The sequence below is a fragment of the uncultured Tateyamaria sp. genome (genome assembly GCF_947503705.1).
In the GTDB taxonomy this organism is placed as follows: domain Bacteria; phylum Pseudomonadota; class Alphaproteobacteria; order Rhodobacterales; family Rhodobacteraceae; genus Tateyamaria.
The window spans coordinates 1-111,561 of sequence record NZ_CANNES010000014.1 but is presented as its reverse complement, the minus strand read 5'-3'; the positions used below and the strand labels follow the sequence as shown (position 1 = coordinate 111,561).

Below are 111,561 nucleotides of genomic sequence, written 5' to 3'. Positions count from 1 at the left end.
GGCGCACGGCCTCGGGGCCGATGCGCACGAAACTGGGCCACATGAACGCGTTGCGCCGACCCGACCGGCTGGCATAGCGGTCATCGCCAAAGCGCACATCGGCAAATTCGACCCGGCTGGGGAAAAGGCCGGAATAGTGGAACTCGGGGCGGCTGAGGTCGCGGATTTCCAGGGGAAAGGATCGCGCCAGATCGACCCGGGTTTCGCCGGGGAACTGTTCGATGAGGATGCCACAGGTGCGGCTGTTGCCCACGTCGAGCACCAGGTCCACGTTCACGGGGGTCACCGCATCGCGCTGGCTGACGGTGTTCACGAAATGCACCGTTGGCGGTGTCACGGCGGTCTGCACCATATGCAGATAGGTCAGATAACGGGCCCAGTGCTCGAAGCGATGGGGCAGGTCTTCTTCGGCAAAGCGGCGGCCGGGGCGTTCGGCACGCTTGAAGGTGATGAACAACTCCTTGAGCCAGTCCGACACCCAGCGTTGGTGATCTAATACATTGCCGTCCTCGTCCGCCTCGGGTCGGCGCAGGAACCAGCCCATGTCATTGGGTTCCGACACAAGGCGGAAATCGCGGGATTTCTCGGCATCCGATGTCTCGGGCACGACATAGTTGGTGTCTTGCTGCTGCTCGATCAGGGCCGTGTCGAGGGCAATCTGAATGCGGTGGGTGTGGCCGCTGATGGGGTCAGGCTCGGCCAGTTCCACCGTGCGCATCCGCGCCCAGCTGGACGGGCCAGGGTCATATTGCAACTCGCCTGCCGGGCCCCGCTGGCTTTTGACCCGCAGAAACGGCACCGGCACCCATTTTTCCAGGAATGGCTCCAGCGCGGCCACGGGACGCACCGAATATTCGTCATCATCATCGCGGCGCGCGTCCAGCACATCAGCATCGCGCACATCGTCACCGGACAGGGGAAACAGCGTCAGGATGTTTTCGCCGTCCTGCTCTTTGGTGACGCGTTCGATATAGCGCATCGGGCGCAGATCCAGCGCATTGAGGTCAAAGCCAAAGTCGAGCATCTGAATGCCGCTGAACGGCACCAGCGTGATCTCACTGCGCAGTTTGGCCAGCGTTCTGATCTGTGTCTTGCGCTCGCTCAGCATCAATTGCCCCTTCCATAGGTGATCTTCTGTGTCCAGGTCTTGCTGTTTTGGTCAACGCGGCCAGAAAAGTTTTCGACCTTGTCGCCCTGCCGCACCCGGACGCGAAAGTTTTGCGGACCAGACTGGTTGTGCCGGGAGTAGAGGTTGACCAGAATCGAATAGGGGCCGCCCTGGGGCGTGTCAAAATATATGTTCTCGACCGGATCAGCCACGGCTGTACGTTGGTTCAGGTTGCTGTCCACGTCCAGCTTACCACCGCACCCGGCTGTATTCTTGTAGTTGATCGTCGCACCGCCGGGGCAGGTAACATGCAGATCAAGATCGGCGGGCGTGTCCCAGAACAGGGAAATCGTCAGCTCCCCCTCGCGCGCGCCGCGATCCGCCAACCGGGCATCGTCGGCATCCGGCAAAAGGCTGGCCTGAGCCTGGGGCTGGCAGGCGCGGTCGGCGATGGCAATCTGGCGTTCGACCGTGGCGATCCTGTCGCGCAGGAACATCGTGTCGCGTTCGCTTGCGGATGCGACCGGGCCGGGGGGTGGGCAATTGCCGGGCACACCGGGCAAGCGCAAGGCACAGGCTTCGATCATCAGATAGAGGATCGCAGCAATCAGGATAAGAAGCAGCAACCACCCCAACCACAAGAGCCACCACAAGCTGAAGGGGCTGCGCCGTTCGTCGCGCGCCGGGGCTTCGGCCGGCATCGGTGGTGGCGGAACGGGTGCGGCGGCGGCAACTCTGGCGGCAGTGGCTGCCTTGCGGGCGCGGGTGGCGCCCTGGGTCGTGCTGAGGTCTGCCGTCACAGCCGCCTGGCTGTCCGAGGTCCACGCCCAATTCAACAGGACCGGCTGGGTGATCTCGCCGTCGTTCAGGACATAGACGCAGTCCGATCCGGGATAGCGCACCGCATTGATCAAGGCCTCGCCAAGCCGCTGTTCATCCGGGTTCGAATGATCAAGATAGGTCTGACCCAGCTCAAGGATGTCGGCGATCAACCCGGCCAGGTCCGCCTTGACGGCCTCTTTCTCGGTCTCATCCAGAGTGTCCAGCCCGCGCGGTTTGCCCGCAACCACCGCATACCAGTCAAAGCGGTCGCCATATTGCGTGGCCACTGGTTCAGCAAACAGCGCCGCGTGCCGGTCACCCAACTGGTCGCGTACCGTGCCCGAGATCAGCTCGAAAGACCGCTGCGGTGCTGTGCCCAGCGGCGACAGCCCTTGGGTCGAGGTGTTGGTGAGGAATGCTTCGGACATGCTGCGGCTCACTCAGACTTTGGCTGGAGCGCGGGCAGTCTGGGCAATTCCGGCGCAGGCGCGCCCGGTTCGGGTTGCAGGGCCGCAGAGGCCTCTGGCGCAATTGGCCGCTGGATCTGTGGCGAACAGTTCTGGGTCACCACCTGCGGCAATGCACCCGTATCGGCCAGAAAGCGGGTGAGGTCGCCGCTGGACAGGGCAAAATTCAGGCTGCGCATCGCACCCGTTTTCACAAATGTGTTCACACCCACAAGGCGGCCACACATATCAATCAGCGGGCCACCCGAATTGCCCGTCGAAATGGGCGCAGAATGCACCACAACACGGGCGCGATCATCATAGTTTTGTTCCGCCGATACAGTGCCATCTGTGACGGCAAGTTCGGGAATGGCCGCCATGTCGCCCTGGCGCAAACGCTGAAATTGCGCATCACTTTGCAGGATGTCGCCCGGATATCCGGCGGCAATGACCGACTGCAACCGCAAGCTTTCCGCAGGCTCAAGCAGAGTAAAGGCCGGTTGATCGGCACCCGGCACCCGCAGCAGGGCAAAATCGCCGCCCGTGCTGTCGAAAGGCCCCATGGTCTTGAGCACCGTGGCCTCTTTGACACCGCCAAGCGTGGCATTGGTAACGTAAATCCCCTCGGAACCGGGTGCGGAAATCACATGGAAATTTGTGACCAGCAAGTCAGGCCCGACAAAAAACCCGGTGCCAAGGCTAAGGCCGTCGGGATTGGGGGACAGAACGATGGCCGTCCGCGCCTCGATATGGGCCAGCAGGCTGCTGGTTTCCTGGGCCGTGGTGCTGTCGGGGACCTGCACCCGCTCAGGATCGGGTGGCAAGATCGCTGTCCGCGTGGCGGGGCGAACAGCGCCGGGAATGTCAGATGCGTCACGCGGATCGGGTGGCGTCAGACCCTCGATCGTGCGCCCGTCAGGCATCATGAGCGTGCCGTCATCGACACAGACCGCGCCCTCCAACGCGTTTTCGAGCGTGGCCAACCGCTCTTCGAGCGCGCGGTTCACGTCGGTCACGGTGGCAAGGGCCGCCTCGTCGGTGATCACGCGGTCGGCAGCCATATCGGGAAAGATGCGGTTGCCCGGGATCAACAGCCAGATCAGTGTGCCCCCCGCGATAAGCAGCAACAGCACCAGCGGCAGCCAAGCCCAAAGCGGCACACGCCGGTTGTCGGCAGGCGGCGGAGTGGTGGTGTGGGGAATGTCAGCGTCAGCGGTCGAGGTGTCCGAGGCCACAGCAGCACCTGCCGCCACACCGGCCACGCCAGCACCGGCGGCAACGCCTGCGGCTGTGCCGACACCTGGCCCGGATGCGGCCTCTTGCGGCTCAGACCGGGCCGCAGTGGCCTGTCGGTTGCGCCAAGCGGTGCGTTCCGCCTCGCTCACCGGTGGGGCGGAGGCGAGCGGCAAAAACCGACCCAGGGTTCTGGCATAATGCTGACTGCGGGCCGTGGCATCACGCGGCAGATCCGTGGGCAGCATCCCCCAATTGATGATGACGGGCACGCCCTCGACCGACCAGACATCGTTGGGATCGGAAATGTTCAGCGCATTGGCCACAAGCGCACCATCATCCGCATGATCCAGCATCTCGCGCACGGGGCGCAGAAGGCGGCTCAATTCGGCGGACAGCGCGGCCTGCTGTGCCTCGTCCAGACGGCCAAAGGGTTGGGCCGTCCCCTGCACTTCGGTGTACCAGGACACTGACGGGGGGGCCTGATCATTGCCCCGGCTCAGCAGTGGTTCGGCAAAAAGCTGTGCCGCCTCTTCGCCCGCGTGGCTGCGCAGAGCCTCAAGCAAGGCGGGATACGCCTCGATCGTCAGAACGCCACCGGTTTCAAGACATTGGCGCAGGTCAATCTGGGTCTTGGTCAGAAAATGCTCGGCCATTAGTTCTCTCTCGCTGATCGGCGGAATTCAACGGTTGTGCGCCCGCCGACCTCCGGTTGGGACACGACACAACTGGCGTTTCCGTCGTCTTTCAGGGTGCAGCGGCTGCTGAGGCGGTAAATATAGCCGCCATCGCTGCATTGCAGGTCGCCTGGCTCTTCGATGGACAAGGCTCCATCGCCCTCGAACCCCGCTTGAACGGCACCGCTGCACGTGTTGCCATTGTTGGCACGCATCTCTTCACGGCCACGTCCGTCGGCATCAAAACACATTGTCCATTGGGTATATGTCGATTGCTCGCCGGTGCTCTGGTTTGTGGTGGCAAATCTGGAATCCAGATCCCAGCACCCTTCAAGCAGGCTCACGCGTCCGGAATCCCAGGCGTCGCGATCAATCTCTTCGGGGGTATTCTGGGCCAATTCGGGGATCTCGCATTGTTTTTGCGCCAATTCACGCTCGCGTTGCAGGATGGCGCGTTCCAACGTCCGGTTCTTTTCTGCCAGCACTGCAATCTGTGCATCCAACGCTGCGCTTTTGTTCACGGGACACCAGTCGATCCAGCGGGCGGCAATGCTGTTGCCGACACCGCAGGCGGGCAACAAGGCCGCTGCGGCCCAAAGTACGACACCCACCAAAAGGGCACTGCCGCCATATGTGAAAAGTCCACGCATGATACGCTGAATATCCTCAATTGCAGTGGAGTAAACGTCACCTTGTTGAGGGGGTCAACGTTAAAGTCGGCAATCGCCAATTATAGAAGTTGTCATTCAGAGCGCTTTACAAAATCTGTCATTTCAAGGCTTTGCGCGCTTTCTCTAGGCTTTGGGAAAGTCACTTTCCAAAGGAATACCGCGATGCTTGATTTCGAAAACACACGAATGATGAACACCCGCCTTTTATCGGTTTCGGGGGGCGGCCTATTGGGTGTGATCCCCGCCGCCATATTGATGCGCTACGAGGCCTTGGGCCGCACGGCATACGGTGCCGATTACCGGCTTTGTGACAGCTTCGATGCCGTGGCAGGCAGCAGCACGGGCGCCGTGATCGCGGCAGGCATTGCCCTTGGCTTGCCCGCGCAAGACATCGCCAATTTCTACCTGCGCGACGTGCCCAGAGGGTTCAAACGCAAGCGGTTGGCCCTGCCTTTGATCCACGACATTTTTGACGGCGACCTGATGGAACGTTTTTTCGAGGCCCGCACCAGAGGCTGCCTGATGGAGCGGCGCGCACTGGAATGCGACTTGACCATCATGGTCAAGGATTTGGGCCGCGGCACGCCGCTGGCCTTTACCACCCGGAAATCGCCCATCTCAAACCTGCTGGGCGCTGAAATCTGCACAGAGGCGCAGCCGCTGGCGCGGGTCCTGCGCGCCAGCACCGCCGCACCGGGCCTGTTTTCACCGGTCGAGATGGCGTTGGATAGGGTTGGCCCGACGCTATTGGCAGATGGCGGTTTTAGCCTGTTCAACGATCCCTCTTACCTGGCCAGTCGCTTGGCCATGGCCCAGGGCGCAACCGGGATCGACCTGACCGTTCTTGGCACCGGCAGCGCCCGCCCGCCGCACAAGGCACGGATCAAGCGTCGTGGCCCGTCGATCGGACGCGCATTGCATGCCCTCTTTGGCTTGATCGGTGAGGGCGAGATCCTGAGCGAGGCCCTGGTCACGCAGTTAGGCGGCCTGCCGGGGTTCGACATGTCTGTGCGCCGCCATGATATGCGGCTGACGGCCGAGACCTTTGAAACCATCGGCGCGCCCGCCACCCGCAGCGAACTGCGGGACATGCGCCGCTTTGCCGATTTCAAAGGCAAGGTGCAGCTCTATGAGGCCGCAACCCTTTTGGCCAAGCAAACCATTCACGCCCCGCTCCCCCTCAAGGCAAATAGGCAGATGCCAAATACGCACATGATTGACACCTCAGAGCTGATCAGCGCCAATTGACCCAAAGAGGAGCCAACGTTCCAATGACGGATTTCGATGTGACCTATCTTGGCGGCGACCCCATGACGCGCGCAGCCCGAATTGCAGTTCTGAACAACCATGGCCTGCATGTCAGTGACGACAGCGGCGCACCGGTTGTGGTGCTGGACGCCCAAGAGATGAGCGATGCCGAAGCCGATGGACTGTTGGCTGACATCGCAGGGCCGGACACACAGGTCCTTGTGCTATTTGCACTCTCTCACGGGATCAGCTTTCGGGCCCGACGCGATGCGCTGATGGCCCAGGGGGCCGCCGACGTGATGGAAACGACAGCCAATGCCGAGGAATTCCTGACCCGCGTTCAGACCCTGAAACAGGCAGCCCATCCGCCCCGTATTCTTGTGGTCGAGGACGAGGACGAGATCGGCGATTGGGCCGTTGCGGTGCTGAAAGACGCAAGGATGGATGCCCAGCGGGTCAGTACCCTGGCCGAAGCCCATGCCCGCTTCGAGGCCGGACCGATTGACGCGCTGGTGGTTGACCGGGGCCTGCCCGATGGGGACGGGCTCAGCTTTATTGCGCAACTGCGCGATCTGGGGATCAGCACACCGGCCCTGTTGTTCACCGCCCTCGATTCCATCGAAGAGCGCATTCGCGGGCTGCAAACCGCGCGTGCCGACGACTATATCTGCAAACCCGTACACGAGGACGAGTTGCGCGCCCGGGTTCAGGTGCTTCTGCGGCCCTTCGTGGTGGCCGAAACCATGGTCTTTGGCCCGCTTGAGATCAGTCGCAAGGATCGGCTGGTGCGCTGGCGCGGCACCCGCATCGACCTGCGCCCCAAGGAATGTGACATGCTGATCTATCTGGCGGAACGCGCTGATCTGATGATCCCCAAGCGGATGATTTACCTCGATGTCTGGCAAAAAACCTTCATGGATGTGGGCTCAAACCCTGTCACCGCTGCACGGCACCGGCTGGTCCGTGACCTCAAGGCCGCGCTGAAAGAACGGGGCGAAGACTACGTTGATTTCCTCGGCACCCACGGCGATGCCTATGTGTTTCGCCCCGAACTGCTGCTGCGCTTACCTGCCGCCCGGGATGCGCGCGCGTGACATCCGCCTTTGCAACAAAGGTCAGGCGCGGCCTTTCGGGGCAGATGCTGTTTTACGTGACACTCGCCGCGGCCCTGATCCTGACAACCGCCTTTTGCCTGTCGGTCTATGTGGCGGCGCAACGGGCCGACCGGCAAATGGTCCAGACCATCGAAGCGCAATTGCTCCGGGTGCTGGAAGAAGACGGGATCAGCGGGCTGGCGGCCGCCTTTGATACCGCGCGCACCGTGGTTCAGCCGGGGGCCGACCGGCTGGACGTGGCTCTCTGGCAAAAGCGCGGCGACACGGAACGCTTGCTGCTGGAAACTGCGCCCGGCATTGCCGCTGCCTTTCAAGCCGGGACCGACCGTATCCGGCACGACGACATCGGCTATCGCCTGCAGATCGTGGACGTGGCCACGGCGGCGCGCGACTGGCCTTTGCCCATGAGTGATGTGGCCCTGACCTTTGGCCTTGAGGCCCCAACCCTAGAAATGCGCCGGGCCTATCGCACCATCGCGATCATCGTGGCGCTTTCGCTGTCGGTCTGTGCGTTCATGGCGTTCTTGCAAGGCCTGCATTGGCAGCATTACCGGCGCAGTGTCGCGCGGATCAACGCCCTGCTTGATCGTTATTCCCGAGGTGAAACCGGCATAAGGTTCGAGGATGAAACGCCCAGCCCCGAATTGCGCGAACTGGGTGGCCATCTGAACGTGGTCCTGCCGCGCCTTGATGCGCTATTCGAGGATTTGCGGGCCTTGTCCGCCCATCTGGCCCACGAATTGCGCACGCCTTTGCAAACCATCCGCAGCGGCGTGCGCAAAGTGGTCCGCGAATCTGACTCCGACGCCCGCGCCGATCTGGCCCGCAGCATCGACCAGAACATCGACGGCGCGGATGCGCGGCTGCAAACCGTGATGCAGCTCTTTCGCCTCCAGGCTGATGCCGAAGTTACGATGACACCTGGCGTGGCCCTTGGCGCGGTCCTCGAAGACCTGTGTTACGATTTCGAACATGACATCGAACAGCAAGAGCGCCGCCTCGTCATGGATATTGATCCCGCACCCCAAATCACCGGCAACACGCATCTGCTGGAACTCATGATTTCGAACCTTCTGTCCAATGCCGCGAAATATGCCAGCCCGCGGTCTGACGTGCACGTTCATCTGAGCGCACAAGACGGGCGGTTCGAGCTGCGCGTGACCAACACCGCGACCCTGTCACATGGTTTTGGCGAAACGGCCTTTGACCGTTATGCCCAGGGGCAGGGGCATGGCAGCCTCACGGGGCATGGGCTGGGTCTGGCCCTTGTGCAGGCGATTGCCGACAAACACGGGCTGGATGCAAGTTTTGGCCCCGACCCCACCGATCCGTCACAGGTCACCGCGACACTTGCCGGAAAAATCGAGATGACCGCATGATAAAAAGTACCGCGATTGCCCTGACGCTGATCTTCGCCCTGACGCTTCCGGCGGTGGCCGAACGTGCCGCCCGCGATGTGGCGGCGGCCCTGACAATGGCAGAGGCCGGGCTGCAAAACCAACACCCCGCCATGATCATCGCAGCGCTGGAGGCCATGGCAAGCTATGATTTGATCGGCTCGCACAGTGCCACCGCACGCGCCGATTTCTTGGCTGAAGCGCGTTTCTTTCTGCGCGGCAACGAAGCCTTGGGCGCGCGGCTCGCCGCTATCGAAACCGCCTCAGAACCCGATACGCCCCAGGTCTGGATTGCACCGTTTCAACCCCGTATCCGCCTGCCGGACACCCGCACGATCCGAGTGCTGGCAACAAGCGGTGTGCTGCTGAGGGCCGCATCGGGCGGGCCGGACAAACCCTGTACGCCACGGGGAATGGCCCAGATCTGCGGCTTTGTACCTGACGATGAGGTGCTGCGTCTTGACGGCACAGCATCAGGTTCGGGATGGGTCGTCATTGAACTGGCGCCTGCCGCTCCATGAGGGGCGTCCTGTACCTTGTGATGCTCTGTCTGCTCTGGCCGGGCGTCAGCCGGGCCGAACACCGGGCTTTGCTGATCGGTGTCACGGATTACGCACCCGAAGTGACCGCCCTGGCCGGTCCGCTGGCAGGGCCCGTCCATGACGTGGCCTTGATGGTTGATATCTTTGCAGGGGCGGGCGTAGCCGCGCAAAACATGACAGTGCTCAGCGACGGGCAGGATGCGCAAAACAGGCCAACCCGCGCAAACATCCTGCGTGCACTCGACGAACTGGCCCGCACCGCAACACCCGACGATCATATCACCCTTTATCTCGCGGGGCACGGTGCGCAGGTGCCGGTGGCCATAGACACAACCGAACCGGACGGGCTGGATGAGGTTTTCCTGCCCACCGACTTTGAAATCCTGCCGGGGGGCGGGTTCCGCAACATGATCCGCGATGACGAAATCGGGGCGCGGGTCGATCAGATGATTGCCGCCGGTGCCGATGTCTGGCTGATTGCGGACACCTGCCATTCCGGCAGCTTGCGACGCAGCGTCGGCAATAGGGCCGTGCCCCGCTTTGTCGCATTGGTTCCAACTGTGACCGCAGGGGCCGATCCACCCATCGACATTCAGACCAACAGCACCACCCGCGCCGGACAGTTTATCGGTTTTTATGCCGCCGCCCCCGGTGCGCTGGCCTATGAAACGACCCCTGCCGGGGCCGATACCGCGCATGGCCTGATGACGTGGAGCCTCGCACATGCCCTGCGCACAGGGCGTGCACAGACCTATGCCGATCTGGCACGACTGATGACCGCGCAGCTTTGGCAAACAGGGGGCGGGCTGTCAGAGCCTGCTTTTGACGGTGCCGTCGGGGCGCCTCACGTTTTTGCCGGGACAGCGCAAACAGACCGCACTTTTGGCCTCGAAGTGGCGGAGGGTATCACGGTGAAGGCCGGGCATGTTGACGGTCTGCGCCCCGGGGCCGTGATCGAGATCAAGGATCAGGCAGGCAATCCACTGTTCGACGTGACCGTGACACAGGTTTCTTTGACACAGGCCCAAGCGCCCTTGCCCACAGGCCAGGCCCCCGCCCTCGACGCCCTGCTGAGGGCCGAGCAGTTGGACCCGGCGCGTTTCCGCAGCCGGTGGCTGGCCGACCGTGCGCCCACGCTGGTGGGGCGTGTGGTGTCGATGCCGCTGGATACAACGCTGTCTGTCGGCCTGAACCTGGGGGCCGAGGATGACGGGCTGAGGCCCGCGATCGAGGCCATGATCAAAACCCTCGCCCCGGCAGTGCGGCACGATGACGACACACCCGACGTTCAGATCGCCAGCACAGGCGGCACACTTGGTCTGCGCCCGGTTGATCCAGGGGCCGCGCAGGTGCTTGACCTGCCGGCCCGCCCCGATGCCATCCCCGCCCTCGCGGACACCTTGCGGCGCATGATCAAAACACGGGCCTTGCTGGCCGCCGCCGTTACGTTGAACGACAGCGCATTGGCCCAAGCGCTCGATGTGGACCTCTCCGTGCAACCGGGCATCGACGACGGAACAGGCGGGTGCAAGCCGGTTGGCCCCGCAAAGCGCATCGACATAGCGGCTCTGCACCCGCCCACCATCGAGCATTGTGATACCGTTGCGCTGACCCTGCGCAACGACAATCCCTGGCCCATCGACGTGTCGGTCTTTTACCTCGCTTCGGATTTTCAGGTCTATTTCCTCACCGGCTTTGACGGATCGGAGAAAGGGGGCTGGCGCATCCCGGCGGGGGGTACCCGCACGCTCCGCTATACCGAAGCGACGCGCGCACCCGACGGCCAAACCGTGGCCACCGGGCAGATGCATCTGGCGCTCTTTGCGCAGCGGGGCAAGCCGGGGCAAACACCTTTTGACCTGCGTTACCTTCAACAGCTGCGACCCCCGCCCGAGACACGCAGCGCACCCGTCAAAACTCTGTCATCCGTGCTGGCGCAGGCCGGATTTGGTCTGGCCAACCGCCGGTCGATTGACCAGACTATCCGGGAACAAAGCGGCGGGTGGACCCTGCCGCTGTTGACCAGACCCGACACAGACGGAGGTGCCCTTGCCGATCCCCAGAAATAGCCTGTGGTTTGGGATGCTGGCATTGACCCTGATGTGCGGCGCATTGGACAGCCGCGCAAGCGAGCTGCGTCACAGCGCATGGACCCTTGCGCATTGGGCGTTGGAGGCGGGGAATGCGGCGGCCCTGTCGGACAACCTGATCGTCTATGTGCAAGAGGGTGGCACTCTGGTGGCGGACGACCCGTTTTCCGCTTTGCCTCTGATCGCCGGTCTGCGGGCCTTGCCGGGTGGTGAACGACTGGCGGATCAGGTGCTGGCGACCCGCGCCCGGGGCCAGTTCGGCGGCACCCCACGCGTTGATCTGACCTTGGGGCCCGGCCAGACCCACCAGGCCCCTTTGCGACTGGTTGCCGATGAAATCACCTGGATCGAGGCACGGCTTTGGCGGGGTGCGGACGGGGCCGATATCGACATCACTCTGCGCGCACAGGATGGCACGGTTCTGGCCCAGGACAGCGACCCCGGCACCGGAACCGAAGGGGCCGGGGCCTTGATCCAGTTTGCGCCCCAATCCTGTCTTGATGTGACGTTGCAGGTCATCAATGCGGGGACGGGCGCGGGCCGTGTGGCGATTATGATCCCACAATCCCTGCGAACCACATGCGACGGTCAATGACACGGTTTTTCACGCTTTTGGCGCTGATGGTCCCCTTGGGTTGGGGGGCCATGTCAACTGCACAGCAAGACCTGCCAAGCGCCGCCTTCAACGCAGAAATCGACGCGATCTTTGCCCTCAACCAGATGGAGGTTCGGGCCGCCCGGTTGCTTGAGGCAGGTCAGATCGACGCCTATGACGACGCGCTCTTTGCGGCTTTGGGCCATATCGCGGAAAATCCGGTCATTCCGCAGGTGCGTGCCGGTTTGCTGCTGGTCACCATCGCCGATTTCTATTCCACTTACCGGGCCGATTTCCCGACGATCCACTGGGCGCTAAGCGCCGCCATTCCGATCCTGGAGCGGGATTTGGGGCCCGATCATTTCCAGACCCTTTTTGCCAAATCCATCTGGATTTACTCCAAGCGCAGCGAGATTGCCGCCGAAGCCACTTGGGCACCCTTTGGCGATACACCCGTCTTTTGGGACGGGACCGAAGCCGACAAGACCCCCAGCGCCGAAGATGTCGAGGTTTTGCGCAAGCTGGCAAACCATGCCCGCAGGCACATGTCGCCGCTGAACGCTGTGACGGGGATGACCGAATATGTCGATATCCTCACGCGCGCCAACCGGCACCCCGAGGCCCTCGCCGTTCTGCGCACCATTCTGGAAGAACAGGCGGCCCTGCGCGATGCCGGTCGGCCGCTGAACCCCGAGATCAACTATCTGATCCTGGAACAGTTGGGGTCCTACTTCATCAGTGCAGGGCAGTACGAGCAGGCATTGGGCGTGTTTCAGAACGGCGTGGACGAAGTGCTTGCGCTGATCGAACGCACCCACTGGCAATCCGCCTTGCAAGGGCAGGGGGCCACGTCAGTCGAGGGGCGGATTTACGGCCAGAAATACGCCATGGCCGTTTGGCAAGCTGCCCGTGCCCTGCCAATATCACAGCAAAACGCCTATGCTCCTGCCGCTTTTGAGGCCTTGCAAATGTCAAGCTATGGGCCCGCGTCGGCCGCCGTTGCACGGGCCACCCTGCGCAAACGGGTGCAGGCCTCGCCGCTCGGGCCGCTCTTTGATCGGTGGATCAACGCCGTACCTGGCACCCGAGAAGAGATCGCCTTGGGCGAAGCGCTTGACGCGCGACTACCCGCTTTTCTTAGCGGTCAGATGCCCGTGCCCCTGCCGCTCGAACAGGTGCAAGATACGATGATCCATGCCGATGAGGCGTTGATCATGATCCTGCCCTCCACCCTGTTTGACAGCACGGGGGACGACGCCTTTCACGGTCTGGTGTTGGCGATCACCCAGGACGGCGCGGCCCTCGCGGGATTGGACTTGCCCACTTTTGCGCTCAGCCAAGGGATCGGGTTTCTGCACCATTTCCTCGATCCGCCCGATAGTGCCGGTGGCGCAACGCGCGCGCCCTTGGCCAATGTCCAGAACACGGGGCCTGCGGCGACGGCCCGGCTGACCGCCGCCTTTGCCTTTGAAGAGGCCAAGGCGCTGCACGACGCCTTTTTCGGCGCGCCGCAGATTGCGCACCTGATCCAGGACAAGCCCGAATGGACCCTCATCCCGATGGGCAACACCCTCAGCTTGCCGTTTCCGGCGCTGATCGTGGATGACCCCGGCGACCCTACCCAACGGATGCGCAGTGCCGACGACCTACGTGCCGTGCGCTGGTTGGGACACGAACGGGCCCTGACGGTTGTGCCATCGGTGGCGGGTCTGGCCGACTTGCGCCAACGGCAACAGCAACGACGCACGAATACGGCGCGGCTCAGCTATGTGGGGTTTGGCGATCCGGCTTTTGCGGGCGCGCAGGGCGGGAGCCTGCCCCCGGTCGGGACGCTCTTGCGCAGCAGCGGGGCGGACCGGGCCAGTGCCTTGCGTGCCTTGCCCCGACTGCCCGGCACCCGGCGTGAAGTGCAGGCCATGTCGCAGGTTTTTGACACCCATAACAGCCTGATGTTTCTGGACGCGGATGCGACCGAAACACGGTTGCGCTACCTCAGCGCGCGAGGCGCATTCGACAATATCGACGTGCTGCATTTCGCCACCCACGGCCTGCTTGGCGGGGCCTTTGACGGGCTGTCGGAACCGGCCCTTGCCTTTACGCCCGAACCGGGGACGGACACCCCCTTGCGCGATGGGCTTTTGACCGCGACCGAGGCTGCACAACTGAACCTGAATGCCGAATGGGTGATCCTGTCTGCCTGTGACACGGCCGGTGACGAGGGGTTTGGCGGCGACGGTGTCGGCGGGCTGGCGCAAGGGTTCCTGGCGGCAGGCGCGCGCAACCTTCTGGTGTCGCACTGGCGGGTTGACGATCTGGCCGCCGAGCGGCTTGTGACCGAAACAGTGATCGCGTCGCAAACGGGTGGGGCCAGCAAGGCCGAAGCGCTCAGGGCCGCCATGGCCAAACTGGCCCAGGATACATCGCGGGACGGCGCGGCATTGCCCCATGCGCACCCGTCGATGTGGGCACCGTTTCTGCTGATCGGGGGCGGTTAAGGTCCTGACACCGGACCAGGGCCAAACGAAAACGGGCGACCCCAAGGGCCGCCCGTTGTTGTTCAGATAGAACTGACGAGACGCTTATTGCTGGACCGGCTGCAACGCAGGCAGTGTTGCCGACGTTTTGATCAGATTGGGCAACTGGCCGGTGTTGCCAGCCCGCTGGGCATCCAGCTGCAATGCTGCACGAATGACCTGGATCCGCTCCGACGTGGTGCTGGGCACAAATGCAGGGGTTGCTCCTTGCTCAAGGGCGGCCATGGACGACTGATAGTAAGGGACAGCCGCCGACGAAGACGCCGTTACACCAAAACCTTCACGCAGGTGATGGCCGACCATTTCACCATAGGGCGCCTGATCCGCCGCCAGCATCGCCATGACACCCGACAGGGCCATCTCGGCGTTATCCAGACGGTAGCCGATGCCCATGCAGATCTGGCCATAAGCGGCCGTTGTCGCAGGATCGGTCAGACCCAGGCCCGCAGCAGTGGTCTTGGCCGTGGCAATCGCCTGAGGCTGTGGCGTATCGGCGAGGCTGGCCAGAACGGGCTCGAACCCGGTCTTGATCTGTGCGCAAAGCGCTTCCAGCTCGGTCTCCGACACTTGGAACTGAGATGCGACAGACCCGCCCTGCGTGATCGCAAAACCGCGTGCTTCGCAGAACTTTTCGCTCAGCGCCTGGTTGCTGTCTGTCATGTTCGACGCCTGAATGACGCCACCCTGAATGCGGGTTGTCTGATCCACCAGCTCACAACGGGATGCCGCCGACACGATGACCTGACCAATGGGCTTCAGCGGTGCCAGTTTGGGCAGTGCGCCCAATTGAGGCTGTGGCGTCGGGTTGGCACGGGGCAGGGGTTGGATCGGCTGCGGTTGCGGCTGAGGCTGCACGCCGGCATTGTTGAATTGCTGGCCGTTCTGCCAGGTGCCGGTGTTGCCCTGATTGTTCGCATAGCCATTGCCGTAATTGCGCTGAACCGGATCGCCAAATTGCGACGGGAAGTTCGGGTCACGCTGGATGTTCAGCAGGCCCCGCGGACCAACGGCCGCCATCGTGCGGGGGTAGGCATTGCCGGCACCCGCATTCAACTGCTGCCAACCGCCCACAAGCATGTTGCGCTCTGCTTCGGTCAGCTGACCGGTGCGGGCATATCCCATGTACCCTTGATAGTCGCGGATCGCGGCGCGGCTGCGCTTGCCCAAAGAGCCGTCAACAGCCCCCACAGGAAACCCGAATGCATTGAGAGAGCTTTGAACGTCGCGGTTTTGCTGACGTTGGGCCTGGCTGATGCCCGACGACCGTGGGGCCGTGCTGCGGGACTTGGATCGGTTGCCTTTGCAATTCAGTGCGCCGGTCGCACAGCCAAGGATCGCCGCGCCACCTAGAACGCCAAGCGCCTTGCCCAGGTCCGCTTCGGCACGTTGCGTGCCCGATGTCATCGCAAGAGCCGCAATCATTCCAACAATGATGGGTTGTGTCACAAGTTGACGCTTCATCTTAAAAATCTCCGTACATATCCCGCCGTCTTATCAAAAAACCTAGCAGGAGTCTTTACACGATGCACGTTACAAAATTTGTGATTTCATTCTTTGGCTCGGTCTTTGGCCATGTGAAATTGTAGATATTAAGCTATTTCCACGCCGCACCCCTATTTCAGGAAGCCAGTGAATTGAATGATCCACCCAAGTGCGAATCAATTCGGGCGGCCACAAAGACCGCCCGTTTCAGATGGTCCGCCGCTTAATGCTGAACCGGTGCGAGGGGCGTCAATGTCGCGTTGACAGGGGCCAACGTGGCGGGCCGCACACCTCCGGTTGCCGCGCGCTGTGCGCTCAGTTGCAGGGCCGCACGAATGACTTGAACCCGTTCCGGCGTCGTGCTGGGTTCAAAGGCCGCGGTCGCCCCCTCCTGCAACGCCGTGATGGCAGAGGTGTAGTAGTGGACCGCAGCGGCCGGGGCTGCGGGCACTCCAAACCCTTCGCGCAGGTGATGGCCCACCACTTCGGCATAGGGCTCAGCCCCCGTGCCCATCATCACAAGGGCACCAGCCAACGCCATCTCCGCATTGTCCAACCGATAGCCGAGGCCCAAGCAAATCTGACCATAGGTCATCGTCATTGTCTGATCGCTCAGCCCCCGACTTGCGCCAGCCGTTTGGGCCATGCGCGCAACTTGCGCAGGCTGGGTGTCAGGCAGGGCCGCCACAACGGACTGAAGGCCGGTGGTAATGCTTTGGCAATGAACCTCCAGCTCCGCGTCAGACACCTGAAAGCCTGCTGCAACTGAACCGCTTTGCGTAATCGCAAAGCTGCGGGCGTCACAGAATTTTTCGCTCAGCGCCTGATCGGGGTTGGTCATGTTGACGGCGGGCACAACGCCACCCTGAATGCGCGTTGTCTGAACCACCAGCTCGCACCGGGCCGCAGCAGAAGTCGAGGCCTGATCACGGGCCTGCAAATCAGGGATCAAACCGTCCGCCTGACGTTCCGGTTGAGGTAAAAACGGCTCATTGTCCCATGTGCCATCAAGGTCATAGCTCCCGCCCGCCCGATCGCCAAAGCGCGCGGGAAAGCCCGGGTCACGCTGGGCGTTGAGCATCCCGCGCGGACCAACAGCGGCCATCATCGCAGGATAGGCACTGCCCTCGCCCCGTTGAAACGCCTGCCATCCACCGATGAGCATATTGCGTTCGGCCTCTGTCAACTGACCAGTGCGGGCATAGCCCATATAGGCCTGGTAGTCGCCAATGGCAGCACGGCTGCGCTTGCCCAGAACACCATCTGCGACGCCGACGGGAAAGGCAAAGGCGTTCAGCGCATGTTGCACATCACGGTTCTGCTGGCGCTGTACAGCGCTCATACCAGGCTTGTAGCCAGGTTTCGGCCGCGGCTTTCCCCGCGAAATCTCGTTGAGCATCAACAGGCCAAGGGCGCCAAGGGCAGCTTCAGCCCCACCTGCGGTTGCGCGCTCAACACTGGTGGTCACCATGAGGGTCGCGATGATCGCGCTACTGACCGATTTTGCTACGAAATGCTGTGCCATGTTCTGTCTCTCCGATGCCAAGGGTTGCTTGCCATTGGGGTACGCGGGTCGGGTATTCAGTGCACGTGACAAAAAATGTGAGCGAGAATTGGAGAAAAAATTCGGGGCGCTTCAATTCTAATTGATGGCCTGCGCCAATAGATCGCCTTTGCTCATATCGGGGGTTTCCACATAAACCAGCAAATCCGCCCAAAACCGATTGAGCATGGTCAGCAATTGGGTCTGTTCGGCCTGGGCCAAATCCTGAACAAGGCTGGTATAGGCCTCTTCGCGCATGGTCTCTTCAACGTCAGAGGCGAGCGTTTCCAGTGTTGCACGATAAGACAACAAATACGTGTCGACGCTGTCACGCAGGGCAGTCAATCGGTCCACGTTCAGGACAAGCGTCTGCATCATCTGTTCGCGCTGCGAGCCTTGCAACAGGGCCAGCCTGTCGCGCAGCGCCAGGCTGTCGCGTGTCAGGCGTTGCACCTCAAGATTGCCGTCCTGCAATGTCTCGACAAAGGCGGCACCACTTAGCAACGTCGATTTCGCCGCCTGAAACAACGATTCCGCCGCGGCTTCCCGGGCCACCCGAAACTCCAGTTGCAACCCGCTCAGCGCATCGCGTCTTCGGGGGTCAACCTCTTCTTCCAGCAAGGCGGCCAGTGCGGCCAGGGGATCGGCTTCGGCATCCGACGGGCGATCCGCCTCTTCGGCCCAGTTCTCGCGAATACGCTCATAGCGGTCTTCCGACACAACCACAGCAGTCAGAACCAGACGCATCCCGAAATACTCGCCCGCGAGGGCCTGGCCGGAAAAGCTGGAGAACAGCGGGTATTCGCTGCGTTTGGCCGTGTAGATCTGCGCATCTTCAAGGTCCGCCGACCCGCCACGGGTGACCAGACCGCCAGTCTGGCCATGGCTGCGACCAATGGCATTGAGGCGAAAAGGTTCCAACATCAGCTCTTCGGCATTGCCGTAAATGTCCATCAAACCCAAGGGGTTGGGCGCGCGACGCCCGCCCATGACGGTCAGCCCGCCGCCGCCGCTGCCTGGCGCACGAAACGCGGCATAGTCAGGCAGGCTGCCGTCCGCGAAAAAGCGGCGCGCGGCAAAAGTGGCCCCATCTGCGCGGGCGCCGCCACGGGCGGCATATTCCCATTCGGGTTCGGTGGGCAGGCGCAGAAATCCGATCCGGTCACCCGCCGCCGGCAGCGTATCGCGCGCATTCACCATCAACCATTCGGTATAGCGACGCGACACATCCACCGCATCAAACCAGGTCAAACCGCCTTTGGCCCGCGCCTCGATAGGCTTGAACGGCGCATCACAGTCGCCCCTCACCGCGCGGTACTGCGCCTCGTTCAGCTCGTAACGGGCGATGTAATAATAGCTGACGCCGGCCTCCAGATCGTCAAACGCACCGCGCAGATAGGTGGGTTTGAGGTAGTCGGAAAAGGCGGTTGTGGCATCGGATTGGCCCATCCGAAAAGGGCGGTCGGCCAGTGGGCTGTTCACGTCGACCGGCACATCGACCCGCTGAAAGGCCATCGCACCGCCGCAGCCCATGGGCAGGATCAGATCAGCATCCCCATGCAGCCGCGCCGACGGGTCAATCAGGATATCGGGCCAAGGCGCGTCCTGGGCAAGAACGGGGGTCACGGTCAGGCTCATGACCGCCGCAACGAGTATATTGTATATCTTGAACCTGGCGCACATCCTCTATTTGGTAGGTGAGAAATGCAGGCTTGGCAACGGCCCGCGCGGCGGCGATGGCCTGTTGCTATCCACCACAATCCAAGGGGCGCATTCTGGATGCTGAACGGTTTTCACCACGTGGCCCTCATCGTCAGCGATTATGACCGGTCCAAGCAGTTTTACACCGAGATCCTTGGCCTCAAGATCATTGCCGAAACCCACCGGGCGGCCCGGCACTCCATGAAGCTGGACTTGCAAATCCCCGGCGGTGGTCAGTTGGAACTGTTCAGCTTCCCCGACCCGCCCGCACGCCCGTCCACGCCCGAAGCCTGCGGGTTGCGCCATCTGGCCTTCCGGGTCACGGACATTGACGCGACAATCCATGCGCTCGCGGCCAAAGGCGTCGCGGTTGAGGCCATTCGCGTCGATCCCAACACCGGATCACGCTTTACCTTTTTCGCAGACCCGGACGGCTTGCCAATCGAACTATATGAAGTCAGTCGGATAGCTGACCCCGACAGTCATTAAATTACATAATCCTGATTACAGCCGCAGCGGCATCACACTGCCTGCGTCGCCGCAACCGCCCGTTGCCAGCGTCCATAAAGCGCGTCGCGGTCGCTTGCCGACATCACCGGATCAAACCGCGCGTCCCGCGCCCAAGTTGCCGCGAACCCGTCCATGTCGGGATAGACCCCCGCAAACATGCCCGCCAACCATGCCGCTCCCAGGGCCGTCGTCTCAAGACCCGCAGGCCGATCCACCGGCGCGCCCAGCATGTCCGACAGGAACTGCATCGCCCAGTCATTTGCGCTCAGCCCGCCATCGACGCGTAGCACCGCGTCGCCACCATCGGGCCAATCAGCGCGCATCGCCTCCCACAGGTCGCGGGTCTGAAAGCCGATGCTTTCCAGCGCGGCCCGGGCCATGTCGGCGGGGTTCGTGTCGCGGGTCAGGCCGTAAACAGCCCCCCGGCAATCGGGGTTCCAATAAGGCGCGCCAAGACCGGTAAAGGCAGGTACCAGGGTCACATCACCCCGGCCCTCTTCGGCCAGGGCCTGCGTCTGTGACGCCGTCTCGATGACACCCAGCCCATCGCGCAACCACTGCACCACAGCCCCCGCGACAAAGATCGATCCCTCCAGCGCATAGGTCGGTTTGCCGTCCAGTTGATAGGCTACGGTGGTCAGCAATCGGTTTTGCGACCGCGTTGGCGTGTCGCCGGTGTTGAGCAGGGCAAAACAACCCGTCCCATAGGTGGACTTCAACATGCCGGGCTGAAAACAGGCCTGTCCGATAGTCGCCGCCTGCTGGTCCCCCGCCACGCCCAAGATACGGGTCTGACCACCCAAAAGGTCGGTGGTGCCAAATTCGGCAGCACAATCCAGCACTTCGGGCAGCATCTTCATCGGGATGTCGAGCATGGCACACATTTCAGTGCTCCACGCTCCTTTGTGAATGTCATACAGCATCGTGCGGGCCGCATTCGTGGCATCCGTCACATGGCGTTTGCCCCCGGTCATGTGCCAGATCAGGAAACTGTCGACCGTCCCGAAAAGCAGTTTGCCCGCCGCCGCCCGCGCCCGCGATCCTTCGTTCTGATCAAGGATCCATTTGACCTTGGTCGCGCTGAAATAGGGATCAAGCAGCAGGCCCGTCACAGCCGTCACCGTCTCACCATGACCGTCGGCGCGCAGGCCTTCACACATCTCGGCGGTGCGACGGTCTTGCCAGACGATGGCGTTGTGCAGGGGCGCGCCGGTCTCTGCGTCCCAGATCACAGTGGTTTCGCGCTGGTTCGTGATGCCGATGGCGGCAATGTCGCCCGCACCAAGACCGGCCTTGTCCAGCGCCGCCTTGCAGGTCGATTGCACCGTCGCCCAAAGGTCAGCCGGGTCATGTTCCACCCATCCGCTGGCCGGGAAATGCTGTTCAAACTCTTCCTGCGCAGAGGCAATCGGTTTCATATCGCCGTCAAACACAATGGCGCGCGAGGACGTGGTGCCCTGATCAATGGCCAGAATATGGGTCATGCGGCGTTTTCCTTCATCCAGTCGTTCACGGCGGCGCGCTGATCTTCGGTCAGACGCAAGCCCAGCTTAGTGCGCCGCCACAGCGCATCATCCCCCGCCAGCGCGTATTCGCGCGATATCATCCATTTCAACTCGGCCCCCGTCAATGTGGCGCCAAAGTCGGGGCCCAGATCGGCGGCCGTCTTGGCCCCGCCCATCACATCGCGGGCTTCGGTTCCATAGGCACGGATCAGGCGGGCGGCCCATTTCTCGTCCAGAAACGGATACTCCGCCATCAGCTGATCGCGCAGCTTGCCCACATCCTTCACCGCAAAATCGCCCCCCGGCAGGGCCACGCCCGCGGTCCAGGGTTGCCCCAACTCCATCTTGGCCAGCGCCTGTTCGGCCAGCTTGCGATAGGTGGTGATCTTGCCGCCAAAGACGCTCAGCAGCGGCGCGCCATTGGTATCCAGCGCCAGCACATAATCCCGCGTCGCCGCCGTGGCCGACGCCGCGCCATCGTCGTACAACGGGCGCACACCCGAATAGGTCCAGACCACATCGTCGGGCGTCACCGGCTGTTTGAAATACTCGGTCGCAAAGGCACAAAGATAGTCACGCTCTGCATCACTGATCGTGGGCTTGGTATCCGGATCATCATGATCCGCATCGGTGGTCCCGATCAGGGTAAAGTCCTGCTCATATGGAATGGAAAAGATGATGCGCCCATCGGTGCCCTGAAAGAAATACGCCTTGTCGTGGTCATACAGCCGCTTGGTCACGATATGGCTGCCCCGCACCAACCGGATCGCGTGTTGGGTGTTCTGGCGCATCACGCCGGTCAGGATGTCAGCGACCCAGGGGCCGCCCGCATTGACCAGCGCCTTGGCGCGGAACGTGCCCTTTTCGGTCTCAATCTTCCACAGATCGCCATCGCGCTCGGCACTTGTGACGGGGCAACGGGTCAGGATCGTGGCGCCGCGCGCCTCGGCGTCGCGCGCGTTCAGCATGACCAGTCGCGAATCCTCGACCCAGCAGTCACTATATTCATAGGCCATCTTGAAGCGGTCCTTGAGGGGCGCGCCCTCGGGGGCCGATCTCAGATCCAGGGTCTTGGTTCCCGGCAAAATCTCGCGCCCGCCCAGATTGTCATAAAGGAACAGACCCAGGCGGATCAGCCATGCGGGCCTTCGCCCTTTCATCCAGGGCATGACCCACCCCAAAAGGCGCGACGTCGGCGTTTCGCTGTCGAACCGCATGTCCTTGGCATAGGGCAGAACAAAGCGCATGGGCCAGCTGATATGAGGCATCGCCTTGAGCAGGACTTCGCGTTCTTTGAGCGAGGACTTCACCAGCCCGAACTCGAAAAACTCAAGGTAACGCAGGCCGCCGTGAAACAGCTTGGTCGACGCCGAAGAGGTTGCACCGCCCAGATCGCCCGCTTCGGCCAGACCCACATTCAGGCCACGGCCGGCCGCATCCCGGGCAATGCCGCAGCCATTGATCCCGCCACCAATGATGAAAAGGTCGAAAACCTTGTCGTCCGCCACGCCGTGCCCTCCCCTGAGTTCTTGGGGACGTTGTAGGCCGAACTTCCCAGGGCTTCAATCGTTAGCGCTAGCGCGTCTCTTGCGGAATGTCCCGAATACGGCAACTGTCGCACAACAGAGCAGGTGGGGGTCATAATGGACATCATGTGTTTGAACGGATGGGGCGGCAAGCTGCATAACCGGCTGTTGCCCTATGTCGCAACAACCGTCCCCGACATCTTGTGCCTGCAAGAGGTGGTGCACAGCCCTGCCTCGGACAAGGATTGGCTGACCTACAAAGACGGCGATCACATCCTGCCACAGCGGGCGAATTTCTTTCGTGACGTATGTCGCGCCCTGCCCGATCACATGGCCTTTTTCTGCCCCGCCGCGCAGGGCGTGTTGTGGGACGCGGATCAATCCGTGCCGTCACAATGGGGCCTCGCAACCTTTGTGCACAAATCGCTGCCCATCGTCGGTCAGGTACAGGGGTTCGTGCACAAATCCTATTCCCCCGACGGCTACGGCGATCACCCCCGCTCGCGCAGCGCGCATGGGGTGCGGGTCTATGACGACATCGCGCGGCGGTTTGTCAGCGTAACCCATATGCACGGACTACGGGATCTGATGGGCAAGATGGACACGCCCGCGCGGGCCGCGCAGGCAAAGCGGCTTTTGCAGATGGTCGAACAGGTGTCGGAACCCGGTGACGTGCAAGTGGTCTGCGGCGATTTCAACGTCGAACCCGACAGTGAAACGCTCGCAATTTTGTCACAGGCCGGTTTGTCCGAACTGGTCCTTGGGTGCGGATTTACAAGCACCCGCAATGCCCAGTACAAGAAACCGGGGCGATTTGCCGATTATATGCTGATCAATGAAACAGATGCCGTGCGCAACTTCGATGTGGTCTACGACCCCGAGGTCTCAGATCACTGCCCCCTCGTGCTGACGATCTAACCCAGGCTCAGGCCTGTACCAAATCCGCGCCAAAGATCGTGGCCACATGCTCGGTCATGTATATGCGCAGCCAGGGGGTAAAGCGTTCGGGGTAACCCGCAATCGCCGCTTGCAGATCGGTATATTCAACCCATTCGGTGGCCATGACCTCATCCGGATTGGGCACCATCACCATGTCGTCCGGCGCATGACCGACATAGACTTCGACAACCTCATGCTCGATCAACCCGCCCCCCACATCGGCGCGGTATTCCAGGTGGTGGCGATGCTCCAGCGGCAGGCCCTTGATCCCCAGCTCATCATCCAGGCGGCGCACGGCGCAATCATCCGGCGCCTCATCCCAGTCGGGATGGGTGCAACACGTGTTCGCCCACAACCCCGGCGTATGGTATTTCTCCATCGCGCGCTGTTGCAGCAGCACTTTCGTGCCCCGGATCACGAACACCGATACCGCCTTGTGCTTAAGGCCCCGCTGATGGGCTTCAAGCTTTTCAACAGGCACCAGCGTGCCGTCAATCCAGGCGGGGATCATGATGCTCATACGTGGTTCGCTTTCACCAATCCGGTCAGGTGGCACATGTTCTTGATGCCGATCTTGATATGGGCCATGGGGCGCGCGCGCACCAGTTTCTTGTTCATATAGGCCTCAAAGGTGAGGCGCTGCACATCCACATCATGGCAGAGCGAGACAAAACGCTCGCGGCGGTCGTCGCTGCGGTAATAAGCGTTCTGCATCGAGGCGAGAACCCGGAACACCATCTTGTGCTCACGCATGAACAGCTTGCGGGCCAGCCGCAAATCCTTTGCCCGGCCCGAGGCCAAAGTCGCCGCACAGGCGGTCGCGGCCACCCGGCCCCCCACCATCGCATAGTAAATCCCCTCGCCCGAGGATGGGGCGACCACGCCAGCGGCATCACCGGCCAGCACAACATCCTTGCCATTGTCCCAGCGGTCCATGGGCTTTAGCGGAATGGGCGCACCCTCGCGGCGCAACGTCTCGCAATCGGTCAGGCCAGAGGCGGCGCGCAGGTCGGCCGTCGCCTGCTTGAGGTTCACGGAACTCAATTCCGACCCCATGCCGACACTCGCACTGTCCCCATGGGGAAAGACCCAGCCATAAAAGTCGGGTGAAATCGCACCGTCATAAATCACGTCACAGCGGACGGGATCGTACACTTCGGTCTTGGCCGGGGCCTTGATGATCTCGTGATAGGCAAAGACCAGCGGCACCTTGTCGGCATCCTTGACCTCGGCCAGACCCACACGGGATTTGGCCCCATCGGCCCCGATCACCAGCTTACATGGCAGTTCACGCGTTTCTTGGGTTTCCTTGTCGCGGTAGATCACGACCGGCGTGCCATTGGGGCGTTCGATTTTCACAAAAGTGCCGGTGAAATACTCGGCCCCCGCCTCTGCCGCGCGCTGACGTAGAAAAGGGTCGAAATCCTTGCGATCGACCATGCCCACAAAACCGTTTTCGATCGGAATATCCACATGCCGCCCGGTGGGCGAAATCATGCGCGCCGTATTCACCTTGGCCACAAGCTGTTCGTCACCGATGTGAAAGTCCTGCATCAGGCGCGGCGGAATGGCCCCGCCACAGGGCTTGATCCGCCCCTCGCGGTCCAGCAAAGCGACCGAATGGCCCGAGCGCACCAGATCTTCGGCAGCGGTGGCCCCGCTTGGGCCTCCGCCCACAACGACTACATCATACATGTCTCTATTCCCCCGGAACCAAGGTTACATCAGTCATTTCATGGGCCTCGCGCATCACGCGGGCCGCCACAAAGGCCGCCGCCAGAAACAGCGCCGCCTCAAGTGTGAACACCGCTGCATAGGCGGCCGCATCGGTCATGATCAGGCGGGTCAGGTCCAGCGTACTGGTCGCCAAAAGCCCGGCAAGCCCCGCCGCAATCGCTTGTGCTGCGCCAAAGACACCCATGCGGGTGCCCGCCGCCTCGGCCCGCGCGGCGGCCAGTTGCATCATCGACCCAACCGCGCCAACGACAAAGAGGCCATTGCCGAGGCCCAGCACAACCGTGCTCGGCACCAGCGGCAGCCCGGTGGCGAAACCCATCAGGCCCGCTGCGGACAAGACGCAACCCGTCACCGCCCAGAACCGCAAGCTGCCAATGGCGAAATGCGACAGCATCCCGGCGGCGATCATTCCCAACAGGGCCGCACCGTCCTTGCCCCCGGACAGCTTGGTGCTGTCCTCGGGGCTGAGGCCATGGATATGGCCCGCAAACGGTTCGAAAATCAGTTCCGACAGGAAAAAGGCGAGGATCGACAGGAAGACAAAGCCGGTAAACTTGCGCGCCACCGGATCGGCCCAGGTGCTGCGCAGCCCCTCCATCAAAGGGATGTCATCGACAACAGGTGCTGCGGGCAATCCACGCTCAACCCGCCAGGTCGCAATCACACACATTAAACAGGCAATCAGGCTCACAACGCTCACGACGCCCACAAGGCGTTCCGCACTGTAAGGCTCCAGCGCGATGCCCGTCCCGACAGAAGCAAAAATCGCACCGGCAATCAAAAACAGCCAAGCAAGGGTGGCCGACGCGCCTTTACGCGGCCCCGTCACGCTGGCCAGCAGCGCCAGAAAGGACGTGCCCGCCGCGCCAATACCCAACCCAATCGCCGCGTAGGCGACAAACCAAACCGCAAAGGCCCAGACCATCGACGTGTCGGCCAGTTGAATACCCCAGGCCGCACCCACAACGCCAAGCGCCACAACAGCAATCCCGCCCAGGATAAACGGCGTCCGCCCGCCCCTGATATCCGAACGGTGGCCCCAAACGGGCCGCGTCAGCTGCACACCATAATGCAAGGCCACCAGCAAACCGGGCAACAGCGCGGGCAAGGCCAGCTCGACCGTCATCAACCGGTTAAAGAGGTTCAAGGGCAATGCGGCGAGGCCCCCAATGGCGGCATTCACCAGACAAAGCCGGACCAGAGTCAACCACCCCACACTCATCCCAACCCCCTGAGCGCAAAGGCGGCGATCATCATGCCAGAGACATAAAGCAGCACGCCGGTGCCATTATACCAAGGGGCCTTGGCGCGCGGGTCCTTGAACATGACAGTCATGGCCCAGAATTGGACAAGCAGCACAGCGGCGACGCCAGCGGCATGAAACGGGCGATCCCACATAAAGAGCAAGCCGAGGACAACAGCCTGCGGCACCGACATCACCAGACACGCAACCTGTGCGGCACGGCGTGGGCCAAGGGTGACAGGCAATGAATTCACGCCCATCTGGCGGTCGCCCTCCAGCGCCTTGAAATCGTTGAGGGTCATGATGCCATGGGCACCGACACCGTAGAGTAATGCAATCAAAAGAACCTCGGCACGTGGCGCACCCGCCGACAAAACGGCAGCACCCGTAACCCAGGGCAAGGTTTCATAGCTGAGGCCCACAAGGCCCGGACCCCACCAGCCAGAGCGCTTCAGGCGGACAGGTTCCGCCGAATAGGCCCAGGCCGCCAGCACACCCACAACAGTCGCGCCAAAGCCCCACGGGCCAAGTTGCCAGCCGACAAAGAGGGAAAGGCAAGACATTGCCAAAGCGATCCACAGGCCCCATCGGCCAGGAATGCGGCCCGACGGGATCGGGCGGTCAGGTTCGTTGATGGCGTCCACATGGCGGTCGCACCAGTCATTCGCGGCCTGAGACATCCCACACACGATGGGACCGGCCAGCAGAATACCCAGCAACACCAGATGCCACTGCCCCGCAGGCGACGCGCCCGACGCAATCAGCCCGCACACATAGGCCCACATCGGCGGGAACCACGTGATCGGCTTGATCAAACGCAGCGCAGCCGCAGGTTCAGGGAAACGGCGCACGTGTAAGGATTGGCTAACATCCATAGTGTCAACTATGTCTGACACTTTGAGTCGGTGCAAGGGCTGTGTCAGGGGGCCTTAGTCTTTGGCCAGCAAACCGTATTTGCGCAGCTTGACGTAAAGCGACTGGCGCGACAGGCCCAACATCTCGGCCGCCGCAACGCGGTTGTTGTTGGTCAGGGTCACAGCCGTCTCGATGCACATCTTTTCAACGACATCGGTGGTTTCGGCCACAATATCCTTGAGGGTGGACGAGCCCACCAGATCCATCACGTTATGGCCCGGGTCTTGCAGGGCGGTGGCCCCGTCGGTGCGGCGAACGCCCTCCATACGGCTGACATCTCGCAGGATCAGGGCAATGACGGGGCTGTCCGGATCCTGCAGCAGGGTCGCCGAAAGCTCGACGGGCACACGAGAACCCAGATCATTAACCAGCTTGGTGGCATAGGCGCGCATCTGGCCCGCCTTGTCGGTGTTCTGCAAAATCACATCGAGGTCAATTTTGCCACGTGCGAAATAATCCGACAGGGTCACGCCGACGACATCGCTCATATGGGCCGATCCGACCAGATCAAGGAACGCCTCGTTGACTGAAAGAACAGTGCCACGGGTGTCGATAAAGACAACACTGTCGCTGGTCTGACGGAACAAGGCCGCCGCCTGGCCAGAGGTCGTATCGGGCAACTCCGAAGCGTCTGCATCGCCCAGAATGCGACACATCAATATGCGCTGCCCGCCCGCGCGGAACACGATGGGGTCAAGAGACAGGGATTGGCGGGTGCGGGTAGAGACAACTTTGACCGGGCCCGCATCCTCCGACAAGGTCGCGTTCATCATGCTCTCGATCAGCTCTGCACCCGATCGGTCCGAAAACAAGGTGGCAAAGGTCGCGCCATTCAACGTGTCAGGTTTCATGCCCAGCAAAGCGGCGGCACGATCGTTGGCATCCTCTACCCGCCCGGTCTGGGCAGAGACAAAAACAACCGCCTCCTGCACATTGGCCATCACAACGCGGTAACGGGCGTCAAACTCACGCCGCGCCTCGTAACCCTGTTCCAACGCGATCTGCGCCTGAACCAACTGCTGCTGCGTCTCGGCAATCGGGCGCAGGTCACGGCCCAACAGCAAAACGGCATCCTCATGGCCAAAGCGGTGGAAGGTATAGCGCACAGGATACTGCCAGACCGCATTGTCGGAATGGTTCAGCTCAAGAGGTTTTTTCGGACCCACACCAGACAGATAAGCGTCATGGGCGGTCAGAAACTTGCCAACGCTGTCCTCGGTCAGAAAGTCGACAACGGGGCGGCCCTCCCAATGGCGCAAATTGCCAAAGCTGTCGTCCTGAGTATTGATGACAACAGATAGAATGGTGGCCTCTGCCGATACGACCAATGCAATATCCGAGGCCGCACCAATGATGCTGCTCAAGAACTCGGGTTCGATCAAGGGAACGGACCCGCTGGTCCAGAAATTGCTGCCGCCAGTTGTCATCCCTGGCCCAGGGCTTTCTTGCGCTTGGCACAAAAACTGACCACATCTTTTGCGGTATTGGTCATAAGGTCTGCGCCCGCCTTCTCTCTCATTCCGTCCAAGTCGCCCCTGACAGGGCCACCCAGGGCGATAACTGGGGTTGGATGGGTATTTTCCCGTATCTTTTGAACAGTTCTGGCGATGGAATCAAGGGCCGCACTCCGGGCGCAGGTAAACAGAACCATATCGGGCTGATCACAGGTCACGCGGGCGGCAACAGTCTTGGGTGTTTCGCAAATGGACACCGCCGCTTCGCAGCCCAAACGACGCAATTGGGCGGCCACCACATTGGCGCCCAGCAAATGCTGTTCGGCCTCCGGTACCACCACAAGGGCATGCATGACATCATCCGTGTCTACAGACGGGCGATGATCGACCTCCACGCTGGCTTCGATCAGCAAGGATTGCAGGCGCAGCGACCCAATGGTCACTTCGGCGAAATCAATATCCGACTCCATCCACATTTCACCCAAACACACGGCGGACTGGGGAATATAGACGTCTATCACGGCATCCACGGTCAACCGATGGCCACGCAGCTCGTGCATCACCTGCACCGGATCAAAGCCGCGCTTGGCCAGGGCCGTGCGCACCAAATAGTCGACAATCACCTGACGCGCGCCCGCAGGGGTCACCGCCTGGCGCTCAGACAGCATCATGATCACTTTGGAGGCAAGCGGCTCCAGGTCCCGGTAGGGCCCTGGGTTCATCATCGTGCCACGTGTGTCGTCATGCGTCATGAATTACCCCAATCGGTAGAAACGCAGGTGACGACTCTGGCGCATCAGAGTCGCGTATTTCGCCGAAATTGTCTGCCCTGAGGCCCATGTTGTCAACCGAATTTGACAGTTTTTCCAAATCGCGCCGCCCAAGACAGCGCCTGAATCACCAAAGAACCGGTTTTTTCCATAATTTGTTGATGATTTCAACCCAAGGCACTGTCAATCACAGCAAACACGGAACCTTTTCCAGACTGTAAGTTTTAATTGACACTTTTCCCTGCACACCGATACTTTGGATCAATAGCCAAGCAAAGGGTTCCCCCATATGTCCGACAGGACGCACCACACCGCCGCATCGCAAGGGCTCTATACGCCCGAGCAGCGCGCGCGCCGTGACGCCACCATCTGGACCCCGGTTCAGGGGGTCTTGGCGCCATTGCAATTCGTGGTGTTTCTGATCTCGCTGGTGCTGGTAATCCGCTACCTGATGACCGGGGCGGGCTACGAGGTGGCCACCGTCTCCATCGTGATCAAGACCGGCGTGCTTTACGTGATCATGATCACCGGGGCAATCTGGGAAAAAATCGTTTTTGGCCAATATCTTCTGGCCCCCGCCTTCTTTTGGGAAGACGTTTTTTCCTTTCTCGTGATCGGCCTGCATACCGCCTATCTCTGGGCGCTCTTCACCGGCGCTTTAGCACCACAGGCGCTGATGTTCCTCGCGCTGGCGGCCTATGGCACTTACGTGATCAACGCGGCCCAGTTCATCCTCAAATTGCGCGCCGCCCGGCTCCAGGCCGCGACCCCGATCGAGGCCACCGCATGACCGAACTTCCCCGCCTTCCAGCGTCCGGCGGTTGCCGTGACACGCCGATTCTCAAACAGCGCGGCCAACGCGAAGTGTTCTGCGGTCTGACCGGAATCATCTGGCTGCACCGCAAGATGCAGGACGCGTTCTTCCTCGTCATCGGCTCGCGGACCTGCGCGCACCTGCTGCAATCAGCGGCCGGCGTGATGATCTTTGCCGAACCCCGCTTTGGCACTGCCATTCTTGAGGAAACCGATCTAGCGGGCCTCGCAGATGCGCAGGACGAACTCGACAAGGTGGTCGACGAACTGCTGGCGCGCCGCCCCGACATCAAACAGCTGTTCCTTGTGGGCTCCTGCCCGTCCGAAGTGATCAAGCTGGATCTGTCCAAAGCGGCGGAGCGGATGACGCAACGCCACGCGCCGTCGGTCCGCGTGCTGAACTTCTCCGGCTCCGGCATTGAAACAACATTCACCCAGGGCGAAGACGCCTGCCTTGCCTCCATGGTCCCCGTCCTGCCCAAAACCGACGAACGGCAGTTGCTGCTGGTCGGCGCACTGCCCGACGTGGTCGAGGAACAGGCCATCGGCCTTTTGGAGGCCATGGGCATCGGCCCGATCAAGGTGCTGCCCGCCCCCCGCGCCAGCGACGATCTGGGCGTCGGCACCGGCACCGTCTACGCGCTGACCCAACCTTTCCTGGGCGACACCCATGACGCGCTCACCCGGCGCGGCGCACGGCACCTGCCCGCCCCCTTCCCCTTTGGGGATGAGGGTACCACCGGCTGGCTCGCCGCCATCGCGACCGAGTTCAACGTCGATCCCGCCCTGTTTGAAAAAGTCACCGCAGCCCCCCGCGCCCGGGCGCGCAAGGCGATCAGTCAGGCGGCGGAAACGCTCAACGGCAAATCAGTCTTCTTCTTCCCCGACAGCCAGCTTGAAATCCCCCTTGCCCGCTTCCTCACCCGCGAGTGCGGGATGGACGCGATCGAGGTCAGCGCGCCCTTTATCCACAAGGGCATCATCGGCCCCGACCTCGACATGCTTGCCGAAGGGCCGACCATCTCCGAAGGGCAAGACGTCGACCTGCAACTTGACCGCGCCCGCGCCGCGCGGCCCGACCTCACGGTCTGCGGGCTCGGCCTTGCCAACCCGCTCGAAGCGGATGGGCTGGCGACAAAATGGGCCATCGAACTGGTCTTCACCCCGGTGCATTTCTACGAACAGGCTGGCGACCTCGCGGGCCTCTTCTCCCGCCCCCTGCGGCGCGCCGACCTCCTGAAACTGGAGGCGCCCTGATGCTTCTTCTCTTCAAAAATACTCAAATGGACCACGCACAATGAAGCTGACGGTCTGGACATATGAGGGCCCGCCCCATGTGGGGGCGATGCGCGTCGCCACCGGCATGACGGGTCTGCACTATGTGCTGCACGCCCCCCAGGGCGACACCTATGCCGACCTCTTGTTCACCATGATCGAGCGGCGCAACCACCGCCCGCCGGTGACCTACACCACCTTCCAGGCGCGCGATCTCGGCGCCGACACCGCCAACCTGTTCAAGACGGCGGCACAGGACGCCTATGACCGGTTCAAGCCCGAGGCGATCATCGTCGGGGCCTCCTGCACGGCCGAGCTGATCCAGGACGACCCCGGCGGCATGGCCGAAACCATGGGCCTGCCCGTGCCGGTGATCCCGCTGGAACTGCCCAGCTACCAGCGCAAGGAAAACTTTGGCGCGGACGAGACGTTCTTTCAGATCGTCAAGGCACTGGCCCGCCCGATGGAGCGGACCAAACAGATCACCGCCAACCTGATCGGCCCCACCGCCCTCGGCTTCCGCCACCGCGACGACATCCAAGAGGTCACCGCGCTCCTCTCCGACATGGGGATCAGCGTGAATGTGGTCGCGCCCATGACGTCCTCGCCCAGCGACATCGCCCGCATGGGGGCCGCGCATTTCAACGTGCTGATGTATCCCGAAACGGCAGAGACCGCCGCCCGCTGGATGGAACGCGAACTGGACCAACCTTATACCCGCGTCGTGCCCATCGGCGTCGGCGCCACTCGCGATTTCATCGCCGAAGTGGCCAAGATCACCGGCGTCGTCCCTTATATGGATGAGAGCCGCCTGCGCCTGCCCTGGTACTCCAAATCCGTGGACAGCACGTATCTGACCGGCAAACGCGTCTTCGTCTTTGGCGACGGCACCCACGTTCTGGCCGCCGCCCGCGTCGCCCGCGACGAGATGGGCTTCGAAGTGGTCGGCATGGGCTGCTACAACCGCGAAATGGCCCGCCCCGTGCGCGCCATGGCCAAGGATTTTGGCCTGACCGCCACCATCACCGACGACTACCTCGAGGTCGAGCGCACCATCGAAGCGCTCCAGCCCGAAATGATCCTTGGCACCCAGATGGAGCGGCACATCGGCAAACGCCTGGGCATCCCCTGCGCCGTCATCTCTGCCCCCGTCCACGTTCAGGACTTCCCGGCCCGCTATTCCCCCCAAATGGGGATCGAGGGGGCCAATGTCCTCTTTGACACCTGGGTTCATCCGCTGGTCATGGGGCTCGAAGAGCATCTGTTGCACATGTTCAGGGATGACTTTGAGTTTCACGATGCCGCCGGTGCCTCGCATCACGGCGGACATACAAAACCTGCGCCTCAAGAAGTAGCAGATGCTGGGGGGCCAGCCCCCCAGACCCCCGGGAGTATTTCTGAAGAAAAGAAGAACACATCCTTTGGCGTGATCTGGCTTGATGATGCAGAGCGGGAGTTGAAGAAGATCCCGTTCTTTGTCCGTGGCAAGGCGCGGCGCAATACCGAGACCTTTGCGACCGAACGCGGCGTGGCCGAGATTTCCGTCGACACCCTCTACGAAGCCAAGGCCCATTATGCGCGATGAGACCGGCATAACAGGGCGCATGCCCGGTTACCGCGTGGTGGTCATCACGCTGGACAGCCATGCCGCGGGCCCGGCCCGCCGGGCCATGGATGTGCTGGAGCGGGACTATCCCGGCCTTGATCTGCAAATACATGCCGCCGCCGAATGGGGCGAGACCCCCGGCGCTTTCGAGGCCGCCGAAGAGGCGGTGCGCCACGGTGATATCATCATCTCGAACCTCCTCTTTCTTGAGGAGCATGTGGCCCGCATCCTGCCTGCCTTGCAGGCCCGCCGCGATCACTGTGACGCCATGGTCGGCATCGTAGCCGATGCCGAGATCGTCAAGCTGACCCGCATGGGCACCCTGGATATGTCTGCCCCGCCCTCGACCATGGGCAAGCTGATGAAGCGGCTGCGCGGATCGTCCAAGCCCTCGACCGAAAGCGGCGCGAAAAAGATGGCGATGCTGCGCCGCCTTCCGAAAATCCTCAAGTTCCTGCCCGGCAAGGCGCAGGATCTGCGCGCCTGGTTCCTTGTCATGCAATACTGGTTGGGCGGGTCCGACGACAACGTCCGCGCCATGATCCAGTTCCTGCTGAACCGCTACGCCAGCGACACCGGCTGGGCCGATGCGCCAGAGGCAGCAGCGCCCATCGACTACCCCGACACGGGCCTTTATCACCCCGACCTTATTCACCGGATCACCGTGGACCCCGCCGATGTTCCCGGCCCCAAGGGCGCCAAGATGACCGTCGGCGTAGTCATGTTGCGGTCCTATGTCCTTAGCGGCGACACCGCGCATTATGACGGCGTCATCCGCAGCCTCGAGGCGCGCGGCATCCGGGTTCTGCCCGCCTTTGCCGGCGGCCTTGATGCCCGCCCCGCCATCGACACCTATTTCACCGGCAAGATCGCCGCGTTGGTTTCGCTGACCGGGTTTTCGCTGGTGGGTGGGCCTGCCTACAACGACAACGTGGCAGCGATCAAAGTGCTCTCCGACCTCGATGTCCCTTACCTCGCGGCCCATTCGCTGGAATTCCAGACCCTGGGTCAGTGGGCCGAGAATGCGGGCGGCCTTGGCCCGATTGAGACCACAATGCTAGTGGCCCTGCCCGAGTTGGACGGGGCGACGGCCCCCACCGTTTTTGGCGGTCGTTTGGGGCCAGAGGGCTGCGCCGGTTGCGCCCATGAATGCGCCGCAGGTGCCGAGGCCAAAGCGATGGTCCCCTGCCCGGAGCGTGTCGAAAAGCTGGCCGAGAAAGTGGAGCGGATGGGCCGTCTGCGCCGTGCCAAGAACGCCGACAAAAAGATCGCCATCGCCCTTTTCGGATTTCCTCCCAATGCTGGGGCCGTCGGCACCGCCGCTTACCTTTCTGTATTCGAGAGCCTTTTCAATACGTTGACCGAGATGAAGGCGCGCGGTTATACTGTTGATCTGCCTGCATCCGTCGACGATTTGCGCGCAAAAGTCCTGCAAGGCAACGCCGCCCAATACGGGCAAGAGGCCAACGTGGCCGCCCATATCAGCGCCGACGACATCGTGCGAGGCACGCCATATCTGGCCGAGATCGAGGCCGTTTGGGGGCCTGCCCCCGGGCGCGTGCAATCGGACGGGCGCGGGGTGTTCATCCTGGGCGCAGAGTTGGGCAATATCTTTGTCGGGGTGCAGCCCGCCTTTGGCTACGAGGGCGATCCGATGCGGTTGCTCTTTGAAACAGGGTTCGCGCCAACCCATGCCTTTGCCACCTTCTATCTCTGGCTGCGCAATACCTACCGTGCCGATGCGGTGCTGCATTTCGGGATGCACGGCGCGCTGGAATTCATGCCGGGCAAACAGGCGGGCGCCAGTGGGCGCGATTGGCCGGATCGCCTGATCGGCGAAATGCCCAATGTCTACCTTTATGCCGCCAACAATCCGTCCGAGGCGTCGCTGGCCAAGCGGCGTTCCAACGCCGTTACGATCACGCATCTTACGCCGCCTTTGGCGCAATCGGGCCTCTACAAGGGGCTGGCGGAACTCAAGGACAGCCTGACGCGCTGGCGCGGCATGGATGCCGCCGACCCGGTGCGCGGCGAGTTGGAAGAGTTGATCGCAGAGCAGGCCGAGGCCGTAGACATGGGCGGCACCGCCCCCGAAACACTCTGGCTCAAGCTGCTGGAAACCGAGGACGCGCTGATCCCCGACGGCCTGCACGTGGTGGGCAAGCCGATCAGCGATGCGGCGCGCGAGGAATATCTCGACCTGATGCCGCACGCAGATGCCGAGGCCCGCGCCCGCGTCGATACGCTTTTGCAGAACGAGACAGAGCTGGGCGCACTCATGGACGCGCTGGACGCGAAATACATCGCCCCCGTGCCCGGCGGTGACCTGATCCGGTCGACCGACATTCTGCCCACGGGCCGCAACATCCATGCCTTTGACCCCTTCCGTATGCCCACGGCCTTTGCCTGCCGCGACGGAATGAAACAGGCGCAGCTTTTGCTCGACACACACCCGACGCTGCCCCGCTCCATCGCGCTGGTGCTTTGGGGGTCGGACAATATCAAATCCGACGGCGGGCCGATTGCCCAGGCGCTGGCGTTGATGGGCTGCACGCCGCGCTTTGACAGCTTTGGACGGCTCTGCGGGGCCGACCTGATCCCGCTTGAGGACCTTGGTCGCCCTCGCATCGACGTGATCATGACGCTTTCAGGTATCTTCCGCGATCTGCTGCCCTTGCAGTCGCGTATGCTGGCTGAGGCGGCGTTGAAATGCGCGCAAGCCGACGAGCCGCTGGACCAGAATTTTATCCGCGCCCACGCGCTGGCCTATGCCGAGGCGCAGGGTTGCGACATTGAGACGGCCAGCTTGCGTGTCTTTTCCAACGCCGAAGGGGCGTACGGATCCAACGTGAACCAACTGGTCGACAGCTCCGCATTCGGGGACGAGGACGAGTTGGCGGATGCCTATGAGAACCGCAAAAGCTTTGCCTACGGCGTTGACGGCAAATCGGCGGCAAACCCTGCGCTGCTGCAACGGGCGCTGGCGGATGTTGAGGTCGCCTATCAAAACCTCGAATCGGTCGAACTGGGCGTGACCACGGTGGATCACTATTTCGACACGCTCGGCGGCATTGCCCGGGCCGTGAAACGGGCACGCGGGTCTGATGCGGCAGTCTACATTGGCGACCAGACACGCGGAGCGGGCAAGGTCCGCACGCTCAAGGATCAGGTGGCGCTTGAAACGCGCTCGCGGTCGTTGAACCCGAAATTCTTTGAGGGGCTGCTCAAGCACGGTGCCGAGGGCGTGCGCCAGATCGAGGCCCACGTGACCAACACCGTGGGCTGGTCGGCTACCACCGGCCAGGTGGACGATTGGGTCTACCAGCGAATTTCCGAGACCTTTGTGCTGGACGAAGAGATGCGTCAGCGCCTGGCCGACCTGAACCCCACCGCCTCCTCGCGCATGGCCAACCGGCTGCTTGAGGCGTCGGACCGCAATTATTGGCAGCCCGACGCCGAAACGCTGGCCGCCCTTCAGGACGCGGCCGACGCGCTTGAGGACAAGCTTGAAGGGATCGCAGCCGAATGATCGTAGCACCCCGACATATGATGGGAGCCTCCGGCGGGAGTATTTTCCAAGAGAAGAAGCACGGGCAGCGCGCCCCGTTGAACAGGAGCCTCTCATGAGCCCACTCGACAGAAATCCACCAAACCTTCGCGGCCAAGACGGCGAAGGATCGGTGCAGGTCCACCAGGATGCCGACGCCAAGATCGAAGGCGCCAAGGTGTTCTCGGTCTATGGCAAGGGCGGCATCGGCAAATCGACCACCTCGTCGAACCTGTCGGCGGCCTTTTCGATGCTGGGCAAACGGGTGCTGCAAATCGGCTGCGACCCCAAGCATGACAGCACCTTTACGCTGACAGGCATGTTGCAGCCCACGGTGATCGACATCCTGAAAGAGGTGGACTTCCACCCCGAGGAACTGCGCCCGGAGGATTTCGTATCCGAAGGGTTCAATGGCGTAAAATGCGTTGAGGCGGGCGGGCCACCCGCAGGCACCGGCTGTGGTGGCTATGTGGTGGGCCAGACGGTCAAGCTGCTGAAACAGCACCACCTGCTCGAAGAGACCGATGTGGTGATCTTTGACGTGCTGGGCGATGTGGTCTGTGGTGGCTTTGCCGCCCCCCTCCAGCATGCCGACCGCGCCCTGATCGTGACGGCCAATGACTTCGACAGCATCTATGCAATGAACCGGATCATCGCGGCGGTCCAGGCCAAGTCCAAAAATTACAAGGTCCGCCTTGCGGGCTGCGTCGCCAACCGGTCCAAGGAAACCAACGAGGTCGACCGCTATTGCGACACCGTGGGCTTCAACCGCATCGCGCATATGCCCGATGTGGATGCGATCCGGCGGAGCCGCCTCAAGAAAAAGACCCTCTTCGAGATGGACGACGACGAGGACATCGTGCGCTGCCGCGCCGAATACATGCGTCTGGCCGCCCTGCTCTATGACGGAACCGAAGGGTTGGCCCCCGCCCCGATGGAAGACCGCGACATCTTTGAGCTGCTTGGATTCGATTGATGCCCTACGACCAAACCCGTGCCCGGGTCGAAACCTATTTCGACCGCACCGCGACCAAGACATGGGAGCGTCTGACCTCGGACGCGCCCGTGTCGCGTATTCGCGAAACGGTACGGGCCGGGCGGGACCGGATGCGCAAACTGATGCTCAGCCGCCTGCCCGATGACCTGCGCGGCGCGCGGATCCTTGATGCCGGATGTGGCGCGGGCCCCGCCACGATCGAAATGGCTGAGCGGGGCGCGCAAGTCGTAGCCGTCGATATCTCGCCCCAGCTGATCGACATCGCCCAGCTGCGCCTGCCCGAGGGGCTGCGCCGTCAGGTAACGTTCCATGCAGGCGACATGTTCGACCCCAAGCTGGGCAAATTTGACGCCATGATCGCCATGGACAGCCTGATCTATTACACGGCCGATGACATCGGGATGCATCTGGCCGCGCTGGAAAAACGCGTGAACGGCCCGATCATCTTTACTGTCGCCCCGCGCACGCCCGCGCTGATGGCGATGTGGTATGCAGGCAAGGCCTTCCCCCGCTCCGACCGCTCGCCCGTCATGATCCCGCACGCGCATTCCAAACTGGCCCAGGCCGCCAAGGCCCAGGGCGTGCGCCGCATGTTGCGCCCTGTCGACCGGATCACATCGGGTTTCTACATTTCCGAAGCGATGGAGCTGCGCCCATGAGCCAGTTGCGCCAGTTCACCACACGGGTTCTGCCCTTTGCCGATGCGGCCTCTGACGGTCTGCCATTGGGGGAATTGCTGCGCCTGTCGCTGTTCCAGGTGTCGGTGGGCATGGCCTCGGTGATGCTTTTGGGCACGCTGAACCGGGTGATGATCGTGGAGCTGAGCCTCGCCGCCAGCATCGTGGCCTTCATGATCGCGCTGCCGGTGCTGATTGCGCCCTTCCGCGCGCTTTTGGGCTTCCGCTCCGACACTCACAAATCCGCCATTGGCTGGAAACGGGTGCCCTATATCTGGTTTGGCTCGCTCTGGCAGTTTGGCGGGCTGGCGATCATGCCCTTTGCCCTGCTGGTGCTGGGCGGCGACGTTTACCACGAAATTCCCTTTGCCGGCGAGGTGCTGGCTGCCCTTGCCTTCCTCATGACCGGCCTTGGTCTGCACATGACGCAAACCGCCGGTCTGGCGCTGGCCAGTGACCGGGCGACCGACGAAACCCGGCCCCGGGTTGTCGCGCTGCTGTATGTCATGTTCCTTGTGGGCATGGGTATTTCGGCCCTCATCATCGGTGGACTTCTCAGTAATTACAGTGACTTGCGCCTGATCCGCGTGGTACAGGGGGCCGCCGTTGCAGGCGTCATCCTCAACCTTATCGCGCTTTGGAAGCAAGAGGCCGTGCGCCCCAGCACCAAGGCAGAGCGTGAAACACCCCGCCCGCTGTTCCGCGATGCCTGGAACGATTACGCCAGCGGCGGGCAGGCCGGACGGCTCTTGGCCTGCGTCTTTGTGGGCACCATCGCCTTCAACATGCAGGACGTGCTGCTGGAACCCTACGGCGGCGAAATCCTGGGGCTGTCGGTCTCGGCCACGACGCTGCTGACGGCACTTTGGGCCGCAGGCGCGCTCATTGGCTTTGCCTGGGCCGGGCAACGGCTCTCAAAAGGCTCGAACGCTTACCGGCTCGCAGGCATGGGCATCCTTGCAGGCATCTGGGCCTTCAGCCTGGTGATCTTTGCCGCACCCATGCAGGCCAACATCCTTTTCTACGCCGGGGCCACCCTGATCGGGTTCGGCAGCGGGCTGTTCGCCGTCTCTACGCTGACGGCCGCCATGACGATGCCCGCACGCGGCAACGCGGGCCGGGGTCTGGCGCTCGGCGCCTGGGGGGCCGCACAGGCGACCGCTGCGGGCCTTGCCATCGCGATGGGCGGCACGCTCAGGGACTGGATCGGGGCCATCGCCCAATCCGGCGCCTGGGGCGAGGCGCTCAACACGCCGGCCACCGGCTACTCCTTCGTTTACCATGCAGAGATTGGCTTGCTCTTTGTCACTCTCGTCATCCTGGGACCGCTCGTGCGCACTTCGGGTCCCCTCACCCAAGCGGAGAAGCCGCAGCCTCTGGGCCTCGCGGACTTCCCCACATGACCTTGTCCAGGAAAGGAAACTGACATGACTGGAACATTCTTTGGCGAATTCGACCTTGCGTCGCTGTCGCTCTGGCTTTTCTACATCTTCTTTGCCGCGCTGATCATCTACATCCAGCGCGAAAACATGCGCGAGGGCTATCCGCTGGAGGATGACGAGGGCAACCGATCATCCAACCCCAGCATGTGGCCCGTGCCCGAGGACAAGACGTTCAAACTGCCTCATGGGCGGGGCGAAGTGACCGTGCCATCGGGCCAGGCCCCTGAACGGGCGGATATTGCGCTGAAACGGGTGGGGCCCGGCAACGGCTATCCACTGGAACCCACAGGTGACCCGATGATCGACGGGGTGGGGCCTGCGTCCTGGGCACCGCGCCGCGATGTGCCCGAACTTGACGGCCACGGCCATCCCAAGATCATCCCGATGTCGGGCAATGAGGCGTTCAGACATGCCGCTGGCACCGATCCACGTGGCCTGCCCGTGATGTCCGCCGATGGCGAGGTCGTGGGCCGTGTGGTCGACATGTGGATCGACGAACCCGAGCAGCTGGTCCGCTATCTCGAATTTACGCTCGATCCCAAATGGGGCACCGGCAACCGCCTTGTCCCCCTGACGCTGGCTCGCATCTGGCGCGATCAGGTCAAGATCAAGAGCCTCTACGGCAAGCATTTCGCCACCATCCCGTCGCTGGCCAGCGCGACCCAGGTGACACTGCTCGAAGAGGATAAAATCTGTGGCTACTACGGCGGCGGCACCATGTACGCCGACACCGCACGCCAAGACCCACAGATCTAAGCCATCACCGCCCCGCGGCGCAGGTCGCGGGGCATGACAGCAAAACCGAAAAGGGGAATGTGCGCCATGTCCCATGATGATTTTGAGATTGAGCCGATCGAAGGGCTGCCTGAACAGCCCCCCGAAGGCGAAGAGATCCTGTGGCGGGGCAAGCCGTCCACAATGGCTCTGGCCCGCGAGGCACTGAACCTGAACTGGGTGATCGGGTATTTCGTGCTGCTCATGGGTTGGCGCTTTGTCACTGTCGTCGATGTGCTGCCTCTGGGCCAGGCCATCGGTGCCACGGTGCCTTTCCTGATGCTGGCCATCGTGGTCTGCGTGCTGCTGATTGCAGTGGCGAAAATTCAGGCGGCCAACACCGTCTACACCATTACCTCGGCGCGTATTGTGATGCGGATCGGGGCGGCCCTGACGCTGACGCTGAACTTGCCCTACCGCGAGGTGGGCAATGCGGCCCTCAGCCTGCGCAAGGACGGCACCGGCACCATCGCGCTTGAGACAATGGGTGAAACCCGGCTCAGCCATCTGGTGCTCTGGCCCCATGCACGGCCCTGGACGTTCAGCCCCTCGCAACCGGCGCTGCGCTGCATCCCCGATGCGGCTCACGTGGCCCAAATCCTCGCCCGCGCGGCAGAGGCACGGGTGAACATGCCCCAGGTCAAGCGAGATACGCCTGATTTCAACGCAGTCGCGGCGGAGTAAGGACCATGTCTGACACCTCCTCCCCCGCCCGCATCCACGCCAAGGAAGACGAGCTGGTGCCGCGCATCCTGGTGCGCGCCGTCATGGCGCTGATCCTTGCGATCCTTGCGCTGGTCACCATCGCCTCGGTCACCGACCGGCCGCTGGAAAGCGCACCGGCCGACGGCAAGATCCTGACCGAACGCACGATCTTTATCTCGGGCGAAGCCTCTGGCGCGGCCCGCGTGCTGGGCGGCAACGGCGCGCTTCTGGCTGACTTTGACACGGAAAGCGGCGGCTTTGTCGCGGGCATCGACCGCGTGATTATCCGCGAACGCAACAAGCTGGGTGCCGATCTGACCGCCCCCGTCATCCTGCGACTGCGCGAGGGCAACCGCCTCTCGCTTTATGACCCCGAAACCAACTGGTCCGCCGAGCTTATGGGCTTTGGCGCCACAAATCTCCGCACCTTCGCCAGGTTGCTGAGCACACCCTAACCATTGGAGGAAGCCACCATGGGACTACTGACAAAGGAGATCGAACGGGCCCCCTGTACCGTCGAGATCAGCCACAAGTTCGAAAGCCTTCACGCGCATGTGCGCCTCAACAACGGTGCCGTGATCTATCCCGGCGATGAAGTGCAAGTCCAAGGCCCCGAGATCATGGCCCCCTTCGGCGAGATCGTGACCGAGGATCGCGAGGCGATCATCTACCGTGCCTCCGCCGTTGAACGGCTCTGGACCCGCCTGACCGGCGACTTCGAGGTCATGGAACTGTGCGAATTTTCCTTCTCGGAAGAGGTGACACTATGAACGCTCCACTCAAACATACCGCCGACGCCACCACGGTCGAAGAGGGCCTCGCCATCGCCGAAGCCCAGGACCAGCAATATACCAGCGAAATGGCCACCGAGACGGCGATGCAGAACACGCTGCTCACGCCGCGCTTCTACACCACCGATTTCGACGAATTGGACAGCATCGACGTCACCCCGGTGCGCGCTGATTGGGATAACCTGATCGCGCAGATGGAAGCCGACCCAAATCGCGGCCATTTCAAGAAAAACGAGAATTGGGACAAAGTGGATTGGGACGGGATGGAGCCCGAGCTGAAAAAGGAATTTATCGATTTCCTGATCAGCTCCTGCACCGCCGAGTTTTCGGGCTGTGTCCTCTACAAGGAAATGAAGCGGCGCGGTAACAACCCCGACATCACGCAACTGTTTCAGCTGATGGCGCGGGACGAGGCACGCCACGCGGGTTTCATCAATGACGCGCTGCGCGAAGCGGGTCTGCGCGTGAACCTCGGGTTCCTGACGCAGAAAAAGAAATACACGTATTTCCGGCCCAAGTTCATCTACTACGCCACCTATCTGTCGGAAAAGATCGGCTACGCACGCTACATCACGATCTTCCGCCATCTTGAGGCGCACCCGGAACACCGCTTTCACCCGATCTTCAAATGGTTTGAGGAATGGTGCAATGACGAGTTCAGCCACGGTGAGGCCTTTGCTCTGCTGATGAAGACGGACCCGAAGCTGACCAAAGGCATGAACGTCTATTGGATCAAGTTTTTCCTCACGGCGGTCTATTCCACGATGTATGTGCGCGACCACCAACGGCCAGCCTTCCACAAGGCCCTTGGCGTCGATCCCGACTGGTATGCCCACGAGGTGTTCACCAAGACCTCCAAGCTCTCGGAACAGATCTTCCCGATCACGCTGGACATCGACCACCCCCGCTGGCAGCGCGGGTTGGAACGGATGCAAAAGGCCAATGCCGATATGGCCGAAGCCAAAGGGCTGAAGAAGCTGGGCGCGCAGATCCGGGCCGTGTCGGCATTCATTTCGCTGATCGCGATCCCCGCGAAAAAGCACAGCACGCCAGCCTCCGTCCGACTGGAACCTGTCTATTGAGCCAAGCCGCCAAATACGCTTTTTCCGACACGGAAAAAGGCAGGAAAACGGCGCGTTTTCCAGCGCACTCGCGGACAGGTGCGCAACTGTTTTCCGCGTCGGAAAACAGCCGGAAACCGCGTCGGTTTCCGGCCACAGGGGGTCAAAAATGACCCCTTGGATCGCAGCCCTCATTGCTTTGTTCATCTGGTGGTTCTCCACCGGCACAATCTTGATGGCCGTGAAATATGCCGACCGCGCGGGCCCGCGTGCGCGGATAAACACCACCCTCATCGGCTTGCCGCTCCTGGCCATCGGTGCCTATGGCGCGCACTGGTCCATGACCCAAACCGACATCCTGGGCACTTATGTGGCGTTCCTGTCGGCGCTGTCGCTCTGGGGATGGATCGAACTGGCCTTCCTCACCGGCATCATCACCGGTCCCAACCGAAGCCCCCTGCCCGATCACACCCCCGAATGGGAACGCTTCATTCGCGCCTGGGGCACCGTCGCCTATCACGAGATGCTGCTGACGGCGACGCTCATCGCGCTCGGCCTCCTGCTCTGGCACGCCCCCAACGCCTTTGCATTGTGGACTTTCGCGGTGCTCTTTTTCGCCCGCATATCGGCCAAGCTGAACCTTTTTCTCGGCGTGCCTCGCACCCATGTCGAATTCCTGCCAAACGTGCTTGCACACCTGTCCAGCCATTTCCGCAACGCGCGGATGAACTGGCTCTTTCCTGTCTCGGTCACCGCATTGACCTTTGCCACAGCCTGCTGGCTCGAACGGCTCTATGCGGCCCAAACCATGGGCGAGATCACGGGCTTTGCCCTGCTCACCGCCCTCACGGCCCTTGCGGCCCTCGAACATTGGGTGATGGTCCTTCCCATCCCCGACGAACGGCTTTGGCGCTGGATGCTGCCAACGCCCAAACCAACACCAGAACAACAGACAAACCAAGGGGGGCATCATGGACTTTGATGTTTTGTTCCAAAACCAACTCGACACGCTCAAGGAGGAGGGGAACTACCGCGTATTCGCGGAGCTGGAACGCCAATCCGGGGCCTTTCCCCGCGCCCGTTGCCATGATGACGAGGCCCCCGACGAGGTGACCGTCTGGTGTTCGAACGATTATCTGGGCATGGGCCAGCACCCCGCCGTGACCCAAGCGATGAAGGACACGATCGACAGCTGCGGCGCCGGTGCGGGCGGCACGCGCAACATCTCGGGCACCAACCACGCGCACAAGCAGCTTGAGGCCGAGCTGGCCGACCTGCATGGCAAGCAAGACGCGCTGCTCTTTACTTCCGGCTATGTCTCCAACTGGGCGGCGCTTTCCACCCTGGGCGCGCGGCTGCCCGACGCCGTGATCCTCAGCGACGAGCTGAACCACGCAAGCATGATCGAAGGCATCCGGCACAGCCGCGCCAAAAAGGTCATCTGGAAACACAACGACCCCGAAGATCTGGATCGCAAGCTGGCCGCCCTGCCCGCCAACGCGCCCAAGATCGTCGCATTCGAGAGCGTCTATTCCATGGACGGCGACATTTGCCCCATGCGGGAAATTGTCGAAGTGGCCGAGAAACACGGTGCCATGACCTACCTCGACGAAGTACACGCCGTTGGCCTCTACGGCCCCCGCGGCGGCGGCATCAGCGAACAAGAAGGACTGGCCGACCGGATCACCCTGATCGAAGGAACGCTTGGCAAAGCCTATGGCGTTGTCGGCGGCTATATCACCGGCTCCGAGGCGATGTGCGATTTCATCCGGTCCTTCTCCTCCGGCTTCATCTTCACAACCGCCCTGCCACCCGCCGTGGCGGCGGCGGCACAGGCCTCGATCAGCCACCTCAAACAGTCCAACGCCGAACGGACGCTGCAACGCGAACGAGTCGCCTATCTGCGCAAGCGTCTGGACCAGGAAGGCATCCCGCATCTGGAAAACCCCAGCCACATCATCCCCGTGATGATCAAGGACCCGGTGAAAACCCGGATGTTGTCGGACTACCTGATGCAGCGCTACGGGATCTATGTGCAGCCGATCAACTACCCCACCGTGCCCAAAGGCACCGAGCGGTTGCGGTTCACACCCTCGCCCCTGCACAGCATCGACGACATCGAACACCTGGTGCTGGCACTCAAGGATCTATGGAAGCAATGCGCCATCAGCCACGCGGTGGCCTGACGGGGAAAGCAGACAAAATTTCACCTGCACAGCGCTTCAAGGCAATGTTACTGTTGACTTGGCGCTGATCCATCTACGTTGTCACCCAACACCGATGTGCCAAAAGAAAAACTGAGGAGACACCCATGTTCCGATCCATTGCACTCGCCGCCGCCACCGCTGCTTTTGCCCTGCCCGCTTTCGCAGATGGCCACGCGGTCGACCTGACAGCAACAGGCGACGCCGCCGCTGGTGAAAAAGCGTTCCGGGGATGCGTGGCCTGCCACGTGGTCGTGAACGAGGCGGGCGAAACGCTGGCCGGCAAACGCGGCCAGCAAGGCCCGAACCTCTATGGTGTCGTGGGCCGTCTTGCAGGCGCTGTCGAAGACTTCCGGTATTCCGACATCATGGGCGTTGCGGGCGAACAAGGTATCGTCTGGGACGAAGCCAATTTTGTGGGCTACGTGCAGGACCCCACCGGCTGGCTGCGTGAAACCACCGGCAACAACGGCCGGGGTAACATGACCTACAAGGTCCGCAAAGAGGCAGACGCCGTGAACCTCTATGCCTATTTCGCCTCGCTGGCCCCCGCGCCAGAGGCTGACGCGACCAACTAAGCCCTGGTCACAGCACAGATCAAAAACGCCGTCAGGGTCCGCCTTGACGGCGTTTTGCATTTATCGGTATGCGCCCCAGCCGATAAATCCTATCAATACCCCTATGACATTCGACCAGATCAAAACCTTCCTCTGGGTCGCCCGGCTGGGCGGGTTCCGCAAGGCAGCCGAGCGGTTGAACCTGTCGCAACCCGCCGTCTCCACCCGCATCTCCAACCTCGAACAGGAATTGCGCGTGCCGCTGTTTGAACGGGGGCCCGGGGAATTGGTGCTGACCAAACACGGCACGCTGCTTCTGTCCTATGCCGAACAAATGCTGTTCGTGGAGGAAGAGATCAAACAGCGCGTCGCCAACCCGTCAGAGGCCGAAGGGCTGTTTCGCGTCGGGGCGTCCGAAACCATCGCCCAGGCCTGGCTGCCGGATTTCCTCAAGGCGTTCAGCGAACGCTACCCCCGCGTCAACGTCGACCTGACGGTCGATATCTCGCTCACCCTGCGCACCGACCTGCTGGACCGCAAACTTGATTTGGCTCTGCTCATGGGCCCCGTTTCCGAATTTTCGGTCGAAAACGTGGTGCTGCCCTCCTTCGATCTGCATTGGTACCGGGCAACCGCGAATCCCCTAACGGACCTCAGCAAAATCCCGGTCATTTCCTATTCCAGCAAAACCCGGCCCTACCGCGAGCTGATGTCGGAACTGTCGCGGCGGATCGGGCCCAAGCTGCGGGTCTATGCCTCCGCCTCGCTCTCGGCCAGCCTCAAGATGATTGCGGCAGGCATCGCCGTCGGACCCTATCCGCGCGCGCTGGCCAATGAATACCTGGCCTCGGGGCAAATCACTGAATTTGATCCCGGTTTCCGGCCCAAGCCGCTGTCTTTCACCGCCTCCTACCTGTCAGAGCCGCGCAGCTTTCTGGTCGAAACCAGCGCCGACATGGCCCGGCATGTGGCCGAAACGTGGGACAGGACGCACCCGAAATAGTTTCAAGAAATCTATCGCGTTTGATCTAAAATGATAATTTGATTGAACGACGGCCCTCATGTGATGCTGGATCAGACAGCCTTGGGGGGCCACGTGACCGCAACCACCGTTTCACATTCCGATCTGATCGGCGCATCCGCCACGGATGTGCGCGCCGCCATTCGCAGCGGCGCCTATACCGGCCACACCGCCGGGCTGGCGGCAGGCAAGCTGCAATGCAACCTCGCCATCTTGCCCGAAAACGTCGCCCTCGACTTTCTGCGGTTCTGCCAGCGCAATCCCAAACCCTGCCCCCTCGTCGGCGTCAGCGACAGCGGCGATCCGGCCCTGCCAACGCTGGGCCATGACATCGACATTCGCAGCGACGTGGCCCGTTACCGGGTGTTTCGCAACGGCACGCTCACCGACGAAGTGACCGACATAACCGACGTTTGGGCTGATGATCTGGTCACCGTCGCTTTGGGCTGTTCCTTCACCTTCGAGAACGCCCTGCTCAGCAACGGCATCCCGGTCCGCCATATCGAGACGGGCAGGAACGTCCCGATGTTTCGCAGCAATATTGATCTGGTGCCCGCAGGCCCCTTTGGCGGACAGATGGTCGTGACCATGCGGCCCATCCCCAAACATCAGGTCGATCAGGCCCGCGAGATCAGCCGCCGTTACCCTCAGGCCCATGGCGCACCCATCGCGGTGGGCGACCCGGCCCAGATCGGGATCAGCGACCTCGGCCAACCCGATTGGGGCGATGCGGTCGACATCCACCCGGGCGAAATGCCGGTCTACTGGGCCTGTGGCGTCACGCCCCAAAATGTCCTGCTGAACGCGGGCCTGCCGCTCTGCATCACCCACGCCCCCGGCCACATGCTGATCGCCGACGTGGCCGAAGACGCCGAAACAACAATCCTCACATAATTCCAACAACGGAGACTTCTGAAATGAAAAAACTGCTTCCCATCCTCGCCGCCACCACGGCCCTTGCGACACCTGCGCTGGCCGAAAACCTGTCTGTCGTGGGCAGCTGGTCCAGCCTGCCGCTGCACAAGCAATACGAGGCGCCGTTCTGGTCCACGACCCTGCCCGAGGCATCGGGTGGCTCCATCACCGTGGAACTGACCACGCACAACCAGATGAGCCTTGGCTTGGGCGACATCTACCCCCTGCTCGGCCAGGGCGTCTATGACGTGGCCATGACCGTCGCGGACTATGCCGTCGCAGACGCGCCAGAGCTTGAAGGGCTGGACGTGCCCCTGCTGGCCCTCACCGCTGACGAGGCGCGCGCCATGGTGGACGCGGCCCGGCCCATGGTGTCCGACATCTACCGCGACCGGTTCAACAGCCACGTGCTGGCCATCGCCCCCTACCCGCCTCAGGTCGTTTTCTGCAATCACGAGATTGCCAATCTGGCCGACCTCGAAGGCCTCAAGGTCCGCGCGTCGGGCCGCATGACCGCCAAATTGCTTGAGGCGCTTGGGGCCGAGGGCGTGAACGTCTCTTTCTCCGAAGTACCCGGCGCGCTGCAAAACGGTGTGGTTGATTGCGCCGTGACTGGGGCCGGTTCCGGCTACAGCGCCGGCTGGTGGGAGGTCTCCACGCACCTGCTGCCCATCCCGCTCGGCGGCTGGGATTCCGTTGTGACGGCGATCAACCTCGACAAATGGAACAGCCTTGATGGGGACACCCAGGCGCTGATCACCGCACAGGCCGCCACCGGGTTCGAGGATCCCGCATGGGCCAGCGCCCAAACGGCTCTGGTTGATGACATCGCCTGCCTGACCGGCAATGGCGAATGCCCCGCCGGTGACGCGCGCGACATGACCCTGGTCGAGGTCAGCGATGCCGATTTTGACCGCGCCCGCGACATCCTCACCAGCGAAGTGCTGCCCGAATGGGCAGAGCGCGCAGGCGGCGATTGGGCCGCTCGCTGGAATGACAGCGTCGGCAAAGTTGTCGGCGTCACCATCAACTAAAGCGTCTTGGGGCGGTCCACGCCGCCCCAAACACCACTCCAAAGAGGCCAGAGGCATATGGAACGCAAGATGATCGAGGGCCTGCGGACCCTGAACAAAGGGGTCGCGATGATCGTGGGCTTTGGCCTGCTGGCCTGCGCCGCCTTCGTGCTGGCCGACATCATCCTGCGCCGCTTCGGCACGTCCTTTGGCGGGACAGAGGAAATCGCAGGCTACGCTATGGCGCTGGCCACCTCCTGGGGCATGTCCTACGCGCTGCTCGAACTTGGCCACGTGCGCATTGACCTGCTGCGCAGCCGGTTTCAAAGCTTCGCGCGCGCCCTCTTCGACGTCTTTTCCATGATCGTCATGTCCGGCGTCGTGATCACCATCGCGGTCAAGGCCTGGCCGGTGGTCGAACGCTCCCTCACCAACGGCTCACGCGCCAATACACCGCTGGAAACGCCGCTGGCCTGGGTGCAACTGCCGTGGTTCGCCGGATGGGTCTGGTTCGCCATCATGTCCACGCTCACAACCCTTGCCGCACTCAGCCTACTCCTGAAAAAACGGCATGAAGAAACCGAAAACTTCGTCGGCGCCTTCGCCGAGCAGGAGACACTGCAATGATCGGTTTCGTCTCTGTCGCCCTTCTGGGGCTGCTCGCCCTCTCCATCCCTGTCGGCATCGTCCTCTTCCTGCTGGGCTTCGGGGTCGACACGTTCTTCTCCAGCTTCCCGCTCACGCGCGGGCTTGGCAACATGGTCTGGTCGTCGTCCAACTCGGCCACGCTGATCGCGATCCCCCTCTTTGTGCTCTTGGGCGAGATTCTCGTGCGCAGCGGTGTGGCCACCCGCACCTATGCCGCCCTCGACCGCTGGGTGTCCTGGCTGCCCGGTGGGCTGGTGCACGCCAATGTCGCCACCGCCACCATGTTCTCCGCCACCTCCGGCTCCTCCGTCGCGACCGCCGCAACCGTGGCAACCGTCGCCATGCCCCAGGCGGAAAAGCTCGGCTATGACCCCAAGCTGTTCTCTGGCGCCATCGCCGCAGGCGGCACGCTGGGCATCATGATCCCGCCCTCGATCAACCTGATCGTCTACGGCTTTCTCACCCAATCCTCGATCCCACAGCTTTTCCTCGCGGGGCTGATCCCCGGCCTCGCGCTGGCCATCGCCTTTATGGCCGTTACGGCGGTGATCTGCCTCATCCGCCCCGATCTGGGCGGCGTCCGGCGCACCTTCCCCTTCCCGCAAATGCTGCGGGCGCTGATCGACCTGATCCCGATCCTGATCCTCTTCGGGCTTATCGTCGGCTCAATCTATCGCGGCTGGGCCACCCCGACCGAGGCGGCCGCCGTCGGCGTCGCAGGCGCGCTGCTCATCGCGCTGGCCTTCGGTGGCGTCTCGTGGTCCATGCTGGCGCAAAGCCTCACAGGCACGGTCAAGATCACATCAATGATCATGCTCATCGTTATCGGCGCATCCTTCCTCAACTTTACGCTGGCCTCTGCCGGGCTGGGGCGCGAGCTGACGGAATTCATGACGGGCCTCGGCCTCACCCCGCTCAAGACGATCCTGGTGGTTGTGGTGCTCTACATCGTGCTGGGCTTCTTCATCGAAACGCTCTCGCTCATGGTTGTCACCATCCCGATCATCGTGCCGCTGGTGGTGGCCCAAGGGTACGACGTGATCTGGTTCGGCATCCTGATGATCGTGCTGATCGAAATGGCGCTGATCACCCCGCCCGTGGGGCTCAATCTCTACGTGGTGCAAGGCGCGCGCAAATCGGGCAGCCTGAACGAAGTTATGCTGGGCGCCCTGCCCTATTGCCTGACCATGCTCGCCATGGCCTTTGCACTGATCGCCTTCCCCAGCATCGCCCTCTTCCTGCCCACGCTCCTGCAATAGCCATGACACCGCACTGCACAGCCATCGCCGACCACGCCCTGCTGGTCAGCTTTGGCACCGACTTCAGCCAAGGCGCCCATGACGCCGTTCTGGCGCTCGACCGCGCCTTGGCCGCCGATATGCCCCCCGGTGCAATTGAAACCGTGCCGGCCATCGTGAACCTGCTGGTGTCCTTCGATCCGCTGGTCACGGATCACGGCCAGATCGAAACCCACGTGCGTGCACGGCTGGAAACCGCCCGATCGACCCAAATACAGGGCAAAACGCACCGGGTGCCCGTCTGCTATGACGCGCCCTTTGCCCCCGACCTCACCGCTGTGGCCACCGCCACCGGGCTCTCCCCCGAGGCGATCATTAACGCCCATCTCGCGGGGCAGTTCAGCGTGCTGATGTACGGGTTCGCCCCCGGCTACGCCTACCTGTCAGGCGTCCCCGCCCCCATCCAAGTCCCGCGCAAGCCCAGCCCCATCCGCGACGTCCCAGCAGGCAGCGTGATCATCGCAGGCGGCCAATGCCTGATCACAACGCTCACCATGCCCACCGGCTGGTCGATCATCGGGCGCTCGCCCACGGCCATCCTGACCGGCGATGACACACGGCCCTTCCTCTTTGATGTGGGCGACACAGTCACCTTCGAACGGATCAGCGCCGACAGCTTCGCCAGGCAGACAGCCGCCCATGTCTGACGCCACCTTCACCGTCACCTTCGCAGGGCCATTGGTCACCTACCAGGACGCGGGCCGCCCCGGCCACATGCGCTTTGGCGTGCCCGCCTCCGGCCCGATGGACAGGCTCGCCTTTGACGCTGCCAACGCTGCCCTTGGCAATGTTTCGGGCACAACAGCGATCGAGATCTCGCTTGGCGGCCTCATCCTCACCAGCACCAAAGGAGCAGTGACGATGGCGATCACAGGGGGCGATTTCACCATCCAGCATCAGGGGCAAAAGACCAGTGGCTGGACGATTCTGACAGTGCAAAAAGGCGAACGGCTCGCCCTCAGCGCGGGCAAGTCCGGCAGTTGGGCCTATCTCGCTTTCGCGGGTCAACTCACCGCGCCGCAATGGCTCAACAGCCAGGCAACCCATTCCAACTCCGGCTTTGGCGGTGGCGCGCTGAAATCTGGCGACACGGTCACGGTCACCAACGCCGCCATCCGCGAGGATCGGCTTGGCACCATCCCCCAACCCGAATTCGAGGACAACGGCCCGATCCACGTCGTCACCGGCCCCCAGGATCAACATTTCGCCGAGGGCGCACTTGATCTGTTCACCAGCCAGCCTTTCAAGGTTTCCGACGCCTATGACCGCATGGGGATGCGCCTCAACGGGGCCAAACTCGCCCTCAACAGCGCCTTGTCGATCCCTTCGGAACCCATCGTGCGCGGATCAGTGCAGGTCGCGGGCGACGGCATTCCGACCGTCCTTCTGGCCGATCATCAAACCACCGGCGGCTATCCCAAAATCGCTACGGTGATCAGTTGCGACACCGACAGGCTGGCGCAATTCCGCTCCGGTCAAACCTTGCGGTTCAAACCCGTATCAGCGACACAAGCCATTGAAATCACAAGGCGATACACCACCGCCAAAGCCGCCTACCTGGCCGAGGTCAGCACCCCACGCGGCACCCTCGCCCAACGGCTCATGCGCGAAAACCTGATCCACGGCTGCATCCTCGACGAGGCTCAGGCCACAATCGGCAGCACCTCAACCGCATAAGACAGCGTCATGCTGCGCCCCGTTCGCGGGTCCACCGCCTCCATCCGGTAGGCCCCTGCCGGACGCACGCCGCCCTTGGCCCCGAACGTCCCGCAGAGCATCGCCATGCCGTCGCCAAACCCGGCCCCCGCACACAGTTCCGCCAGCGGTCGAATGCCCGCGAGCGTCCCCTCCTGATACAGCACCTCGGCCCCGTCCTCGACGATCCAACAGCGCAGGGTGATCTCTTCCAGATGTCCCTCGATCTCGGCCATGTCCCAAAGCATCGCCGCAACCGGCTTGGCGCAGGCCTGCTTTGAGGCGGCGACCGAATGGGTCTCAAGATCCCGGTCCGTATGGTCCGACGCGAGTCCAAAATACGTGCGCCCATCCGTACAGATCAGCAAGGGTTCCACCTCACCCGAGGTGCCCGCGCCCAGCACCTGAATACGGTCGCCTTGGGTCAACAACCCCTCCGACACCCGGTAGTACAGCGGCACAGTGCTCGGCCCCGGCACACCCACGGCGGCCAGCTCGTCAATGTGATGCTGCACCGCAGCAATATCGCGCCCCGTCCAGCCCGCAACCACCACTTGGTCAATCTTCAACGGCAACGCCGCCCCGTCACACTCAAATGTCAGTTCCATGGCAACGCTCCTTCACACCACAATCCGTATTTCCGTCACATCCCCGTCGACTTCACGGCAGGCGGCCAGCACGCGACGCTCCAGATGGGTCTGCACATAGGCCCCGTGAAAGCGCGACGGCGCACGCAGGGTCAACCGCCCCCCAGCCCGCTCAACCCGCGTCAGTCCCGCGATCCAACTGGCATACATTCCCGGATCTTCACCATGCAGCACCGCTTGCGCCAAAGCCCATTCGGTGCCCTTGCTGATATCGGGCGCGCGGACCACGCCTTTGACCGGCAACGGCACCACGGTCGCATCCGGCACATCCCCCTGCCCCATCCGCAGCTCAAAGTCCGGGCCAACGGCGGCCCATTGCACAGACGTGTCATGCAGCATCCGCTCCAGTCCCAGCCCGTATTGCGTGACGCGCCCGCGCGCGCCCTGCCGTTTGACGACCAGCCAGCCGCGCGCCCGCAACAGCGCCATCTCGCGCTTGACGGTGCGTTCATCCACCGACCACAGCCGCGCAATCTCGCGCTGCCCCACGGCCAATTCGTCGCGTGCCCAATTGTACCGCGCCGTCACCAGCGTCATCAGGCGCAAGACCCGCCGCTGGTCATGTTTGCCCTGCGCCAGCGCATAGGCCCCCAAAGCTGTCAGAATGTCGTATTTGCGCGCAGAGGCGCCCTGGCCCACCGGCCGTAGCGTTTGCATGACTGCCCTCGATTTTCGTAAATGCCGGGACGGGCCCGGTTCACACCTGCTGACGGCGGTATATCGTCCCAACGGTTCTAGCCGCTTTTCCGTCTCCTGCCTTGATTTGCGTCCCCAACGGCGATTCTGTCAAGCATTGATCGAACCCAGTCCCTGCCCTGATCCTATTTTCAAAGAAAAATCAGGTAGTCTTGGTATTGGGGGACATACACAATGTCCCCTATTCAGCGCCTTTTGTCACCCTATAGGTTGGGGCACTGAAAAACCTGTCCCCAATATTATCCGCTGATCCCTAGGAACCAGTCCCAGCGCCACCCAAACGCGAATCGCCCTTGTCCCCATGGGTAAAGCCAACGCGCGCTCCCTTCATTTGATGATAATCCCCTTTTGCATTTTTCGCAAAACCAGCGTAAATCAGAAACAGAGCATCAAGAGCGTCCGAAAAACGCTGTCCCCGCGGGGACAAACCATCTGTCCCCGCGGGGACACCACTGACAGGCAGCGCATGTTTACCCATTCCGACCTCGCCAAACTCCAGGCCCAATCGCTTAAAATGCAGGGCTTCATCCGCCAGCAGACCTTTTCGCCACAGAACGAAAAGACGCTGCGCCGTTTCTCCAGTTGGGAGGTGGCCGAGCTGATCTTCAAGGCCAACCAATCCACCCTGCGGGGACGGCTCGCCGCTGATCCCTCCCTGCCCCAGGGCATCGTCGAAGAGGACGGCCGCCAACGCTGGTACACGCTTGAGGAAATCAACGAGCTGCGCCGCCGGATCAAGGTGAACCGCAAGTCGCTCATGCCTTATCGCCCGGCGAACAAGCGTGCCATCCGCGCCGCCATCGCCAACTTCAAAGGGGGGGCGGGCAAGTCCACCACCGCGCTCCATTTCGCCCATGCCGCCGCCCTCGACGGCTACCGCGTGCTGTGCGTCGACTTCGATCCGCAGGCCACGCTCAGCCACTCCATGGGCCTCTCCGACGTGGCCGAGGAATATACCGTCTGGGGCATCATGGCTCGCGATCTGGCGCATGAGACCGACCGGATGAACTCCGCCGTGCAGGGGGCCGAAACCGGCACCGCCCTGCCTCAGCGCAAGCTGCCCAACGCAATCACCGAAATGGGCCTGACCGACCTACGCGCCAGCGACTTCATCAAGCCGACAAACTGGCCCACCATCGACATCGTGCCCTCTTGCGCCAACGCGGCCTTTGTCGAATTTGCCTCTGCGCAGTATCGGCACATCAATCCCGAATGGTCCTTCTTCGCTGCGGTCTCACGTTTCCTCGATCAGCTGGCCCCCGACGCCTATGACCTGATCATTTTCGACTGCCCGCCCGCCATCGGCTACCAGTCCATGAACGCGGTCTTTGCCGCCGACGTGCTCTATATCCCGTCCGGGCCCGGCTATTGGGAATACGATTCCACGACCTCTTTCATCGGCCAATTGTCCGAAGCATTGGAGGATCTCAGCCGCTTCAACGGGCTTGTCCCCGCGGGGACAATGACACTGCCCAAATCCTTCCTCGACCTGCGCTTCCTTCTGACGCGGTTCGAGCCGGGCAATGAACTGCACCGCGCGATGCAGGGCGCGTTCGAAAAAGTGTTCGGCGACCGGGTTTGCGAACACCCGATCGAGATGACGCGCGCCGTCGAACAGTCGGGCCGCTTTCTCAGCAGCATCTACGAAATCGACTACCGCGACATGACCCGGGAAACCTGGCGACGGGCTCGCGCCTCCTTTGATCGGGCCTATGACGAATTCAAAACAAACCTGGGCCAAGCCTGGGACCAGCTGGAGGATGAGGCATGAGCAAGCGCCGCGTATTCGACATCGACTTCGACCTGAACGACGACACCGACGCCCCTGCCCCGGACGCCCCCGAAACGGAAGTGTCCCGGCGGGGACCGATGGCAACCGCCATCTCGGAAAACGCCGCCGCCCTCACCGACCGTCAATCGGCCGAGGCTGCGATCCGCGCCGAAAATGATCGGCTCGCCCATGAATATGTCTCGCTGAAACGGGACGGCGCCATCGTGGCCAAGGTGGCCATTGACGATGTCAAAATGACCAAGCTCACCCGCGACCGGGGCAAAGGCGAAGACCCCGAGTTCAACGAGCTGAAAACCTCGATCCTCGAACTGGGTCTGTCCAACCCGATCCAGGTCGAGGACACCGGCGAGGGGTACGAATTGATCCAGGGTTTTCGCCGGCTCTCCGCCTACCGTGCACTCGCCAAAGAGACGAACGAGGACCGGTTCAAAACCATCCCCGCCGTTCTGATTGCCAAGGGCGAGGCGCTCGAAAAACTCTATCGCCGGATGGTCGACGAAAACCTGGTGCGGCGCGACATTTCATTCGCCGAAATGGGGCAACTTGCGTCCTCATATGCGCAGCAGGTGGGCGTGTCGGTCAGTGATGCCATCGACTTGCTCTATGCGTCTGCGGGCCGTCAGAAACGCAGTTACATCGCCCATTTCAGCGCCCTGATGTCGGTGCTTGGGGACAAGATCAATTACCCCGAGGCGATCCCGCGATCCCTGGGCCTCAAGCTGGTCAAGGCGATGCAGGATCATCCCCGTTTGCGCGGCCAGATCGAAGTGGCGTTGGATCAATTCAAACCCGATACAGCCGCCGCTGAAATGACGGTGCTGAACAGCGCGCTGGCCCCCAAACGCCCCGACGGGACGCCGCGCCCGTCGACGTCGTCCAAGACCACGATCAAACTGAACCGGCATTCCGGCACGGTCAAAGTGACCGGCGCTCAGGGCCGGATTGATCTGCAGATGGACAAGGATTTCGGGGCCATCGACGCGCGCAAGCTGGAGGCCGCGGTGCGGGTAATGCTCGACAGTTTGGGTCTCTAAACCCCGGTTTCGTCAATGATGTGCATGATCAGGCCCGCCACCTCGGCGGGCCTTTCTTCATGGGCCAAGTGCCCAAGGTCTGCGATGCGATGTACCTGCGCCCCGGCGATCAACTTGGCCGCGTCCGCTGAAACCTGCGGGGACACGGTTTTGTCCTGGTCCCCGACGATGAAATGAACCGGCCCTTGGTGGTCTTTCAACCGCGCCAACAGCGGGTTCAACCGCCATTGCGCCATCATGATCAGGGTGCCGTCCACGTGGTCCCTGTCCGATACCAGCCGCCGATAAAGCGCCAAGCCTTCAGCATCCAGAACAGAGCCTGTGCTGTCGATCAGAGCCTTGATCCGGGCCGGATTGGCCGACGCCCCCGAGAACAGTCTGGCGGTAAACGGCACCGCCGCCAGCGCCTTGGCCATCGCCGGAAACAAGAGGCCTGCAACGCCCTTGAACTCGCTGAGGGCGGCATTGATTCCAATGACCAAAGGCGTTTGTCCCCGCGGGGACAAATCCCCTTGCGCCAGTCGCAGCGCAACCGCACTACCTGCCGAATGCCCAATGATGATGTCCGGTCTCCACCCTTCCTGTGCGCACAACGCGGCGATGTCCTGAGCCGTGTCGTCTAACCCACTGCGATGCCGGGCACCCAGTTGCGTGAATCCATGCCCAGGAAGGTCGAGTGCAATCACGTGAAAACGGCCCGCGAGCAGTGGACTGACATCGCGAAAACTGTGGGTCGAGCCGCCCGCGCCATGCAGCAGGAGGATGGTTTTTCCGCTGCCCGTTTCCTGAATATGCCAGCGATGCACGGGGCCGTGTCCCCGCCGGGACAAATGCGCATTTGGCCAGCCTTTGATGCCCGCCCAGTCCATCGCTTAACCGTCCAGCGCGGCGGTCACAGCGTTCGTCAAGCGCTCCGCATTTGCGCGCGGCAGGGGGACGTAAGGTGCGTTCAGGGTTGCGCCCAAAGCCTGCAAGGCGGGCTGGGGCCGGGTCGACATGTCAAGTACCAGACTTGCGATGCCAGCGCTGCGCAGGGCAGCCGCCATTTGCGTCGCATCCGTCGCAGCCTGAGCGCGATTTGCAGAGCCGTCGAGGGCAATATTGGCGCGCCCGTCGGTGATCAGAATGACCGTGGGTGTCAGCCCCTTGGAGCGGGATTGCTGGGCCAGCAGCAGAGCGTTCTGTAACCCGGATGCCAGCGGCGTACCGCCCCCGCCCGGCAGGGCAGACAAGCGCCGTTTTGTTTGCACCAACGAGCGTGTGGGGGGCAAAAGGATTTCAGCATCGGTGCCCCGGAACGCGATCAGCGACACGTGATCGCGGCTGGCATACGCGTCGGCTAGTAGGAGTTCGATTGCGCCTTTCGCCTCGCCCAGGCGGGACATGGCGGCAGAGCCTGACGCGTCGACGCAGAAGATCAACAGGCGGTCGGATTGCTCGGCATACCGTTTGAGGCGGATGTCGGAAGGGCGGATCAAGAGGCCCACGCGATTGGGCTGTTGTTGGCGGCGCAAGGGTTGCCAGGGGGCGGCGGCGCGCAAGGTCGCGACGAGGTCGATGCGTGCGCTGCTATCGAGGCGTCCGGGGCGCGAGGGCAGGGGGCGTCCGCGGCGGTTACCAGTGCGTGTTTGGCCCGCCCCAGCGCCGCCCGAATTCCGGTTTGTCCCCGCGGGGACAAGTCCGTGGAGCAGGCCGGGAGGCAGCAGTGCTTTGACAGCCTCGATGAGCATATCGGCGTCGGGCAAGGTGAGGTCGTCGGACTGGTCCTGGCCCTCGGGTTCGTCTTGCGCCTGGTCTTCTGGCGGGGGCGGATCGGCGGGAGCGTCCTCTTGCGGGACCAGCGTTGCGCGGTGGGGGTAGACAAGGGACGCGGCGGCGGTGATGTCGGGTTCGGTGAGCGTGGTGCGGCCATGAAAAAGAGCGTGCGCGCGGGCGGCGCGCAGGGCGAGGGTGGGCGCGCGGAGAGAGTGGATTCCGAAGCTTGCAGCGAGTGTCGTGAGTTGGATCAGCGCGTCGGAAATGGGCACGGTTTTTGTGTCTGTCCCCGCGGGGACAGATGTTGTTTTGGAGTTTGTCCCCGCGGGGACAACGTTCCAATCGGGTGGCCTGCGGCCTTCGGGTTCGATGTGGAAAGCGAGACGTTCAGCGAGGGCAGGGGGGACGGCCTCGTCGGGTTCGGCGCCTTCGTCGAGGGCCAAAATCCCCTGAGGCAGAGACTGATCCATGAGATTGCAAAGCTTGGCGGCAAGGGTGGGAGTGCAGCGTTCGGCCATGGGGATCAACGCCACGCAGGGAGTTGAAAAGAACCCTTTATTTTCAATAACTTGTGACGAAGCAAGGGTCGCCGACAAGTCTATTCCGCCCAAAAGCTGTTCGTCACTGATCGTGGGGGGCATTTTGCGCAGGGGCAGGGGGCTGTCAAAGGCAGCAATCACGGCGTCCCGGTCGGGACTGGCGCGCATGCGGATGACGGCCCCGCCGAGCCCCGCAGGGTCAATGGCCAAAAGACGCAAGGCCAAGGCCGCCATATGCCAGCTTGCCGCGCTCACAGCGTCACAGCATGCCCACGAAACGCAAGGGTTCACGCATCCCCGTAAGGCGGATCTTGATCCGCCATTGTGCCGGATGCCGCCGGCGCATCATCCGAGCACTTCGGCGACGGTGCGGGCCACGCGGGTGCTGCTGCCTGCTTCGTCCAGAGGGTCGCGGCGCAGGCGGTGGCTGAGCGCGATGGGGGCAATGTCGCGCAGGTGGGCGCGGGTCAGGGTGCCGTGTTTTTTGTAGGCGGCCAAGGCGCGGGCCGCCCGCAGCAAGGTCAGCTCGCCCCGCAGACCGTCACTGCCCAACGCGATGCACAGCTCGGCGCAGTCGTGCAGGATGGTGTCGGGCGTCTCGATGCCCGGCAGGGCCTTGCGCGCGGCGAGGATCTTGCGGCGGATGGTGGCGTCTTTTTTCGAATAGGTGGTCATGAAGGCGTCAAAATCGGACTCAAAGGCATCGCGGCGTTTGATGACCTCGATGCGTTGGGCGATGTCATTGGGGCTGCGGACCTCGACCGACAGGCCGAAACGGTCAAGCAACTGGGGCCGCAATTCGCCTTCCTCCGGGTTGCCGGAGCCAACGAGGACAAAGCGCGCCGGGTGCCGGATCGACAGCCCCTCGCGTTCGACCACGTTTTCACCCGATTGGGCCACGTCGAGCAAGAGGTCGACGATGTGATCCTCAAGCAGGTTGACCTCGTCGATATAAAGATAGCCCCGGTTCGCACGGGCCAGGAGGCCCGGTTCAAACGCTTTTTCCCCCCGTGTCAGCGCCCGTTCGATATCAAGCGCACCGACCACGCGATCCTCGGTCGCGCCGAGGGGCAGGTCGATCACGGGGGTGGGGATATTGGCGGTTTTCCCGGTCTCAATATTGGCCCACTCGGGGCAGGCGTCATGGCTGGCGGCGTTGATCGGGCAACCCACCACAGCCTTGATCGGAGGCAAGAGGGCCGCGAGCGCCCGTACGGCGGTGGATTTGCCCGTGCCCCGGTCGCCAAAGACCAGAACGCCGCCGATGCCCGGATCAATCGCCGTCAGAATCATTGCCTGTTTCATATCGTCCTGACCGACGATGGCAGAGAACGGAAAGGGGGTCTTGGTCATGTGAGTTTCAGTCCTTGCAGGGGGCTGGTGCCGCCCCATGTGCCTGTGTCACCCAGAATGGCGAAGCGGGCATAAAGCTCTTCTTTGAACCACGCGCCGTCGCGCACCGCCCGGATGGCGCTGGCATGTGGCCCGTTTTCACGAGCGAATTGCGCCATTTCGTGGGCGCCGGGCCAGATGGAAAAGGTGATCTGGTGCAACAGCGGCACTTCGCCGATCCCGATCTTGAAGGCCACGTTCTTGTCGCTGCCGATCATGGCGGAAATGTCGGGCACGCGGCCCCAGAATTTCAGGGCGATGCGCGGTTTGACAGTGGCGCGGGTAAGGGCGGCGATAGCGCCCGATTGCGGCTCTGACACAGGCGAAAAGGGGGTTTGCCCGCTCCACTCCCCGCGCGCGGAGGTGGGGGCGAGAAACACGGTCCAATCTTCGACTGCGCGGGCGCGGTAGCGTTGGAAGATGCGCGTTTCGGACAGTCGTGCCCGTGCCGTCGCCTCGTCCGGCCAGGTGCACAATATCGCATAGACGGCGGTGTTGGGGATGGGCGTGAACCCCTCGCCCGTACCGGACCCGCAGAGCTTCCAAAATCCCAGGTCCGGTATGCGTGCCATGGCCAGTCGTGCACCGCCCATCATGGTCAGCGCCCACGCCCGGTCTTGCCACCGCTCAAAGCGGAAGAAGGAAAGTGTCGTCGTCTGGTTCATCTCATCGCACTGTTTTTGCACCGGTATGGCGCTTGATTAAGCCTATCGGTCGAAAACAAATTGTCAACTAAACTAGACACATCTATTGTCGCAGTAACATGACACGTCTTGATCAGATCGAATCGTCGGAAAGCGCCACGGGCAACCGTGCCATCGTGGTGGGTGCCGGTTTGGGCGGCCTGGCCGCTGCCATGCGATTGGGTGCCAAGGGCTACAAGGTCACCGTCATCGACAAGCTGGATGTGCCGGGGGGGCGCGGCTCTGCCATTTGGCAGGATGGCCACCGTTTTGATCTGGGCCCGACCATTGTGACCGTGCCGCAGTTGTACAAAGAGCTGTGGGCGGCCTGTGGTCGTGATTTCGCCTCTGAGGTGGAGTTGAAGCCCCTTGATCCGTTCTATGAAATCCGCTGGCCCGACGGCACCAAGTTTGTCGCCCAGCAGGACACCGATAAGATGCGCGCCGAGGTGGCCAAGATCGAGCCCCGCGATGTGGCCGGTTTTGACAAGTTCCTGAAGGACAGTGAAAAGCGCTATTGGTTCGGGTTTGAAGACCTTGGCCGCCGGTCGATGCACAAGCTGTGGGACCTGATCGAGGTGTTGCCGACCTTTGGTCTGCTGCGTGCCGATCGGTCGGTTTATGCCCATGCGTCCAAGCGGTTCCGCAATGACAAGCTCCGCATGGCCTTTTCCTTTCACCCCCTCTTTATCGGCGGTGATCCGTGCAACGTGACCTCGATGTATATCCTTGTCAGCTACCTCGAAAAGGAGTTCGGGGTGCATTATGCGATGGGCGGTCTGGCCGGCATGGCCGAGCGCATGGCCGATGTCATCATGAGCCAGGGCGGCACGTTGCTGATGCAGACAGAGGTGGACCAGATTGTCGTCCGTGAGGGCAAGGCCCGTGGCGTGCGCCTATCCTCTGGTCTGGAGATGGGGGCCGACGTGGTCGTCAGCAATGCCGATAGCGGCCACACCTACAACCATCTGATGCGCGATGCGCCCAAGAAGCGGTGGACGCCCAAGCGGCTCAGGCGCACCCGCTATTCCATGAGCCTCTTCGTGTGGTATTTCGGGACCAAGGGCACGCGCGGCGATTGGGCCGATGTGGGTCATCACACCATTCTGAACAGCCCCCGCTACACCGGCTTGCTTCATGATATTTTCATGAAGGGGAAGCTGTCGGATGACATGAGCCTTTATATTCACCGTCCTTCGGTAACTGATCCGTCGGTGGCGCCTGAGGGGGATGATACCTTTTATGTTCTGTCCCCTGTCCCCCATCTTGGCCATGGCGGCGTGGATTGGGAGACGGAGGCCGAGGTCTATAAGGCCAAGATGCTCAAGGTGCTGGAAGAGCAGCTTTTGCCCGGGTTAGAGTCGAAAATCGTGACCGAGCAGGTGTTCACGCCGGAGACCTTTCGTGATCGGTACCTGTCGCCGCATGGCGCCGGGTTTTCGATTGAGCCGCGCATTCTGCAATCGGCCTGGTTCCGCCCCCATAACGTGTCGGAGGAGGCCGAGGGGCTGTATCTGGTCGGGGCGGGCACCCATCCGGGCGCCGGTGTGCCGGGGGTGATTTCCACCGCCGAAGTCCTCAGCCAGCTTGTGCCGGATCCGGTCACATGATGGACCCGCGCGACCTGCACGCCTGTACAGAAGCCATTCGCCACGGGTCGTTGTCGTTCCATGCGGCGTCCAAGCTGTTGCCTAAAAAGGTTCGCGATCCGGCGCTGGCGCTTTATGCGTTTTGCAGGCTGGCCGATGATGAGGTTGACCTGAAAGCCGAAAAGGTCGAGGCGGTGCTGCGGCTGCGCGACAGGCTTGACCGGGTCTATGCGGGCCGTCCCGAGAATGCGGCCCCGGACCGGGCCTTTACCGCCGTGGTGGAGCAGTTCGACATGCCCCGCACGCTGCCTGATGCGCTGCTGGAGGGGCTGGCGTGGGACGCGGATGCACGGACCTATGCGAGCCTGAGCGAGGTGCGGGATTATTCGGCGCGGGTGGCGTCGGCCGTGGGTGCGATGATGTGCGTGCTGATGGGCGTGCGGGATGCGGATGCGTTGGCGCGGGCGTGCGATCTGGGCGTGGCGATGCAGCTGACGAACATTGCCCGCGACGTGGGCGAGGATGCGCTGGAAGGGCGGCTTTACTTGCCGACCGACTGGCTGGACGAGGCAGGCATCGACCGTCAGGCGTTCTTTGCCGACCCGCGCCCGACCAAGGCGGTGCGGGGCATGGTCAAACGCCTGGTGATGGAGGCGAACAGGCTCTATTACCGCGCAGAGCCGGGGATCGCAGCCCTGCCAAAATCCTGCCGTCCCGGCATTTACGGGGCGCGGTTCATCTATGCGGGGATTGCGGGCAAGCTGACCACGATGGGCTACGATTCGATCACGGCGCGGGCGCGGACGTCCAAGGCGCAAAAGATCGGGTGGCTGGGCCAGTCGGTGCTGCAAAGCGGGATCAGTATGGTGATGCCGCAATCTGCCGTGCTTTATGCCAAGCCACTGCCAGAAGTGGCATTCCTGGTGGATGCGGCGGCCCGCAACACGCGGCCCGCGCGCAGTGACAGCCTGTTTGAGGCGCTTGCCGCCCTTGAAGAACGTCGCCAATCTGATCGGGCCACTATGATCGGTGGCCAGGTTGGGCTACGCTAGTCCAATGTTCTGGCTTCTCTTCTGTTTATTTCTGGTGGCCTGCCTTGGGGCAGGGATGACCGGTGGGCTGTTTTCGCCGGGGCCATGGTACAAATCGCTGAACAAGCCGTCCTGGACGCCGCCTGACTGGGTGTTTCCGGTCACGTGGATGGTCCTCTACCTCTGTATGGCAGGGGCGGGGGCACGGGCCGGTGTGGCCGAAGGCAACGGCGTGGCGATGGCGCTCTGGTCGATCCAGATTGCGTTCAACGCCGTGTGGACGCCAGTGTTTTTCGGCCTCAAACATATTCGCCTGGGGATGCTGGTGCTTGTGGCGCTGTGGCTGTCTGTCTTTGGCGCGATGCTGGCCCTTTGGCAGGTGGATACGATCGCGGGCATGTTGTTCATCCCCTACCTGATTTGGGTGACCATTGCCGGTGCGCTGAACGCATCGGTCTGGAACCTCAATCGCGAAGAAGCCGCGAAGGCCACTGTTCAGCCGGGCTGACCTTTCCCTTCATTGTTCTGAAAGTATTGCCCGCCGGAGGCTCCAACGCGCGAAACTGGCGATGTCGGTTCTGGTTGCATGTGCGGGATGAGGGGCCGGCCCCTCAAACTCCCCGGCAGTATTTATGGAACAATGAAGGGAAAGGTCAGGCAAACGTCCATTTGGCGCGGCGGGGAACCCGGACGGCCAGCATGGGTTTGATCAGGGGGGAGCGGAACCGCGTGAGGTCGAGCGCCTCGTGCACGCCGGTTACTGTTTCGCCGTTCAGCGTCGTTTCGACGGCCGAGCGTGAATAGAACGGCGCGTCCAGCATGCCCTGGACTTGTTTTGCCCGTGTGCCGATGTCCCCGCGCGTTTCGCGTTTGACCGCCCAGAGCGAGCGTCGCATGGGCGCCTTTGGGGGCAGGGGGATCGTTTGCGCGGTACCGTCATTGTCAAAGCTGAAGGCAGCCGCCAATTCCGACCCATCCAGTCGCGTGGCGTCATAGAAGCATGTGGCCCCTTGTGACGTGGGATAGCGCCCCCAGGTCCAGTAGCTGAAGTCTTCCTCAAGCGCCCGGGTGCCGAAATTGGCATCGAAATACCCTTCGCCGTTCCATTGCCAGCCGGGCCGGTCGATATCGACCGTGATCCGCGAGCGGGGCGCGAAGGGCCGCCAGATATGTGCGTCGTCCGGTGTCAGCGGCAGTTCCACGTTTGTGATGGCCGAGGGTGTGACCCGAATTTGCCCTTTGATCCGGCTGATCAATGGGGGCGAGGAGACCTCGTCGATGTCGATCACCAGATCGTTGCCGTCCCAGTGCATGGCGGATGGCCCGACCTCGAACCGGTCCTCGGACTGCCGCAGTGCGGAGATGCCCCGGTCGGTCATCGTGAACCGGCCCCCCGGCCCATAGGTCGCCACGTTGATGCAGACGTGGTTTTGCGGGTTTTTCCGCCCCGACCAGCGGTACCACGGCGAAAAGACCGAGCCGATGAACCCGATCACCGACACCGCCCGTGTGCCGCAATCGCTCAGGCCGTCGACATACCACCAGGCATAGCCATTTGGCCCGACAGGGATGTCGAAATTCGGTCTGCTGCGATCGCCTCGGCCGCATGCCATGCGGAGAGCGTCGCCATCGGGACGCCCCCCCCGGGATGCGTTCCCCCGCCCACCAGGTAGAGGTTGGGGATCTGTGTCCGGGCTGTGGGTCGGTTGAGGGCTGCCGTCAGCCCGTGGGGACTTTGCCCGTAAAGCGCGCCTTGGCTGGCGGGGAACATCCGCCCGAACGCTTGGGCCGTTGTCACTGTATCCGTGGTCGGTGTCGGGCTGAAAGTCATGCCGTGTGTCGCCATCTGCTGCGTGATCTGATGAAGCCATTTTGCGATGTCCTCGGGGTCTGTTGTGTCTGCGGTTGCGGGCGCGTTGGTGTCGCCCGTGGCGGGCGCATTTGTGATGATCTCGAACCGTTCGAGATCGGGGGGTGTGGTGCCTTGCCCCCTGTCCAGCGCGCAGATGTAGAAGCTGGGATTTTGCGGGATTTTGCCCGCCATGAGGTCGTTGAACTCGTCCTCTGGCTGGCTGCTGAAAAAGACGTTGTGGTGCGCCAGTGCCGGCCCCTGCGGCGTGGCCGCAAAGCTGAGCACGCGGGCCGAGAAGCTGCGCTTGGCCGTCGCCGTTTGTTTGGCGATGTGTTTGGTTTGTGCCCCGAGTGCCCCCGTGGCCAATGCCCTTGGGTCGCCTGCGTGCACAAGGATATCGCAGGGAATATGCGTGCCGTTTTCCAGTGTGACCCCTGTGGCGCGGCCCTCATGCGTCTCTATTCCGGCCACATGGGCGTTTGTCTGGATATCCACCCCCTGGCTTTGCAGCACCGATTGCAGTGCTTGCGTCAGCTTGTGCATCCCCCCTTTGACCACCCAGACGCCCGACGCCTCGGCTTGCCAGATCAGCGACAGGATGGCGGGTGCGTGTGTCGGGCTGCCCCCCACGTAGGTGGCGTATCGTCCAAAGAGTTGCCGCAGTCGCGCATCGTCAAAGGAGGATTTGAGCAGGGACTTGAGCGTAGAGAGCGGGGCCATGGCCGGGATGAGCTTTGGGTGTTTCAGCACGTGTGCCGTGAGCGCGCCGAGCCTGGGTTCGGGCGCTTGCATCATGGGCCCGTCAAAGGCCTGGAACAGCGCCCGGGTCCGGGCGCAGAACCTGGTGAATTCGCGTGCCGCCTTGGCCCCGGCAAAGTCGTTGATCGCCGTCGTGCTGAGCGCCTCGTCGGAATAGAGGTCAAGCGTGCTGCCATCGGGCCAGAAGTGCCGGGCCAGCGTGTCCTGCCGGATCAGCGTGACGTGATCGTCCAGCCGTTGCCCGGCGCAGGCAAAGAGGTCGTCAAAGACGTGCCGCATCGTCAGCACCGTTGGCCCTGCGTCGATCGGCCCGGCGGTGGAGGGCACTGTTCTGATCTTGCCCCCGACTGTCCCGTGCCGTTCCAGCACCGTCACCTGCATCCCCGCCGCGCGCAGCCGGACCGCGCAGGCCAGCCCGGCGATGCCCGCGCCGATGATTACGGCGCGTGTGGGGGTTGAGGGGTCGTGGGCTGTCACGGTGCTCTTTCTATGCGGCGCTGGTGTTTGCGATTGTTGACTCGTCTCGGCAAAGTGTCCAGTATGATTTACACTTTAGTGTCGTGCGTGCATTACACTTCATCCCGCTGCAGGAGGCACCTCATGGGTCTGAACACACGGATCGAAGCCGCAATTGCCAAGGCTGTGGCCGTCGGGCAGGGACGCGGATCGACGCCGCCCAAGCTGGCCAGTGCCTTGCATTACGCGACCGCCCCCGGCGGGGCCCGCATCCGCCCGACCATCCTGATGTCGGTGGCAATGGCCTGCGGCGATGACCGCCCTGCCATTTCCGATGCCGCCGCTTCGGCGTTGGAGCTGATCCACTGTGCCAGCCTCGTGCACGACGACCTGCCTTGTTTTGACGACGCGGATGTGCGCCGGGGCAAGCCGTCGGTTCACAAGGCCTATTCGGAGCCTTTGGCGGTGCTGGCGGGCGACAGCCTGATTGTGCTCGCCTTTGAGATCTTGGCGCGCCAATCCGGGCAATCGCCTGAGCGTGTGGCGCAGTTGATCATGACGCTGGCCCAACGCACGGGCATGCCCGGTGGCATCTGTGCGGGCCAGGGTTGGGAGAGCGAGAGCGAGATTGACCTGAGCGCTTACCATCAGGCCAAGACCGGGGCGCTGTTTATCGCCGCGACGCAGATGGGGGCCGTGGCCGCGGGCCAGGAGGCGGAGCCGTGGTTTGAGCTGGGCGCGCGCATTGGCGAGGCGTTTCAGGTGGCCGACGATTTGCGCGATGCGCTTTATGATGCCGAGACGCTGGGCAAGCCTGCGGGTCAGGACGACTTGCATGGGCGGCCCAATGCGGTGACCCTGCTGGGTGTGAATGGGGCCATTAGTCGCCTCAAGGATATTCTGGGCGGGGCCATCGCCTCGATCCCGGCTTGCCCGGGCGAGGCGCAACTGGCCGAGATGGTGCGTATGTATGCGGAGCGTTTGACGCCCGTGGTGACACCGACCCACGTGCCCGGCGAATGATCACCGAGACCCAAGACGGCCCCGCCTGGCGCGGTGGCTGGCTGAACCGCCTGATCGCGCGGCCCGGTTTTCAAAGCTGGGCGGCCCGCTTTCCCTTGACGCGGGGACGGGCGCGCGCCGATGGGGCGGTGCTGTTTGATATTGTGCAGGGATTTGTGCAGAGCCAGGTCTTGCTGGCCCTGATCGAATTGCAGGTGTTTCGGCGGCTCAAGGCGGGGCCGCAGAGTGCGGATGATTTGGGCCATGCCCTGGATATTCCGGCCGACCGGATGCAGATCGCCTTGCAGGCGGGGGCGGCCCTTGGCCTGCTCAAGCGCAAGCGTGATGGGCGCTTTGCCCTGGCCCGCAAGGGGGCCGCCTTGATGGGCGTGCCGGGGCTGGAGGCGATGATTCGCCATCATGGCGCATTTTATGATGACCTGCGTGATCCGGTGGCTTTGCTGCGGGGGCCGGAGGAGACGCAACTGTCGAAGTTTTGGCCTTATGTCTTTGGCGGCGATGTGCCCGAGGCGGAGGCGCATATCTATTCCGATCTGATGGCCCAATCCCAAAGGTTGGTGGCCGAGGACACGTTGCGCACGGTGTCACTCAAGGATGTGTCACATCTGTTGGACATTGGCGGCGGCACCGGTGCCTTTCTTGAGGCGGCGGGGCGTGCGGCGCCCAAGATGCAGATGACCCTGTTTGATCTGCCGCCCGTGGTGCCCGATGCCCAAGCGCGGTTCGATGCGGCGGCCATGGCGGATCGGGTGCGCATTGTGCCGGGGTCGTTTCGCACCGATCCATTGCCCGAAGGGATGGATGCCATATCGTTGATCCGTGTCCTTTATGACCATTCGGACGATACCGTTCGCGCCCTTTTGGCCAAGGTTCGAGACGCTTTGCCTGCCGGCGGCCGCCTGATCGTCTCGGAGCCGATGGGCGGTGGCGCGCGGCCTGACAAGGCGGGCGACGTCTATTTCGCATTCTACACGATGGCGATGCAGACGGGCCGTGCCCGATCGGCGGCGGAGATTTCGGCCCTGTTGGCCGAGGCGGGGTTTGACCAGATCAAGGTTTACAAACCCAGCCGGTCCTATGTGACCCAAGCGGTCACGGCGGTGCGTGCCGAATGATTGCGCCTGAATGTGTCTAATCTAATTGACACATTGAAATGTCTAACTAGAATGACACTATAGGAAATCCGCTCGCGTCTGAGTCTTTGACCGCGTGGGCCACCCTGAGGGAGATCACATTGGAAACCGCTGCCGTCCTTTTGAAAGGTCCCAAGGATCTGGACCTGGACACCCTGCCGCTGACTGCGCCGGGGCCTGCGGATCTGGTTGTGAGCGTCACCCATTCGGGCATTTCCACCGGCACCGAAAAACTGTTCTGGAGCGGTGAGATGCCGCCCTTTCCTGGCATGGGCTACCCGCTTGTCCCCGGTTACGAGGCGGCGGGTGAGGTTGTCGAGGCGGGGCCGCTGACGGGGTTCAAACCCGGCGACCGTGTGTTTGTGCCCGGTGCCAATTGCTATGACGGTGCCTTTGGCTTGTTTGGTGGGGCCGCTGCCACTGTCGTTACGGACAGCGAGCGCGTGACGCGAATCGATGCGGGCCTTGGCGCCGAGGGTGCCTTGCTGGCGCTTGCCGCGACCGCCCGCCATGCGATGGCTGGCATGAACAAGGCGGTGCCCGACCTGATCGTGGGTCACGGGGTGCTGGGCCGTTTGCTGGCCCGTCTGACCATTGCCGCCGGTGCGCCGGCCCCGATGGTCTGGGAAATTGATCCGGCCCGTCGCGATGGTGCCCAAGGCTATCAGGTCATGGACCCTGCTGACGATCCGCGCCGCGACTATACGTCGATCTATGATGCGTCGGGGCAGGGTGCCCTGCTGAACGATCTGGTTGGCCGTATCGCCAAGGGTGGCGAGATTGTGTTGGCCGGGTTTTATTCCGCGCCTTTGTCCTTTGCCTTTCCGCCCGCCTTTATGAAAGAGGCGCGCTTTCGCGTGGCCGCTGAATGGACCCGCGAGGACCTGGCCGCGACCCGCGCCCTGGTCGAATGCGGCGCACTGAGCTTGAGCGGTTTGATCACACACACCAAGCCCGCCGCGACGGCGCGTGCGGCATATGAGCAGGCGTTTACCGACGCGTCCTGCCTGAAAATGATTTTGGATTGGGAGCACTGAGCCGTGAAAGATGAAGTACCAAATTTGAAAGACTTCGATCAGCGGCTGCGCGATGAGGCCCATGAGGACCTTGCAGATATCGTGGCGGAAGAACCTACCTCCAAGACCCAGATCATTGCCATCTATGGCAAGGGCGGCATCGGCAAGTCGTTCACCCTTGCCAACCTCAGCCACATGATGGCCGAGCAAGGCAAGCGCGTTTTGCTGATTGGCTGTGATCCGAAATCCGATACCACATCTTTGTTGTTCGGCGGCAAGGCGTGCCCGACCATCATCGAGACCTCGACCAAGAAGAAGCTGGCCGGCGAAGAGGTGCAGATCGGGGATGTGTGCTTCAAGCGCGGCGGCGTGTTCGCGATGGAGTTGGGCGGCCCGGAAGTGGGCCGTGGTTGCGGCGGTCGTGGCATCATCCATGGTTTCGAGCTGCTGGAAAAGCTGGGCTTTCACGATTGGGATTTTGACTACGTCCTGCTCGATTTCCTGGGCGACGTGGTCTGCGGTGGCTTTGGCCTGCCCATTGCCCGCGACATGGCCCAGAAGGTGATCCTGGTCGCATCGAACGATTTGCAGTCCCTGTATGTCGCCAACAACGTCTGTTCGGCGGTGGAGTATTTCCGCAAGCTGGGCGGTAATGTTGGTGTCGCAGGTCTGGTCATCAACAAGGATGACGGGTCGGGCGAGGCGCAGGCCTTTGCCGAGGCGGTCGACATTCCGGTGCTGGCGGCGATCCCGCAGAATGATGATCTGCGCAAGAAATCGGCCAACTATCAGATTGTCGGCACGGCCGATTCCGAATGGGGCGCGCTCTTTGCTGCTCTGGGCGAGAACGTGGCGGTGGCCCCGCCGGTGCGCCCGGCCCCTCTGGATCAGGACGGGTTGTTGGGCCTGTTCGATGCGTCCGAGACCGGTGGCGATGTGGTTCTGGAACCGGCCACCGACATGGACATGCGCGGCAAGAATGCCGAGCCGAAGGCGTCGCTGGAGGTGATCTATGACGACGCTTGATTTGAGCGCGGTCATTGCGACTGTGACCCAGAGCAAGATTGCTGTCCGCACCTCGCGAGAGATGTGTGACACCAGCCAGGAATGCCTGGTGCAGGGACATCGCGCCCTGGCTGCGACACGTGCCAATCTGGCCCAGATGCAGGCGGCCTTGGCAGCCTTTCGGCGGGATCTGCCTTGAGCAAGGCCGTGACATATGACGCCACCGATGAGGTGGAGGTGACCACCGGTCATCCGCGCGAGGCCGAGTTGCCTGCCGTGGAGGCGGGCGTAGATAGTCTTGGCTGTCATTCGGGTTCCGAGATGGAGAAGGCCGCGCGCATGGCCGGCAATTCCGAGATGCTCGACACGTTCGCCGCAGACTATCCGCAGGGCCCCCATGACAAGCCGCAGTCGATGTGCCCCGCCTTTGGGTCATTGCGTGTGGGATTGCGGATGCGCCGCACCGCCACCGTTTTGAGTGGCTCGGCCTGCTGTGTTTATGGCCTGACCTTTGTGAGCCATTTTTACGGGGCGCGTCGGAGCGTGGGCTATGTGCCCTTCAATTCCGAGACGCTGGTGACCGGCAAGCTGTTCGAGGACATTCGCGAGTCTGTCCACGATCTGGCCGATCCCGAGAAATACGATTCCATTGTGGTGACCAACCTGTGTGTGCCCACTGCGTCTGGCGTGCCCCTGCGGTTGCTGCCAAACGAGATCAACGGTGTGCGCATCGTGGGCATTGATGTGCCCGGTTTTGGCATCCCGACCCATGCGGAAGCCAAGGACGTGTTGGCCGGTGCGATGCTGAAATACGCTCGCGAAGAGGTTGAGGCTGGCCCCGTGGCCGCGCCCACCGGTGGCAAGTCGGACCGTCCGACCGTGGCCATGCTGGGCGAGATGTTTCCGGCCGATCCGATGATGATCGGGCAAATGCTGGCCCCTCTGGGTTTGGCTGCGGGCCCGGTTGTGCCGTGCCGCGAATGGCGCGAGCTTTACGCCGCTCTGGACAGTTCTGTCGTGGCGGCGATCCATCCGTTTTACACCGCCTCTGTGCGCGAGTTCGAGGCCGCGGGTCGGCCCATCGTCGGCTCAGCCCCTGTGGGCCGCGATGGCACCGCGTCCTGGCTGGCGGCGATTGGGCGTGCCCATGGCTGTTCCGCCGAACAGATCGCTGCGGCTCAGAATGCTGTGCTGCCTGCCATCACCGGGGCGCTGGCGGCGACGCCGATTTTGGGGACGATCACCTTGTCGGGCTATGAAGGGTCCGAACTGCTGGTTGCCCGTCTGCTGATCGAGAGCGGGGCGGATGTGCCTTATGTGGGCACCGCGTGCCCCCGGACGCCGTGGAATGCGGACGATCAGGAGTGGCTGGAAGCGCGCGGCGTCAAGGTGCAGTTCCGCGCCTCGCTGGAAGATGATTGTGCCGCCATGGAAGCGGTGCAGCCCGATCTGGCCATTGGCACGACGCCGGTGGTGCAGAAGGCCAAAGAGCTGGGTATTCCCGGCCTCTATTTCACCAACCTGATTTCGGCGCGCCCCTTAATGGGTGTGGCGGGCGCCGGGTCGTTGGCCACGGTCATCAACGCGGCTATCGGCAACAAATCCCGCATGGATCATATGAAGGCGTTCTTTGAGGGCGTTGGCACCGGCGACACGGCGGGTGTCTGGGAAGGCACGCCGAATGTGCGTGAGGATTTCCGGGCGCAGAACCAGAAGAAGCTTGAGCGTCAGGCCAAGGCGGCGAAGGCCGCTGAGATGATATGATGGCGCGGGCTTCATATGTTCGGAGTGGGGGCCAGCCCCCACACCCCCGGAGTATTTTTGAAGAAAAGAAGCTGGGGGTTTCCTCATGCTGATTATGGATCATGACCGGGCTGGCGGGTATTGGGGGGCTGTTTATGCGTTCTGTGCCGTCAAGGGCCTGCAATGTGTGATTGACGGCCCTGTGGGCTGTGAAAACCTGCCGGTGACGTCCGTGTTGCATTACACCGATGCGCTGCCACCCCATGAGTTGCCCATCGTGACCACCGGTCTGGGCGAGGAAGAGCTTGGCCGTGACGGGACCGAGGGCGCGATGAAGCGGGCCTGGGGCACGCTGGACCCCGCGCTGCCTGCCGTTGTTGTGACCGGTTCCATTGCCGAGATGATCGGCGGGGGTGTCACCCCCATGGGCACCAACATTCAGAGATTCCTGCCGCGCACCATTGATGAGGATCAGTGGGAAGCGGCGGATCGGGCGATGACCTGGATCTTTACCGAGTTCGGTATGACCAAGGGTCGGATGCCGCCCGAGAAGAAACGCGAGGAAGGTGCGCGTCCTCGCGTTAATATCCTCGGTCCGATGTATGGCACGTTCAACATGCCATCTGATCTGGCCGAGATCCGCAGGCTGGTCGAAGGGATCGGCTGCGAGGTCAACATGGTGCATCCGCTGGGTGCCCACGTGGCCGAAATGCGAAATCTGGTAAATGCGGATGTGAACATCTGCATGTACCGCGAGTTCGGGCGCGGGTTGTGCGAGCTTCTTGCCAAGCCGTATCTACAAGCCCCGATAGGGGTCGAGAGTACCACCAAGTTCCTGCGCGCACTGGGGACCTTGGTGGGCCTCGACCCCGAACCTTTTATCGAGCGCGAAAAACATTCGACGCTCAAACCTGTGTGGGACCTGTGGCGGTCCGTGACGCAGGATTTCTTTGCCACTGCGTCCTTTGCCATCGTGGCGAACGAGACCTACACCCGGGGCATTCGTCAGTTCCTGGAGGATGACATGGGCTTGCCCTGCGCCTTTGCGGTGGCCCGGGTGGCAGGCAAGAAGACCAACAACGAAGAGGTGCGGGCCTGGATGGGCCAAAAGCGGCCTTTGGTTGTCTTTGGCTCCATCAACGAAAAAATGTACCTGGCGGAGCTGAAGGCGGGCTTTGGACCGGCGCCTGCCTTTATCCCCGCGTCGTTCCCCGGCGCCGCGATTCGCCGTCATACCGGCACGCCGATGATGGGCTATGCCGGTGCCACCTATCTTATTCAGGAAGTGTGCAACGGGCTTTTTGATGCCCTGTTCCACATCCTGCCTCTGGCCTCCGACATGGACAGTGCCGAGGCGACCCCGACGACCCTGCGCCGCGACTTCCCCTGGGATGCCGATGCGCAGGCGATGCTCGACAAGATTGTCGAGAAGCACCCCATCCTGACCCGAATTTCCGCGGCAAAAACCTTGCGCGATGCGGCTGAGCAAGCAGCCCTGAGCGCCGGTGCGGACCGGGTTGTGATCGAAACTGTGCGCGCATTGGACCCTGCCCTGGCCGGGTCGTCAGAACCTGTTTCCGAGGAGGAGCAACAATGACTGACATGACATCTGATCTGGTCACCACCGAGGCCGCGCCGAAAAAGCGCAACGGCCAAAAGACCGAGTTCATGGTCTATTTCGCGATCATCTTTGTGGCGACGCTGCCGCTGGCCTGCCTGACCTGGGCGTTGGCCGCGATCAAATCGCGGTCGTTCACGGACAAGGGCCCGATGGCCCGGGCCTGGACCCAAGCGCGGATCATCACGCCGATGATCTTCAACGCTTGAAGGCCCACCCGACATATTTCGAATTTCCCAGCATGTGTGCGCCTGCCGGGATGCGAGACTGGCCGCCTGGCAACAGGTGGACAGAGCCCGGAGGGGGCGACCCCAATGGACCCGGCCGCGGGGTGCGCGGCATCAGCATCTTATTCCGGAGGAATACTTATGGCTGAAAACCTGTCCTTTACAGGTCTCACAGACGAGCAGGCGCAAGAATTGCACACTGTCTATATGAGCGGGCTCTGGCTTTTTACAGCCGTTGCCGTTGTCGCTCACTTGGCAGTGTTCATCTGGCGTCCGTGGTTCTAAGGAGGGATTTAAGCAATGGCAAAGTTCTACAAGATCTGGCTCATCTTTGATCCCCGTCGTGTGTTTGTCGCACAGGGCGTTTTCCTGTTCCTGCTGGCGGCGATGATTCACCTCGTCCTGCTGAGCACGGACCACTTCAACTGGTTCGAACTGGCCGCCCAAAGCGCCCAGTAAGACCGGTTCGCAAGCGGATCAAAAGCAAAGTTGCGGGCGGGGCCGACAGTGCGCCCTGGCCTGCCCGCAACAAACCATAACGACATTCAAGACGGTCGCTGTCCTATGGTGGGCTGCACCGCCAACTGCGGAGTTTGAGAGATGGCCTTGCTATCCTTCGAGAGAAAGTATCGCGTCCGAGGCGGGACGCTGATCGGCGGTGATCTGTTCGACTTTTGGGTCGGCCCCTTCTACGTGGGCTTTTTCGGGGTCACGACTGCCTTTTTCACCCTATTGGGCACCGTCCTCATTTTCTGGGGCGCGTCCCAGCAGGGCACCTTTAACCCCTGGCTGATCAACATCGCCCCCCCTGATCTGAGTTACGGTCTGGGCATGGCCCCCTTGATGGAGGGCGGCCTTTGGCAGATTGTCACCTTCTGCGCCACGGGCGCCTTTATCAGCTGGGCCCTGCGCGAGGTCGAGATTTGCCGCAAGCTGGGCATGGGATACCATGTGCCCATCGGCTTCTCCTTTGCGATCCTGGCCTATGTCACCTTGGTCATCTTCCGCCCCTTGTTGATGGGTGCGTGGGGCCATGGGTTCCCTTACGGGATCTTCAGCCACCTCGATTGGGTGAGCAACACGGGCTATGCCTATCTGCACTTCCATTACAATCCGGCCCACATGCTGGCGGTGACCTTGTTCTTTACCACCACCATTGCCCTTGCGCTTCATGGCGGTCTGATCCTGTCGGCGGCCAACCCGGAAAAGGGCGAGCTGGCCAAGACGCCGGATCACGAAGACACGTTTTTCCGCGACTACATCGGCTATTCCGTCGGCACATTGGGCATCCACCGGGTCGGTTACCTGCTGGCGCTGAACGCTGTCTTCTTCTCGGCTGTGTGCATCATCATCTCTGGTCCCGTCTGGACAGCCGGTTGGCCCGAATGGTGGAACTGGTGGCTTGAGTTGCCGATCTGGGGCGCGAACCCGATGCCCGTGGGAGGAGTATAACCATGATTGAGTATCAAAATATCTTCACCCAGGTCCAAGTGCAGGGCAAAACCGAATGGGGCATGGATGACAGCGGTGAGCTGAGCGCAGAGCGCGCGGGCAAGCCCTTCTTCTCCAAGCTGATGGGCCTGTTTGGCAACGCGCAAATTGGTCCGATCAACATCGGCTCTTACGGTGTGATCTCGTGTATCTGTTTCATGATCTGGTTCAACATCGTGGGCTTTTCCATGCTGGCCCAAGTTGGCTGGTCGGTGCCCGAGTTCATCCGCCAATTGTTCTGGCTGGCGCTGGAACCCCCCGGGCCTGAATACGGGTTGAGCATGCCGCCCCTCAATGACGGTGGCGCGTTCATCATCGCGGGCATGTTCTTTTTGGGCGGTTGCGTGACCTGGTGGCTGCGCACCTACCAATTGGCGCAGCAGCACAAGATGGGCAAGCACCTGGCCTGGGCCTTTGCCGCCCTTCTGTGGCTGGTGCTGGTTCTGGGTCTGATCCGGCCTGTCCTGATGGGCAGCTGGTCAGAGGCTGTGCCCTACGGCATCTTTGCCCACCTGGATTGGACGACCGCCTTTTCGATCCGTTATGGCAACCTGTACTACAACCCATTCCACTGTCTGAGCATCGTGTTCCTGTATGGTTCGGTTCTGCTGTTTGCCATGCATGGCGGCACCATCCTGGCGGTTACTCGTTATGGCGGCGACCGCGAGCTTGAGCAGATCTTTGATCGCGGAACAGCGACGGAACGTGCGGCCCTTTTCTGGCGCTGGACCATGGGGTTCAACGCCACGATGGAAGGCATTCACCGCTGGGCCTGGTGGTTCGCGGTTCTGACCCCCATCACGGGCGGCATCGGGATCCTGCTGACCGGTACAGTTGTCGACAACTGGTTCATCTGGGCGCAAGAGCACAACTTTGCTCCCATGTATGACGGTGCCTACGGCTACGAAGATTACGGCTCTTATGAAGCCTTCATTGGGAAGGAGAACTGATATGTTTCCCAAGTGGTTTGATAAATGGAACAAGGACAACCCGACCAACATCTTTGGTCCGGCGATCCTGGTCGGTGTGGCAGGCAGCGCGATCTTTGCGGCCGCCCTGATCGTGACCTGGGGCAATCCGGCGCAGACCGCGTCATTGCAGACCGGCCCACGGGGCACGGGCATGTCGGTGCCCGAGTTCAACGTGGCCCGTGTGGCCCCTGATCCCACGATCGAGGACTACTACACCGAAGAGCCTTATGTGCCCGAGGGCGGTGAGCCGCTGGCCAAGGACGTGTACGAAAACGTTCAGGTGCTGGGCGATCTGACCGAGGACAATTTCAACCGTGTGATGCTGGCCATGACCCAGTGGGTCAGCCCGGACGAGGGGTGCACCTATTGCCACGGTGATGCGGATGTGTCGGAATACGGGGCCGATGACCTTTATACCAAGGTCGTCAGCCGCCGCATGATCCAGATGACTCAGGCCATCAATGATGACTGGTACGGGCATGTGAATGCCGCCGACGAGGTGGGTGTGAACTGTTACACCTGTCACCGGGGCGAACATGTGCCCAGCGATATCTGGTTCCGCATCAGCCCGGTCAACGAGAATGTCGAAGGCTGGTCTGCCAACCAGAACCGCGCCACCTCGCTGAGCCAATCGACGTCTTTGCCGTCGGATGCGCTAGCCAAGTATCTTGAGGAAGGTGAGGTCATCGCCGTTCACTCGCTGGACAGCCGCGAGGCGGGCGTGCCCGGTGTCGATGGCTATGCCAGCATTCAGGACACCGAGCGGACCTATTCGCTGATGAACTACTTTGCCAACAGCCTCGGCGTGAACTGTGTGTTCTGTCACAACAGCCGCGCGTTCTATGACGGGGGCCAGAACACGCCCCAGTGGTCGACCGCCAGCCTTGGCATCGCAATGGTTCTGGACCTGAACGAGACCTATCTGATCCCGCTCAAGGATACCTATCCTGCGGAGCGCCTCGGCCCCATCTATGCCGACGCGCCCAAGGTGGCCTGCCGGACCTGTCACAAAGGCTATCAGCGCCCCTTGCAGGGCATGAACATGACCGCCGACTGGCCTGAACTGGCCGCCCCCGGCGCGCCTGTCTACGAGTAACCGTGGCGGCGGGGTCACCCCCCCGCCCTACGCCCAAGATGACATGGGGCGGTTTGCGGATTGCCCTGTGACGCCAGGCACGGACCATTGGCTTCCTTGGTCCGGGTGCGGGGTTTCTGACCCCGGTTCCCTTCCTGTTGGCTACAGGAACCTGGCGTCGCACTTGTTCCCTCAGGTGCGGCGCCTTTTTGCCTCAGTCAACCGCGGGCAAGGCGGTGAGGCGTTGAAAAAAGGATGTGCGTGATGTCTCAGACCCCATTGTTGGACCGCGTGGCGGGTCCTGCCGATCTGAAACGGTTTTCCGATAGCGAGCTGACCCAGGTCGCCCGTGAGTTGCGTGGCGATGTGATCGAGGCGGTGAGCCGCACGGGCGGTCACCTTGGATCGTCATTGGGCGTGGTTGAGTTGACCGTGGCCATTCATGCGGTGTTCGACACTCCCCGCGACAAGCTGATCTGGGATGTGGGCCACCAGTGTTACCCCCACAAGATCCTGACGGGCCGCCGCCACCGCATGGGCACTCTGCGCCAGAAGGACGGGCTGAGCGGCTTTACCAAGCGCTCCGAGAGTGACTTTGACCCCTTTGGGGCGGCGCATTCCTCGACCTCCATTTCCGCAGCCTTGGGCTTTACCGTGGGTCGCGACATGGGGATGCCGACGGGCGATGCGGTGGCCGTGATCGGCGATGGGTCGATTTCTGCCGGCATGGCCTATGAGGCGTTGAACAATGCGGGCCATGAGGGTCGCCGGCTGTTTGTGATCCTGAACGACAACGAGATGTCCATCGCGCCACCCACCGGCGCGATGAGCACCTATCTGTCCAATCTGTCCCGCAATTCACCCTTTGCCCCGTTCCAGGCTTTGGCCGAAGGGATGGAGCAGGCCCTGCCCAAACCCGTTCGCGATGGCGCGCGCCGCGCCCGCGAGATGGTCACGGGCGTCGAGAGCAAGGGGACGTTTTTTGAAGAGTTGGGCTTTGACTATATCGGCCCGATTGATGGGCATGACATGGGGCAGGTTCTGTCCGTGCTGCGTGCGGCCCGTGCCCGGTCCACCGGCCCCGTTCTGATCCATGCCTGTACGGTGAAGGGCAAGGGCTATGCCCCCGCCGAGGGGTCGGCCGACAAGTATCACGGGGTGTCCAAGTTCGATGTGGAGACCGGCGCGCAGTCCAAGGGCAAGAGCAACGCGCCAAGCTATACATCGGTGTTCGGGGCCACTTTGGCCAATCTGGCCGCTGAGGACCCTACCATTGTGGCTGTGACCGCAGCGATGCCGGGCGGCACCGGTGTGGACAAGATGGCGGACCGCTTTCCGGCGCGTGTCTTTGACGTTGGTATTGCGGAACAACACGGGGTGACCTTTGCGGCCGGTATGGCGGCGTCGGGGCTGAAACCTTTCTGCGCGATCTATTCGACGTTTTTGCAGCGCGGCTATGACCAGGTGGTCCATGATGTGGCCTTGCAGGGTCTGCCCGTGCGCTTTGCCATTGATCGCGCCGGTCTCGTGGGCGCGGATGGGGCCACCCATGCGGGATCTTTCGACATCGGCTATCTGGCGGCTCTGCCCGGGATGGTGGTCATGGCCGCCTCGGACGAGGCGGAACTGATGCATATGGTGACCACGGCGGCGGCCCATGACAGCGGCCCGATTGCCTTTCGATATCCGCGCGGCAATGGGCGCGGGGTCGAGATGCCCGAGCGCGGCGAGGTGCTGGCGATCGGCAAGGGCCGGATGATCCAGGAGGGGTCGGATGTGGCGCTCTTGTCGCTGGGCACGCATCTGGATGAGTGTGAAAAGGCGGCTGCCGTGCTGGAGGGTCAGGGGCTGTCGGTGAGCATCGCGGATGCTCGTTTTGCCAAGCCGCTGGACATGGGTCTGATCCGCGATCTGGCGGCGCGTCATGCGGTGCTGGTCACGGTGGAACAGGGGGCGATGGGCGGCTTTGGCGCGATGGTGCTGCAAGCCATGGCGGCGGATGGGCTGCTGGATCACGGCCTGAAGGTGCGCAGCATGCACTTGCCGGATGTGTTCATCGACCAGGCGGGCCCGGACGAGATGTATGCCGCCGCAGGGCTGAACGCGGACGGGATTGCCCGGACGGTGCGTGCGGCCTTGGATCAGGCATCCAGCAATGTGGTGGATATTCAAAGCGGAACCTGACGTTTCTTCTCTGTTCTAAAAAATTCCCGGCCCACTGCCCGGCAGGTGGCTTTGCCGCCGCGAGGGGAAGCTCAGGTCCGTGCAAGCGACGCTGGTTCGGAATTGACGCGCATACGCGCGACACGATTTTTTTCAGAAGGGCCTTTTCAGACCCTTCTGACATGTCCCTCCGGGGGGATATTTTCAGCCAAAAGAAGCGATGCGTGCGCGGGCCTTGTTCGCCTGATCGGGGAGGCCCGATTTGTCGTAGATCTCGGCCAGCATCGTGTTCAGCGGGACGCCGTCGGGGTCATAGGTTCGTCGCATTTCCAGCACTTGCTGGGCGCGGCTGCTATGGCCTGCCTGGATCAGCGCGTCGAGGTGGATCTGCTCGAAGAGGTCCCGTTGCGCGTGGCTGCCGCCTGCTTCGGCGAGGCGGGGGAGTGCTTTGCTGAGGAAGCGGATCGTGTCGTCATAGTCGCCTGCGGCGTGGGACGCGATCCCGTGGGCGGCCCAGATCACCACGTCGCGCCAGGTGGCGTGGTCGTGTCGGGTCTCGTCTTCGGCGCGCTCTTCGATGGCGCTGAGTAGCGTTTCCGCCTCTGGCCTGCCGGTCCGCCCGAGCGCGTAGAGGTATTGCAGTGTCAGGAAAGGGCTGGTGGTGTCGGCGCCCCGTTTGGCGACGTGGTCAGCCACGTCCGCCCAACGGTCGCCCACATGGACACCTGCGAACTCCATCCGTGCCAGCAGGGACACTGCGCCGACCTGGTCTTGAGAATAGTCCTTGGACAGCCCCCAGACATGGGTGTCATAGGCCTTGAGCAGGTCGTCCGTCCGCCCTGCGGAGATGTAGAACAGCGCCAGGTGCCACCAGTTGTGGCTGTGCATGAAACTGTTGAGGTCGGCCCAGTGATGCGCGACGCTTTCCAGAAATGTCGTCCCCTCGGCGACCTGACCGCGCGTGAGGTAGATGTGGGCCAGTGCATGATGCGCCCAAGGCTCGCTTTGATCCAGGGACAGCGCGTGCCGCGCGGCGCATTCTGCCTCGTCCAGCAGGTGGCACTCTTCGTAGCCGAAGGCCAGCATACCATGCGCGTAGGCAATATCGGCCGCCCCTGGCTGTGCCTTTTGGGCGATCCGCAGCATGGCAGGGAAGTCGCCAATGTTGAACGTGTGATATTGGCCAAGCTTCAGCATGAGCATGTCACGGGGATAGGCGGTTACCGTCGCTTCGCAAAGCTGGATCAGCTTGGGAATTTGGCTCGTTGCAAAGAGATGCGCCGCCTCGACCGCCGCCGCCTCGCGCGGGGTGATGTCGGTGGCTTTTTGCGCGTTTTCCAGAAAGGGTGCGGCGAGTTTTGGGGCCACGGGCGCTTCGAGCAGCATATAGAGGATTGCGGCGTAGGCGTTGGCCAGCCCGTTGCCGGGGTCAGCCTTGGCCGCTTTGAGGATATTCGCCGCCTTGGTCCGAAAGCTGATGAACCCGTGGATGAAATCGTCGATCCCCTGCCGGGTTTCGTCGCTGTCGCAAGTGATCTGTAGCCCGTAGAGGTCGTGCATGGCGTGTCCTTAGATCGGGTGTTGCAGCGCAAAGGCGGTCAGGTGCCGCGCCACCGCGTCGGGCGCATCCCAGTGGATCGAATGTCCGGCCCCTTCAATGATATGGTGCGGCAGGTGGTTCAGCACCGACAGGATATGATCGGGCGGATTGATCAGGTCAACACCCCCGATCAGGGCCTGCGCCGGGCAGGCCGGATGGGCGAGGGCCGCCCCGTTGTAATCGCGCAGGGCTGTCAGTTGATGCGCCATCGCATCCGCGCTTTGACCGTAGGGGTAGGCGAGCGCGTCGGCGATGGCCGCATCCAAGGCTTTTGGGTCGTCAAAGACCTGAGGGTTGAACAGCCAGGGGAACAGCGCCCGCAGCCATGTGCCGGGCGGCGCATTGCTCTGCCGGATCGCGATGAGGTTGGCAAAAAGGGCGGTGTTGCGCGGGAGCCTGACGGGAGCGGAGGCGGCGATGGTGGCCGAGGCAATCTGGTCCGGGATATGTTGGGCCATGTGCAGCGCAATGATCCCGCCCATGGAGTGCCCGATCAGGTGGAACCTCTCATGCCCGAGCTGATCCATCAGCGCCATGGCGTCGGTTGCCATGTGGTCAATGGAGACGGGCGCGTTCCATGGTGTGCTTTGCCCCGTGGTGCGGTTGTCGGGTGCGATGCAGGTGAACCGCTCTGACAGGAGGGGGATCAGCGGTGTCCAACTGGCGTGATCCGACATGAATCCCGCAAGCATCAGGAGCGGCGGGCCGGTGCCTGTGACCGTGTAGTGCAGGGTCAGATCGGGGCGTTCAAGCGTCGGCATTCAGCATGCTCCAGGTTGGCAGCAGATCGTTCGGGGCGGGCGTGGCCGCGTGCACGCCTCTTGCGATGGCGCGGCTGAGGCAGAGCGCGCCCGCGTGCCCGATCAGGGCCAGATCCCGTTCGTTTGTCAGGGCGATGTCGCCGGTGGCGGCGGCAAAGACCAGATCGCCGTCGCCGGGGCTGTGCGCCGGAACACAGGCCCGTCCGATCCCGTCGTGGGCGGCCCAGGCGACCCGCTGGCATTGCGCCTTGTCCAGTGTTGCATTGGTGGCGATGATCGCGATGGTCGTATTGGTCCGCTCGATCATTGCGGTCAGTTTGCGGCTGTCGAGGCTGCGCCCGAGGCCTGCATTGGCGTCGGGGCCGAGCCCGCCAAACTCGCCATCAATCTCGAACGGGGCGGCCCAGAAATGCTTGTCGCCGGGGGTTGTGACGCTGCCCATGGGGTTGGCGGCCACCAGCGCCCCCACGATGATCCCGTTGTCGAGCGTGAGAGAGGCCGTGCCAAGCCCGCCTTTCATCATGGCCGTCATGGCCCCGGTACCCGCGCCGACGGTGCCGATGTCTGTCCTGTCTGTAGCGGCGTCAAAGGCGGCGCGACCCAAGGCCGGGTAGGGGGTGTCTGACCAGCTTTGATCGCCGCCTGACAAGAGGTCGAAGATGATTGCGCCGGGCACAAGCGGGATGATGGCCTTGCCCACCTTGAAACCGCGCCCTTGCGCCCGCAGCCCCGCCACCACGCCAGAGCAGGCATCGAGCCCATAGGCCGAGCCCCCCGAGAGCACCAGCGCGTCCACTTTTGCGACGGATTTGTCAGGGGCCAAGAGGTCGGTTTCACGGGTGCCGGGCGCGCCGCCCATCACGGCCACCGAGGCGGTAAAGGGCGCATCAGCCGTGAGCACCGTCACACCGGATTTCAGGCTGTCATCCTGGGCATTGCCGACCCTGAGACCAGGGACATCCGTGATTGCGTTTTGGGGGCCTGGGATCATTTTTGCCTCCGGCGGGAGTATTTTGGGAACAATGAAGGGTCAGATGCGCGGTTTTTTGGCCGCTGTTGCGGGGTCGCCGGTGTTGGGTTCGCCTTTTGGCTCGATCAGCAAGACCTTGCATTCGTGTTCGGCGCGGGGCCGATGTGTGACCCCTTTGGGCACGATAAAGAGTTCGCCGGTTTTGACCGGGTGGCTTTGGTTTTCGAGGTCCATCGTCATTTCCCCTTCGAGCACGAGGAAGAAATCGTCAGTGTCCTCGTGCAGGTGGAAGGGAAATTCGCCCTGGAATTTGACCACCATGACGTCGTTGCCGTTGTAGTCGGCCACCACGTGGGGGTCCCAGTGGGTGTTGAACTGAGCGAGCTTGGCGGTGAGGTTGATGGGCTGCATGGGGCCTCCGGCTTTGGGTTTTTGCATCATGCCCGAATGGTGCGCGGCGGCAAGGGGGCCTGGCACCTAGAGGTTGGCGTGGTGGCAGACCGCTTCGATGTTGTGCCCGTCGGGATCGCGCACGAAGGCGGCGTAGTAATCCGCGTGGTAGTGCGGGCGCAGACCAGGGGCCCCGTTATCGGTGCCGCCCGCTTGCAGGGCCGCGGCGTGGAAGGCATCGACCTGAGCGTGGCTTTGGGCCTGAAAGGCGACGTGCATCAGGCCGGTTGTGGCCCTTTCCCCGGCCAGCCAGAACCAGGGCCGGTCATCGCCGTAGCCGGTGACCTGGACCCCGTCGCTGTGTTCAAGCGGCACGTCAAAGAGGCGGCGGACCCCCAGTGGGGCAAAGACCTTGTCATAAAAGGCGATTGAGCGGGCAAAATCAGTGACGCCCAGCGTCATGTGATCAATCATCGCGGCTGTCCTGTCTGTGCGCCTTGGCCCGCGTCAAATGCAGCGCCCGCCGTCGACTTCCATCGCCACGCCGGTGATCATGGAGGCCGCGTCGGAGCACAGGAATGTGGCTGCTGCCCCCATGTCTTCGGGCGTGGAGAATCGCCCCAACGGGATGGTGGAGAGGAATTTGGCGCGGATTTCGGGTGTGTCCTCGCCCATGAACGATTTGAGCAGGGGCGTTTCGCCCGCCACCGGGTTGATCGCGTTGACGCGGACCCCATTTGGCGCGAGTTCAACTGCCATCGCCTTGGTCGCGGTGATCATCCAGCCTTTGGAGGCGTTGTACCAGTTGAGCCGGGGCCGGGGCGACACTCCGGCGGTCGAGGCCACGTTGAGGATCGCGCCTTGCCCGCGTTCCTTCATATGGGGCACGATGCTGCGCGCGGTGAGGTAGACGGATTTGGCGTTTACCGCCAGCACGCGGTCGAAATCCTCTTCGCTCACGTCCTCTAGGGCGGTGGGCAGATGCGTGATACCTGCGTTGTTCACCAGAATGTCGATATGCCCCATGAGGGCCAGCGCCATGTCGGTCATCGCCTGCACCGAGGCCCCGTTGGCCACGTCCACGTGGGCTGCGAAACCGTCGACTTCGGCGGCGGTGGCGGCGGCCCCTTCGGCATTGAGATCGGCCACCAGCACCCGCGCCCCAGCGGCGGCAAAGGCCTTGGCGATCCCCTCGCCAAAGCCGCTGGCGGCTCCGGTCACGATGGCGGTCTTGCCGTCAAGTTGCATGGGAACTCTCCGTTATGAACTGGCGCATATGCGCGAAAAAGGCGTCGTGGGCATCATGTTCCAGCAGGTGGCCCGCGTTTTCAAGCACGTGATAGCCCGCATGGGGCAGGTGCGCGGCAATCACGTCGGAAAAGGCACGCGGCATGATCGGGTCGCGGTCGCCCACCAGTACCATGGCGGGACAGGCGAGCGTGCCGAGGCCGTCGCGGAAGTCAAACCGCCCCTGTTCGTTTTTGGGACCGTTGAAATGCATGGCCACCGGATTTTTGAAGATCAGCCGGGCCATGACGTCGGGATTTTGGGGTTTGACGGAATAGATCGGGAAGCAAGTGTCGAGGTAGGCTTGCCTGCGCGCAGGCGTGGGGTCGGACCAATAGTGGCGCGCGATCTGGCCGACCTCGACCCCGCCAAGGTCGGTGAAGGCGTCATAGATCTGATCGAAATCCACGTGCGCCGATGTGCTGGCCAAAATCAGCGAACCGATCCGGTCGGGGTGCCGTGTGGCAAAGGACTGCGCCACATATCCGCCAAAGGATGCGCCGTAGATGATGGGTTTTTCAATCTCGAGCGCGTCACACAGTGCCGCAATATCGTCGCCCCATTGCGCAAGGGTCCAGGTGGTCGGGTCACCGTCATCAGACCGCCCATTGCCCCGGTGATCGATATAGACGATCTGACAGATGTCACTGAGCTGGCTGAAGCCCGGTTTATAGATCGAGTGATCCGCCCCCGGCCCCCCATGCAACACGATCAGCGTCGGTTTGGCGCGCATGACAGGGCCATCAGGCACCAGCCCGGCCCCTTCGATGTCGATGAAAAGCCGGACGCCGTTGACTGCAATCCGCATTACGCCGTGGCCCGCCCGCCCGATTGGTCAAAGCAGAAACCGGTGCTGAAGCTGGCCTCGTCGCTGGCCAGCCAGCAGGCCATGGCGGCGATTTCCGCGACCGTGCCGAACCGGCCCATGGGGATTTTGGATTGCATGAAGTCGATGTGTTCCTGGGTCATCTGGTCAAAGATCGCCGTGCGCACGGCTGCGGGGGCGATAGCATTGCAGGTGACGCCGGAGGTTGCCAGCTCCTTGCCGAGCGATTTCGTCAGGCCGATCACGGCGGCCTTTGACGCAGAATAGGCAGGCGCGTTCGGGTTGCCCTCCTTTCCCGCGATGGAGGCGATGTTGACGATCCGGCCCCAGCCTTTGGTCTGCATGATCGGAGCGGCGGCGCGGCAGCAGTAGAACACGGCATTCAGGTTGAGGTTATGGACGGCGAGCCAGTCGTCGACTGGATAGTCCCAGGTGGTGGTGTTCGGCCCGGTGATCCCTGCCGAACATACAAGGATATCGGGGTTGGCGTCGGCCATCGCGCGGGCGACGGCGGCGTGGTCGGTCACGTCGATCTGGCGGGTGGCGTGGGTTTTGGTGGCGGCGAGCGCATCGGCGTTGATATCCCAGACCTCGACGCTGCCCCCTTCGGCGGCGATCCGGTCAGCGATGCCTTGCCCCAGCCCTGCGGCCCCGCCGGTAACGACGGCGTGCCGCCCCTGAAATCGGTTTTCAAAGATCATGTGGTTTCCCTTTCAGAAGGCCAGGCGGTGGACATGGCGCAGATTGCCATCCCCGGCGGAGGTGGATTTTTCGTGGATGAAGCCGAGCCGTTCCCAGAATATGCGCGCGCGGGGGTTGGCGTCGAGTACCGCGATCCTGAGGCAGGTCGCGTTGTCGTTGCGTGCTTGGGTGATGACGTGGTTTGCCATTTGTGTTCCAAGGCTCTGCCCCCGTGCGGCAGGATCGAGCAGGAGCAGCCCGAGATACCAGTCGCTGGGGCCATAGAACCCTTTGAGGCAGGTGGCGATCCCGTTCAGCATCCCGTCGTTGCGGGTGTGCCCCCAGCACCAGATGTGATCGGGCGGCACGCCGGGGGGCGCGTCTGTCATCGTCTCGTGCACGTAATCGGCGTCGGGGCCTTTGCCGGTTTCCAGCTCGATGTAGTCTCGGGCGCGCAGGCAGAGGTGCAAGACGGCATCGGCATCCTTTGGGAATGTCAGCCGGGTGATGTCACCCATGATGCGCCGCGACCGTTTTGAGGGTCGAGAAGCCATAGAGCGCCTCGAACCCTTTTTCCCGCCCGTGGCCCGATTTGCCGATGCCGCCAAAGGGCAGTTCGACCCCGCCCCCGGCCCCGTAATTGTTGATGAAGATCTGGCCCGAGCGCAGCGCCTTGGCCAGTCGCATCTGTCGCGCGCCATGGGCCGTCCAGATGCTGGCGACGAGGCCGTAATCGGTGCTGTTGGCGATTTCGATGGCTTCGGCTTCGGTGTCGAAGGGGATCAGCACCTGGACGGGGCCAAAGATTTCATCCCGCGCCAGCGAGTGGTCGGGCGGGACGTTGTCAAAAAGAGTGGGCAGGACATAGGCCCCGTTGTCGGGGGCGTTTTGCAGGTGCCCTTGGGCGGCGATGGAGAGGTCCGTGCCCTGGGTCAGAAAGCCGGTCACGATCTCCTTTTGCCTTTGGGAAATCAATGGCCCGACGCGCAGGTCGTCCATGGCGGGGCCGACGGTGAGTTCGGTATAGGCGGCGGCCATGCGGTCGCGGACTTCGTCGTAAACGCCCCGTTGCACGAGGATACGCGAAGAGGCGGAGCAGGTTTGCCCGGCGTTCTGGATACCCGCATTCACGAGAAAGGGCAGCGCCGCGTCGAGATCGGCGTCGTCAAAGACGAGTTGCGGGGATTTGCCGCCGAGTTCGAGCGTGACGGGCACGACATTTGCGCCCGCCGCCTGTTGGACAAGCGCGCCCGTGCGCACGGAACCGGTGAAGCTGATGTGCTGCACATGTGGGTGCCCGGCCAGCGCCGCGCCCGCCTCTGCCCCCAGCCCCGGCACCACATTCAGGGCGCCAGCGGGCAGCCCCGCCTCGGCGCAGATGCGCGCAAAGGCCAGGGCTGTCAAACAGGCCTCTTCTGCCGGTTTCAACACGCAAGCGTTGCCCATGGCCAGCGCGGCCCCGACCGAACGGCCGATGATCTGCATGGGGTAATTCCACGGCACGATGTGCCCGGTGACCCCATGCGGTTCGCGCAAGGTGTAGACGGTGTAGCCGTCGAGATAGGGAATTGTTTCGCCCATGATCTTGTCCGCCGCGCCACCGTAGAACTCCATATAGCGGGCCAGTGCCACCGCATCGGCGCGGGCCTGGGTCAGGGGTTTGCCAACGTCATGGGCCTCGATCTCGGCCAGTGCGTCCACGCAGGTCAGGACCAGTTGCCCGATGCGGGTCAGGATGCGGCCCCTTTCGGTGGCGGTCATCCGGCCCCAATCGCCTGCGCGTGCGGCGTGCGCGGCGGTGACTGCGGCGTCAATGTCGGGGGCCTGGCCGCGCGCGATGTCGGCCAGGGGGCTGCCGTCCGACGGGTTGATGAGCGGCAAGGTTTCCGCGGCCTGTTTCCAGGTGCCGCCAATCAGCATTTCGGTAGGGTCGAACCAGAGGGCATCACACATGTTCGGTCCTTTCGGGCAAGGTCGGGGCGGCGTCGATCAGGGTGCGAGTGTAGGGGTGTTGGGGCGCGGTAAACACGGCTTCGGTGTCGCCCTGTTCCACGATTTGCCCCGCTTTCATTACCAGCACGCGGTCGGTGATCGTTCGCACCACGCTGAGGTCGTGGGAGATGAAGAGGTAAGTCAGGTCGTATTGGGTGCAGAGATCGGCGATCAGGTCGAGGATCTGGGCGCGGACCGAGACGTCGAGCGCGCTCACCGCCTCGTCGAACACGATCAGGTCAGGGCGGATGATCAGGGCGCGGGCTATAGCAATACGCTGCCGCTGGCCGCCTGAGAATTGGTGGGGGTATTTTTCAGCGTCTTCGGGGGAGAGGCCCACGGCGGTGAGCGCTTCTGTGATCCGCATCTTGCGCTCGGTGGCGGTCGGTTGCGTTTCCAGCAGGTGGAACGGCTCTGTGATCAAGCGGGCCACTTTGTGGCGGGGGTTGAAGCTGCCGTAGGGGTCCTGGAACACGACTTGCATGCGGCGGCGGACGGCGAGGTTGGGTTTTCCTGCGCTGAACACCGGGTCGCCGCCCAATGTGATGCGGCCTGATTGCACCGGCTCCAGCCCGAGGATGGCGCGGGTGAGGGTGGATTTTCCGCACCCGCTTTCGCCCACCAGCCCGATCCGGCCCCCGCGCGGGATGTCAAAGCTGACATCGTTGACGGCGCGCATGTGGCCGGGGCTCTGGAAGAGTTTTGTGCGGGGCAGGGGGTAGTCACGGATGACGTTTTCGACGCGGAGCAAGGGGGCACTTGTGTCGGTGTCCGGCAGCGTGACGTGATGGGTGGAGGCGGCGAGCAGGGCCTTGGAATAGGGGTGTTGCGGGTTGGCCAGCAGCGTGGCGGTGTCGCCGGTTTCGACTACCGCCCCGTGCTGCATGACCACGATCCGGTGTGCCATTTCGGCGACGACAGCGAGGTCATGGGTGATCATCATCAGGCCCATCCCGTCTTCGGCTGCGAGTTGGCGTAGCAGGTCGAGGATCTGGGCCTGGGTGGTCACATCAAGCGCCGTTGTTGGCTCATCCGCGATCAGCAGTTTGGGGCCGCAGGCGATGGCGATGGCGATCACGACGCGTTGCCTTTGACCACCCGAAAGGGCGTGGGGGTAGCGGGTCAGGGGGACTTGGTCGGGGGGTAGGCCGACGCGGGTAAGGACCTCTGCCGCCCGGCCCATCGGGTCCAGATCGGGGCGGTGCAACCGGACCGTTTCGGCCACTTGCGCGCCGATTGTCTGGACCGGGTTGAGGGCCGTCATGGGTTCCTGGAACACCATGCCGACCGTGTCGCCGCGCAGGGCGCACATCTGGGCCTCGGTCAAGTTGTTGATGTCTTGGCCGTCTAGCGTGATCTGACCCGTCGTGTCGCTGCCTTCGGGGAGCAGTTGCATCACCGCCAGCGCCGTCATGGACTTGCCCGAACCGCTTTCGCCGGTGATCGCGACGACCTCGCCGGGGGCGATGTCGAGGGACACGTCATGCAGGATGAGCGTGTCGTTGATGCGCAGGCTCAGGTTTTGGATCGACAGAAGGTTCATGTCCGCGCCACCCGCAGCCGTGGATCAAGTGCGTCGCGTAATCCGTCGCCCAAGAGGTTCAGGCCCAACACTGTCAGGATGATCGCAAAGCCCGGAACCAGCGCCATGTGTGGCGCGATGCTGACCAGCGTTTGGGCGTCGGCGAGCATGCGGCCCCAGCTTGGCGTGGGGGGCTGTGCGCCGAGCCCCACATAGGACAGCGCCGCCTCGGCCAGGATGCCGAGGCTGAACTGGATTGTCGCCTGGACGATCAGCAGGTTGGCGAGGTTGGGCAGGATGTGTTCCACGCTGATCCGTGCCGCGCCCTTGCCTGCGACGCGGGCCGCTAGAATGAACTCGCGCGCCCAGAGCGGCAGGGCGCCGCCCCGCGTGACGCGGGCGAAAACGGGGATGTTGAAGATGCCGATGGCGATGATGGCGTTGACGGCGCCCGCGCCGAAAATGGCGGTGATCAGGATGGCGATCACGAGGCTGGGGAAGGCAAAGATGAGGTCGTTGCCGCGCATGATGACCTCGTCCACCCAGCCGCCCTGGCGCGCGGCAGCCCAAAGGCCGAGCGGCACGCCAAGTCCCACGCCGATGCCCACGGCCACTACGGCCACGGCGATCGAGGTCCGCGCGCCGACCATGATCATGGAAAAGATGTCGCGCCCGAAATGATCGGTGCCCAGCCAATGGGTGAAGTTTGGGGATTGCAGCTTGTTCGGGATGTCCATGGCCGTGTGTTCAAACGGCGTCCAGACAAAGGAGACCAGCGCCGCCAGCACCATGAGCGCGGAAAGCGCACCGCCAATGATCAGGTTGCGCCTCATGTTCTTGCCCTCAGGCGCGGGTCAACGGCGGCATAGGCCAGATCGACGGCGAAATTGACCAGGATGACGGCAAAGACCAGCAGCATGGTGACCGATTCCACGACGATGAGGTCGCGGGCAGAGATGGATTGGAAGATCAACCGCCCGAGGCCGGGGAGGTAAAAGACCTGTTCGATAATGATCCCGCCCGCGAGCAGGAAGGAGAATTGCAAGCCCAGGATCGTCAGCACCGGGATCATCGCGTTGCGTAGCCCGTGACGGCGCAGGGCCTGGCCGCGGGTGAGGCCCTTGGCCCGTGCGGTGCGCATGAAATCCTCGCCGAGCACGTCCAGAAGGGCCGAGCGCATAACGCGCGCAAGGATTGCCGCCTGGGGCAGAGCGAGGGCGATGGCCGGCAGGGTGAGGGATTTGAGCGCGGCGAAAAACCCCTTGTCCCAGCCTGCGAAGCCGCCCGCCGAGAACCAGCGCAGGTTGATCGCAAAGATCAGCACCAGCATCATGGCGAACCAGAAGTTGGGGATGGCGACGCCCAGTTGGGTGGCCCCCATGACGCCCATATCGCCGGGCTTGCCGCGTCTGGCGGCGGCGTAGATGCCTGCGGGGAAGGCGATGAGGGTGGACAGGGTCAGCGCATAAAGCGCCAGTGGCAGAGACACCCAAAGCCGGTCGCCGATCATCTCGGCCACCGGGGTGCGGTATTGATAGGACATGCCGAAATCGCCCTGCACCATGCCCCCGACCCAGGAGACGTAACGCTGCCATTTCGGTTGATCGAGGCCCAGTTCGGCGCGCAGGGCGGCGAGCGTATCCTCTTGCGCGTTGATCCCCAGCATGAAGGAGGCCGGATCGCCTGGCGCCACCTCGATCACGACGAAGATGACCAGCGAGGCGATGGCCAGACTGACCAGCAGGGACAAGAGCCGTTTGAGGGTGTAGCGCAGCATTGCGCTGACGTTAGGCGGGCGGGTCGGGACAGGCAAGCACGTCTGTGAGCGCGCCCACATCCTGGGCCAGGGCGGCCAGTGCCAGCCCTCGCACAGTGTCGAGGTAACAGGTCTGGGACCAGCCGCAGGTTTGCGTCAGGTTCTCCCAGGTGCGGACGGACAGGATCGTCCAGAGCAGATCGGTGGCCTGTTCTGGATCGGTGCCGGGGGGCAACGTGCCATCGTCTTCGAGCGCCCTTATCGCGGCACGGCAGCCTTCGCGCATGTCCTGCATACGGGTGTTCCAGGCGGCAGCCGCCTCTGGATCGGTGTCGGTGACGGCCAGGATGGCGCGGGCCACCCCATAGATTTTCGGGATGTAATTGCCCCATGCGGTGACAAAAGCGTCGAGCCGTTCGGCCCCTGACCGCGCGTTGCGGCTGGCGGCCAGTGCCGCATCCACATCGTTTTGCGTGTCCTGATAGCGGGTTGCGGCCACCAGCAGGTCAGTGCGGCTGGGGTAGTGCAGATAGACGGCTTGCCTGCTGACGCCGGAGGCGCGGGCAATGTCGGACATCGTGGGCAGCTTGGCTCCCGGCGCTTCCAACAGCGTGAGGGTGGCTTGCAAAATTCTGGTCGGGGTGGGCAATGAATCACTTGACATGATGTAAAGTACCTCCTACTTGACAGGCTGTCAATTGACACGGTGTCAAGTTGATTAACCTTGAAAGGAGAGCCTCATGGCCAAGCGCATTTTCATTTGGGTCGCGCACCCGAAACACGGATCATTGAACGCGGCACTGGCCGCACGCTATGCCGATGGGGCCCGCACCCAGGGGGCAGAAGTGCGCGAAATGGCACTGGCAGACATGCAGTTCAGCGAAGCCTTTGAGGGCTATGATCCGAACAAGGAAGGATCGGCCCCGGCGCTTGCCCCCGATCTGCAAGCTTGGCAGGACAACATGCAGTGGGCCGATCATGTGCTGATCGTGCATCCCTATTGGTGGGGTGCCATGCCGTCCCGCGCCAAGGCGGTGCTGGATATGGCGCTGCTGCCCGGTTTTGCCTTCAAGTACCACAAGCGTGGGGTCAAATGGGACAAGCTGTTGTCGGGTCGGACGGGCGATGCGATCATCACCTCGGATACGCCGCCCTGGCTTGATACCCTGCTTTACCTGCGCCCCGGACGCCGGGTGATCCGTAATCAGGTTCTGAAATTTTGCGGCATCGCGCCGCGCAAGATCGTGCAATTGGGCTCGGTCAAGCTGGCCAAGGATGGGCAGGTGGGCAAATGGCTGGACCGGGCGCAGCGCATGGGTGCGCGGGCCGCTATGGCGGGGGGTGCGTGATGCTGGGCGTGATGATTGCGATGTCCCTTGCCAGTGGTCTGGTCGCGGGCGTGTTTTACGGTTTTTCTGACTTCATCATGCGGTCGCTCAGGGCTGTGCCCGAAGGGGCCGCAGCCATGGTGTCAATCAACCGGGTGATCCTGCGATCCAGCTTTGTGCCCTTGCTGATCGGGTTGGGGCCTTTGGCCCTTGCGTTGGCGGCCTGGGCGTATTGGGCGGGCGGCAGCCTGTGGGCTGTCGCGGCAGGCGTCATCTATGCCTTTGGTGTGGTGGGCGTCACGATTGTCGGCAATGTGCCCCTGAACAACCGCCTCGATCGGGCCGCTGATCCGGCCACGGTCTGGGCCGACTATCTGGCCCGCTGGACCCCTTTGAACACGCTGCGGACGGTGGCTGCGGCTGCGGCTTCGCTTTGTTATCTGCAAGCAGCCCTCGCCATTGCGGGTCAGGCCGTTACATAGGATTTTATGCGGCGCCCCCTTTTCATCGGATCAGAGATCTATCGTGGATCGACATATGGCACGTGGCATCCCTTGCGGGTGCCGCGTGTGTCGACCGTTATGGACCTGAGCCGGGCCATGGGCTGGTTGCCGCCCGAAATCTATGTGCCCAGCCCGCGGGTCAAGCCCGGGGCGCTGACCCATTGGCATACTCCTGAATATGTGGCCGCCCTGCATGCGGCGGAGGCGGCGCAAGCGGTGAGCGAAGACGTGCGGGCGCGCCATGCCCTGGGCACGCCGTCCAACCCGGTTTTCCCCGAGATGTATCGCCGCCCGGCCACTGCGGCGGGGGGATCATTGCTGGCGGGAGAGCTGCTGGCCGATGGTGGCGTCGTCTACCACCCGGCGGGCGGCACGCATCACGGTATGCCGGATCGGGCAGGCGGCTTTTGCTATTTAAACGATCCGGTGCTGGCGATCCTGTCCTTGCGCCGCAATGGCGCGCGACGGGTCGCTTATGTGGATATTGATGCGCATCATCCCGATGGGGTCGAGGTCGCCTTTTCCGAAGACACTGACGTGTTGATGATTTCGGTACATGAGGACGGGCTGTGGCCGCGCACCGGTGCCACGGGCGTGCGGGCCGCAGGCAGCACGGTCAATGTGGCGGTGCCGCGCGGGTTGAATGATGACGAAATGGCGTTGATCCGAGACGAGGTGATCCTGCCCCGGGTCGAGTCCTTTGCCCCGGACGCGGTGGTGTTGCAATGCGGCGCGGATGGGGTCGAAGAGGACCCGCAGGCGCATCTATCCCTGTCGAACCAAGCCCATTGGGGTGTTGTGCGCGCGCTGATGGGACTGGCGCCGCGCCTGCTGGTCTTGGGCGGTGGCGGGTATAATCCGTGGTCCGTTGGGCGGCTTTGGACCGGGGTTTGGGGCGCGCTGAACGGCTTCGAAGTGCCGGATCGCTTGGGGTCAGAAGCGGAGGAAGTGCTGCGCGCCTTGCGTTTTGACGGGAACCGGCGGGGGCGCAATCCGCCCGAGCATTGGTTCACCACTTTGGCAGATGCCCCGCGCTGCGGTCCGATCCGGCCCGCGCTGCGCGCGATGGTTCACGCGCTGTAATCGGTGTCGCTGACCAGTTCGAGCCAGGTTGCCGCGCTGCCGTCCTGGACCTCTTGCATCGCAATATGGGTCATGTGGGTGTCGGGACCGGCGCCGTGCCAATGCTCGATCCCCGCGGGAATCCAGACCGTGTCGCCGGCCGTGATGGCACTTGGTTTTTCGCCGCGCAGACAGATCAGCCCGGCCCCTTGCGTCACATGCAACGTCTGACCCAGCGGATGGGTGTGCCATGCGGTGCGGGCGCCGGGCTCAAAATGGACCGTGAGCGCGTGCAGGCGCGCAGGGTCTGGCGCCATGATGATGGGGTCTTGCCAGACTGTGCCGGTGAAATACTCCGTGTTGGCGCGTTGCGAGGGGCGGCTGCCTGGCTTGTGGATCTGCATCGATACGCTCCGGAGTGAGGGGGGTGGCGCACCAATAGCTGCGCCTTACGGGGATTTAGTCAAACCTTTGGGTGCGGGTGGTTTGCCGCCCGTCTTTGAGTATTTTTGAAGAAGAGAAAAGGCGGACGGAGTGCGCCCGCCTTTGTCTGTTTTCACTCTGCCCAGCTGACGCCTGTGAGGTCGGTGGCCTGGGTCGGCGCGTTGGTCCAGAGCCCTTGAACGCCTGCCTTGGCGACCGAAAGCTGTGCCAGTTGGAAGAGGTAGCCGTTGACCGCGTCGCCCGCGATGATCTCTTGCGCCTGAGCCATGAGTGCTGTCCGCGCATCGGGGTCGGTGGTGGCGTTCAGTGTAGCCATCAGCGTTTGGAAATCGGCATTGTCATATTGGAAGTAGTAGTCGGGGTTGGCGTATATCCCGATATCCATCGGCTCGGTGTGGCTGACGATCGTCAGGCCGAAATCCTTGCCACGAAATACGGTTTCCAGCCATTGGGCCCATTCCACGTTGATGATTTCCGCCGTGATACCCACCTCTGCCAGTTGGGCGGCGATGATCTCGCCGCCGCGACGGGCGTAAGAGGGGGGCGGCAGGTGCAGCGTCGTTTCGAACCCGTCAGGAAGGCCCGCCTCGGCCAGCAGCGCGCGCGCCTTGGCCGGGTCAAAGGCAGAACTGCCGGTGAAGTCAACATAGGCCGGGTTGTGCGGGGCGAAATGCGTGCCGATCGGCGTGCCATAGCCGAACATGGCCCCATCGATGATCGCCTGGCGGTCGATGGCGTGGGCCAGGGCCTGACGCACGCGCAGGTCGTCAAAGGGGGCCTGCTTGTTGTTTGTGGACAGGATCGTTTCGCCCTCGGTGGAGCCGACAAGGACCTGGAAACGGGGATCGGCTTCGAACTGGGGCAGGTTTTCAGGAGCGGGGAAGCCGCTGAATACATCCACATCCTCGGCCATCACGGCGGCAAAGGCGGCGGTGGGGTCAGAGATGAACTTGAACGTGGCCTTGTCGAGGGCGGGGGCGTTGCCCCAATAGCCGTCATAGCTGCTCATCTCGATCCGGTCGCCCTGGTTCCAGAGGTCAAATTTGAAAGGGCCGGTGCCGATGGGGGTCTGTTTGATGTCCTCGATGCTTTCGGGGGCCACGATCACGGCGTCACCCCAGGCGAGGTTAAAGAGCATGTTGCCGTTGGGCTCGGACAGGGTGATCGTGACGGTCTGAGGGTCGTTCACTGTGACACCGCTGATGGCGGCATAGAGCGCCTTTTGGGCGTTGGCGCTGTCCTCGGCGAGGATGCGGTCGAGGCTGAACTTCACGTCATCGGCGTCCATCGTGGTGCCGTCATGAAATGTGACGCCGCTGCGCAAGGTGAACGTATAGGTCAGACCATCGTCAGAGATTTCCCAGCTTTCAGCGAGACCGGGCACGATGGCGCCGTCACCGGTGAACCGGGTCAGCCCCTCGAACACGTTTGAATAGAGCACGGAATCAATGGCACCGGCGGCCGCAGAGGTCGGATCAAGGTGCGGCGGCTCCAGCTGCAACGCGACGGTGATGTCGGTCTTGGCCCAGAGGGTGGTGGCGCTGAGGGCCAGCACAGCGGCAGTCGTGGTCAGGTGTTTGAGCATCGTGATCTCTCCATCGGTGCAATTTGGGCACTAACTTTCACTTAAAAGGGGCGCTCTGCAAGGGCGGTCTGTGCCATCGGCGGTGCTTGTCCTTTGGTCATGTGCGGCGCGGTGGTCCGTTTTCCGTGTCGGAAAACGCCCCCCTCAGGGCCGGGTGAGCAGGGTTTGCAGGGCGTGACCCATGACTTTGGCGCTGTCGAGCATATCCGTGATGCCGACCCATTCGTCGGGCTTGTGCGCCAGTTCCAGCTCTCCGGGTCCATAGGCGATGCAGTTGCGCAGCTTGCCGATCCGGTCGATGTGCTTTTGATCATAGGATCCGGGGGAGGCCACATAGGCGGGCTCCACTCCCAGCACGTCTTCGATGGCGGCATGGATCGTTTCGACCACCGGGGCGGATTTGTCGGTCATGGAGGGCAGAACAACATTCAGTTCGCGCATCTCGTAGTCAAACCGGGCGCGCGAAGCTTTGAGCCCTTCAAGCAAGGCCACAACCTCGCCTTTCACGTCGTCCACATTTTCCTCAACCAGAAAACGCCGGTCGATCACGATTCGGCAGCTGTCCGGCACGCAATGGGCGGGCAGGCCGTTGTAGTCGGCGGCCTGTTCGGGTTGGCCGCCATGGACCGAGTTGATGTTCATCGTGGATTGGCGCGCGCCTTCGGGGACCACGGGCATATCAGTAAAGCGGGCGGCCATGGCGGGGAAAAGCTCGGTCTCGAACCGATCCAGCACCGCCCCCATATGGCGTACGGCGCAATCGCCGAGGAAAGGCATGGAGCCGTGGGCGATCTCGCCCTTGGTCTCGATCTCGGCCCACCAGCCGCCACGGTGGCCGAGGCAAATCCGGTCTTTGTTCAGCGGTTCGGGGATAATCACGTGCTGCACGCGAGTAGGCTCAAAGAAACCCTGTTCGGCCAGATAGGCGACACCGCCATAGCCGCCGGATTCCTCGTCTGCCGTGGCGCTGATCTCGACCGCGCCCTGAAAATCGGGGTGCTCTTCGACAAACGCCTCGGCAGCGATGATGGAACTGGCCAACCCGCCCTTCATGTCACAAGCGCCCCGCCCATAGATCTTGTCGCCATCGACATCGCCGCCGAACGGGTCACGGGTCCAGCCGTGGCCGACCTCGACCACGTCGTGGTGGCTGTTGAAATGGACGCAGTCGCCAGTTTTTGGCCCCTCCCGCCGCGCCACGAGGTTCCAGCGCGGGTATTTGTCGCTGTCGCCTGGCGTGCCTTGGGCGCGGATCATTTGCGTCTGAAACCCGTGTGCCTTGAGCCGCGTGTCGAGCAGCGCGCAAATATCGTGATAATACGTGCCGGGCGGGTTCAGCGTCGGGATGCGGATCAGGGCCTGGGTCAGCGCGATCAGGTCGTCGCGCTTGGCGTCAATACGGGTGCTGAGGGTCATGGGCGCGAGTGTTGGCCCAAGTGCCTCGATTGGCAAGGGCATAACAGGTTGGGCGCGACCCTCCGGGTGGCATATTTGGCGGCACAATGAAGGGTCAGAGTTTGCCCAAAGGCACTTTGAGCGCCATGTCGCCTGCGTCGTCGCGGGGGATTTCGCCGGCCCGCATGTTCACTTGCAGGGCGGGGATGATCAGGCTGGGCATGGCCAGTTGTGCGTCGCGTTCGGTCCTGAACTTGATGAAATCGTCACGGGTCTTGCCGCCGCCCACATGGATATTCTTTTCCCGCTCTTCGGCCACGGTGGTTTCCCAGGCGATGGCCCGTCCACCGGGACCGTAGTCGTGGCAGATAAAGAGGCGCATGGCGTCTGGCAGGGCCAGAACCCGCATGATGCTGTCATACAGCTCGCCCGCGTCGCCCCCCGGAAAATCCGCGCGGGCCGAGCCGCCATCGGGCATGAAAAGCGTATCGCCTACAAAGGCCGCGTCCCCCATCACATGTACCATGCAGGCGGGCGTGTGCCCGGGCGTATGCATGGCAAAGCATTGCATCGCGCCGATCTGATAGGTGTCATTGTCCTCAAATAGCGCATCGAATTGCGAGCCGTCCCGCTGAAACTCGGTGCCCTCGTTGAAGACTTTGCCAAAAGTGTCCTGCACTTCGGTGATCTTGGCGCCGATCCCGATTTTGCCGCCTAGCTTGTCCTGAATATAAGGCGCGCCCGACAGGTGATCGGCGTGGACGTGGGTTTCGATGATCCATTCGAGCGTGAGGTTATTTTCGGTGATATGGGCGATGATCGCATCGGCCCCGTCGAAATTGAGCGCGCCGGCGGCGTAGTTGATGTCCATCACCGCGTCGATCACGGCACAGGTCGGGCCATCCGGTTCCTGCACCACATAGGATATCGTGTTGGAGCGGTCATCGAAGAACGGGGTGACGGTGGGGTGTTTGGTCATATCCGGTGTCATGTCTTGCCCTCGCTGTCGGGATGGTCCACCGGGCCGCCCTGTTTCACCCAATCGCCAAACCCATCGCGCAGGTGCGCGGCCTCGAACCCCATGTCCTGGAGGGTGGCCACGGTGATGGCAGACCGCCAGCCCGAGGCACAGTGAAAGAGGTAATTCTTGCCCGGCTGGGCAAAGACTTCCTTGTGATAGGGGCTGTCGGGGTCGACCCAAAATTCGATCATGCCGCGGGGCGCGTGGACTGACCCGGGGATGTACCCGCTGCGCTGGCGTTCGCGCACATCGCGGATGTCCACGATCACAGTGTCGGGGTCATCCACAAGGGCGATGGCGTCCGCGGTCGCGACCTCTTTGATCCGGGCGCGGGCGTTGGCGACAAGTGTTGCAGCAGAGATTTTGAGCGCCATGACAGTCCATCCTGTATTCGGTTGGACAGAGTGTGCCACCACGACCTTAACGGAGCAAGAAAGATTGAGCCTAGCTGGGTGCGCGGGCAAACCCGACCTGGGCCTTGCCGCTTGTTTCCGGCTGGAGCGTGTCGCACGTGGCCCGGCCTTGGGGGGCGGGGACGCATGAAATCTGCCGCTGGTGGATGTACCCACCGTCATCGCAGGCCAGATTGCCCGGCTCGATCAAGCTGAGGCCCTCGCCCTGAAATGCGCCGCGCACCGTACCTTCGCAGAGTGTGCCGTCGTCGGCCCGCATGGTTTGCGTCCCGTTTCCTTCGAGGTCAAAACACATCTGCCAATCTGCGTAGGTGCGGATGGTGCCGGTGTCCACGTCACGGGTGCGGTATGTACTGTCGAGGTCCCAACAGCCATAAAGCATTGCCAGATCGCGGTTGTCCCACCCCTCGGGCGTGAGGGGCGCATTGGGATCAGGGGGTGCCTTGACGCATTGCAGGGCGGCCAACTCGCGCTCAAGCTCGAAGATCCTCCGTTGCAGGTCGGTGTTGCGCAGCGTGGACACCTGAAGTGTTTCGGCTGTGCTGATCGCCTGGGGTGTACGGCAGGACGAGACCCGATCTTGCAAAATTGGCAATGCGCAGGCCTGCAGGATCAAATATGCCGAAATCCCGACCAATCCCATCAGGGCAAGCGCGCCCAGCAAAGTTGGAAAAAGAAAACGAGAAGACATATCAAATAGCGCCGCGACTTAGGGTAATTGCAGTTTGCCGATTATCCATTGGCGGTCAATGCGGTGACGAACAACTCCGGATGATAGTTTTCATCATTTTACAGTCGTGTATTTCCAATTAAGCTTGAAACATCACGAGATGGAGATTTTGACAGTGCCGATTTTCAAATTTGCCTGGGCCATGATTTTGGCTTTTGTGATGCTTGTGGCCGACGCCGCGCCCGGTTTTGCCCAAAAAGATCCGCGCCGGGTGTTGTGGTTCAGTGCCATGCCGGATGTGGGGCGCGAGTTCACAACTGGTCATCGCAAGAAGATGGCCGATTACGTGAACAATTACGCGGGCGGGACGGCCTTCAATGTCACCTACCGGCGCAACACGTCGCGCGGTGGACTGTCCAAAGAGTTATCCGCAGGCCAGTTCGATATCCTGATCCTGGATATGACGGGCAAGGCGAACCCCATGGGCCCGGCTGATGTAGCCTCGCTTCAGCAGTTTTACGGGTCGGGGCGGCGGGCCCTGATGCTGGATGGTTCTTTTGCGATCCGCAATCTGACCCATAATCCCACAACAAAATTTCCCGGCGTCAATGGGTCAAGCGCAGGCCTATTGATGAACCAGATCTATGCCTTGTCCGAACAGGGCGGCGGCATCCTGATTGGAACGGATCATGATATCTGGCAGCCTATGGCCAATGCGGCCCTGCGCGCCCTCGTCCCCAACGCCACGTTTCGGGGCACCACGAACCCTTCTACCAATGGCGACTTTATCGGCACGACCTTGCTTGCGTCCCGGGTCGTCGTGACTGCGCGTGACGTGTTGAAGCATTGGGAATCGGTGCCCAACCAAGGCGAGGCCCCAGTGGGTCAGTTTGCCGATTTCATGGGCCAGCCCATTGTTTTGCATTCGCTGGTCGAGACGGCGGACAAACCGGGCGGCGGACGCAAGCGCCCCTATATTTCAGCGAGCTTTTCACCGGGGGACCAGCGCATTCCCATCGACAGTGCCGATGAGATGTTTGGCGATATGCCCACCCACAAAAGCAGTCCCTGAACCGGGTCAGGTCGCCCCTTCGCGCAGCACATCCGCCGGGTCGACCTGCGCAGCGCTGCGGGCGGCAAAAAAGGACGCGGCGGCCACGAAACCCAAGGTGACGGCGGTGATTGCCAGCCCTTGCAGGACTGTCAGCACCACAAGACCCCCTTCGGCGGTCAGCGCGCTGTTGAACATCTGTTCGGCGATGGCCCCGGCGACGAAGAAAAGCATAAAGCTGACCACCAGCCCGATAACGCCCGACACCAGAGCCTGAAGCACGGGGAAGACCCACAACCGTTCCGGCCCGATCCCCAGCAATGCCAATGCGGCCAGCGTTTGCCGTTTGCGCGCCACCTCGCCCCAGAACCCAAAGAGCAGGGCGGCCGACAACCCGAGGCTGGCCACCCCCGCCGTGAGCAACAGCGCGAGGTTGAGGTTCTGGCCCAGGTTCAGTATGCCGCTGACCTCGCCGGTGCGCGCCTCTGTTTGGACCCCGAACCGGGTTTCCAACCGCGATTGCAGCGCGGCCAAAGTGGTCAGTTCTCGGGCAAAAATGCGCATCCCTTCGAACTCGGGCGACCGGGTGGCGATGTCGCGCCCTTCGGTGATGCCATGATCGGGCAGGGCGTATTCGTCGTAAAACGCCTCGACCAGATCCAGTACCGCGATATCAGCGAGGATCGACCGCCCCGACAGCCGCGCGTCTGGCAGCACCGCAACCACCGTGAGAGGCAGCATCAATTGCCTTGGCCGTTCTGTGGCCTGTGTAAAGATCTGGATGTCGTTGCCTTCGGAAATATCAAGCTGGCGGGCAAGATTGGCGCTGACGACGGCCTCTTGGGGGCCAAGCGCCAGGTCTTTGGGCAGGGTCGGATCGCCCGTGCCTGAGGGCACAAGGATCGCGTCGCGTTTCTTGTTCACCCCCGCCAGCCGCACATTGACAAAATCAAAGACGCTGCGGGTCTTGGCCGTGGCAAACCCGGTTTCGGCCCAACCGCGCACCTCGTCCACATCGGCTTGGGTAAAAGCGCTGTTGCCTGTGGTTTCGATCCGCAATGTACCCGGATCATTGATCAACTCGCCGATCAGGGCATCATAGACGCCGTTCTTGACGCCAAAGACCACCATGAGCGGCACCAGCACGCCTGCCAGGATGGCCACGTTGCAAATCAGGTGAATGCGTTGGCGCCAGAGGTCGCGCATGGCCAGATCAAAGAGAAGGGTCATGGGGCCTCCTGTTCCGCCAGGCGGCTCAGGGCGTCGGGCGCGCCCGGTGCGCTGATCAGGCTGAGTGCGACGCGGCGCAGCGCGAATTGGTTGAGCAATGTCAGGTCGTGGGACGAGATGATCACGCCGCTGCCCCCCGTCACGGCATTGTCGATCAACAGACCCATGGCCGTGGCTGCCACATCGGGGTCAAGGGCGGCGGTGGGTTCGTCCGCAATCACAAAGGCGGGTTTGTGGGCCAGTGCCCGGGCGATGGCCACGCGCTGGCGCTGGCCAATGGACAGTGCCGGGGGATGCAGCCGTTGCACATCGCCCAGGCCCAGTTGGTCAATGAGCGTCGCTTGCCACTCGGGATGGCTACGCCCCGCGATCCGCCCCGACAGGGCGATATTCTCGGCCACATTCAAAAAGGGCAGCAAGCCACCGCTTTGCGGAACAAAACCGAAAAGCTGCGCGCGCACCTCAGCGGGCGAGGTATCGGCGCGTGTCCAGACTTCAGCGAGGTTCATCTCGCCGTCCTCCGAGGTGACCTGAAAGGTGTCCGCCGCACTGGGCCTGCGCAACAGCCCAAGCAATTCCAACAGCAGCGTCTTGCCCGTCCCGCTGGGCCCGGTGAGGCCGATGGCCTCGCCCGAGGCGATGCTCAGCTCCGGCACGTCGAGGGTAAAGCGCCTTTCGCGATCGGCAAGCCAGACCTGGACCTGTTGCAGGGATAGCTGCAGGCCCATGGCTTAGGGCAGCACGTCAAAGGGCATGGCAAACACATATTCGCCGTCGGGTGACCCCTCGTAGAGTTCGGTCCAGACCGAGCTGTCGAACAGCCATTTGCGGTATTGCGTCAGTTTCTGGCGCATCCCGTCGATCAGGCTGCGCCGCATCATTGCGCTTTCGGCCCAGCGTTGTTCTGACATGTCGAGGATCTGACTTTGGTAGGGCAGGCGATCAAGGAACTCCATCGCGCCGCCCAGCGTATCGGCATTGGCGTTGATCAGAAGGTCAGGGTTTTGCGCCATATCCGCGATCAGCCCCCGCACTTGTCCAAAGAAATCAAGCGATTGCTGCGAAGATTGCGCCGTTTCCCCGATGCGGACCAGATTGTCGAGGAACTCGGCCATGCTGGCCATCTCGTTCTTGGTCACCAACAGGCGCGGCTCAATGGCCAGGCGGCTTGGATCCTCGACTGCCTTGTTCGAAAGCCAGCCCTTGATCACATCGGGGGCCTGGGTGCCGCGTTGCGACCCCAGCCAGGCCAGTTGCATGGCCCGGCCCAGTTCGACCAGATCGTCGCCCGCTTCTTCGGGGTTGAGCAGGGTCGCCTCGCCCCGTGCGGTGCGCACATGGTCTGTCAAAGCAGTGACAAGGCGGGTTACAACTCCTTCGAATGCGGGTTCAGAACCACCCTCGATGGGGAAATAGAACTCGCGCCCTGCAAAGCGGGACAATTGCCGATATTTGCCCGCTGCATAGGCATGGTTGCCGGCCCCATTGGGCGTCTTTAGGTGCAGCGTCATCACAACGATGTTGCGCCCCTCGGCGTCTTGCTGAAGCTCAACAGCGCCAATTTCGGAACGGGCGTTGGGGTCGCGCGGATCCTTGGGGCCCGCATCGGTCACCAGGATCACATAGCGGGCGTCGATCTTGTCACCGTCGCCCTGCAATTGATCCCAGTCGATGGTGTCGATGGCATCTTCGACGCCGGCAAGGCTGTCTTCGTTAAAGCCGGGGGAGTTCACGTCGGCCACGTTCACTGCATTGCCAAGTGCGGTGATCACAGGGGTCTGGTCTTGACGTCGTTCCAGCCCGATCAGGGTTTTGGTACGGTATTCCAGGCCGGGGGCCGCATCCACATTGTCGCGAAATCCGATTGCGCCGAAGTTCACCAACTCGCCAATTTCGGTGTTCTGGATCTGACGCACGGTGCCTTGCAACACGCGTTGGGTCAGGGCGATGTAATTTTCCATGGATTGGGTTGTGTCGAGGACCAGCACGATGCCCACGTCAAACGGGTCGGTCTCGTCACTGTCCAGGGTCTGCGCTTGGGCTGCCTGTTTCGGAACTGACGCCACCTGCATCATCAGGATCTCGTCATAGGTGAGCGGATGCAGCCCTTCGGTAAATTCGAGGATCGGCATCAGGTAGAGGTCATCGCGGATGTTCACAAACTCGGCAGGCTCGACAGACACGGTGCCCCGTTCGCCGCCGATCACGCCTGCGCTGGCCTCGGCAACCATGCGTTCCTGCACATCGCGCACCGCCTCGTGATTCATCAGCCATTCCAGGTTGCCTTGGGTGTCAAAAAGCAACTGGCGGCTGCGCCCGGCGGAATTGGTGAAGGCACCCACGATGTTCTGTTTCCACTGCACGGTGCCGGGCTCCTTGACCCACCCTTCGGGCGGGGCATTGGGGCTGGGGCCAACCTCGATCCAGTCATTCTGGCGCGCAAAGACATAAAGTGGTTGGAATGCGGGATACGTTCCGGTGGCGGCGCCGTCGGGGGCGCTGTGCTGTACGGCCCCTGGGCGGGTCAGGACCCGTTCGTAGATGGACGAGGTGTTTTCCAGCAGCAAGGGCCGCCGCTGTTGCGCCACAAGCGCCGTGGCGCAGATGATCAGCATCGTGGTCAGGGCAATCAGGGGCCGGGTCAATGCGAATGTCATGGGGCGCGCTTTCTCAGGTTAGGAGCAGTGTTCGTCGCGGGCACTTTGTGACAGCGTGTCGGATTTCAGCAGCAGCCTGCGGCACACGGCCTGCAAACGGGCAGGCGCATCGGTGGATCCTGCCGCGACGGCGCGCGCATAATAGTCGGCCGCCCGTGCAGGGTTGTCGGAAAAGGTCAGCCCGATGGTCCCTTCGATCGCCTCATCCGTGACGGTGCTGTCATAAAGCACGCCAAAAAGGTCGAGGGCCGCAGGGTCGTTGGCCGCTGTTGCCTGTTCCACAAGGCTGAGCGCGTTATCCGCCGACAAATCGCCGCCACAGCCACGGATTTTATCCGCCAGCGCGCCGAAGCCGTCACCTTGCGCGGCGCTGAGCGTGTCCATGCCGCAGGTGCCCTGGGCCACGACCGGCGCAGGGGCAGGGGGCGTGGGTGCAGGGGCAGGTGTCGCCACCTCTTCCGCGGGTTTGAGCAGGAAAAAGAACAGGGCCACCGCGATAATTGCGAGCAGGACAAGACCGCCAAGGAGTTCGGGCAGGCGCGATTTGCGGCGCGGCTCTTCCTCGTACTCGTCTTCGCCGTCAATGATCTCGTCGAGGTCGTCCTCCGGCATGTCCTCTTCGAGGGTGGTTGCGGACCCTGTGTCCTCTTCCTCCTCTTCGATCGGATCGGGATCGAGTTCCTTGACGACCGTCGGCTTTTTGACGTCAGGGGCCAGGCCGGTGCCGCCGATCTCGCCCACAACCGCCTCGTCTGGGCCCGCGTTGATGTCATCGGGCCAATAGGTGTCCCAGCCCTCGCCGCCCATTTCGATACGGATGGGTGTGTCTTCTTCGATCTGGTTGACGATGTCGGGGCCGAGAATAAGGACAAGTGTGCCGCCCTCTTGCCGCGCACTGCGGGCTGCCAGATCGGCCTTGCCAGGTTGCCAGCCTTCGGGGCCGAGCCACTTTTGCTGATAGCTGTTGTAGATCGAAAGGGTAACCGGATCGCCGCTGGCCTGCGCGCCGTCAATCTTGAGCTCGGCAAAACCACCGCGTGGGCGCTTTGGATCTGGCGTGATAGAGAGCACGTCGTATTACCCCGTTGTTGGCGACAGCTCACCCAGGACGCTACCCAGCCGGATGTTCTGTTCGATGTTAACCGTTCCTGCCTCACCATCCTTGGCGTTCTCGACAAAGAGCGTGTCGAGCGCAAAAACCCAATCCGTCCATGTATCCGCCGCCGCAGGGCGGGGCATTTCGGGCAGGCTTGCCGCACTGTCGGCCCCTTGCCGATGTTCAAACGCAGCGCGGCTTTCGCCATTGCCAAGGTCGATCATCAGTGGGGTCCCGTTAACCATCTCGCGGGCGCCAAGTGTAGTGACAAAATTATTAATCCGCTCCGAACACACGATAGCCGCAGAGGGGGCCTGTTTGTCGACCGTCAGCCCGTAAGAAATGCCGGTGAGCATCTCCATGATGCTTTCGCGCACGTCCACGCGTGTGAACCCATGCACGATCTCGTTGACCAGCGTGCCCCCGGTTTCACCGTTCAGCTGGAAGATCGCCAGGCGATCCTCATCGGCGCGGAATCGTTCAAGCCCTTCAATCCAAACGGAAATAGCGGTATCAGCCTGAAAAGCCTCAGGCGTCATGGTGCGGATCGACTTTGCCGCAGGGCTTTGCACTTCGGCCTCTTGCTTGGGCTCGGGTGCTGCTGCCGCAGCGGCAGTTGGCCGTGCGGGCCTGCCCGGGCGCAAGGGCGCGCCGGGGCGTGCCGGGCCCGGCGTTGTGGCCGCCGCAGATGGCTTTGGCACCTCCTTGGCGACGGCATTTGTAATTCTGACTGACGAGGGCACCCGCGAAATCCGGTCCTGAATGGCGTCCTGATCCACCGACAGTGCATTCATGAACGCACCAAAGCGGTGATGGGACAGGGTCACTTCCAGCCCGTCGATGATTTCACCCGCAGCCAGGCGCTTTTCCTCGATCCGCTTTTCCACATCGTCCGAGACATAGAACTGCCCCATCTCCTGGTGGAGCTTGTGGGCAACCGCCTCGATCTGGGTGCTGATCTGGCGCAGCTTGCTTTCGGGTTTGCAGACTTTGGTGAGCTCTTCGATCAGATAGCTCACACCGCCATCATTCAGGCCAAGGGCCGCCTCCCAGGCGCGCTCCGGGTCTTTAAAATGGCGTTGCACCGGTTCGGCGGTCAGACAGCTTTCCTTCAGCTCGGCCACGCGCTGCACCTTGTCGGGCAACACCTCGGTTTCACGCTCGTTCTCGTATTTGATCAGTGCCTCGATCGGGTAATAGGGGTTGCGCAACCAATAGCAGTTTTTGAACGGCTCACTGCCTGCCCATTTGTGCACCCAGGATGTCGCGACTTTGCCAAAGCCCTTGATCAGGGACGCGTCCATGCGCCGTTCAAACCGTTCGGTGTCGACGCCGCCGGTCTGGCCAGCGCTGTCGATCAGGTGTTTGTCGAATTTCGTCATGACAAAGAACAGGATGCAGTCGTTCTTGGCCCGCTCTTCAGGGGTGGAGCCGTGAGTCAGGTCGATCCACTGTTCCACCAACCCAGGCAGGCTGAGCGTTTCCATGTTGCTGTCCGGCACACAAAGCAGCATGGACGTGATTTCCTGGTTCGACACGTAGCGGTCAAAGAGATAGGCCACCTTGCCGCGCAAAAGCATGTTGGTCACGGCCTCTTCGGGGTTGCGCAGCGTGACGCTGAGCGGGGCCTCGAACCGGTTGCGCGCACCGGGGAAATCCAACAGGTCGGTTTCATGGAAAAAGTCCGAGGGCGCTTCCTCCATCGGGAACACAAGTTCGGCTGCCAGCGCGGTCACCACGGCGCGGTTCAGCTGCCCCTTTTGGCCCGCTGCCGTCTGAAGCTGCAGCATATCCTCGTTCTCGGGCCCAAAAAGGCCGTCGAGCGTGTTCACGTCGATGATCGAGGTTTCGCGCGGTTGCAAGCTGTCGAGAGCGGTATAGATCACCTCGGCATGAGATATGGAAGCCAGCGCTTTGGACAGTTTAATGTAGAGGTCGGTGAGCGGCTCGTAGCCGCCCCAAAGGATCGACAGGAACTGGCCACGATCCTCTGGCGTCATGCGCGGGGCAAGTTCGGCCGCCTCGTCCCAGAAGCCCGCAAGGTTGAAGGCATAAGATGACTTGGTCACCCATTTCTGGACGTAATCGGCAATCTCAAAGACCTCTTCATAGTCCAGCCCCCCGGTTTCGGTTGCCTGTGCCTTGCCCGAATGCGCCGCGAAATGGGCGGTCAGTGTTTCAGGCGAGGGGGGTTCTTCGGACAGGTCGCCATCTTCGTAAAAGCTGTTGATCAGGGTCCGCGCGATATCGGCCTCTGTCAGAAGGTTCAACTGGATGGGAAAGCCCTCGGGCGTCTTGTTCCGGCTCATCGTGAACCGGGTCACGAGACCGGTGGATTCGCCGTCGCCTGCCGGGTTGACCTGGCTGATGTAATCCAGCTTGCCACCGGGGCCGTTGAAATCGGCCACAAGACGTCCCTCGCTGGGACGCGCCAACACCGACACGAGGAAAGACTTGCCCGCCTGCGAAGGACCGAAGACGCTGATGCTCATCTTGGTCTTTGCCGCGCGGCCCAAGCGCTCTGCGCGTCGCGCGCTTTTGCGCAGCATTTTGGGCAGGTGACCTGCACGCCCCGACACGGTCTGTTCATTCTCCGGGTCGTTGATCCAATCCAAAGCGGCCCGCGACAGGCGTGCCACGTCGCTGCAGCGACCCGATAATGTGTCTTCCTGGCTCATTTACATCCCCACGTCATCAGATCTGAAACACCCCGGTGTCGATCCAGTATTCATCCTCAAAGCCAAGCGTGTGCAGCTTGAGCACAACATCGCTTGATTTCATGGCCCCGCCTTCGCCGTCCTCGACCTGGTCGATCTCAAAGGCCTCGCGCATGGATTCGCGGCGCAGCTTGTCTTCGCTGGTCTCACCGTCGCTGTCGTCGAAATCGGTCTTGCGCAGTTCGACCTTGATCGGCAGCGGACGCGAACGATTGCCGCTGTCGGCAAAATCCAGACGGAACAGCGGCGTGGTTGTCCAGCGTTCCAGCGGCAATTGCCGCGATCCGATATAGACCGGCGAATAAAGGTTCACGAGGGCCGTATCATTGCCAGTGTTGCCCGCATCCAGATCAACGTCAGAGAACAGAATCCGTTCGTCCGGGATTTGACCGTTTATGTCCATTTCGCCCACAAACCGCGCCGTTGACCGCATTTGGAAGGCGCCGGTTGTTACCTTGAAATTCGGGATACGGTTTTCCGAAAGGGCAATCAGCATACCGCCAACCGCCACCGTGGATTTCGGATCGCCGATTTTTTGCGTCACCGGATCGCGGAATGGATACCAGCGCCCCGTTTTGTAGTTGTGCATTGAGATCAGGCGATGCGGCGGCACCACGAGCATTTCCTCGACGATCGAGCGGATCGCCGGCAGGCGCGAGGGCCGCCCCGTCAGCAAGACAACATCAACACCCAGATGGTCGATGACCTCGGACATGTTGCCCAGCACCCGTTGGAACACTTCGCGGCTGATCGCATCCACATCCTCGCGCGAGGCGGCCAGCACCAGATCGGTCATCTGCCAGTTTTCAGCACCGAGCGCACGCGCCGCATCTTCCACATAGGACAGGATTTCGGCCCCGATTTGCGGTGCGGTTTCATCCGCCGTGGGCGTGGTCGCCTCTTCGCCATCCTCGGATGGCTCAACCGGCTCGGGCAGACCCAGAATACGCGCCACCGGCAGCTCAAACCGGTCAAATTCCTCAGAGGTTTCGCAATGGGCCAGCGTCGCTTCGGCTAGGGGCATCAGGACGCGCAACGAGAATTGCCGACGCCGTTGCACCGCCTGCTGATCCTGTCCGCCGATATCGCCGCCAAAAAGCTCGCGCAGCTTTTCACCAACATAAACACCGCCTGCCGCCTCGATGGATTCCTGAATGCGGGGGATCACGATGGCGCTGACCACCCGCTGCATCAGGTCGTCACCTGCCACGCGGAACCCTTCGCGGAAGGTCTGTTCGGGGTGCAGGACCCGGTTGGCCTCACTGCGATAGGTGGTGATCATGAGGTCGGTTGTGCCGCCCCCCACGTCGATGCTCGCCAGCCGCAGCGACGGTTCATCCGCGCCCGATGGGCCAGGCCGCGGCCGCCCCTTGAGGGTCAGGAATGTGTCGATGCGCCCGTCAAATTTCTGGGTCAGCTCGCTGTAGAGATAGACCAGCTGAGTGCACGATGCCTCGTCCCAGTCGACCATCACATCGGGCTTGATCGAGTAGGGTTTTTGCGCCTTTTCCAGCCCCAACTGTTCCCAGATCAGGCCAAGCGCGCCTTGGGTGCGCGACCGGATGATCGCCTGTTCCTTGATCGGGGTCGCCGTGGGCAGGCTGAGAATGATGCGGTTGAGCCGCCGAGGCAGGTCGGATTGCGCGCGCCGCGAGCGGGATTCGGGGTCATTGATCTGAATAAGGGCGTGGGCGATAATCTCGCCCATCATGAACCCGAACATGGACGACCGCGAGAACCGGGGCCGGATGGCTGGCGTACTCGGCGTCTCACCGCGTTTGCGCAGGCGCTGCTCTTCCTCGTACCGGACCTGTTTCATCACATCGCCGGCCTCGTTGAGGTGGCGCATGGCCGAGCGCACGGGCTTGGGCAGGTTGTTGGGGTCCATATGGTTGTGGAAACGCCAATCCTGTTGCACCGCAACGCTGTCCCAAAGATAGCGTTTGGGCGAGGACAGGCCCGACACGGTTTCTGTCCCTTCTTCCCCTTGCACAAGGCGCACGGCCTCGGGGCCGATGCGCACGAAACTGGGCCACATGAACGCGTTGCGCCGACCCGACCGGCTGGCATAG

General features: G+C 62.5%; 103 protein-coding genes. 54 read left to right on the top strand and 49 right to left on the bottom strand.

The genetic code is table 11. The features are described 5' to 3' along the window. The 4 genes from Q1A44_RS20715 to Q1A44_RS20700 form a co-directional block, all read right to left on the bottom strand. The coding region (locus tag Q1A44_RS20715; RefSeq protein ID WP_299629091.1) for a virulence factor SrfB at nt 1-1,108 on the bottom strand (1,108 nt) is incomplete at its 3' end. After that, nucleotides 1,108-2,370 carry a hypothetical protein gene (locus Q1A44_RS20710; protein WP_299629089.1) on the bottom strand — a complete coding sequence of 421 codons (1,263 nt, stop codon included), beginning with the start codon at nt 2,368-2,370 and terminating at the stop codon, nt 1,108-1,110. The genes Q1A44_RS20710 and Q1A44_RS20715, both read right to left, overlap by 1 nt. Beyond that, complete coding sequence (locus Q1A44_RS20705; protein ID WP_299629087.1) at nt 2,367-4,265, bottom strand: trypsin-like peptidase domain-containing protein; 1,899 nt, start codon at nt 4,263-4,265, stop codon at nt 2,367-2,369. Before Q1A44_RS20705 ends, Q1A44_RS20710 begins: the two co-directional genes overlap by 4 nt. Continuing rightward, nucleotides 4,265-4,936, bottom strand: coding sequence for a hypothetical protein (locus Q1A44_RS20700; protein WP_299629084.1), 672 nt, complete (start codon nt 4,934-4,936; stop codon nt 4,265-4,267). The genes Q1A44_RS20705 and Q1A44_RS20700 overlap by 1 nt, the downstream gene beginning before the upstream one ends. Before the next feature lie 183 nt (nt 4,937-5,119). Here Q1A44_RS20700 and Q1A44_RS20695 point away from each other — a divergent pair, with 183 nt between their 5' ends. From Q1A44_RS20695 to Q1A44_RS20665, 7 genes are read left to right on the top strand one after another with little or no spacing between them, the layout of a single operon-like run. Continuing rightward, the gene (locus Q1A44_RS20695) at nt 5,120-6,205 is read left to right on the top strand and encodes a patatin-like phospholipase family protein (RefSeq protein ID WP_299629082.1); all 1,086 of its coding nucleotides are present in this window, start codon (nt 5,120-5,122) and stop codon (nt 6,203-6,205) included. A gap of 23 nt (nt 6,206-6,228) precedes the next feature. Continuing rightward, nucleotides 6,229-7,299: a response regulator transcription factor gene (locus Q1A44_RS20690; RefSeq protein WP_299629080.1), complete on the top strand. Its 1,071-nt coding sequence runs from the start codon at nt 6,229-6,231 to the stop codon at nt 7,297-7,299. Between the two features lie 44 nt (nt 7,300-7,343). Next, complete coding sequence (locus Q1A44_RS20685; protein ID WP_299629078.1) at nt 7,344-8,699, top strand: HAMP domain-containing sensor histidine kinase; 1,356 nt, start codon at nt 7,344-7,346, stop codon at nt 8,697-8,699. Next, a complete protein-coding gene (locus Q1A44_RS20680) occupies nt 8,696-9,238 on the top strand; it encodes a hypothetical protein (protein WP_299629076.1) in 543 nt (180 codons plus the stop codon). Before Q1A44_RS20685 ends, Q1A44_RS20680 begins: the two co-directional genes overlap by 4 nt. Then, nucleotides 9,235-11,328 (top strand): caspase family protein, encoded by a 2,094-nt coding sequence (locus Q1A44_RS20675; RefSeq protein ID WP_299629074.1) that lies wholly within the window; start codon nt 9,235-9,237, stop codon nt 11,326-11,328. The genes Q1A44_RS20680 and Q1A44_RS20675 overlap by 4 nt, the downstream gene beginning before the upstream one ends. Before the next feature lie 13 nt (nt 11,329-11,341). Further along, nucleotides 11,342-11,944 (top strand): hypothetical protein, encoded by a 603-nt coding sequence (locus tag Q1A44_RS20670; RefSeq protein ID WP_299629072.1) that lies wholly within the window; start codon nt 11,342-11,344, stop codon nt 11,942-11,944. After that, nucleotides 11,941-14,439, top strand: coding sequence for a CHAT domain-containing protein (locus tag Q1A44_RS20665; protein WP_299629070.1), 2,499 nt, complete (start codon nt 11,941-11,943; stop codon nt 14,437-14,439). Before Q1A44_RS20670 ends, Q1A44_RS20665 begins: the two co-directional genes overlap by 4 nt. A gap of 84 nt (nt 14,440-14,523) precedes the next feature. On the opposite strand, the gene Q1A44_RS20660 is transcribed toward Q1A44_RS20665, so the two are convergent. The 3 genes from Q1A44_RS20660 to Q1A44_RS20650 all read right to left on the bottom strand — a co-directional run bounded on the left by Q1A44_RS20660 (nt 14,524) and on the right by Q1A44_RS20650 (nt 19,141). Beyond that, nucleotides 14,524-15,939 (bottom strand): peptidoglycan-binding domain-containing protein, encoded by a 1,416-nt coding sequence (locus Q1A44_RS20660; RefSeq protein ID WP_299629068.1) that lies wholly within the window; start codon nt 15,937-15,939, stop codon nt 14,524-14,526. A 244-nt stretch (nt 15,940-16,183) separates the two neighbouring features. After that, nucleotides 16,184-17,485: a peptidoglycan-binding domain-containing protein gene (locus Q1A44_RS20655; protein ID WP_299629066.1), complete on the bottom strand. Its 1,302-nt coding sequence runs from the start codon at nt 17,483-17,485 to the stop codon at nt 16,184-16,186. A 117-nt stretch (nt 17,486-17,602) separates the two neighbouring features. Continuing rightward, entirely contained in the window at nt 17,603-19,141 is a 1,539-nt protein-coding gene (locus Q1A44_RS20650) for an SUMF1/EgtB/PvdO family nonheme iron enzyme (RefSeq protein WP_299629064.1), read from the bottom strand. 141 nt (nt 19,142-19,282) lie between these two features. On the opposite strand from Q1A44_RS20650, the gene Q1A44_RS20645 reads away from it, so the two are divergent. Further along, on the top strand, nt 19,283-19,693 hold the full coding sequence (locus Q1A44_RS20645) for a VOC family protein (protein ID WP_299629062.1): 411 nt from the start codon (nt 19,283-19,285) through the stop codon (nt 19,691-19,693). 32 nt (nt 19,694-19,725) lie between these two features. Here the strand turns inward: Q1A44_RS20645 and glpK are convergent, their stop codons facing one another. Both glpK and glpD read right to left on the bottom strand, forming a co-directional pair. After that, nucleotides 19,726-21,198 (bottom strand): glycerol kinase GlpK, encoded by a 1,473-nt coding sequence (gene glpK, locus Q1A44_RS20640; RefSeq protein WP_299629060.1) that lies wholly within the window; start codon nt 21,196-21,198, stop codon nt 19,726-19,728. Further along, complete coding sequence (gene glpD / locus Q1A44_RS20635) at nt 21,195-22,727, bottom strand: glycerol-3-phosphate dehydrogenase (protein WP_299629058.1); 1,533 nt, start codon at nt 22,725-22,727, stop codon at nt 21,195-21,197. The genes glpK and glpD overlap by 4 nt, the downstream gene beginning before the upstream one ends. 135 nt (nt 22,728-22,862) lie before the next feature. Here glpD and Q1A44_RS20630 point away from each other — a divergent pair, with 135 nt between their 5' ends. Then, a complete protein-coding gene (locus Q1A44_RS20630) occupies nt 22,863-23,663 on the top strand; it encodes an endonuclease/exonuclease/phosphatase family protein (protein WP_299629056.1) in 801 nt (266 codons plus the stop codon). A gap of 7 nt (nt 23,664-23,670) precedes the next feature. On the opposite strand, the gene idi is transcribed toward Q1A44_RS20630, so the two are convergent. From idi to Q1A44_RS20600, 6 genes are read right to left on the bottom strand one after another with little or no spacing between them, the layout of a single operon-like run. Next, nucleotides 23,671-24,204 carry an isopentenyl-diphosphate delta-isomerase gene (gene idi / locus Q1A44_RS20625; RefSeq protein ID WP_299629054.1) on the bottom strand — a complete coding sequence of 178 codons (534 nt, stop codon included), beginning with the start codon at nt 24,202-24,204 and terminating at the stop codon, nt 23,671-23,673. Continuing rightward, nucleotides 24,201-25,379, bottom strand: coding sequence for a geranylgeranyl diphosphate reductase (locus Q1A44_RS20620; RefSeq protein ID WP_299629052.1), 1,179 nt, complete (start codon nt 25,377-25,379; stop codon nt 24,201-24,203). The genes idi and Q1A44_RS20620 overlap by 4 nt, the downstream gene beginning before the upstream one ends. A 4-nt stretch (nt 25,380-25,383) precedes the next feature. Continuing rightward, the gene (locus Q1A44_RS20615) at nt 25,384-26,643 is read right to left on the bottom strand and encodes an MFS transporter (protein WP_299629050.1); all 1,260 of its coding nucleotides are present in this window, start codon (nt 26,641-26,643) and stop codon (nt 25,384-25,386) included. Further along, nucleotides 26,640-27,539: a chlorophyll synthase ChlG gene (chlG, locus tag Q1A44_RS20610; protein ID WP_299629048.1), complete on the bottom strand. Its 900-nt coding sequence runs from the start codon at nt 27,537-27,539 to the stop codon at nt 26,640-26,642. Before chlG ends, Q1A44_RS20615 begins: the two co-directional genes overlap by 4 nt. A gap of 54 nt (nt 27,540-27,593) precedes the next feature. After that, nucleotides 27,594-28,943 (bottom strand): transcriptional regulator PpsR, encoded by a 1,350-nt coding sequence (ppsR, locus tag Q1A44_RS20605; protein WP_299629046.1) that lies wholly within the window; start codon nt 28,941-28,943, stop codon nt 27,594-27,596. A gap of 59 nt (nt 28,944-29,002) precedes the next feature. Beyond that, a complete protein-coding gene (locus Q1A44_RS20600; RefSeq protein WP_299629043.1) occupies nt 29,003-29,785 on the bottom strand; it encodes a cobalamin-dependent protein in 783 nt (260 codons plus the stop codon). 307 nt (nt 29,786-30,092) lie between these two features. Here Q1A44_RS20600 and bchF point away from each other — a divergent pair, with 307 nt between their 5' ends. The 22 genes from bchF to Q1A44_RS20490 all read left to right on the top strand — a co-directional run bounded on the left by bchF (nt 30,093) and on the right by Q1A44_RS20490 (nt 52,824). Next, a complete protein-coding gene (gene bchF, locus Q1A44_RS20595) occupies nt 30,093-30,593 on the top strand; it encodes a 2-vinyl bacteriochlorophyllide hydratase (protein ID WP_299629041.1) in 501 nt (166 codons plus the stop codon). After that, complete coding sequence (locus tag Q1A44_RS20590) at nt 30,590-31,873, top strand: ferredoxin:protochlorophyllide reductase (ATP-dependent) subunit N (RefSeq protein ID WP_299629038.1); 1,284 nt, start codon at nt 30,590-30,592, stop codon at nt 31,871-31,873. The genes bchF and Q1A44_RS20590 overlap by 4 nt, the downstream gene beginning before the upstream one ends. Before the next feature lie 40 nt (nt 31,874-31,913). After that, nucleotides 31,914-33,476 (top strand): ferredoxin:protochlorophyllide reductase (ATP-dependent) subunit B, encoded by a 1,563-nt coding sequence (gene bchB, locus Q1A44_RS20585; protein WP_299629036.1) that lies wholly within the window; start codon nt 31,914-31,916, stop codon nt 33,474-33,476. Next, entirely contained in the window at nt 33,466-37,026 is a 3,561-nt protein-coding gene (locus tag Q1A44_RS20580; RefSeq protein ID WP_299629034.1) for a magnesium chelatase subunit H, read from the top strand. Before bchB ends, Q1A44_RS20580 begins: the two co-directional genes overlap by 11 nt. Nucleotides 37,027-37,120: 94 nt before the next feature. Continuing rightward, the gene (bchL, locus tag Q1A44_RS20575) at nt 37,121-38,020 is read left to right on the top strand and encodes a ferredoxin:protochlorophyllide reductase (ATP-dependent) iron-sulfur ATP-binding protein (RefSeq protein ID WP_299629032.1); all 900 of its coding nucleotides are present in this window, start codon (nt 37,121-37,123) and stop codon (nt 38,018-38,020) included. Next, nucleotides 38,020-38,700 (top strand): magnesium protoporphyrin IX methyltransferase, encoded by a 681-nt coding sequence (gene bchM / locus Q1A44_RS20570; RefSeq protein WP_299629030.1) that lies wholly within the window; start codon nt 38,020-38,022, stop codon nt 38,698-38,700. Before bchL ends, bchM begins: the two co-directional genes overlap by 1 nt. Then, the gene (locus tag Q1A44_RS20565; RefSeq protein WP_299629028.1) at nt 38,697-40,121 is read left to right on the top strand and encodes a PucC family protein; all 1,425 of its coding nucleotides are present in this window, start codon (nt 38,697-38,699) and stop codon (nt 40,119-40,121) included. The genes bchM and Q1A44_RS20565 overlap by 4 nt, the downstream gene beginning before the upstream one ends. Nucleotides 40,122-40,145: 24 nt before the next feature. Beyond that, entirely contained in the window at nt 40,146-40,916 is a 771-nt protein-coding gene (puhA, locus tag Q1A44_RS20560) for a photosynthetic reaction center subunit H (RefSeq protein ID WP_299629026.1), read from the top strand. Nucleotides 40,917-40,982: 66 nt separating this feature from the next. Continuing rightward, entirely contained in the window at nt 40,983-41,618 is a 636-nt protein-coding gene (gene puhB / locus Q1A44_RS20555) for a photosynthetic complex putative assembly protein PuhB (protein ID WP_299629024.1), read from the top strand. A 5-nt stretch (nt 41,619-41,623) separates the two neighbouring features. After that, nucleotides 41,624-42,094: a photosynthetic complex assembly protein PuhC gene (puhC, locus tag Q1A44_RS20550; protein WP_299629022.1), complete on the top strand. Its 471-nt coding sequence runs from the start codon at nt 41,624-41,626 to the stop codon at nt 42,092-42,094. 18 nt (nt 42,095-42,112) lie between these two features. Continuing rightward, the gene (locus Q1A44_RS20545) at nt 42,113-42,409 is read left to right on the top strand and encodes a hypothetical protein (RefSeq protein WP_299629020.1); all 297 of its coding nucleotides are present in this window, start codon (nt 42,113-42,115) and stop codon (nt 42,407-42,409) included. Beyond that, entirely contained in the window at nt 42,406-43,512 is a 1,107-nt protein-coding gene (gene acsF / locus Q1A44_RS20540; RefSeq protein ID WP_299629018.1) for a magnesium-protoporphyrin IX monomethyl ester (oxidative) cyclase, read from the top strand. The genes Q1A44_RS20545 and acsF overlap by 4 nt, the downstream gene beginning before the upstream one ends. 148 nt (nt 43,513-43,660) lie before the next feature. Beyond that, nucleotides 43,661-44,473, top strand: a complete 813-nt coding sequence (puhE, locus tag Q1A44_RS20535) for a putative photosynthetic complex assembly protein PuhE (RefSeq protein WP_299629016.1) — start codon at nt 43,661-43,663, stop codon at nt 44,471-44,473. Continuing rightward, nucleotides 44,463-45,677 (top strand): 5-aminolevulinate synthase, encoded by a 1,215-nt coding sequence (hemA, locus tag Q1A44_RS20530; RefSeq protein WP_299629014.1) that lies wholly within the window; start codon nt 44,463-44,465, stop codon nt 45,675-45,677. The genes puhE and hemA overlap by 11 nt, the downstream gene beginning before the upstream one ends. 125 nt (nt 45,678-45,802) lie before the next feature. Beyond that, complete coding sequence (locus Q1A44_RS20525) at nt 45,803-46,273, top strand: c-type cytochrome (protein WP_299629012.1); 471 nt, start codon at nt 45,803-45,805, stop codon at nt 46,271-46,273. Between the two features lie 103 nt (nt 46,274-46,376). Next, entirely contained in the window at nt 46,377-47,255 is an 879-nt protein-coding gene (locus Q1A44_RS20520) for a LysR family transcriptional regulator (RefSeq protein WP_299629010.1), read from the top strand. A 93-nt stretch (nt 47,256-47,348) separates the two neighbouring features. Beyond that, nucleotides 47,349-48,167, top strand: a complete 819-nt coding sequence (locus Q1A44_RS20515) for a putative hydro-lyase (RefSeq protein ID WP_299629099.1) — start codon at nt 47,349-47,351, stop codon at nt 48,165-48,167. Between the two features lie 23 nt (nt 48,168-48,190). Then, nucleotides 48,191-49,222, top strand: a complete 1,032-nt coding sequence (locus tag Q1A44_RS20510; protein ID WP_299629008.1) for a TRAP transporter substrate-binding protein — start codon at nt 48,191-48,193, stop codon at nt 49,220-49,222. A gap of 57 nt (nt 49,223-49,279) precedes the next feature. Beyond that, on the top strand, nt 49,280-49,828 hold the full coding sequence (locus tag Q1A44_RS20505) for a TRAP transporter small permease subunit (protein ID WP_299629006.1): 549 nt from the start codon (nt 49,280-49,282) through the stop codon (nt 49,826-49,828). Further along, complete coding sequence (locus Q1A44_RS20500) at nt 49,825-51,108, top strand: TRAP transporter large permease (RefSeq protein WP_299629004.1); 1,284 nt, start codon at nt 49,825-49,827, stop codon at nt 51,106-51,108. The genes Q1A44_RS20505 and Q1A44_RS20500 overlap by 4 nt, the downstream gene beginning before the upstream one ends. Nucleotides 51,109-51,110: 2 nt before the next feature. After that, complete coding sequence (locus Q1A44_RS20495) at nt 51,111-51,794, top strand: allophanate hydrolase subunit 1 (RefSeq protein WP_299629002.1); 684 nt, start codon at nt 51,111-51,113, stop codon at nt 51,792-51,794. Beyond that, complete coding sequence (locus tag Q1A44_RS20490; protein ID WP_299628999.1) at nt 51,787-52,824, top strand: biotin-dependent carboxyltransferase family protein; 1,038 nt, start codon at nt 51,787-51,789, stop codon at nt 52,822-52,824. Before Q1A44_RS20495 ends, Q1A44_RS20490 begins: the two co-directional genes overlap by 8 nt. Here the strand turns inward: Q1A44_RS20490 and Q1A44_RS20485 are convergent. Next, nucleotides 52,791-53,450, bottom strand: coding sequence for a DUF2848 domain-containing protein (locus Q1A44_RS20485; protein ID WP_299628997.1), 660 nt, complete (start codon nt 53,448-53,450; stop codon nt 52,791-52,793). The two genes, Q1A44_RS20490 and Q1A44_RS20485, sit on opposite strands and share 34 nt — an antisense overlap. Before the next feature lie 12 nt (nt 53,451-53,462). Continuing rightward, nucleotides 53,463-54,146 (bottom strand): hypothetical protein, encoded by a 684-nt coding sequence (locus tag Q1A44_RS20480; protein ID WP_299628995.1) that lies wholly within the window; start codon nt 54,144-54,146, stop codon nt 53,463-53,465. Between the two features lie 505 nt (nt 54,147-54,651). On the opposite strand from Q1A44_RS20480, the gene Q1A44_RS20475 reads away from it, so the two are divergent. After that, the gene (locus Q1A44_RS20475) at nt 54,652-55,956 is read left to right on the top strand and encodes an AAA family ATPase (protein WP_299628993.1); all 1,305 of its coding nucleotides are present in this window, start codon (nt 54,652-54,654) and stop codon (nt 55,954-55,956) included. Continuing rightward, nucleotides 55,953-57,011, top strand: coding sequence for a ParB N-terminal domain-containing protein (locus Q1A44_RS20470; protein WP_299628991.1), 1,059 nt, complete (start codon nt 55,953-55,955; stop codon nt 57,009-57,011). The genes Q1A44_RS20475 and Q1A44_RS20470 overlap by 4 nt, the downstream gene beginning before the upstream one ends. Here the strand turns inward: Q1A44_RS20470 and bchO are convergent. From bchO to crtA, 4 genes are all read right to left on the bottom strand, one after another. Next, the gene (gene bchO / locus Q1A44_RS20465) at nt 57,008-57,880 is read right to left on the bottom strand and encodes an alpha/beta fold hydrolase BchO (RefSeq protein WP_299628989.1); all 873 of its coding nucleotides are present in this window, start codon (nt 57,878-57,880) and stop codon (nt 57,008-57,010) included. The two genes, Q1A44_RS20470 and bchO, sit on opposite strands and share 4 nt — an antisense overlap. 3 nt (nt 57,881-57,883) lie before the next feature. Further along, a complete protein-coding gene (locus tag Q1A44_RS20460) occupies nt 57,884-59,560 on the bottom strand; it encodes a magnesium chelatase subunit D (RefSeq protein ID WP_299628986.1) in 1,677 nt (558 codons plus the stop codon). Between the two features lie 90 nt (nt 59,561-59,650). After that, nucleotides 59,651-60,658, bottom strand: a complete 1,008-nt coding sequence (gene bchI / locus Q1A44_RS20455) for a magnesium chelatase ATPase subunit I (protein WP_299628984.1) — start codon at nt 60,656-60,658, stop codon at nt 59,651-59,653. Further along, nucleotides 60,655-61,362, bottom strand: a complete 708-nt coding sequence (crtA, locus tag Q1A44_RS20450; RefSeq protein ID WP_299628982.1) for a spheroidene monooxygenase — start codon at nt 61,360-61,362, stop codon at nt 60,655-60,657. Before crtA ends, bchI begins: the two co-directional genes overlap by 4 nt. 98 nt (nt 61,363-61,460) lie before the next feature. On the opposite strand from crtA, the gene Q1A44_RS20445 reads away from it, so the two are divergent. Genes Q1A44_RS20445 through Q1A44_RS20435 form a run of 3 tightly spaced genes read left to right on the top strand, consistent with a single transcriptional unit; the run spans nt 61,461 to nt 64,508 of the window. Further along, a complete protein-coding gene (locus Q1A44_RS20445; protein WP_299628980.1) occupies nt 61,461-62,990 on the top strand; it encodes a phytoene desaturase in 1,530 nt (509 codons plus the stop codon). Next, complete coding sequence (gene crtB, locus Q1A44_RS20440) at nt 62,987-64,021, top strand: 15-cis-phytoene synthase (RefSeq protein WP_299628978.1); 1,035 nt, start codon at nt 62,987-62,989, stop codon at nt 64,019-64,021. Before Q1A44_RS20445 ends, crtB begins: the two co-directional genes overlap by 4 nt. Before the next feature lie 4 nt (nt 64,022-64,025). Continuing rightward, entirely contained in the window at nt 64,026-64,508 is a 483-nt protein-coding gene (locus tag Q1A44_RS20435) for a TspO/MBR family protein (RefSeq protein ID WP_299628976.1), read from the top strand. 145 nt (nt 64,509-64,653) lie between these two features. On the opposite strand, the gene crtC is transcribed toward Q1A44_RS20435, so the two are convergent. Continuing rightward, a complete protein-coding gene (gene crtC / locus Q1A44_RS20430) occupies nt 64,654-65,526 on the bottom strand; it encodes a carotenoid 1,2-hydratase (RefSeq protein WP_299629097.1) in 873 nt (290 codons plus the stop codon). Then, on the bottom strand, nt 65,523-67,088 hold the full coding sequence (crtD, locus tag Q1A44_RS20425; protein WP_299628974.1) for a 1-hydroxycarotenoid 3,4-desaturase CrtD: 1,566 nt from the start codon (nt 67,086-67,088) through the stop codon (nt 65,523-65,525). The genes crtC and crtD overlap by 4 nt, the downstream gene beginning before the upstream one ends. Before the next feature lie 123 nt (nt 67,089-67,211). On the opposite strand from crtD, the gene Q1A44_RS20420 reads away from it, so the two are divergent. From Q1A44_RS20420 to dxs, 14 genes are all read left to right on the top strand, one after another. Continuing rightward, entirely contained in the window at nt 67,212-68,090 is an 879-nt protein-coding gene (locus Q1A44_RS20420) for a polyprenyl synthetase family protein (protein WP_299628972.1), read from the top strand. Further along, complete coding sequence (locus Q1A44_RS20415; protein WP_299628970.1) at nt 68,087-69,205, top strand: methyltransferase; 1,119 nt, start codon at nt 68,087-68,089, stop codon at nt 69,203-69,205. Before Q1A44_RS20420 ends, Q1A44_RS20415 begins: the two co-directional genes overlap by 4 nt. A gap of 119 nt (nt 69,206-69,324) precedes the next feature. Continuing rightward, nucleotides 69,325-70,260 carry a chlorophyll synthesis pathway protein BchC gene (gene bchC / locus Q1A44_RS20410; RefSeq protein ID WP_299628968.1) on the top strand — a complete coding sequence of 312 codons (936 nt, stop codon included), beginning with the start codon at nt 69,325-69,327 and terminating at the stop codon, nt 70,258-70,260. Between the two features lie 3 nt (nt 70,261-70,263). Next, on the top strand, nt 70,264-71,265 hold the full coding sequence (locus Q1A44_RS20405; RefSeq protein ID WP_299628966.1) for a chlorophyllide a reductase iron protein subunit X: 1,002 nt from the start codon (nt 70,264-70,266) through the stop codon (nt 71,263-71,265). After that, nucleotides 71,252-71,443, top strand: a complete 192-nt coding sequence (locus tag Q1A44_RS20400; protein ID WP_299628964.1) for a hypothetical protein — start codon at nt 71,252-71,254, stop codon at nt 71,441-71,443. Before Q1A44_RS20405 ends, Q1A44_RS20400 begins: the two co-directional genes overlap by 14 nt. Before the next feature lie 77 nt (nt 71,444-71,520). Then, on the top strand, nt 71,521-73,008 hold the full coding sequence (gene bchY / locus Q1A44_RS20395; protein WP_299629095.1) for a chlorophyllide a reductase subunit Y: 1,488 nt from the start codon (nt 71,521-71,523) through the stop codon (nt 73,006-73,008). Nucleotides 73,009-73,093: 85 nt separating this feature from the next. After that, a complete protein-coding gene (gene bchZ, locus Q1A44_RS20390) occupies nt 73,094-74,584 on the top strand; it encodes a chlorophyllide a reductase subunit Z (protein ID WP_299628962.1) in 1,491 nt (496 codons plus the stop codon). Further along, nucleotides 74,581-74,814, top strand: a complete 234-nt coding sequence (gene pufQ / locus Q1A44_RS20385; RefSeq protein WP_299628960.1) for a cytochrome PufQ — start codon at nt 74,581-74,583, stop codon at nt 74,812-74,814. The genes bchZ and pufQ overlap by 4 nt, the downstream gene beginning before the upstream one ends. Nucleotides 74,815-74,973: 159 nt before the next feature. Beyond that, nucleotides 74,974-75,117, top strand: a complete 144-nt coding sequence (gene pufB, locus Q1A44_RS20380; RefSeq protein WP_299628958.1) for a light-harvesting antenna LH1, beta subunit — start codon at nt 74,974-74,976, stop codon at nt 75,115-75,117. 15 nt (nt 75,118-75,132) lie between these two features. Next, a complete protein-coding gene (gene pufA / locus Q1A44_RS20375) occupies nt 75,133-75,291 on the top strand; it encodes a light-harvesting antenna LH1, alpha subunit (RefSeq protein WP_159975336.1) in 159 nt (52 codons plus the stop codon). Between the two features lie 141 nt (nt 75,292-75,432). Beyond that, entirely contained in the window at nt 75,433-76,284 is an 852-nt protein-coding gene (gene pufL, locus Q1A44_RS20370; RefSeq protein ID WP_299628955.1) for a photosynthetic reaction center subunit L, read from the top strand. A gap of 2 nt (nt 76,285-76,286) precedes the next feature. After that, on the top strand, nt 76,287-77,273 hold the full coding sequence (gene pufM / locus Q1A44_RS20365; RefSeq protein ID WP_299628953.1) for a photosynthetic reaction center subunit M: 987 nt from the start codon (nt 76,287-76,289) through the stop codon (nt 77,271-77,273). A 1-nt stretch (nt 77,274) separates the two neighbouring features. Then, nucleotides 77,275-78,390 carry a photosynthetic reaction center cytochrome PufC gene (pufC, locus tag Q1A44_RS20360; RefSeq protein WP_299628951.1) on the top strand — a complete coding sequence of 372 codons (1,116 nt, stop codon included), beginning with the start codon at nt 77,275-77,277 and terminating at the stop codon, nt 78,388-78,390. A gap of 243 nt (nt 78,391-78,633) precedes the next feature. After that, a complete protein-coding gene (dxs, locus tag Q1A44_RS20355) occupies nt 78,634-80,553 on the top strand; it encodes a 1-deoxy-D-xylulose-5-phosphate synthase (RefSeq protein WP_299628949.1) in 1,920 nt (639 codons plus the stop codon). A 183-nt stretch (nt 80,554-80,736) separates the two neighbouring features. Here the strand turns inward: dxs and Q1A44_RS20350 are convergent, their stop codons facing one another. The 14 genes from Q1A44_RS20350 to Q1A44_RS20285 form a co-directional block, all read right to left on the bottom strand. Continuing rightward, nucleotides 80,737-82,092, bottom strand: a complete 1,356-nt coding sequence (locus tag Q1A44_RS20350) for a tetratricopeptide repeat protein (protein WP_299628947.1) — start codon at nt 82,090-82,092, stop codon at nt 80,737-80,739. Between the two features lie 9 nt (nt 82,093-82,101). Further along, a complete protein-coding gene (locus Q1A44_RS20345; RefSeq protein WP_299628945.1) occupies nt 82,102-82,893 on the bottom strand; it encodes an alpha/beta hydrolase in 792 nt (263 codons plus the stop codon). After that, on the bottom strand, nt 82,880-83,884 hold the full coding sequence (locus Q1A44_RS20340; RefSeq protein WP_299628943.1) for a P1 family peptidase: 1,005 nt from the start codon (nt 83,882-83,884) through the stop codon (nt 82,880-82,882). Before Q1A44_RS20340 ends, Q1A44_RS20345 begins: the two co-directional genes overlap by 14 nt. Before the next feature lie 39 nt (nt 83,885-83,923). After that, the gene (locus tag Q1A44_RS20335) at nt 83,924-84,274 is read right to left on the bottom strand and encodes a cupin domain-containing protein (RefSeq protein ID WP_299629093.1); all 351 of its coding nucleotides are present in this window, start codon (nt 84,272-84,274) and stop codon (nt 83,924-83,926) included. 66 nt (nt 84,275-84,340) lie between these two features. Continuing rightward, nucleotides 84,341-84,727, bottom strand: coding sequence for a VOC family protein (locus Q1A44_RS20330; RefSeq protein ID WP_299628941.1), 387 nt, complete (start codon nt 84,725-84,727; stop codon nt 84,341-84,343). 33 nt (nt 84,728-84,760) lie between these two features. Beyond that, nucleotides 84,761-85,501 carry a glucose 1-dehydrogenase gene (locus Q1A44_RS20325; RefSeq protein ID WP_299628939.1) on the bottom strand — a complete coding sequence of 247 codons (741 nt, stop codon included), beginning with the start codon at nt 85,499-85,501 and terminating at the stop codon, nt 84,761-84,763. After that, a complete protein-coding gene (locus tag Q1A44_RS20320) occupies nt 85,491-86,348 on the bottom strand; it encodes an alpha/beta hydrolase (RefSeq protein WP_299628937.1) in 858 nt (285 codons plus the stop codon). The genes Q1A44_RS20325 and Q1A44_RS20320 overlap by 11 nt, the downstream gene beginning before the upstream one ends. After that, complete coding sequence (locus Q1A44_RS20315) at nt 86,348-87,067, bottom strand: SDR family NAD(P)-dependent oxidoreductase (protein ID WP_299628935.1); 720 nt, start codon at nt 87,065-87,067, stop codon at nt 86,348-86,350. Before Q1A44_RS20315 ends, Q1A44_RS20320 begins: the two co-directional genes overlap by 1 nt. 12 nt (nt 87,068-87,079) lie before the next feature. Next, entirely contained in the window at nt 87,080-87,565 is a 486-nt protein-coding gene (locus Q1A44_RS20310; RefSeq protein WP_299628933.1) for a GNAT family N-acetyltransferase, read from the bottom strand. Beyond that, nucleotides 87,558-89,000, bottom strand: a complete 1,443-nt coding sequence (locus tag Q1A44_RS20305; RefSeq protein WP_299628931.1) for an aldehyde dehydrogenase family protein — start codon at nt 88,998-89,000, stop codon at nt 87,558-87,560. Before Q1A44_RS20305 ends, Q1A44_RS20310 begins: the two co-directional genes overlap by 8 nt. After that, nucleotides 88,993-90,582: a dipeptide ABC transporter ATP-binding protein gene (locus Q1A44_RS20300; protein ID WP_299628929.1), complete on the bottom strand. Its 1,590-nt coding sequence runs from the start codon at nt 90,580-90,582 to the stop codon at nt 88,993-88,995. Before Q1A44_RS20300 ends, Q1A44_RS20305 begins: the two co-directional genes overlap by 8 nt. Then, complete coding sequence (locus Q1A44_RS20295; protein ID WP_299628927.1) at nt 90,579-91,394, bottom strand: ABC transporter permease; 816 nt, start codon at nt 91,392-91,394, stop codon at nt 90,579-90,581. The genes Q1A44_RS20300 and Q1A44_RS20295 overlap by 4 nt, the downstream gene beginning before the upstream one ends. Further along, a complete protein-coding gene (locus Q1A44_RS20290; protein WP_299628924.1) occupies nt 91,391-92,338 on the bottom strand; it encodes an ABC transporter permease in 948 nt (315 codons plus the stop codon). Before Q1A44_RS20290 ends, Q1A44_RS20295 begins: the two co-directional genes overlap by 4 nt. Before the next feature lie 10 nt (nt 92,339-92,348). Beyond that, entirely contained in the window at nt 92,349-92,981 is a 633-nt protein-coding gene (locus tag Q1A44_RS20285) for a TetR/AcrR family transcriptional regulator (protein ID WP_299628922.1), read from the bottom strand. Nucleotides 92,982-93,057: 76 nt separating this feature from the next. Here Q1A44_RS20285 and Q1A44_RS20280 point away from each other — a divergent pair, with 76 nt between their 5' ends. From Q1A44_RS20280 to Q1A44_RS20270, 3 genes are read left to right on the top strand one after another with little or no spacing between them, the layout of a single operon-like run. After that, entirely contained in the window at nt 93,058-93,666 is a 609-nt protein-coding gene (locus Q1A44_RS20280; protein ID WP_299628920.1) for an NAD(P)H-dependent oxidoreductase, read from the top strand. Further along, complete coding sequence (locus Q1A44_RS20275; RefSeq protein ID WP_299628918.1) at nt 93,666-94,127, top strand: anthrone oxygenase family protein; 462 nt, start codon at nt 93,666-93,668, stop codon at nt 94,125-94,127. The genes Q1A44_RS20280 and Q1A44_RS20275 overlap by 1 nt, the downstream gene beginning before the upstream one ends. A gap of 6 nt (nt 94,128-94,133) precedes the next feature. Continuing rightward, nucleotides 94,134-95,231, top strand: coding sequence for an acetoin utilization protein AcuC (locus tag Q1A44_RS20270; RefSeq protein ID WP_299628916.1), 1,098 nt, complete (start codon nt 94,134-94,136; stop codon nt 95,229-95,231). On the opposite strand, the gene Q1A44_RS20265 is transcribed toward Q1A44_RS20270, so the two are convergent. The 6 genes from Q1A44_RS20265 to Q1A44_RS20240 form a co-directional block, all read right to left on the bottom strand. Next, nucleotides 95,219-95,614, bottom strand: a complete 396-nt coding sequence (locus Q1A44_RS20265; RefSeq protein ID WP_299628913.1) for a cupin domain-containing protein — start codon at nt 95,612-95,614, stop codon at nt 95,219-95,221. The two genes, Q1A44_RS20270 and Q1A44_RS20265, sit on opposite strands and share 13 nt — an antisense overlap. A gap of 152 nt (nt 95,615-95,766) precedes the next feature. After that, nucleotides 95,767-97,239, bottom strand: coding sequence for an ABC transporter substrate-binding protein (locus Q1A44_RS20260; RefSeq protein ID WP_299628911.1), 1,473 nt, complete (start codon nt 97,237-97,239; stop codon nt 95,767-95,769). Between the two features lie 144 nt (nt 97,240-97,383). Further along, nucleotides 97,384-98,655 carry an acetylornithine deacetylase/succinyl-diaminopimelate desuccinylase family protein gene (locus Q1A44_RS20255; RefSeq protein WP_299628909.1) on the bottom strand — a complete coding sequence of 424 codons (1,272 nt, stop codon included), beginning with the start codon at nt 98,653-98,655 and terminating at the stop codon, nt 97,384-97,386. A 94-nt stretch (nt 98,656-98,749) separates the two neighbouring features. Next, the gene (locus tag Q1A44_RS20250; RefSeq protein ID WP_299628907.1) at nt 98,750-99,625 is read right to left on the bottom strand and encodes an MBL fold metallo-hydrolase; all 876 of its coding nucleotides are present in this window, start codon (nt 99,623-99,625) and stop codon (nt 98,750-98,752) included. Continuing rightward, nucleotides 99,622-100,029, bottom strand: a complete 408-nt coding sequence (locus Q1A44_RS20245) for a rhodanese-like domain-containing protein (RefSeq protein WP_299628905.1) — start codon at nt 100,027-100,029, stop codon at nt 99,622-99,624. The genes Q1A44_RS20250 and Q1A44_RS20245 overlap by 4 nt, the downstream gene beginning before the upstream one ends. 70 nt (nt 100,030-100,099) lie before the next feature. Beyond that, on the bottom strand, nt 100,100-100,759 hold the full coding sequence (locus Q1A44_RS20240; RefSeq protein ID WP_299628903.1) for a hypothetical protein: 660 nt from the start codon (nt 100,757-100,759) through the stop codon (nt 100,100-100,102). Between the two features lie 139 nt (nt 100,760-100,898). Between Q1A44_RS20240 and Q1A44_RS20235 the strand changes: the two genes are divergently transcribed. Then, complete coding sequence (locus Q1A44_RS20235) at nt 100,899-101,810, top strand: hypothetical protein (RefSeq protein WP_299628901.1); 912 nt, start codon at nt 100,899-100,901, stop codon at nt 101,808-101,810. A gap of 6 nt (nt 101,811-101,816) precedes the next feature. On the opposite strand, the gene Q1A44_RS20230 is transcribed toward Q1A44_RS20235, so the two are convergent. From Q1A44_RS20230 to Q1A44_RS20205, 6 genes are all read right to left on the bottom strand, one after another. Next, the gene (locus Q1A44_RS20230) at nt 101,817-103,019 is read right to left on the bottom strand and encodes an ABC transporter permease (protein ID WP_299628899.1); all 1,203 of its coding nucleotides are present in this window, start codon (nt 103,017-103,019) and stop codon (nt 101,817-101,819) included. Continuing rightward, nucleotides 103,016-103,747, bottom strand: a complete 732-nt coding sequence (locus Q1A44_RS20225; protein ID WP_299628897.1) for an ATP-binding cassette domain-containing protein — start codon at nt 103,745-103,747, stop codon at nt 103,016-103,018. Before Q1A44_RS20225 ends, Q1A44_RS20230 begins: the two co-directional genes overlap by 4 nt. Nucleotides 103,748-103,750: 3 nt before the next feature. Continuing rightward, nucleotides 103,751-105,676 carry a vWA domain-containing protein gene (locus tag Q1A44_RS20220; protein ID WP_299628895.1) on the bottom strand — a complete coding sequence of 642 codons (1,926 nt, stop codon included), beginning with the start codon at nt 105,674-105,676 and terminating at the stop codon, nt 103,751-103,753. A gap of 18 nt (nt 105,677-105,694) precedes the next feature. Beyond that, nucleotides 105,695-106,747: a hypothetical protein gene (locus Q1A44_RS20215; RefSeq protein ID WP_299628893.1), complete on the bottom strand. Its 1,053-nt coding sequence runs from the start codon at nt 106,745-106,747 to the stop codon at nt 105,695-105,697. Between the two features lie 6 nt (nt 106,748-106,753). Next, nucleotides 106,754-109,450: a virulence factor SrfC family protein gene (locus Q1A44_RS20210; protein WP_299628889.1), complete on the bottom strand. Its 2,697-nt coding sequence runs from the start codon at nt 109,448-109,450 to the stop codon at nt 106,754-106,756. A 16-nt stretch (nt 109,451-109,466) separates the two neighbouring features. Next, a partial coding sequence (locus tag Q1A44_RS20205; protein WP_299628886.1) for a virulence factor SrfB occupies nt 109,467-111,561 on the bottom strand: 2,095 nt, incomplete at its 5' end.

Coding starts and splice junctions, on each gene's coding strand:
- Q1A44_RS20705 (WP_299629087.1), bottom strand. CDS start 4,265: ATGGCCGAGCATTTTCTGACCAAGACCCAGATTGACCTGCGCCAATGT.
- Q1A44_RS20700 (WP_299629084.1), bottom strand. CDS start 4,936: ATGCGTGGACTTTTCACATATGGCGGCAGTGCCCTTTTGGTGGGTGTC.
- Q1A44_RS20695 (WP_299629082.1), top strand. CDS start 5,120: ATGCTTGATTTCGAAAACACACGAATGATGAACACCCGCCTTTTATCG.
- Q1A44_RS20690 (WP_299629080.1), top strand. CDS start 6,229: ATGACGGATTTCGATGTGACCTATCTTGGCGGCGACCCCATGACGCGC.
- Q1A44_RS20685 (WP_299629078.1), top strand. CDS start 7,344: ATGCTGTTTTACGTGACACTCGCCGCGGCCCTGATCCTGACAACCGCC.
- Q1A44_RS20680 (WP_299629076.1), top strand. CDS start 8,696: ATGATAAAAAGTACCGCGATTGCCCTGACGCTGATCTTCGCCCTGACG.
- Q1A44_RS20675 (WP_299629074.1), top strand. CDS start 9,235: ATGAGGGGCGTCCTGTACCTTGTGATGCTCTGTCTGCTCTGGCCGGGC.
- Q1A44_RS20670 (WP_299629072.1), top strand. CDS start 11,342: ATGCTGGCATTGACCCTGATGTGCGGCGCATTGGACAGCCGCGCAAGC.
- Q1A44_RS20665 (WP_299629070.1), top strand. CDS start 11,941: ATGACACGGTTTTTCACGCTTTTGGCGCTGATGGTCCCCTTGGGTTGG.
- Q1A44_RS20660 (WP_299629068.1), bottom strand. CDS start 15,939: ATGAAGCGTCAACTTGTGACACAACCCATCATTGTTGGAATGATTGCG.
- Q1A44_RS20655 (WP_299629066.1), bottom strand. CDS start 17,485: ATGGCACAGCATTTCGTAGCAAAATCGGTCAGTAGCGCGATCATCGCG.
- Q1A44_RS20650 (WP_299629064.1), bottom strand. CDS start 19,141: ATGAGCCTGACCGTGACCCCCGTTCTTGCCCAGGACGCGCCTTGGCCC.
- Q1A44_RS20645 (WP_299629062.1), top strand. CDS start 19,283: ATGCTGAACGGTTTTCACCACGTGGCCCTCATCGTCAGCGATTATGAC.
- glpK (WP_299629060.1), bottom strand. CDS start 21,198: ATGACCCATATTCTGGCCATTGATCAGGGCACCACGTCCTCGCGCGCC.
- Q1A44_RS20630 (WP_299629056.1), top strand. CDS start 22,863: ATGGACATCATGTGTTTGAACGGATGGGGCGGCAAGCTGCATAACCGG.
- idi (WP_299629054.1), bottom strand. CDS start 24,204: ATGAGCATCATGATCCCCGCCTGGATTGACGGCACGCTGGTGCCTGTT.
- Q1A44_RS20620 (WP_299629052.1), bottom strand. CDS start 25,379: ATGTATGATGTAGTCGTTGTGGGCGGAGGCCCAAGCGGGGCCACCGCT.
- Q1A44_RS20615 (WP_299629050.1), bottom strand. CDS start 26,643: ATGAGTGTGGGGTGGTTGACTCTGGTCCGGCTTTGTCTGGTGAATGCC.
- chlG (WP_299629048.1), bottom strand. CDS start 27,539: ATGGATGTTAGCCAATCCTTACACGTGCGCCGTTTCCCTGAACCTGCG.
- Q1A44_RS20600 (WP_299629043.1), bottom strand. CDS start 29,785: ATGACGCATGACGACACACGTGGCACGATGATGAACCCAGGGCCCTAC.
- bchF (WP_299629041.1), top strand. CDS start 30,093: ATGTCCGACAGGACGCACCACACCGCCGCATCGCAAGGGCTCTATACG.
- Q1A44_RS20590 (WP_299629038.1), top strand. CDS start 30,590: ATGACCGAACTTCCCCGCCTTCCAGCGTCCGGCGGTTGCCGTGACACG.
- bchB (WP_299629036.1), top strand. CDS start 31,914: ATGAAGCTGACGGTCTGGACATATGAGGGCCCGCCCCATGTGGGGGCG.
- Q1A44_RS20580 (WP_299629034.1), top strand. CDS start 33,466: ATGCGCGATGAGACCGGCATAACAGGGCGCATGCCCGGTTACCGCGTG.
- bchL (WP_299629032.1), top strand. CDS start 37,121: ATGAGCCCACTCGACAGAAATCCACCAAACCTTCGCGGCCAAGACGGC.
- bchM (WP_299629030.1), top strand. CDS start 38,020: ATGCCCTACGACCAAACCCGTGCCCGGGTCGAAACCTATTTCGACCGC.
- Q1A44_RS20565 (WP_299629028.1), top strand. CDS start 38,697: ATGAGCCAGTTGCGCCAGTTCACCACACGGGTTCTGCCCTTTGCCGAT.
- puhA (WP_299629026.1), top strand. CDS start 40,146: ATGACTGGAACATTCTTTGGCGAATTCGACCTTGCGTCGCTGTCGCTC.
- puhB (WP_299629024.1), top strand. CDS start 40,983: ATGTCCCATGATGATTTTGAGATTGAGCCGATCGAAGGGCTGCCTGAA.
- puhC (WP_299629022.1), top strand. CDS start 41,624: ATGTCTGACACCTCCTCCCCCGCCCGCATCCACGCCAAGGAAGACGAG.
- Q1A44_RS20545 (WP_299629020.1), top strand. CDS start 42,113: ATGGGACTACTGACAAAGGAGATCGAACGGGCCCCCTGTACCGTCGAG.
- acsF (WP_299629018.1), top strand. CDS start 42,406: ATGAACGCTCCACTCAAACATACCGCCGACGCCACCACGGTCGAAGAG.
- puhE (WP_299629016.1), top strand. CDS start 43,661: ATGACCCCTTGGATCGCAGCCCTCATTGCTTTGTTCATCTGGTGGTTC.
- hemA (WP_299629014.1), top strand. CDS start 44,463: ATGGACTTTGATGTTTTGTTCCAAAACCAACTCGACACGCTCAAGGAG.
- Q1A44_RS20525 (WP_299629012.1), top strand. CDS start 45,803: ATGTTCCGATCCATTGCACTCGCCGCCGCCACCGCTGCTTTTGCCCTG.
- Q1A44_RS20520 (WP_299629010.1), top strand. CDS start 46,377: ATGACATTCGACCAGATCAAAACCTTCCTCTGGGTCGCCCGGCTGGGC.
- Q1A44_RS20510 (WP_299629008.1), top strand. CDS start 48,191: ATGAAAAAACTGCTTCCCATCCTCGCCGCCACCACGGCCCTTGCGACA.
- Q1A44_RS20505 (WP_299629006.1), top strand. CDS start 49,280: ATGGAACGCAAGATGATCGAGGGCCTGCGGACCCTGAACAAAGGGGTC.
- Q1A44_RS20500 (WP_299629004.1), top strand. CDS start 49,825: ATGATCGGTTTCGTCTCTGTCGCCCTTCTGGGGCTGCTCGCCCTCTCC.
- Q1A44_RS20495 (WP_299629002.1), top strand. CDS start 51,111: ATGACACCGCACTGCACAGCCATCGCCGACCACGCCCTGCTGGTCAGC.
- Q1A44_RS20490 (WP_299628999.1), top strand. CDS start 51,787: ATGTCTGACGCCACCTTCACCGTCACCTTCGCAGGGCCATTGGTCACC.
- Q1A44_RS20485 (WP_299628997.1), bottom strand. CDS start 53,450: ATGGAACTGACATTTGAGTGTGACGGGGCGGCGTTGCCGTTGAAGATT.
- Q1A44_RS20480 (WP_299628995.1), bottom strand. CDS start 54,146: ATGCAAACGCTACGGCCGGTGGGCCAGGGCGCCTCTGCGCGCAAATAC.
- Q1A44_RS20475 (WP_299628993.1), top strand. CDS start 54,652: ATGTTTACCCATTCCGACCTCGCCAAACTCCAGGCCCAATCGCTTAAA.
- Q1A44_RS20470 (WP_299628991.1), top strand. CDS start 55,953: ATGAGCAAGCGCCGCGTATTCGACATCGACTTCGACCTGAACGACGAC.
- bchO (WP_299628989.1), bottom strand. CDS start 57,880: ATGGACTGGGCGGGCATCAAAGGCTGGCCAAATGCGCATTTGTCCCGG.
- bchI (WP_299628984.1), bottom strand. CDS start 60,658: ATGACCAAGACCCCCTTTCCGTTCTCTGCCATCGTCGGTCAGGACGAT.
- crtA (WP_299628982.1), bottom strand. CDS start 61,362: ATGAACCAGACGACGACACTTTCCTTCTTCCGCTTTGAGCGGTGGCAA.
- Q1A44_RS20445 (WP_299628980.1), top strand. CDS start 61,461: ATGACACGTCTTGATCAGATCGAATCGTCGGAAAGCGCCACGGGCAAC.
- crtB (WP_299628978.1), top strand. CDS start 62,987: ATGATGGACCCGCGCGACCTGCACGCCTGTACAGAAGCCATTCGCCAC.
- Q1A44_RS20435 (WP_299628976.1), top strand. CDS start 64,026: ATGTTCTGGCTTCTCTTCTGTTTATTTCTGGTGGCCTGCCTTGGGGCA.
- Q1A44_RS20420 (WP_299628972.1), top strand. CDS start 67,212: ATGGGTCTGAACACACGGATCGAAGCCGCAATTGCCAAGGCTGTGGCC.
- Q1A44_RS20415 (WP_299628970.1), top strand. CDS start 68,087: ATGATCACCGAGACCCAAGACGGCCCCGCCTGGCGCGGTGGCTGGCTG.
- Q1A44_RS20400 (WP_299628964.1), top strand. CDS start 71,252: ATGACGACGCTTGATTTGAGCGCGGTCATTGCGACTGTGACCCAGAGC.
- bchZ (WP_299628962.1), top strand. CDS start 73,094: ATGCTGATTATGGATCATGACCGGGCTGGCGGGTATTGGGGGGCTGTT.
- pufQ (WP_299628960.1), top strand. CDS start 74,581: ATGACTGACATGACATCTGATCTGGTCACCACCGAGGCCGCGCCGAAA.
- pufB (WP_299628958.1), top strand. CDS start 74,974: ATGGCTGAAAACCTGTCCTTTACAGGTCTCACAGACGAGCAGGCGCAA.
- pufA (WP_159975336.1), top strand. CDS start 75,133: ATGGCAAAGTTCTACAAGATCTGGCTCATCTTTGATCCCCGTCGTGTG.
- pufL (WP_299628955.1), top strand. CDS start 75,433: ATGGCCTTGCTATCCTTCGAGAGAAAGTATCGCGTCCGAGGCGGGACG.
- pufM (WP_299628953.1), top strand. CDS start 76,287: ATGATTGAGTATCAAAATATCTTCACCCAGGTCCAAGTGCAGGGCAAA.
- pufC (WP_299628951.1), top strand. CDS start 77,275: ATGTTTCCCAAGTGGTTTGATAAATGGAACAAGGACAACCCGACCAAC.
- dxs (WP_299628949.1), top strand. CDS start 78,634: ATGTCTCAGACCCCATTGTTGGACCGCGTGGCGGGTCCTGCCGATCTG.
- Q1A44_RS20350 (WP_299628947.1), bottom strand. CDS start 82,092: ATGCACGACCTCTACGGGCTACAGATCACTTGCGACAGCGACGAAACC.
- Q1A44_RS20345 (WP_299628945.1), bottom strand. CDS start 82,893: ATGCCGACGCTTGAACGCCCCGATCTGACCCTGCACTACACGGTCACA.
- Q1A44_RS20340 (WP_299628943.1), bottom strand. CDS start 83,884: ATGATCCCAGGCCCCCAAAACGCAATCACGGATGTCCCTGGTCTCAGG.
- Q1A44_RS20335 (WP_299629093.1), bottom strand. CDS start 84,274: ATGCAGCCCATCAACCTCACCGCCAAGCTCGCTCAGTTCAACACCCAC.
- Q1A44_RS20330 (WP_299628941.1), bottom strand. CDS start 84,727: ATGATTGATCACATGACGCTGGGCGTCACTGATTTTGCCCGCTCAATC.
- Q1A44_RS20325 (WP_299628939.1), bottom strand. CDS start 85,501: ATGCAACTTGACGGCAAGACCGCCATCGTGACCGGAGCCGCCAGCGGC.
- Q1A44_RS20320 (WP_299628937.1), bottom strand. CDS start 86,348: ATGCGGATTGCAGTCAACGGCGTCCGGCTTTTCATCGACATCGAAGGG.
- Q1A44_RS20315 (WP_299628935.1), bottom strand. CDS start 87,067: ATGATCTTTGAAAACCGATTTCAGGGGCGGCACGCCGTCGTTACCGGC.
- Q1A44_RS20310 (WP_299628933.1), bottom strand. CDS start 87,565: ATGGGTGACATCACCCGGCTGACATTCCCAAAGGATGCCGATGCCGTC.
- Q1A44_RS20305 (WP_299628931.1), bottom strand. CDS start 89,000: ATGTGTGATGCCCTCTGGTTCGACCCTACCGAAATGCTGATTGGCGGC.
- Q1A44_RS20300 (WP_299628929.1), bottom strand. CDS start 90,582: ATGAACCTTCTGTCGATCCAAAACCTGAGCCTGCGCATCAACGACACG.
- Q1A44_RS20295 (WP_299628927.1), bottom strand. CDS start 91,394: ATGAGGCGCAACCTGATCATTGGCGGTGCGCTTTCCGCGCTCATGGTG.
- Q1A44_RS20290 (WP_299628924.1), bottom strand. CDS start 92,338: ATGCTGCGCTACACCCTCAAACGGCTCTTGTCCCTGCTGGTCAGTCTG.
- Q1A44_RS20285 (WP_299628922.1), bottom strand. CDS start 92,981: ATGTCAAGTGATTCATTGCCCACCCCGACCAGAATTTTGCAAGCCACC.
- Q1A44_RS20280 (WP_299628920.1), top strand. CDS start 93,058: ATGGCCAAGCGCATTTTCATTTGGGTCGCGCACCCGAAACACGGATCA.
- Q1A44_RS20275 (WP_299628918.1), top strand. CDS start 93,666: ATGCTGGGCGTGATGATTGCGATGTCCCTTGCCAGTGGTCTGGTCGCG.
- Q1A44_RS20270 (WP_299628916.1), top strand. CDS start 94,134: ATGCGGCGCCCCCTTTTCATCGGATCAGAGATCTATCGTGGATCGACA.
- Q1A44_RS20265 (WP_299628913.1), bottom strand. CDS start 95,614: ATGCAGATCCACAAGCCAGGCAGCCGCCCCTCGCAACGCGCCAACACG.
- Q1A44_RS20260 (WP_299628911.1), bottom strand. CDS start 97,239: ATGCTCAAACACCTGACCACGACTGCCGCTGTGCTGGCCCTCAGCGCC.
- Q1A44_RS20255 (WP_299628909.1), bottom strand. CDS start 98,655: ATGACCCTCAGCACCCGTATTGACGCCAAGCGCGACGACCTGATCGCG.
- Q1A44_RS20250 (WP_299628907.1), bottom strand. CDS start 99,625: ATGACACCGGATATGACCAAACACCCCACCGTCACCCCGTTCTTCGAT.
- Q1A44_RS20245 (WP_299628905.1), bottom strand. CDS start 100,029: ATGGCGCTCAAAATCTCTGCTGCAACACTTGTCGCCAACGCCCGCGCC.
- Q1A44_RS20240 (WP_299628903.1), bottom strand. CDS start 100,759: ATGTCTTCTCGTTTTCTTTTTCCAACTTTGCTGGGCGCGCTTGCCCTG.
- Q1A44_RS20235 (WP_299628901.1), top strand. CDS start 100,899: ATGGAGATTTTGACAGTGCCGATTTTCAAATTTGCCTGGGCCATGATT.
- Q1A44_RS20230 (WP_299628899.1), bottom strand. CDS start 103,019: ATGACCCTTCTCTTTGATCTGGCCATGCGCGACCTCTGGCGCCAACGC.
- Q1A44_RS20225 (WP_299628897.1), bottom strand. CDS start 103,747: ATGGGCCTGCAGCTATCCCTGCAACAGGTCCAGGTCTGGCTTGCCGAT.
- Q1A44_RS20220 (WP_299628895.1), bottom strand. CDS start 105,676: ATGACATTCGCATTGACCCGGCCCCTGATTGCCCTGACCACGATGCTG.
- Q1A44_RS20210 (WP_299628889.1), bottom strand. CDS start 109,450: ATGAGCCAGGAAGACACATTATCGGGTCGCTGCAGCGACGTGGCACGC.